General features: G+C 70.2%; 99 protein-coding genes and 1 pseudogene (2 of these 100 running past the window's edge). 60 read left to right on the top strand and 40 right to left on the bottom strand.

Annotated features, from left to right (window positions below; genetic code table 11):
• From ABZX61_RS49720 to ABZX61_RS49705, 4 genes are all read right to left on the bottom strand, one after another.
• Positions 1 to 247: the 5' end (the start) of an alpha-amylase family glycosyl hydrolase gene (locus tag ABZX61_RS49720; RefSeq protein ID WP_355206020.1), read on the bottom strand. Its footprint begins 1,361 nt before the window's first position; 247 of the gene's 1,608 nt are visible here — the first part of the coding sequence; the start codon lies at positions 245 to 247; the stop codon falls past the left edge of the window.
• Positions 244 to 1,122: a carbohydrate ABC transporter permease gene (locus tag ABZX61_RS49715; protein WP_355206017.1), complete on the bottom strand. Its 879-nt coding sequence runs from the start codon at positions 1,120 to 1,122 to the stop codon at positions 244 to 246. Before ABZX61_RS49715 ends, ABZX61_RS49720 begins: the two co-directional genes overlap by 4 nt.
• Positions 1,119 to 1,955 (bottom strand): sugar ABC transporter permease, encoded by an 837-nt coding sequence (locus ABZX61_RS49710; protein WP_355206014.1) that lies wholly within the window; start codon positions 1,953 to 1,955, stop codon positions 1,119 to 1,121. Before ABZX61_RS49710 ends, ABZX61_RS49715 begins: the two co-directional genes overlap by 4 nt.
• Positions 1,956 to 2,047: 92 nt before the next feature.
• Complete coding sequence (locus ABZX61_RS49705) at positions 2,048 to 3,337, bottom strand: ABC transporter substrate-binding protein (RefSeq protein WP_355206012.1); 1,290 nt, start codon at positions 3,335 to 3,337, stop codon at positions 2,048 to 2,050.
• A 136-nt stretch (positions 3,338 to 3,473) separates the two neighbouring features.
• On the opposite strand from ABZX61_RS49705, the gene ABZX61_RS49700 reads away from it, so the two are divergent.
• The 5 genes and pseudogenes from ABZX61_RS49700 to ABZX61_RS49680 all read left to right on the top strand — a co-directional run.
• Positions 3,474 to 4,190, top strand: a complete 717-nt coding sequence (locus ABZX61_RS49700) for a FadR/GntR family transcriptional regulator (RefSeq protein ID WP_355206008.1) — start codon at positions 3,474 to 3,476, stop codon at positions 4,188 to 4,190.
• A gap of 7 nt (positions 4,191 to 4,197) precedes the next feature.
• Positions 4,198 to 5,292, top strand: a complete 1,095-nt coding sequence (locus tag ABZX61_RS49695) for a D-2-hydroxyacid dehydrogenase (protein ID WP_355206005.1) — start codon at positions 4,198 to 4,200, stop codon at positions 5,290 to 5,292.
• 68 nt (positions 5,293 to 5,360) lie between these two features.
• Positions 5,361 to 5,858 (top strand): gluconokinase, encoded by a 498-nt coding sequence (locus tag ABZX61_RS49690; RefSeq protein WP_355206002.1) that lies wholly within the window; start codon positions 5,361 to 5,363, stop codon positions 5,856 to 5,858.
• Positions 5,859 to 5,946: 88 nt separating this feature from the next.
• Positions 5,947 to 6,300, top strand: a complete 354-nt coding sequence (locus ABZX61_RS49685) for a hypothetical protein (RefSeq protein WP_355205999.1) — start codon at positions 5,947 to 5,949, stop codon at positions 6,298 to 6,300.
• Positions 6,297 to 6,674: pseudogene (locus ABZX61_RS49680) on the top strand (MerR family transcriptional regulator); the annotation flags it as partial. The gene ABZX61_RS49685 and the pseudogene ABZX61_RS49680, both read left to right, overlap by 4 nt.
• Positions 6,675 to 6,806: 132 nt before the next feature.
• Here the strand turns inward: ABZX61_RS49680 and ABZX61_RS49675 are convergent.
• Complete coding sequence (locus ABZX61_RS49675; RefSeq protein WP_355205995.1) at positions 6,807 to 7,937, bottom strand: acyltransferase; 1,131 nt, start codon at positions 7,935 to 7,937, stop codon at positions 6,807 to 6,809.
• Between the two features lie 170 nt (positions 7,938 to 8,107).
• Here ABZX61_RS49675 and ABZX61_RS49670 point away from each other — a divergent pair, with 170 nt between their 5' ends.
• Positions 8,108 to 9,229: an MFS transporter gene (locus ABZX61_RS49670; RefSeq protein WP_355206064.1), complete on the top strand. Its 1,122-nt coding sequence runs from the start codon at positions 8,108 to 8,110 to the stop codon at positions 9,227 to 9,229.
• Here the strand turns inward: ABZX61_RS49670 and ABZX61_RS49665 are convergent.
• On the bottom strand, positions 9,220 to 9,774 hold the full coding sequence (locus tag ABZX61_RS49665; RefSeq protein WP_355205992.1) for a TetR/AcrR family transcriptional regulator: 555 nt from the start codon (positions 9,772 to 9,774) through the stop codon (positions 9,220 to 9,222). The genes ABZX61_RS49670 and ABZX61_RS49665 overlap by 10 nt on opposite strands.
• Before the next feature lie 115 nt (positions 9,775 to 9,889).
• Between ABZX61_RS49665 and ABZX61_RS49660 the strand changes: the two genes are divergently transcribed.
• The 7 genes from ABZX61_RS49660 (at position 9,890) to ABZX61_RS49630 (ending at position 15,099) form a co-directional block, all read left to right on the top strand.
• Positions 9,890 to 10,537, top strand: coding sequence for a class I SAM-dependent methyltransferase (locus tag ABZX61_RS49660; protein WP_350737055.1), 648 nt, complete (start codon positions 9,890 to 9,892; stop codon positions 10,535 to 10,537).
• A gap of 96 nt (positions 10,538 to 10,633) precedes the next feature.
• The gene (locus ABZX61_RS49655) at positions 10,634 to 11,755 is read left to right on the top strand and encodes a histidine kinase (RefSeq protein WP_355205989.1); all 1,122 of its coding nucleotides are present in this window, start codon (positions 10,634 to 10,636) and stop codon (positions 11,753 to 11,755) included.
• Complete coding sequence (locus tag ABZX61_RS49650) at positions 11,748 to 12,401, top strand: response regulator transcription factor (protein WP_355205986.1); 654 nt, start codon at positions 11,748 to 11,750, stop codon at positions 12,399 to 12,401. Before ABZX61_RS49655 ends, ABZX61_RS49650 begins: the two co-directional genes overlap by 8 nt.
• A 54-nt stretch (positions 12,402 to 12,455) precedes the next feature.
• Positions 12,456 to 13,184: an ATP-binding cassette domain-containing protein gene (locus tag ABZX61_RS49645; RefSeq protein ID WP_355205983.1), complete on the top strand. Its 729-nt coding sequence runs from the start codon at positions 12,456 to 12,458 to the stop codon at positions 13,182 to 13,184.
• Positions 13,181 to 13,963, top strand: a complete 783-nt coding sequence (locus ABZX61_RS49640; protein WP_355205980.1) for an ABC transporter permease — start codon at positions 13,181 to 13,183, stop codon at positions 13,961 to 13,963. The genes ABZX61_RS49645 and ABZX61_RS49640 overlap by 4 nt, the downstream gene beginning before the upstream one ends.
• 3 nt (positions 13,964 to 13,966) lie before the next feature.
• On the top strand, positions 13,967 to 14,647 hold the full coding sequence (locus tag ABZX61_RS49635; RefSeq protein ID WP_355205977.1) for an ABC transporter permease: 681 nt from the start codon (positions 13,967 to 13,969) through the stop codon (positions 14,645 to 14,647).
• A gap of 155 nt (positions 14,648 to 14,802) precedes the next feature.
• Entirely contained in the window at positions 14,803 to 15,099 is a 297-nt protein-coding gene (locus ABZX61_RS49630; protein ID WP_355205974.1) for a hypothetical protein, read from the top strand.
• Between the two features lie 95 nt (positions 15,100 to 15,194).
• On the opposite strand, the gene ABZX61_RS49625 is transcribed toward ABZX61_RS49630, so the two are convergent.
• Positions 15,195 to 15,725: a GNAT family N-acetyltransferase gene (locus ABZX61_RS49625; protein WP_355205972.1), complete on the bottom strand. Its 531-nt coding sequence runs from the start codon at positions 15,723 to 15,725 to the stop codon at positions 15,195 to 15,197.
• An 83-nt stretch (positions 15,726 to 15,808) separates the two neighbouring features.
• On the bottom strand, positions 15,809 to 16,510 hold the full coding sequence (locus ABZX61_RS49620; protein ID WP_355205969.1) for a GntR family transcriptional regulator: 702 nt from the start codon (positions 16,508 to 16,510) through the stop codon (positions 15,809 to 15,811).
• A 133-nt stretch (positions 16,511 to 16,643) separates the two neighbouring features.
• Here ABZX61_RS49620 and ABZX61_RS49615 point away from each other — a divergent pair, with 133 nt between their 5' ends.
• The 7 genes from ABZX61_RS49615 to ABZX61_RS49585 all read left to right on the top strand — a co-directional run bounded on the left by ABZX61_RS49615 (position 16,644) and on the right by ABZX61_RS49585 (position 24,727).
• Positions 16,644 to 17,933, top strand: coding sequence for an alpha-L-fucosidase (locus ABZX61_RS49615; protein WP_355205966.1), 1,290 nt, complete (start codon positions 16,644 to 16,646; stop codon positions 17,931 to 17,933).
• Positions 17,920 to 20,196: an extracellular solute-binding protein gene (locus ABZX61_RS49610; protein ID WP_355205963.1), complete on the top strand. Its 2,277-nt coding sequence runs from the start codon at positions 17,920 to 17,922 to the stop codon at positions 20,194 to 20,196. The genes ABZX61_RS49615 and ABZX61_RS49610 overlap by 14 nt, the downstream gene beginning before the upstream one ends.
• Positions 20,193 to 21,083, top strand: coding sequence for a carbohydrate ABC transporter permease (locus tag ABZX61_RS49605; protein ID WP_350737077.1), 891 nt, complete (start codon positions 20,193 to 20,195; stop codon positions 21,081 to 21,083). Before ABZX61_RS49610 ends, ABZX61_RS49605 begins: the two co-directional genes overlap by 4 nt.
• 14 nt (positions 21,084 to 21,097) lie before the next feature.
• Positions 21,098 to 22,186: a mandelate racemase/muconate lactonizing enzyme family protein gene (locus tag ABZX61_RS49600; protein WP_355205961.1), complete on the top strand. Its 1,089-nt coding sequence runs from the start codon at positions 21,098 to 21,100 to the stop codon at positions 22,184 to 22,186.
• 171 nt (positions 22,187 to 22,357) lie between these two features.
• Positions 22,358 to 22,930, top strand: coding sequence for a DUF6506 family protein (locus ABZX61_RS49595; protein ID WP_355205959.1), 573 nt, complete (start codon positions 22,358 to 22,360; stop codon positions 22,928 to 22,930).
• A 325-nt stretch (positions 22,931 to 23,255) separates the two neighbouring features.
• On the top strand, positions 23,256 to 24,449 hold the full coding sequence (locus ABZX61_RS49590; protein ID WP_355205957.1) for an Nramp family divalent metal transporter: 1,194 nt from the start codon (positions 23,256 to 23,258) through the stop codon (positions 24,447 to 24,449).
• Between the two features lie 20 nt (positions 24,450 to 24,469).
• Positions 24,470 to 24,727, top strand: a complete 258-nt coding sequence (locus ABZX61_RS49585; RefSeq protein ID WP_355205954.1) for a hypothetical protein — start codon at positions 24,470 to 24,472, stop codon at positions 24,725 to 24,727.
• A gap of 13 nt (positions 24,728 to 24,740) precedes the next feature.
• On the opposite strand, the gene ABZX61_RS49580 is transcribed toward ABZX61_RS49585, so the two are convergent.
• The 7 genes from ABZX61_RS49580 to ABZX61_RS49550 all read right to left on the bottom strand — a co-directional run bounded on the left by ABZX61_RS49580 (position 24,741) and on the right by ABZX61_RS49550 (position 31,777).
• Positions 24,741 to 25,784 (bottom strand): cupin domain-containing protein, encoded by a 1,044-nt coding sequence (locus ABZX61_RS49580; protein WP_350737091.1) that lies wholly within the window; start codon positions 25,782 to 25,784, stop codon positions 24,741 to 24,743.
• Positions 25,785 to 26,013: 229 nt separating this feature from the next.
• Entirely contained in the window at positions 26,014 to 27,369 is a 1,356-nt protein-coding gene (gene chrA, locus ABZX61_RS49575) for a chromate efflux transporter (RefSeq protein ID WP_355205951.1), read from the bottom strand.
• Between the two features lie 7 nt (positions 27,370 to 27,376).
• Positions 27,377 to 28,561: an MFS transporter gene (locus ABZX61_RS49570; protein ID WP_355205948.1), complete on the bottom strand. Its 1,185-nt coding sequence runs from the start codon at positions 28,559 to 28,561 to the stop codon at positions 27,377 to 27,379.
• Positions 28,558 to 28,989, bottom strand: coding sequence for a chromate resistance protein ChrB domain-containing protein (locus ABZX61_RS49565; protein ID WP_350737099.1), 432 nt, complete (start codon positions 28,987 to 28,989; stop codon positions 28,558 to 28,560). The genes ABZX61_RS49570 and ABZX61_RS49565 overlap by 4 nt, the downstream gene beginning before the upstream one ends.
• A complete protein-coding gene (locus tag ABZX61_RS49560; RefSeq protein ID WP_350737102.1) occupies positions 28,986 to 29,462 on the bottom strand; it encodes a Chromate resistance protein ChrB in 477 nt (158 codons plus the stop codon). Before ABZX61_RS49560 ends, ABZX61_RS49565 begins: the two co-directional genes overlap by 4 nt.
• 68 nt (positions 29,463 to 29,530) lie before the next feature.
• Positions 29,531 to 30,079 (bottom strand): hypothetical protein, encoded by a 549-nt coding sequence (locus ABZX61_RS49555; RefSeq protein ID WP_355205945.1) that lies wholly within the window; start codon positions 30,077 to 30,079, stop codon positions 29,531 to 29,533.
• A 408-nt stretch (positions 30,080 to 30,487) separates the two neighbouring features.
• Positions 30,488 to 31,777, bottom strand: coding sequence for a dicarboxylate/amino acid:cation symporter (locus ABZX61_RS49550; protein WP_355205942.1), 1,290 nt, complete (start codon positions 31,775 to 31,777; stop codon positions 30,488 to 30,490).
• A 341-nt stretch (positions 31,778 to 32,118) separates the two neighbouring features.
• On the opposite strand from ABZX61_RS49550, the gene ABZX61_RS49545 reads away from it, so the two are divergent.
• Genes ABZX61_RS49545 through ABZX61_RS49530 form a run of 4 tightly spaced genes read left to right on the top strand, consistent with a single transcriptional unit; the run spans position 32,119 to position 35,884 of the window.
• The gene (locus tag ABZX61_RS49545; protein WP_355205940.1) at positions 32,119 to 32,898 is read left to right on the top strand and encodes an ABC transporter permease; all 780 of its coding nucleotides are present in this window, start codon (positions 32,119 to 32,121) and stop codon (positions 32,896 to 32,898) included.
• 16 nt (positions 32,899 to 32,914) lie between these two features.
• Positions 32,915 to 33,949 carry an ABC transporter substrate-binding protein gene (locus ABZX61_RS49540; RefSeq protein ID WP_355205938.1) on the top strand — a complete coding sequence of 345 codons (1,035 nt, stop codon included), beginning with the start codon at positions 32,915 to 32,917 and terminating at the stop codon, positions 33,947 to 33,949.
• Positions 33,933 to 34,760: an ABC transporter ATP-binding protein gene (locus ABZX61_RS49535; protein WP_355205936.1), complete on the top strand. Its 828-nt coding sequence runs from the start codon at positions 33,933 to 33,935 to the stop codon at positions 34,758 to 34,760. The genes ABZX61_RS49540 and ABZX61_RS49535 overlap by 17 nt, the downstream gene beginning before the upstream one ends.
• Complete coding sequence (locus ABZX61_RS49530; protein ID WP_355205934.1) at positions 34,760 to 35,884, top strand: LLM class flavin-dependent oxidoreductase; 1,125 nt, start codon at positions 34,760 to 34,762, stop codon at positions 35,882 to 35,884. The genes ABZX61_RS49535 and ABZX61_RS49530 overlap by 1 nt, the downstream gene beginning before the upstream one ends.
• Here ABZX61_RS49530 and ABZX61_RS49525 read toward each other — a convergent pair.
• Both ABZX61_RS49525 and ABZX61_RS49520 read right to left on the bottom strand, forming a co-directional pair.
• Positions 35,874 to 36,719: a hypothetical protein gene (locus tag ABZX61_RS49525; RefSeq protein WP_355205932.1), complete on the bottom strand. Its 846-nt coding sequence runs from the start codon at positions 36,717 to 36,719 to the stop codon at positions 35,874 to 35,876. The genes ABZX61_RS49530 and ABZX61_RS49525 overlap by 11 nt on opposite strands.
• Positions 36,720 to 37,195: 476 nt before the next feature.
• Complete coding sequence (locus tag ABZX61_RS49520) at positions 37,196 to 37,465, bottom strand: hypothetical protein (protein ID WP_355205930.1); 270 nt, start codon at positions 37,463 to 37,465, stop codon at positions 37,196 to 37,198.
• Positions 37,466 to 37,496: 31 nt separating this feature from the next.
• Here ABZX61_RS49520 and ABZX61_RS49515 point away from each other — a divergent pair, with 31 nt between their 5' ends.
• Positions 37,497 to 37,832, top strand: coding sequence for a hypothetical protein (locus ABZX61_RS49515; protein WP_355205927.1), 336 nt, complete (start codon positions 37,497 to 37,499; stop codon positions 37,830 to 37,832).
• Positions 37,833 to 38,337: 505 nt separating this feature from the next.
• Complete coding sequence (locus ABZX61_RS49510) at positions 38,338 to 38,802, top strand: hypothetical protein (RefSeq protein WP_355205925.1); 465 nt, start codon at positions 38,338 to 38,340, stop codon at positions 38,800 to 38,802.
• A gap of 114 nt (positions 38,803 to 38,916) precedes the next feature.
• Here the strand turns inward: ABZX61_RS49510 and ABZX61_RS49505 are convergent, their stop codons facing one another.
• Positions 38,917 to 39,318 carry a metalloregulator ArsR/SmtB family transcription factor gene (locus ABZX61_RS49505; RefSeq protein WP_355205922.1) on the bottom strand — a complete coding sequence of 134 codons (402 nt, stop codon included), beginning with the start codon at positions 39,316 to 39,318 and terminating at the stop codon, positions 38,917 to 38,919.
• Positions 39,319 to 39,443: 125 nt separating this feature from the next.
• On the opposite strand from ABZX61_RS49505, the gene ABZX61_RS49500 reads away from it, so the two are divergent.
• Positions 39,444 to 41,417 (top strand): heavy metal translocating P-type ATPase, encoded by a 1,974-nt coding sequence (locus ABZX61_RS49500; protein WP_355206061.1) that lies wholly within the window; start codon positions 39,444 to 39,446, stop codon positions 41,415 to 41,417.
• A gap of 102 nt (positions 41,418 to 41,519) precedes the next feature.
• Here the strand turns inward: ABZX61_RS49500 and ABZX61_RS49495 are convergent, their stop codons facing one another.
• The 3 genes from ABZX61_RS49495 to ABZX61_RS49485 all read right to left on the bottom strand — a co-directional run bounded on the left by ABZX61_RS49495 (position 41,520) and on the right by ABZX61_RS49485 (position 43,935).
• Positions 41,520 to 42,863 carry a HAMP domain-containing sensor histidine kinase gene (locus tag ABZX61_RS49495; protein ID WP_355205919.1) on the bottom strand — a complete coding sequence of 448 codons (1,344 nt, stop codon included), beginning with the start codon at positions 42,861 to 42,863 and terminating at the stop codon, positions 41,520 to 41,522.
• A gap of 207 nt (positions 42,864 to 43,070) precedes the next feature.
• Positions 43,071 to 43,718, bottom strand: a complete 648-nt coding sequence (locus ABZX61_RS49490) for a nitroreductase family protein (RefSeq protein WP_355205917.1) — start codon at positions 43,716 to 43,718, stop codon at positions 43,071 to 43,073.
• Between the two features lie 13 nt (positions 43,719 to 43,731).
• Positions 43,732 to 43,935, bottom strand: a complete 204-nt coding sequence (locus ABZX61_RS49485) for a hypothetical protein (protein WP_355205914.1) — start codon at positions 43,933 to 43,935, stop codon at positions 43,732 to 43,734.
• A gap of 135 nt (positions 43,936 to 44,070) precedes the next feature.
• Between ABZX61_RS49485 and ABZX61_RS49480 the strand changes: the two genes are divergently transcribed.
• Positions 44,071 to 44,256: a hypothetical protein gene (locus tag ABZX61_RS49480; protein WP_355205911.1), complete on the top strand. Its 186-nt coding sequence runs from the start codon at positions 44,071 to 44,073 to the stop codon at positions 44,254 to 44,256.
• Positions 44,257 to 44,325: 69 nt separating this feature from the next.
• Here ABZX61_RS49480 and ABZX61_RS49475 read toward each other — a convergent pair whose 3' ends face one another.
• A complete protein-coding gene (locus tag ABZX61_RS49475) occupies positions 44,326 to 45,054 on the bottom strand; it encodes a helix-turn-helix domain-containing protein (RefSeq protein ID WP_355205908.1) in 729 nt (242 codons plus the stop codon).
• Positions 45,055 to 45,328: 274 nt separating this feature from the next.
• On the opposite strand from ABZX61_RS49475, the gene ABZX61_RS49470 reads away from it, so the two are divergent.
• Complete coding sequence (locus ABZX61_RS49470) at positions 45,329 to 45,712, top strand: DUF1048 domain-containing protein (RefSeq protein WP_355205905.1); 384 nt, start codon at positions 45,329 to 45,331, stop codon at positions 45,710 to 45,712.
• A gap of 172 nt (positions 45,713 to 45,884) precedes the next feature.
• The gene (locus ABZX61_RS49465; protein ID WP_355205902.1) at positions 45,885 to 47,126 is read left to right on the top strand and encodes a serine hydrolase domain-containing protein; all 1,242 of its coding nucleotides are present in this window, start codon (positions 45,885 to 45,887) and stop codon (positions 47,124 to 47,126) included.
• A gap of 56 nt (positions 47,127 to 47,182) precedes the next feature.
• Here the strand turns inward: ABZX61_RS49465 and ABZX61_RS49460 are convergent, their stop codons facing one another.
• Positions 47,183 to 47,734, bottom strand: a complete 552-nt coding sequence (locus ABZX61_RS49460) for a helix-turn-helix domain-containing protein (protein WP_355205899.1) — start codon at positions 47,732 to 47,734, stop codon at positions 47,183 to 47,185.
• A gap of 62 nt (positions 47,735 to 47,796) precedes the next feature.
• Between ABZX61_RS49460 and ABZX61_RS49455 the strand changes: the two genes are divergently transcribed.
• On the top strand, positions 47,797 to 49,125 hold the full coding sequence (locus ABZX61_RS49455) for an erythromycin esterase family protein (RefSeq protein WP_355205896.1): 1,329 nt from the start codon (positions 47,797 to 47,799) through the stop codon (positions 49,123 to 49,125).
• Positions 49,126 to 49,182: 57 nt separating this feature from the next.
• Here ABZX61_RS49455 and ABZX61_RS49450 read toward each other — a convergent pair whose 3' ends face one another.
• Positions 49,183 to 51,129, bottom strand: a complete 1,947-nt coding sequence (locus tag ABZX61_RS49450) for a potassium transporter Kup (protein ID WP_355205893.1) — start codon at positions 51,127 to 51,129, stop codon at positions 49,183 to 49,185.
• A gap of 359 nt (positions 51,130 to 51,488) precedes the next feature.
• Here ABZX61_RS49450 and ABZX61_RS49445 point away from each other — a divergent pair, with 359 nt between their 5' ends.
• From ABZX61_RS49445 to ABZX61_RS49420, 6 genes are all read left to right on the top strand, one after another.
• Entirely contained in the window at positions 51,489 to 51,818 is a 330-nt protein-coding gene (locus ABZX61_RS49445; RefSeq protein WP_350737154.1) for a PadR family transcriptional regulator, read from the top strand.
• 2 nt (positions 51,819 to 51,820) lie between these two features.
• Positions 51,821 to 52,228 (top strand): DUF1048 domain-containing protein, encoded by a 408-nt coding sequence (locus ABZX61_RS49440; protein ID WP_355205891.1) that lies wholly within the window; start codon positions 51,821 to 51,823, stop codon positions 52,226 to 52,228.
• Entirely contained in the window at positions 52,228 to 52,995 is a 768-nt protein-coding gene (locus ABZX61_RS49435; RefSeq protein ID WP_355205888.1) for an ATP-binding cassette domain-containing protein, read from the top strand. Before ABZX61_RS49440 ends, ABZX61_RS49435 begins: the two co-directional genes overlap by 1 nt.
• 10 nt (positions 52,996 to 53,005) lie before the next feature.
• On the top strand, positions 53,006 to 53,767 hold the full coding sequence (locus ABZX61_RS49430) for an ABC transporter permease (RefSeq protein WP_350737161.1): 762 nt from the start codon (positions 53,006 to 53,008) through the stop codon (positions 53,765 to 53,767).
• A gap of 32 nt (positions 53,768 to 53,799) precedes the next feature.
• Entirely contained in the window at positions 53,800 to 55,017 is a 1,218-nt protein-coding gene (locus ABZX61_RS49425; protein WP_355205885.1) for a cytochrome P450, read from the top strand.
• 465 nt (positions 55,018 to 55,482) lie between these two features.
• Positions 55,483 to 56,760: a CocE/NonD family hydrolase gene (locus ABZX61_RS49420; RefSeq protein WP_355205882.1), complete on the top strand. Its 1,278-nt coding sequence runs from the start codon at positions 55,483 to 55,485 to the stop codon at positions 56,758 to 56,760.
• A gap of 316 nt (positions 56,761 to 57,076) precedes the next feature.
• On the opposite strand, the gene lysA is transcribed toward ABZX61_RS49420, so the two are convergent.
• The gene (gene lysA / locus ABZX61_RS49415; RefSeq protein ID WP_355205879.1) at positions 57,077 to 58,420 is read right to left on the bottom strand and encodes a diaminopimelate decarboxylase; all 1,344 of its coding nucleotides are present in this window, start codon (positions 58,418 to 58,420) and stop codon (positions 57,077 to 57,079) included.
• A 347-nt stretch (positions 58,421 to 58,767) separates the two neighbouring features.
• Positions 58,768 to 59,028 carry an SAV_915 family protein gene (locus tag ABZX61_RS49410; RefSeq protein ID WP_355205876.1) on the bottom strand — a complete coding sequence of 87 codons (261 nt, stop codon included), beginning with the start codon at positions 59,026 to 59,028 and terminating at the stop codon, positions 58,768 to 58,770.
• A 276-nt stretch (positions 59,029 to 59,304) separates the two neighbouring features.
• Here ABZX61_RS49410 and ABZX61_RS49405 point away from each other — a divergent pair, with 276 nt between their 5' ends.
• Positions 59,305 to 59,541 (top strand): hypothetical protein, encoded by a 237-nt coding sequence (locus ABZX61_RS49405; RefSeq protein ID WP_355205873.1) that lies wholly within the window; start codon positions 59,305 to 59,307, stop codon positions 59,539 to 59,541.
• Positions 59,542 to 59,561: 20 nt separating this feature from the next.
• Here the strand turns inward: ABZX61_RS49405 and ABZX61_RS49400 are convergent, their stop codons facing one another.
• Complete coding sequence (locus ABZX61_RS49400) at positions 59,562 to 60,035, bottom strand: hypothetical protein (protein ID WP_355205870.1); 474 nt, start codon at positions 60,033 to 60,035, stop codon at positions 59,562 to 59,564.
• The gene (locus tag ABZX61_RS49395) at positions 60,032 to 61,822 is read right to left on the bottom strand and encodes an APC family permease (RefSeq protein WP_355205867.1); all 1,791 of its coding nucleotides are present in this window, start codon (positions 61,820 to 61,822) and stop codon (positions 60,032 to 60,034) included. The genes ABZX61_RS49400 and ABZX61_RS49395 overlap by 4 nt, the downstream gene beginning before the upstream one ends.
• 432 nt (positions 61,823 to 62,254) lie before the next feature.
• On the opposite strand from ABZX61_RS49395, the gene kdpF reads away from it, so the two are divergent.
• The 10 genes from kdpF to ABZX61_RS49345 all read left to right on the top strand — a co-directional run bounded on the left by kdpF (position 62,255) and on the right by ABZX61_RS49345 (position 77,034).
• Complete coding sequence (gene kdpF, locus ABZX61_RS49390; protein WP_350737184.1) at positions 62,255 to 62,344, top strand: K(+)-transporting ATPase subunit F; 90 nt, start codon at positions 62,255 to 62,257, stop codon at positions 62,342 to 62,344.
• Positions 62,344 to 64,005 carry a potassium-transporting ATPase subunit KdpA gene (gene kdpA, locus ABZX61_RS49385; RefSeq protein ID WP_355205864.1) on the top strand — a complete coding sequence of 554 codons (1,662 nt, stop codon included), beginning with the start codon at positions 62,344 to 62,346 and terminating at the stop codon, positions 64,003 to 64,005. The genes kdpF and kdpA overlap by 1 nt, the downstream gene beginning before the upstream one ends.
• 1 nt (position 64,006) lies before the next feature.
• On the top strand, positions 64,007 to 66,103 hold the full coding sequence (gene kdpB / locus ABZX61_RS49380) for a potassium-transporting ATPase subunit KdpB (RefSeq protein ID WP_355205861.1): 2,097 nt from the start codon (positions 64,007 to 64,009) through the stop codon (positions 66,101 to 66,103).
• A complete protein-coding gene (locus ABZX61_RS49375) occupies positions 66,103 to 66,939 on the top strand; it encodes a potassium-transporting ATPase subunit C (protein WP_355205858.1) in 837 nt (278 codons plus the stop codon). The genes kdpB and ABZX61_RS49375 overlap by 1 nt, the downstream gene beginning before the upstream one ends.
• Positions 66,936 to 69,476 carry a DUF4118 domain-containing protein gene (locus tag ABZX61_RS49370; RefSeq protein ID WP_355205856.1) on the top strand — a complete coding sequence of 847 codons (2,541 nt, stop codon included), beginning with the start codon at positions 66,936 to 66,938 and terminating at the stop codon, positions 69,474 to 69,476. The genes ABZX61_RS49375 and ABZX61_RS49370 overlap by 4 nt, the downstream gene beginning before the upstream one ends.
• Positions 69,473 to 70,141, top strand: coding sequence for a response regulator (locus ABZX61_RS49365; RefSeq protein WP_350737198.1), 669 nt, complete (start codon positions 69,473 to 69,475; stop codon positions 70,139 to 70,141). The genes ABZX61_RS49370 and ABZX61_RS49365 overlap by 4 nt, the downstream gene beginning before the upstream one ends.
• A 73-nt stretch (positions 70,142 to 70,214) precedes the next feature.
• Positions 70,215 to 70,661 carry a GntR family transcriptional regulator gene (locus tag ABZX61_RS49360; protein WP_355205851.1) on the top strand — a complete coding sequence of 149 codons (447 nt, stop codon included), beginning with the start codon at positions 70,215 to 70,217 and terminating at the stop codon, positions 70,659 to 70,661.
• Between the two features lie 7 nt (positions 70,662 to 70,668).
• Positions 70,669 to 71,370 (top strand): ATP-binding cassette domain-containing protein, encoded by a 702-nt coding sequence (locus ABZX61_RS49355; RefSeq protein WP_355205848.1) that lies wholly within the window; start codon positions 70,669 to 70,671, stop codon positions 71,368 to 71,370.
• A gap of 79 nt (positions 71,371 to 71,449) precedes the next feature.
• A complete protein-coding gene (locus ABZX61_RS49350) occupies positions 71,450 to 74,710 on the top strand; it encodes a condensation domain-containing protein (protein ID WP_355205845.1) in 3,261 nt (1,086 codons plus the stop codon).
• 5 nt (positions 74,711 to 74,715) lie between these two features.
• Positions 74,716 to 77,034 (top strand): lantibiotic dehydratase, encoded by a 2,319-nt coding sequence (locus ABZX61_RS49345; protein WP_355205842.1) that lies wholly within the window; start codon positions 74,716 to 74,718, stop codon positions 77,032 to 77,034.
• On the opposite strand, the gene ABZX61_RS49340 is transcribed toward ABZX61_RS49345, so the two are convergent.
• The 3 genes from ABZX61_RS49340 to vioC are packed head-to-tail and all read right to left on the bottom strand — an operon-like array spanning position 77,031 to position 86,068.
• A complete protein-coding gene (locus tag ABZX61_RS49340) occupies positions 77,031 to 78,482 on the bottom strand; it encodes an amino acid adenylation domain-containing protein (RefSeq protein WP_355205839.1) in 1,452 nt (483 codons plus the stop codon). The two genes, ABZX61_RS49345 and ABZX61_RS49340, sit on opposite strands and share 4 nt — an antisense overlap.
• Entirely contained in the window at positions 78,479 to 85,012 is a 6,534-nt protein-coding gene (locus ABZX61_RS49335) for an amino acid adenylation domain-containing protein (protein ID WP_355205836.1), read from the bottom strand. The genes ABZX61_RS49340 and ABZX61_RS49335 overlap by 4 nt, the downstream gene beginning before the upstream one ends.
• A 27-nt stretch (positions 85,013 to 85,039) precedes the next feature.
• Positions 85,040 to 86,068, bottom strand: coding sequence for an arginine beta-hydroxylase, Fe(II)/alpha-ketoglutarate-dependent (gene vioC / locus ABZX61_RS49330; protein ID WP_355205833.1), 1,029 nt, complete (start codon positions 86,066 to 86,068; stop codon positions 85,040 to 85,042).
• Positions 86,069 to 86,204: 136 nt separating this feature from the next.
• Between vioC and ABZX61_RS49325 the strand changes: the two genes are divergently transcribed.
• Genes ABZX61_RS49325 through ABZX61_RS49305 form a run of 5 tightly spaced genes read left to right on the top strand, consistent with a single transcriptional unit; the run spans position 86,205 to position 91,026 of the window.
• Positions 86,205 to 86,426: an MbtH family protein gene (locus ABZX61_RS49325; protein WP_355205830.1), complete on the top strand. Its 222-nt coding sequence runs from the start codon at positions 86,205 to 86,207 to the stop codon at positions 86,424 to 86,426.
• Positions 86,427 to 86,434: 8 nt separating this feature from the next.
• Entirely contained in the window at positions 86,435 to 88,264 is a 1,830-nt protein-coding gene (locus ABZX61_RS49320) for a non-ribosomal peptide synthetase (RefSeq protein ID WP_355205827.1), read from the top strand.
• On the top strand, positions 88,248 to 89,504 hold the full coding sequence (locus ABZX61_RS49315; protein WP_350737228.1) for a cytochrome P450: 1,257 nt from the start codon (positions 88,248 to 88,250) through the stop codon (positions 89,502 to 89,504). The genes ABZX61_RS49320 and ABZX61_RS49315 overlap by 17 nt, the downstream gene beginning before the upstream one ends.
• A 17-nt stretch (positions 89,505 to 89,521) precedes the next feature.
• Positions 89,522 to 90,262 (top strand): thioesterase domain-containing protein, encoded by a 741-nt coding sequence (locus ABZX61_RS49310; RefSeq protein WP_355205823.1) that lies wholly within the window; start codon positions 89,522 to 89,524, stop codon positions 90,260 to 90,262.
• 23 nt (positions 90,263 to 90,285) lie between these two features.
• Entirely contained in the window at positions 90,286 to 91,026 is a 741-nt protein-coding gene (locus ABZX61_RS49305) for a thioesterase domain-containing protein (protein WP_355205820.1), read from the top strand.
• 34 nt (positions 91,027 to 91,060) lie between these two features.
• On the opposite strand, the gene ABZX61_RS49300 is transcribed toward ABZX61_RS49305, so the two are convergent.
• Positions 91,061 to 92,239 carry a cytochrome P450 gene (locus ABZX61_RS49300; protein ID WP_350737236.1) on the bottom strand — a complete coding sequence of 393 codons (1,179 nt, stop codon included), beginning with the start codon at positions 92,237 to 92,239 and terminating at the stop codon, positions 91,061 to 91,063.
• Positions 92,240 to 92,360: 121 nt separating this feature from the next.
• On the opposite strand from ABZX61_RS49300, the gene ABZX61_RS49295 reads away from it, so the two are divergent.
• Positions 92,361 to 92,900 (top strand): DinB family protein, encoded by a 540-nt coding sequence (locus ABZX61_RS49295; protein WP_355205817.1) that lies wholly within the window; start codon positions 92,361 to 92,363, stop codon positions 92,898 to 92,900.
• 7 nt (positions 92,901 to 92,907) lie between these two features.
• Here the strand turns inward: ABZX61_RS49295 and ABZX61_RS49290 are convergent, their stop codons facing one another.
• On the bottom strand, positions 92,908 to 94,041 hold the full coding sequence (locus ABZX61_RS49290; RefSeq protein ID WP_355205814.1) for an aminotransferase class I/II-fold pyridoxal phosphate-dependent enzyme: 1,134 nt from the start codon (positions 94,039 to 94,041) through the stop codon (positions 92,908 to 92,910).
• A 149-nt stretch (positions 94,042 to 94,190) separates the two neighbouring features.
• On the opposite strand from ABZX61_RS49290, the gene ABZX61_RS49285 reads away from it, so the two are divergent.
• The 5 genes from ABZX61_RS49285 to ABZX61_RS49265 all read left to right on the top strand — a co-directional run bounded on the left by ABZX61_RS49285 (position 94,191) and on the right by ABZX61_RS49265 (position 99,876).
• The gene (locus tag ABZX61_RS49285) at positions 94,191 to 95,327 is read left to right on the top strand and encodes a winged helix DNA-binding domain-containing protein (RefSeq protein WP_355205808.1); all 1,137 of its coding nucleotides are present in this window, start codon (positions 94,191 to 94,193) and stop codon (positions 95,325 to 95,327) included.
• A 52-nt stretch (positions 95,328 to 95,379) separates the two neighbouring features.
• Positions 95,380 to 96,594 carry a cytochrome P450 gene (locus ABZX61_RS49280; protein ID WP_355205805.1) on the top strand — a complete coding sequence of 405 codons (1,215 nt, stop codon included), beginning with the start codon at positions 95,380 to 95,382 and terminating at the stop codon, positions 96,592 to 96,594.
• 10 nt (positions 96,595 to 96,604) lie between these two features.
• Positions 96,605 to 97,705, top strand: coding sequence for a branched-chain amino acid aminotransferase (locus ABZX61_RS49275; protein ID WP_350737250.1), 1,101 nt, complete (start codon positions 96,605 to 96,607; stop codon positions 97,703 to 97,705).
• 12 nt (positions 97,706 to 97,717) lie between these two features.
• Positions 97,718 to 98,974 carry an aminotransferase gene (locus ABZX61_RS49270; protein ID WP_350737252.1) on the top strand — a complete coding sequence of 419 codons (1,257 nt, stop codon included), beginning with the start codon at positions 97,718 to 97,720 and terminating at the stop codon, positions 98,972 to 98,974.
• A gap of 446 nt (positions 98,975 to 99,420) precedes the next feature.
• Positions 99,421 to 99,876: a response regulator transcription factor gene (locus ABZX61_RS49265; RefSeq protein ID WP_355205801.1), complete on the top strand. Its 456-nt coding sequence runs from the start codon at positions 99,421 to 99,423 to the stop codon at positions 99,874 to 99,876.
• A 95-nt stretch (positions 99,877 to 99,971) separates the two neighbouring features.
• On the opposite strand, the gene ABZX61_RS49260 is transcribed toward ABZX61_RS49265, so the two are convergent.
• From ABZX61_RS49260 to ABZX61_RS49230, 7 genes are read right to left on the bottom strand one after another with little or no spacing between them, the layout of a single operon-like run.
• Positions 99,972 to 100,631 (bottom strand): 4'-phosphopantetheinyl transferase superfamily protein, encoded by a 660-nt coding sequence (locus ABZX61_RS49260; RefSeq protein WP_350737257.1) that lies wholly within the window; start codon positions 100,629 to 100,631, stop codon positions 99,972 to 99,974.
• The gene (locus tag ABZX61_RS49255; RefSeq protein WP_355205799.1) at positions 100,628 to 101,476 is read right to left on the bottom strand and encodes a metallophosphoesterase; all 849 of its coding nucleotides are present in this window, start codon (positions 101,474 to 101,476) and stop codon (positions 100,628 to 100,630) included. The genes ABZX61_RS49260 and ABZX61_RS49255 overlap by 4 nt, the downstream gene beginning before the upstream one ends.
• Positions 101,473 to 102,609 carry a capreomycidine synthase gene (gene vioD, locus ABZX61_RS49250; RefSeq protein WP_355205796.1) on the bottom strand — a complete coding sequence of 379 codons (1,137 nt, stop codon included), beginning with the start codon at positions 102,607 to 102,609 and terminating at the stop codon, positions 101,473 to 101,475. Before vioD ends, ABZX61_RS49255 begins: the two co-directional genes overlap by 4 nt.
• Positions 102,610 to 102,615: 6 nt before the next feature.
• On the bottom strand, positions 102,616 to 105,276 hold the full coding sequence (locus tag ABZX61_RS49245; protein WP_355205794.1) for a penicillin acylase family protein: 2,661 nt from the start codon (positions 105,274 to 105,276) through the stop codon (positions 102,616 to 102,618).
• Positions 105,277 to 105,298: 22 nt separating this feature from the next.
• The gene (locus ABZX61_RS49240) at positions 105,299 to 105,847 is read right to left on the bottom strand and encodes a phosphopantetheine-binding protein (protein WP_355205791.1); all 549 of its coding nucleotides are present in this window, start codon (positions 105,845 to 105,847) and stop codon (positions 105,299 to 105,301) included.
• A 19-nt stretch (positions 105,848 to 105,866) separates the two neighbouring features.
• A complete protein-coding gene (locus ABZX61_RS49235; RefSeq protein ID WP_355205788.1) occupies positions 105,867 to 111,407 on the bottom strand; it encodes an amino acid adenylation domain-containing protein in 5,541 nt (1,846 codons plus the stop codon).
• Complete coding sequence (locus tag ABZX61_RS49230) at positions 111,404 to 112,762, bottom strand: MFS transporter (protein WP_355205785.1); 1,359 nt, start codon at positions 112,760 to 112,762, stop codon at positions 111,404 to 111,406. Before ABZX61_RS49230 ends, ABZX61_RS49235 begins: the two co-directional genes overlap by 4 nt.
• Before the next feature lie 152 nt (positions 112,763 to 112,914).
• Here ABZX61_RS49230 and ABZX61_RS49225 point away from each other — a divergent pair, with 152 nt between their 5' ends.
• Positions 112,915 to 114,104: the 5' portion of a cytochrome P450 gene (locus ABZX61_RS49225; RefSeq protein ID WP_355205782.1), read on the top strand. The gene runs 19 nt beyond the window's last position; 1,190 of the gene's 1,209 nt are visible here — the first part of the coding sequence; it begins with the start codon at positions 112,915 to 112,917; its stop codon lies off the right edge, out of view.

Genomic DNA, 114,104 nt, shown 5'->3' with positions numbered 1-114,104 from the left:
TGGCCAGATCGCCGAACACCGTCCCGACCTCCGTGTGACCGGACACGTCGTAGCCGAAGTCCAGCAGCGGCGACGCATAGATCGGGCTCAGCCACACCGCGGTCACGCCGAGTGCCGCGATGTGGTCGAGGCGCCGCTCCACACCCCGCAGATCGCCGAATCCGTCCGCGTCGCCGTCCTGGAACGACGGCACGTACACCTGGTAGAAGGCGCCCTCGCGCCACCACCGTCCGTTCTGGGCGTTCATCCTTTGACTGCTCCCGCGGTGAGGCCGGACACGATCTTTCTCTGGAAGACCAGAACCAGGAGAACGAGCGGGATCGAGATGATCACGGACGCGGCGCTGATCGTGCCGAGCGGTTGCTCGTACTCGCTCGCGCCCGTGAAGAACGCGATGGCGACGGGGACGGTGCGGGCCTCGGGGCTGTACGTCAGCGTGGCCGCGAGCAGGAACTCGTTCCAGGCGAAGATGAACGCGAGGATCCCCACGGTGGCTATACCGGGCGCGGCAAGCGGGAGGATGACCTTGTAGTACGCCTGGAACGGGGACGTGCCGTCGATGTACGCCGCCTCCTCGAGCTCCACGGGGATCTCTTTGAAGAAGGACACGAGGGTGTAGATCGACAACGGCAGGGTGAACGTCAGATAGGGGATGATCAGCCCGACCAGCGTGTTGTAGAGCCCGAGATCGTTCCACAGGGAGAACATCGGCGCGGCGATCGCGATGCCCGGGAAGGTCGTCACGGACAGCACGATGCTCAGGATGAGGAACTTGCCACGCATCCTGAGCCGCGCGAGAGGATACGCGGCGAACGACGCGACGGCGAGCGCGAGCAGGGTGGTCGTCGTCGCCACGATGACGGAGTTGACCAGCGCGCCCACGAACTGGCTGTCGCCGAGCACCGCCAGGTAATTCTCGAAAGTGGGGCGCGGAGGGGTGAGGCTCGCCGTCGAGAGGTCGGGCCCGGCCTTCAACGACGTGTTGACCAGCCAGTAGACCGGCACGATCGAGAAGACCATGACGACGGCCATGGCACACCAGACCAGCGGGTTGTGCTCCGGGCCGCGCCGCCGGGCCCTTCGCCGTGGCGACGGCTGCCGGCCGGTGGCGGTGCTGCTCATCGCGAACCTCCCTTGACGACCGATCGGATGTTGCCGCCGGCGAAGCGGATGTAGAGGAAGGACACGAACATGACGATGGCGAACGTGAGGATCGACACCGCGGATCCTTCGCCGATCAGCTGATTGCCGCGCAAGGTCTGGTAGGCCAGGACGGACATCGTCTCCGTGCCGTAGGCGCCACGCGTCAGCACGAACGGCAGGTCGAAAACGCGCAGAGCGTCGAGCGTACGGAAGATCATCGCCAGCGCGATCGCGGGCCACAGCAGGGGCAGCGTGATGCTCCAGAAGTGCCGCAAAGCGCCGGCGCCGTCGATCTGCGAGGCCTCCCGCAGGTCGGCGGGGATGACCTGGAGCCCGGCGAGCACCAGGAGCGCGACGAAGGGCGCCGTCTTCCAGACGTCCGCCAGGATCACCACCGTCATCGCGTATCCGCTCTGCCCCAGCCAGACCACGCCGGCGTCGGTGAGGCCGAGGGAGCTGAGCATCGTGGAGACGAGACCCAGATCCGGGTCGAAGATGGTCCGCCACGTGATGGCGGACACGACCGTCAGGATCGCGTACGGGAGCAGCACGATGCTGCGCAGCAGCGTCCTGAACCGGAAGGCGATGTTCAGCAGGAGCGCCAGGCCGATCCCGATGACCAGCTCGAGCGGGACCGAGATCGCGGTGAACAGGAAGGTGTTGCGCACGGCTTCCCACCACGCGCGCGAGGTGAGCTGCTCGGCGTAATTGCCCAGGCCGACGAATCGCGAGAGCCCAGGGGTGATGACGCTGTACTGGTGCAGCGAGAGCCAGATCGCGTAGAGCACGGGATAGCCGGCGACGCCGGCCATGAGGATGAGGGCGGGCGCCACCATACGCGCCGCGAGGCGCCTCTCGGTGGAGTCCGAGAGGTGCCTCGAGGATCGGAAGAACCGCATCGCTATCAGAACGTCTTCAGGGCGGTGCCGACCTTGTCCGCCATCTGCGAGGCCCCTGCCTGCGGAGTCAGCTCTCCGGAGAGCACCTTCCCCACGGTCTGGTAGATCGCCTGCGAGATCTGCGGATAGACGGGCGACACCGGCCGCGCCTTCGCGCTCGTCAGCGCCTTCAGCAGCTCCTGCGAGAACGGCAGCGCCTTCTTGACCGGCTCGGACGCGTAGGCCGCCGCGACGGCGGGGGCGAGCGCGTTCTTGACCGCGATCTGCTCCTGCCAGCTGTCGCTGGTCATGAAGTCGATCAGCGCGAGGGCGCCCGCCTGGTTCTTGGAGAACGTGCTGACGGCGACGTTGCTGCCGCCGAGCACGCCGACGCCGTTGCCCGGCGTCTTCCACCCGGGAAGCGGCGTCACGGCGAACTTGCCGGCGATGGCCGACTTCTGGCCGGCCGCGTAGGCGTAGGGGTAATTGCGCATGGTCGCGCCGGCGCCGGACTCGAACGCGAGGCGGGTGGCGTCCTCGTCGTACGTCAGCACCGCCTTCGGCGCGGCGCCCTTGTTGATGCCGTTCTGCATGAACGTGAGGACTTCGGCCGTCTGCGGCGAATTGACGGCCACCTCGCCCTTGTCGTTCAGCACCTCGCCGCCCGCGCTGTACAACAACTCGAGAAAGCTCACAGTGAGCGACTCACTTTGTGAGGCCTGGTAGAGGAATCCCTTCTTGGAGTCCGCCTCGCCATATGAGTAGAGCTGCTGCCAGGTCTGCGGGGCCTGCGTCTTGTCGGTGCGGTAGTAGAGCAGACCGGTGTTCGAATAGAACGGGACACCCCAGTATTTGTCCTTGTAGAGCAGGGTGCCGGCCGTGGACGGAATGAGTTTGTCCAGCTTGGACGAGATGACTTTGCTCATGTCCGCGAGCCAGCCCTGGGCGGCCAGCTGCGCCGTCCAGACCACATCGAGGCGGACGACGTCACACTGCGTCGACTTCGTCTGCATTCGCTGCGTAATCTGCTGCAGCTGGTCGTCGGCCGACGCTCCCAGCTCTACATAATTGGCCACCGTCCCCGGGTTCGCCTTGTTGAAGGCCTCCATCGTGGCCTTCCAGACGCCCGACGAGTCCGTGGGCCCGCAGACCGTGACATTTCCCTTCGCGGACTTGGCCAGCGCCGGATCCAGAGCCGTACTGGTGGAGGCCGACTGCTGGGAGTCGGAACACGCGGTGAGCGCTACGGCCAGTGCTGAGCCCGCTCCGATTACCGTGACGGCACGGAGCAGACGTCGTTCACGTGTCAACATCATTGCCGCTTTCTCTGATTACTTCTGGGCTATGTCGTCGTAGCGCCACGAATCGAGCAGGCCCGGGGAGTTTGCTGTTGAAGGGGATTCTCGCTAGAATCCGAATAATCCTATTTGTAGGATGAATGGAGTAGATCACATGATCGAACCTCGTGTCAAGGTGACCAGGAGGAACCTGTCGGCCTCGATCGCCGACGACCTGCTGTTCAAGATCAAGAGTGGCCAGTTTCCACCGGGCTCGAAGGTGCCGGGCGAGAAGGAGCTGATGGAGGCTTACGGGGTAGGCCGCAACACCGTCCGGGAGGCGGTCCAATCGCTTGTGACCATGGGTTACCTCGACGTGCGCCCACGCGTCGGAGCGCGGGTGACCTCCGTCCCGATCGAAGAGGCGGTCGAGGCGGCGGCGATCTCCGCATTACTGGAAGGGCAGGCCGTTGGGGACATCTACGAGCTGCGGCGCGTGCTGGAGACCGCGATCGCCGAGCGGGCCGCGACCGAGGCGAGTCCCGCCGACCTCGAAGCGATCGGCGTCGCCCTCGACGACTACGAACGCGCACACCGGGACGGGCAGGGCGCCTACCGCGCCGACGTCGCCTTCCACGCGGCGCTGGCGGTCGCGAGCCACAACGTGGCGTTCCGCAACGTGCTCGAGGGTGTGGGGGATCTTCTTCTGAACGCGCGCCAGCTGACCGATCGTCTGCCTGGCGCGATCTCACTTGCGCTGAAGGAGCACACGGAGATCTTGCGAGCGGTCGAGCAGCGTGACCCCGACAAGGCGCGTCACGCGATGAAGGTGCACATGGACACTTCCGTAGAGGCGTGGAAACGCGCCCAGCGACTCTTCGTCGAGAGCTGATCGGCGAGTGAGCGATCACAAGAAGCCGGACGGGGACCGACTCCCGCCCGGCCGGAAAAACCTTCGAGTAGCCGTCGCCAACCCCCTTCACGAGGAGTCCTACCAGCTCATCCTGGAACGCGAACCGCGCGTGACCCTGCTGTTCGATCCCTCATTGCTGCCGCCCGCCCGGCACCAGGCGGACTTCTCCGGCGATCCCGGGTTTCGGCGGACTCCGGAGCAGCAGCGAAGATTCGAAGCCCTCCTCGATTCCGCCGACGCGCTGCTGGGGATCCCCGACGTCGATCCTGCGGCGCTGGCCCGTACGGTGCAGTCGAATCCGCGCCTGAAGTGGGTGCACACGACCTCCGCCGGCGGCGGCCAGCAGGTCGGGAAGGCCGGGCTGAGCCCGTCGCACTTCCAGAGGGTCACGTTCACCACTTCGGCGGGCGTGCATGGATCGCCGCTGTCCGAGTTCGTGGTGCTGGGCGTCCTCTGCGGTGCCAAGGATCTTCCCCGCCTGCTGCGGCAGAAGGGCCGGCGCCAGTGGGGCGAGCGGTGGATGTCGCGGCAGATCTCCCGGCAGAAGGTGCTGATCCTCGGCTTCGGGGGGATCGGCAGGGCCGTCGCCCGCTCTCTCTCCGCGCTCGGCATGAGCGTCACGGCGACCTCACGCCACGCCGACGCCAAACACCTGGACGTCGACAGGTTCGTGAGCATCGACGAACTCGACGACTTCGTCGGCGAGATGGACGTGATCGTGTCCGCGCTGCCGGGCACCGACCTGACGCGACGGATCGTGGGCGAACGGCTGCTCGCGCGGGTCAAACGCGGTGTCACGTTCGTGAACGTGGGCCGCGGCAACGTGGTCGACGAACCGGCTCTGATCGCGGCGCTGGAGGACGGGCGGATCGGTTTCGCGGCCCTCGACGTGTTCGAGGTCGAGCCGTTGCCCGCCGCGAGCCCGCTCTGGGGAATGCCCAACGTCCTGATCAGTCCGCACACCGCGGCCCTCGCGGTCGACGAGGAGGCGGCCGTCGTGGAGCTGTTCGCCGACAACGCCACCCGGCTGCTGGACGGGCACGAGCTGGTGAACGTCGTCGACACGGTCGAGTTCTACTGATGCCGCGGGTCGATATCGGCCGATCAGACCGAGGAGGGGGATTTCCGCTGCGACCACTTGTTGTAGTGATGGGCGTGTCCGGGGCCGGAAAGACCACCGTCGGCCGCTTACTCGCCGAGCGGCTGCGAGTGCCTTTCCTCGACGGCGACGACCTCCATCCGCGGGCCAATGTGGCCAAGATGGCTTCGGGCGTCCCGCTCACGGACGACGACCGTTTCCCGTGGCTCGTCACGGTCGGAGGCGCTCTCGCCGGCTTACGAGCAGAAGGGGCGGTCGTCGCGTGCTCGGCGCTCAAACGAAAATATCGGGAGACCATTCTCGCCGAGGCGCCGAGTGCGGTGTTCGTCGAGCTCCACGCCCCGCCGGACCTCATCGCCCGTCGCGTCGAGGCACGCACCGGGCATTTCATGCCGGGGGCGCTGTTCGACTCGCAAATGAAAACCCTCGAGCCGTTGGAGGCGGACGAACCGGGGTTCCGCGTGGACTGCACTCATGAGCCGGACCGCGTGGTCGCGAACCTCGTGGAAGAGATTTTGCCGCGCGACTCCCGCGTCCCGCCCTGCTGAGCGCCAGGTAGCGGATGAGCGTTCGGCGTAGACGGTGCTCGTCGAAGTACTTGTATTCGGTACCCAGGTACGGGTTTACCGTCGAGGCATGACACGAGAGGCCATAACCCTGGACCAGCAGTGGGTTCCGTCGGCGTGCACGCTGCCCACCGCCGAGCAGCCGCTTCGCGTGGCCGAGTTCGACGCGTTGTTCGCTGAGGCTGTGCAGGCGGTCCGGCGGCCGGACCGTACCCGGCTGCTCCTTGATCTGGTCTTCGCTCCGGACAACGCCGGCCGAGCCTCGCAGCTGGCCGCTCGCGAAAGCGGCTGCTGCTCGTTCTTCTCCTTCACCCTCACCATCGCGGAGGGCGTCATGGGTCTGGAGGTACGGGTGCCCGAGCAGCACCTGAAGGTCCTGGACGCCCTGCAGGCGCGGGCCGCAGCGGCGGCCGGCCTGACATGACATCCGGTTCGAACCCCTATGGCAACCGCTCCAAGATCACCGCGACGCAGCCGGCCGAATCCATCCATCTGCGCACCGGGCAAGTAGCCGAGCTCGCCGGGGTCAACATCCAGACGCTGCGCTACTACGAGCGCCGGGGCTTGATCGCCAAGCCGGACCGGAGCCCCGGCGGGCATCGCGCCTACCCGCCCGAGACGGTCACCTTGCTGGGTGTCATCAAAGCCGCCCAGCGGCTCGGCTTCACCCTGGAGGAGGTGGCTGAGCTGCTCGAGACGGGACGGCGCAGCCATACCAGCCCTGACCTGCAAGAGCGGGCGAAGGCCAAGATGACCGAGATAGATCGCAAGATCGCCGACCTGACCACCATCCGGGACACGCTCGGGCAGGTGATCGCCGCCCGCTGCACCAGTCTGATGCACTGCACCTGCCCTGACTGCCCGCTGCCCTATGCCGAGCTCACTGAAAGGAATGCCGATGCCGCCGAGCCTCACCCGGCCCGGTGGTCCTCACGTGAGTACGGGCGCCGCGGAGGAGTGCCGGTCAGCCAGGCGGCGGCCGAATCGCTGCAGTGGGCGCTCGATGAACCGGTGGCTCAGCCAGCTGGCCGGGAGGAGCACACCGAGGAAGAGCACGCCGATGCCGATCTGCAGGGGCAGGGGTGACCAGCGCATCTCCCCCGCCAGTTGCATGACGACGAGCAGGATCGGCAGGTGCACCAGATAGAGGGAGTAGCTGATCGTCCCGAGCCAGGTGAGGAAGACGGGCACGCGGCGCGTGCGCCAGACCATGGCAGCGGCGAAGGTGGCGCCCGCCAGGACGATGGTCAAGCTCCACACATCAGGCTGAACCCACCACCATCCCGCGTTGATCGCCCACAGAGGCGTCGCCGTCACCAGGACGGCGGCGACGGCCACCGGCCACAGCCGGCCGTCGCCGCGCTCCCACCGATGAATCGCCGTACCGGCGAACATGACCGCGAGGATCGCGGCGGCGAACCACGGGACGCGGCTGCTCACCAGGACCAGAGCCAGCGCCATGACGCCCAGCGCACAGGATCCAACCGTGATCGCGCGTCCGGAGATCACACCCGCCAGACCGATGACGAACACGGCGAACGACAGCCAGGCCAGCCACCCGCCCGACAGCGACGCACCGGACAGAGTCAGCCCGGTGACGGCGCAGATCAGCCCGAACAGGACCGGGAGCAGAGCGTGGCGGTCACGCACGCCCGTCACGAACAGCGCGGCTACCAGCAGGTAGAAGACCATCTCGTACGACAACGTCCACATGGTGTTCAGCACGCCGGCCACGCCGATCGCGTCCATCAGCATCGTCGCGTGCGCGGCCACCGACGCGGCCTCCCTGGGCACCTCGTCGCGTACGGGAATCCACCACGACAGGGCCAGCACCACGGCGATGACCGCGAGGTAGAGCGGGTAGAGGCGGAAGAGGCGACCGATCCAGAAGGCGCGCACGCCGCCCTGCCGCTCCAGCGATGCCGGGATGATGTACCCGCTGACCAGGAAAAAGACCAAGACGCCGTACACGCCCAGATTGAACGAGGTGGGGCGCAGCCAGGGCATGGCCCAGGTCGTCAGGTGCTCTCCCACGACCGCGAGCGCCCCGACGCCACGCAACGCGTCCAGCCACGCCAGTCGGGTAGGCGCAGTATGCGCGGCTTGAGGAGTTTTCGGAGGGGCCGTCACCATATGCCAAACGTATCGGAGCGATGATCCAACGCCACATCGCGCCGTCAAGGCCGGCGTCAGGAACTGTCGGAGCGGCCGGGTAGCCTGCGTCGGTGTTCATGGGCAAGAAGCAGCGAGAGCCGTTCCCGGCAGCAGCGAAGACGCTGCTCAGGATACGGGTGCTCAACCAGCTTGGCTCCTATGCCCTGGCCTTTCTCGCGGTGCTCACCGGCCCTGAGCTCGCACCCGCCGCGCTGGCGAGCTTCGGGATCGCCGCCTTGATCTCACGCTGGATGGGGGCCTTCCTCCTGGACCGCATGCCGCCCCGGACGGTCCTCGGCCTGGGCCTCGGCCTGACCGGCCTGTCCTTGCTGGCCCTCGCCGCCGCCCGGACCCCGCCGCACATGCTGGGAGCGGTCGTCCTCGTGGGTCTGGCGTTCGAGCTGTACGAGCCCGCCACCCAGGAGCTCATCGCCCGCGTCGCCACCGGAGCACGGCGGCAGCAGGTGTACGCCCTGCTCGGAGTCTGCCTGTCGGCGGCAGGGGCGATGGCCGGCCTGCTCGCCGCCGTCCTGCTGCCTCTGGGCGTGCGGTGGCTGGTGATCACGGATGCGGTCACGTGCCTGGTTGCCGCCGGAGTCGCCCTGCGCTTCCTCCCGCGCGGCGAGGAACGGGCCGTCGCGCCGAAACGGCGCTGGCGGCCTCCTGCCCCCTTGCTCCGGCTGACCCTCGCCAGCACCGCCTTCGCGGTGGGCTGTCTGGCCGTGATGATGTTCATCCCGTTGGCCCTGCTCGAACGCGGCGCCCCTGCCTGGGCACCCGGGCTCACCCTCGCCGGCGCGGCGGTGCTCAGCCCGCTCGCGCTGTGGGCAGGCGGGCGGCGACTGGCACGCCTGGGTCACGGGATCGTGCTCGGTGGCGGCGCCGTGCTGCTCGGCCTGCTCGCCCTGACCATGGCACTCACCGAACAGCCGGGGCTGACCGCGGCGGCCTACCTCGCGTCCACGGCCGCCAACGGACTGCTGCTCGGACGCTGGCAGACCCTCGTCGCCGACTCCGCATCCGAGCCCGAACGGCCGCGCTGGTTCGCCTTCCAGGGATCGTCCTGGGGTGTCGCCCAACCCGTCGTCCCAGGCCTGGCGGCGATGTTCGGCTCATTAGCGGACGCCCCGGGTGCGGGCGCGTTCTGGACCGCGGCTCTGGCCTTCCTGGTGGTGCCCCTCACCCTCAGCTACTCCTGACCCAGCGCCGCCCGCACGCCCGGCTCGATCGCCGCGCGGAAGGCCGCGTCCAGTTCGGCGGGCGTAGCGGTGCTCTCGCCGTCCACCCACGCCCGCATCAGCCCCATGAACGCGCCGACCGCGCACACCACCATCAGGTCCAGCGAGGCCGACGCCCGCGCGCCCGCGGCCACGAGCTCGTTCCTGACCGCGGCCGAGAGCAGTTGCTCGCCGCGCGCGTACACCTGGCCGCCGCCCCGCCGCCCCAGGAGCGCACGCACGAGCCGCCGCTGCTCCCGCACGTGCTCGAACATCGGCAGGCTGAACGCGAAAAGCTCCCCCGATCGGGCAGCCGGTACGGGATGCAGGAACGCGAGCTCGTCGAGGTTGCTGAACAGCACGTCCTGCTTGTCCGTGAAGTGCGAGTAGAACGTGGACCGGCCCACGTCCGCGCGCTCGATGATGTCGGTGACGGTCACCGCGTCATACCCCTTCTCCAGGATCAGCGCCACCAGCGCCTCCTGGACGATCCGCCGGGTACGCCGCACCCGTCTGTCTCCGGACACTTCCCCACCCTCTGTTCGGTACCGCACAACACGGCCGATCTGCTCGTTGCCCCCTCACCATTATGAACGCATCATTCATAACTGAACATCTTGTTCATCATTGGGAGGCAATGCCATGGGTCTGGGAAAGCTCCTGCACACCCACGAAGAGCACGCCGACGCCGGCGGCACCATCGACCACCCGCGCGCCTACGAGACCCTCGTCTCGATCGGATTCCTGGGCGGCCGCCGCGCCGCCTTCACCCGCGTGGCGGCAGCCGCCAGGCCACGAGCAGGCGATCGCGTCCTGGACGTCGGCTGCGGCACCGGCTATCTCAGCCGGATCCTCGCCCCGGTCGTCACGCCCAGCGGCCACGTCACCGGCGTGGACCCCTCCCCCGCGATGATCGGCTACGCCACCCGGCACGCTTCGGCCAACTGCACCTATGTGGAAGGCGAGGGCCAGGACCTGCCGTTCCCCGACGGCTCGTTCGACCTGGTGGTCTCCAGCTTCGCCGTCCACCACATCCCCGCCGGTGCCCGGCCCGAGGCGCTGCGCCAGATGTTCCGCGTGCTGCGGCCCGGCGGCCGCCTGCTCATCGCCGAATTCCGCCCACCTGCCAACCCCCTGGCCAGACACCTCATCGGCGCCCTCAGCGGCCCCGCCATGCGGCACGACCCTCGTGACCTTCTCGGCACCATGATCCCCGACGCCGGTTTCCAGGTGGAATCAGAAGGCCGCCTGCCGTACCTCCTCTACTACGTCCGCGCCACACGGCCATAGAACGGGCTCAGCGGCGTGCTGACCACGGGGAGGGCGACCGAGAGGCACCCGGAAAGACCGGGCGTGCGGAGCGGCGGGCTCGTTAGGGTCTGCGGTATGGCTCAGCACTGGTTCGATCCCGACCGGTCCGGCTCCACCGGCTGGGACCTGGCGGCTGTCGCGCTGTGCGTCCTGGTGTTCTGGCTGCCGATCGACAGTGGTGGCCGCGCCGCCTGGGTCCACGCCGGGCTGATCGCGCTGCTGGTCGTCGGCATGCTGCTGCGCGGGCGGCGGCCGTTCGTCGCGCTGGGCGTCGTCGGCGCCGTCACCCTGGCGGGTGCCGCGTTCGGGATGACGCTGGACCCGTTCGTCGCCTCGGCGTGGGTGCTCTACCGAGTCGCCCTCAGGTACGGCACTGCCAGGTCCCTCAACACCGTGGTGGCGGCGACGGGGGTGACCATCGCGGCGGTGGCGTTCCTGGGGACCGCCGACGCGGGGAGCGCCGTGCGTTACACGATGCTGAGCCTGTTCGCGCTGGCCTCGGCCTGGGTGCTGGGCGCCACGACGCGCCGCGCGGCGCTGGAGGCCGAGCACGCGATGCTGGCCGAGCGGCGTGGGGCCGTGACGGCGGAGCGGCTGCGCGTGGTGCGGGAGGTTCACGACGTCGTCTCCCACTCGCTCGGCACGATCGCCGTCACCGCCGGGGTCGCGGCCCGCGCGGACGACCTGGGGCGCATGCGCGCCAGGCTCGGCCAGATCGAGCAGGTGAGCAGGCAGGCGATGGACGAACTGCGGACGACCCTCGGCGCCGTCCGTGAGAGCGACGAGCCCGCCGAACGCCGTCCGCCGCCGGGGATCGGCGATCTGGCCGAGCTGGCGGACCGGATGCGGGAGGGCGGCGTTCCGGTGACGTTGACGGTGACGGATGCCGAGGGGGTTCCGGCGGGAGCCGGGCTGGCGGCGTACCGGATCGTCCAGGAGGGGCTGACGAACGTCGCCCGCCACGCCCCGGGCGCGCGCTGCACGGTCACCGTGAGCGGCGTGGACGGCGAGTTACGCGTCGCGGTCGTCGACGACGGCGGCGGCACGTTCGCCGGGCGGGGTGAGCCCGGGTTCGGGCTGGTCGGGCTGCGGGAACGGGTCGAGCTGCTCGGCGGCGCCTTCACCTCGGGGCAGCGGCAGGGGGCCGGGTTCGAGCTGCGCGCCGTGATCCCGATGCCGGAGGTGGCGCGTGACTGAGCCGATCAGGGTGCTGGTCGCCGAGGACCAGGATCTGCTGCGGGCTTCGCTCGTGGAGCTCGTCGACTCCGACCCCGCGCTGACGGCGGCGGGCGAGGCGCGTGACGGCCGGGAGGCGGTCGCGGCCGCCGCACGGCTGCGCCCCCATGTGGTGCTGATGGACATCCGGATGCCGGTCATGGACGGCCTGGAGGCGACGCGAGCCATCTGCGCGGCCCGCCCGGAGGTCAAGGTCGTCATCCTGACGACGTTCGACCTGGACGAGTACGTCTTCGAGGCCCTGCGCGCCGGCGCCGGCGGCTTCCTGCTGAAGAACGCCGGCACCGACGAGATCCTCAGGGCGGTCCACACCGTTCACCACGGCAACGCGATGCTCGCCCCCGAGGTGACCAGGCGGCTGATCGCCGACTACGCCCGCCCTCGCCCGGGCGCGGCCCGCCTGGCCGGGCTGACCGAGCGCGAGCGCGACGTCGCGGCCGCCGTCGTCCAGGGGATGTCCAACGAGGAGATCGCCGCCGCCCTGTTCCTCAGCCGGGCCACCGTCAAGACGTACCTGAGCAGGCTCTTCCTCAAGCTCGGCGTGCGCGACCGCACCCAGCTCGTCATCCTGGCCTACGAGTCCGGCTTCGTGGACGGCCTACGGTAGCTGTCAACCTTTGGCCGATGCGGCCGTCCGGCCCCGGCTGGAACGCTGCAGTCCATGATCGAAGTTGTCGGCCTCACCAAACGTCATGGCGCCCAAGTCGCCATCAGCGACGTCTCCTTCGCCGTCGCGCCCGGGCGGGTGACCGGGTTCCTCGGCCCGAACGGCGCGGGGAAGTCCTCCACGCTGCGCATCCTGCTCGGCCTCGACCGCGCCGACGCGGGCACCGCAATGATCGGCGGCCTGCCGTACCGCAAGCTGCGCGACCCGCTGCGCACGGTCGGCTCGCTGCTGGAGGGCAGCGGCGCGCACCGCTCCCGTACCGCGCGCGCCCACCTGTCCTGGGTGGCGCGCAGCAACGGCATCCCCAAGCACCGGGTGGCGCGGGCGCTGGCGGAGGTCGGGCTCGAGCACGTCGCGGGCAAGCGGGTCGGCACGTTCTCGCTGGGCATGGGGCAGCGGCTCGGGCTGGCGGCGGCGCTGCTCGGCGAACCCACGGCGCTGGTGCTCGACGAGCCGGTCAACGGCCTCGACCCCGACGGGATCCGCTGGATGCGGCGGCTGCTGAAGGAGTACGCCAAGGGCGGCGGCACGGTGCTGATCTCCAGCCACCTGATGAGCGAGATGGCCGAGGTCGCCGACGACCTCATCGTGATCAGCGCGGGGCGGATCGTCGCCTCCGGGCCGCTCGCCGAGGTCATCGCCGGGCACGCCTCGCTGGAGGAGGCGTTCTTCGCCCTGACGGATCCCGCGCACCGCTCCGGCGACGCCGAGAGCAGGTCGTGACCGTGCTGAACGCCATCGCCGCCGAGCTCAGGAAGCTCGTCCTGCTGCCTGCCGCACTGGTCGCGAGCGTGGCCGGCACCGGGCTGACGCTCATGTTCACCGCCATGTCCATGGCGAGCAGGCGCGGCAGGCTGGACGGCGGGATGCCGGAGGACGGCCGTACGCTCGACCTCGTCCTGGAGATGGCGGCCTTCGGCGTCATCAGCGTGATCGTGCTCGGGGTCGTCATCATCAGCAGCGAGTACACCTCCACCACCAAGGACGCGGGCGGCGGCAGGCAGATCGCGGTCACCCTCACCGCCACCCCTGACCGCGGTGTCCTGCTGGCGGCGAAGGCGATCGTGCTCGCCCTCGTCAGCGCCGCCCTCGCGATCGTCACGATCGGCGCCGGCATCCTGATCTCGCTGGCCCTGCTCGGCGGGCATGCCGGCTCGCCCGGCGCGGTGCTGGCGGCACTCGGCTGGCGGCCGCTCGGGGCCGTCGTCTACTGGGTTCTCACCGCGCTGATCGCCTTCGCCGTCACGGTCATGACCCGCGCCGGCGTCGTGCCGATGGTCGTGTTCATCGTCAACACCTCGGTCGTGTCGGTCTCCTTCCTGCTGAGCAAGGTCACCTCGCTGGCGAAGTACCTTCCGGACGTGGCCGGCGCGCAGATGTTCGTCAGGAACTACCCGGCCGAGGTCAGATTCGAGCCGGCGACCGGCGGCCTGGTCATGGCGGCGTGGGCGGCCGTGCTGCTCGCCGTGGCCGCGGGCGTGTTCGTCCGCAGGGACGCGTGACCCATGGGCCTGCGCAACACCGTCGCCGCCGAAGTGATCAAGCTCGTCACCCTCCCGGCCGCGCTCGCCGCGGTCTGCGCGACCGTCCTCGTCCCGGCCGGGCTCGCCGCCGTCATCGCCGCCGGGCCGCCGTCCGCGATGGCGTCGGCGTTCAGGAGCGTCGATTACGCCCAGGCCGGCCTGCTCGTGCTCGGCGTCCTGTCGGTCGCGTCCGAGTACGCCGGGAGCCAGATCCGTACGACCCTCACCGCCGTCCCGGGGCGGATGCCGCTCATGGCGGGCAAGCTCATCGCGTACCTGGTGGTCGCGTCCTGCACCGCCCTGCTCACGGTCACCGGCGCCGCGCTCGCCGCCCGCCTCACCGACGGCGCTGAGGTGGACGTCGCCGGCCTGCTGCGCGCCGCCGCCTATCTGGTGCTGATCGGCCTGCTCGGGGCGGTGGCGGCGACCTTGACCAGGGAGGTCGTCGCCGCGCTCGGCGCCGCGCTCGTGCTGGTCCTGATCCTGCCGCCGGTCCTGGGCCGCGTCACCACCCTGGCCGGCTACCTGCCGAGTGTGGCGGGGGCGCGGATCTACCTGCAAGGGCCGGGGCTGACGCCGGTGGAAGGCGGGCTGGTGCTGGGGGCGTGGCTGGTGGTCGGGCTGGCCGGCGCCGCGCTCGCCTTCGCCCAGCGGGACGCCTGAGGCGAGGAATCGGGCACCGGACAAGATCACGAGTTCGAGGCTGGTCCACCCCTCCGACAGGGGCCATGTGCTTCCGTGCGGGATCCATGCGGCGTCCATGCGCGCGGCTGCCACTGTGTTGCCAAATCCCATCTCAGAGATTGGCTGATGCGCCGATGAGGCCACGACTCAAAGGCATCTCCTGGGAGCGGGTCGGGGATGAGCTGCGGCTGGTCTATGACCCACGCGACCAGCTTGACCGCCTGCTCCGGCCAGTCGGCGGCCGGACCACCCGCGTCGAGCAACTCGGCGGCGGCCCGGTCGAAACCGCCATCGGCGAGCCGGTCCATGTCGCGAACGCAGTCCGGGCAGTCGTCTACGCCGCCCTCATGAACGTTTGGAATCCACGGTGCTTGCGCAGCGGCGTCCTCGGCCCGGCCTCGGCCCGGAGCCGGGCCATCACCGATCTGTGAAGCTCGGGCGTCCGCACCTCACCCATGCCCGCCGGCACGTCGGCGTCGCGGTCCAGATCGCTCATCAGCCCGTCCCGGCGGCCCCGAACCACTGCCTACAGAGTGATCCAGTAGCGGCGCTTGACGCCCACCGCCGTGGTGCGGACATCCTCCAGGACGCCACCGTTGCGCTCGATGCTGCGCGCCGATCCGACATTGTCGTCGTCGCAGGTGACCAGGACCTGATCCATACCGAACGCACGCGCCTCGGGCAGAACCGCCCCGAGGGCCCACGTGGCCAGGCCGCGCCTTCGGGCAGAGGGCCGGATGCTGTAGCCGATGTGCCCGCCGATATCGAGGAGGACGGCGTTCAGGTAGTGCCGCAGATCGATGGCTCCCAGATAGTCGTCGCCCTCGACGATCCACCAGTAGGTGGCGTGGACGCTCCCGTCTCCCAGGGCGATCGACCTGTCCGACTGCTGCCGCAGTTCCTTGACCCACGCCGAGAAGACCTCGGGGCTGTCCAGCTCGGCTTCAGGTGCGAGGCGCAAGCCGGTCCCGTCCTGATGGGCACCTGGAGGCCACTCGTCACGCGCCGCGAGCCATGAGGACCGGAGTCGACGTGTGGGTGTGATCAGTTCGGGCATGCGGGCGAGGATAGCAGCCTCTGATCAGGCATTTTTGCGCTGCCCCTGGCCCGCGACGCCGCACTCTCCGCGGACCTGGCAGGTCAAGCTTCGTAGGCGCTCGTCAGGCGTGACCGCGACGCCTCGAGGTGCGCGGTCATGGCGCTCGCCGCCGCCTCGGGATCCTTGCGGCAGATGGCGTCGAGCACCGCGCGGTGCTCATCGGCGGCGTGGGTGGCGATCCCGTGGCGGAAGTAGAGGCGGTAACCATGGGTGTGCGCGCGGAACCTGCGCAGCGTGTCGGCGATGAGCGGGCTGCGACTGGCCTCGGCGATCGCGTTGTGAAACAGGGCGTCCAGTTCCGCGAAGCCACGGTAGGCCTCGTAGGTGTCGCCGAGCAGCGGCGACATCATCTGCTCCAGCGCCTCCCGCATGGCGGTCACCTCAGCATCCGTGGCGTGCCGTGCGGCACGCGCGGCAGCGGACGGTTCGAGGAGCAGGCGAACGTCGTACAGGTCGTCGAGGGCGGCCCGGTCGAGCAGCGGAGCCACCAGATAGCCGGCGTTCGGCCGGCGGACGACGAGCCCCTCCGACTCGCAGCGCGCGAGCGCTTCGCGGACCGGTGTCTGCGACACGTCGAGTTCGCGGGAGAGCCCGTCGATCGACAGCTTCGTCCCGGGCTCCAGATCGTGATCCATGAGCCGGGCCTTGAGCGCCTGGAAGACCGATTCGCGGACACTGACCTTGGCCCGCTCGTCGGAACCCGAGCCGCTGGACGCGCCTGCCACCGGCGCGGAGTCACCCATCGTCCCTCCCTCTGAGGCCACCGCGGACATCTTCGCTCTCGTGGTTGACACATGCCCGAAACGCCCTGCATCCTCATCCCAATCGTATCGTATCCGATCAGGGCAAGCTCGCCCAACGCAGAAGGATGAGCTCGTGACCATTCCCGGCTGGTTCGGTGACGCGGGTTTCGGCCTGTTCGTGCACTGGGACCATGCGAGTCAGCAAGGCGTGGAGATCGGCTGGCCCCTGGTCGGCCATTCGATCCTTCCGGGCCGGACAGAACCCGAAGCCGACATCACGATCACGCAGTACCAGTCGAGCGCGGCCACGTTCGACCCGCGGCGCTGGGACCCGCGAGACGTGGCGCGGCTCGCCCGCGACGCGGGTGCCCGCTACGTGGTCTTCACCGTCCGTCATCACGCCGGGTACTCGATGTACCACACGAGGCAGTCGGAGTTCTCCGTCGCGGCGTCGCCGTATGGACGTGACATCACCCGGGAGTTCTTCGACGCGCTGCGCGCCGAGGGCCTGCGCGTCGGCGTCTACTACTCGCTGCTCGACTGGAACCATCCCGACTACCCGGCGTTCACCGACGCCGATCGTCCCTACCCACACGAACGCTACCGGCGGCCCGCGCCTGAGCAGTGGGCCCGCTATCTCGACTACGTCAAGGGGCAGCTCACCGAACTGCTCACCGAGTACGGGACCATCGACCTGCTGTGGTTCGACGGGGAGTGGGAACGCACCGCGGAGGAGTGGCACGCCGCCGAGCTACGCGAGCTGATCAAATCCCTGCAGCCGGACGTGATCATCAATGACCGGCTGCCGGGCCAGGGCGACTACGCGACCCCCGAACAGGGCATGCCGCGCCGGCCACCGGGCGGACCGTGGGAGCTGTGTCTCACCATGAGCGAGAGCTGGGCGTACCGGCCCGACGACCTCGACTACAAGAGCCCGCGCCTGCTCGCCTCCTACCTGAGCGAGGTCGTCTCCCGGGGCGGAAACCTCCTGCTCAACATCGGGCCGCGGGGTGACGGGTCGCTGGTGCCGACCGAGGTCGCCACGCTCAAGCAGCTCGGCAGCTGGCTCGCAAGCCACGGCGAGAGCATCGTCGGGGCCGCGCCCGCGCCGGAACGCCTCGACTTCCACGGCCCGGCCACGCAGCGCGGCAACAACATCTACCTCCACCTGCTGCTGCAGCCACAGGAGGTGCTCATCGTCCGGAACGTTCCCATCGGCTCGGTCGTCGGCGTCCGCCTGCTCGGCACCGAGCAACAGCTGCCGTACAGCGTCAACGAGGAAGTGCACAAGGCGAACGGCGCGGACGACGAGCCGCTCGGCGAACTGTTCATCACCGTGCCACCACCGACCGGCGCGCTCATCGATGTCATCGCCATTGAGCTGTCAGCCCCCTGGAAGGACGGGTCCCGTGCCACTCTCTAGAACTCTCAGGGCGGTCAGGCCGGTCCTCGCGGGCGTCCTGCTCGCGGCAGTCGGCGTCGCGTGCGGCACCGGCACCGGACCGGGCGGCGGCGACGGCCAGTCGCTCCGGATCCAGATCCCCACCGGACCGCTGGCCAGCGCCATGCAGCAGGTCGGCAAGGACTTCGAGAAGGCCAACCCGGGCACGGTGGTCACCTTCGAGGGCGTCGACTCCGGCAGCTCCCGCGGCCCCAACGTGGCCCTGCTCAGCTCGACCGGCACCCCGGACATCGGCTACCTGCAGCGCAGCACGGGCGTCTGGTCCGCGCTGCTGAAGAACAAGCAGCTGACCCCGCTGGACGACGTCTGGAAGGCCGCGGGCCTGGCGGACAAGTACTCCAAGAGCCAGGTCGACTACTACACGACCGACGGGCGCCACTACGGCGTCCTCTACGAACAACTGCTGATCAACCCCGTCTACTACAACAAGGCGGCCTTCGCGAAGGCCGGCATCCCCGAGCCGGCCGACCACCAGATCGCCTCCGTCGCGGACTTCGAGTCCATGGTGGGCAAGGTCAAGGCGGCCGGTTACGAGGGATTCGGCGTGGGCGGTTCGAGCCCGTACGACCTGGGGCACACGCTGGACGCGCTGCTGCCCACCGCGGTGTCGGCCGACGACTACGCCGCCATGCTCACCAACTTCAAGCCCGGATCCCCCACAAACGTCAAGTACACCGACCCCGGCTTCGTGAAGGTGCTCCAGACGATCCAGGACTGGCAGAAGAAGGGCATCTACCAGAACGGGATGCTCGGCATGGACACCGACCAGGCCCAGGGGCTGTTCACCAGCGGGAAACTCGCGATGCTGCAGGGCGGCAACTACACCTACGCGAGCCTGAAGGAGGCCAAGCCGTCGTTCGAGATGGGCTGGTTCCTGCTGCCCCCGCTCACCCCGGGCCGGAAGACGCCGTTCAACGCCTTCAACGGGGACACCCTGGTGGTCCCGGCCAAGGCGGCGAACCCGGAGCTGGCCAAGAAGTTCCTCCAGTTCTTCATGACCGACAAGTACCAGGTCAGCGTCATCGCCGCCACCGGGTCGCTCCCGGTGTTCACCTCGATCCCCGCATCGAGCCTGTCCAACCTCGGTGACCTGGTGCAGCAGCAGTTCGAGCTGTCGCAGTCCGTCGGATTGGTCAACATCTGGGACTCCACCGTGCCCTCCACCCTCGGGCAGGCGTTCTCGGTGCCGGGTGCTGCAGAAGCTCGTGGCGGACAAGCTGACCCCGCAGCAGGCGGCGCAGCAGTACCAGTCGGCGCTGGAGGACCTGCAGTCCGGCAAGGTGTCGGGGGCGTCCGACTGATGACCGCCGACAAAGTCGTTCTGGCGACGGCCGCCACGGCGCGGCCGCCTCGCCGGAGGGCACGGATCTTCCCGATCGCGGTGATGGCCCCGGCCCTGGTGCTGCTGCTCGCGCTCGTCGCCTACCCGATCGCCGGATCCGTGCGCATCAGCCTCGGTTCCTGGGACGGCGTCGGCGCGGTCGTCTACCACGGCCTGGACAACTACCGGCGGCTGCTGCACGATTCGCTCGCCTGGCAGTCCATCGGGACCAGCCTGCAGTTCTTCATCGGGACCGTGGTGTTCACGGTGACCTTGGGCTGTCTGCTGGCCAACGCGATCAGCCGGAAGGTCCCCGGCGCCCGGATCTTCAAGGTCGTCTGGTTCCTGCCGGTGATCATCCCGGTCAGCATCGCGGGCATCTTCTGGTCGAACGCGTTCCAGCCCACGACCGGTGTGGTGAACTCCCTGCTCGGCCTGATCGGGCTCGGAGACGGGCACGCCTGGCTGGCGTCGTCCTCGACGGCGCTGTACGCGGCGATCTTCGTCGCGGTGTGGACGCAGACCGGGTACGCGATGCTGATCCTGCTGGGCGCGATGGAGGCCATCCCCCAGGAGGTGCACGAGGCGGCCACGATCGACGGCGTCGGAGCGGCCGGACGGCTGTTCCGGATCACCTTGCCGAACATCGTGCCGATGCTGGGCACGATCACGACGTTGACCTCGGTGTTCTCGTTCAACGCGTTCGGCGTCATCTACGCGATGACCCGGGGCGGCCCGGGCAACTCCACGAGCATCCTCCCGGTGCTGGTCTACAAGCAGTCCTTCGTCGACCAGGACTACGGCTACGGCTCGGCCACCGCGGTCATCACGACGCTGATCGTCGCCGTCATCGGGATCCTGGTCATGCGGATCTTCCGCCAGCAGACCCTGGACGCGCGATGACGGCGCCGCGGACCCCGAGCGGGGCGCGACCGGCCGTACGGCGACGATCTGCCTGGCGGCACGGCCCGCTCTGGTACGTCGGCTACACGCTCCTGCTGGTCTGGACGGCGATCACGGTCGTGCCGTTCGTGTCGATGCTGCTGCTGTCGCTGCACCCGACCAGCGACATCTACGCCCACCCGCTGGGGCTGGGCGGCGAGTGGGTGCTGTCGAACTACGCCGACGCCTGGCGGGGCGTGGTCGGTGGCGCGCCGCTGTCGACGTACATCATCAACAGCGTGCTGGTGGCACTCTGCAGCCTGGCCATCGGCGTGACCTGCGGCAGCCTGGCCGGCTACGGCCTGGCCCGCGCGACCAGGGGCCTGTCGAACGCGGTCAGCCGCGTCATGGTCCTCGCCCTGAGCGTCCCGCTGGTCGTCGCGCTGATCCCGACGTTCGAGCTGCTGGGCAGGTATCAGATGCTCAACAGCGTGCCGGGCATCTCGCTGGTCTACGCGGCGTTCATGACGCCCACCATCGCCCTCATCATGCGGTCGGTGTTCGCCGCCGTACCGCGGGAACTGCTCGAAGCGGCCAAGATCGACGGCTACGGGGAGCTGGCCGCGCTGCTCCGCGTGGTCCTGCCGATCAGCAAGGGCGGTTTCGTCTCGGTCACGCTGCTCGGGCTCATCTTCGTGTGGAGCGAGGTCCAGTTCGGCGTCGTCCTGCTGACCCGCCCGCAGAACCGCACGTTGTCGGTCGGCCTGCTCTCGTTCCAGGGCCAGTTCGTCAGCGACCAGGGGGCCTTCTTCGCCGGCCTCGTCATCGCGACGTTCCCGATCGTCATCCTCTTCCTGATCTTCCAGCGCTACGTCACGAGCGGCATCACCCTGGGTGCGCTCAAGTGAAGAAGGCATATGACATGACCCGAATCGAACGAATCGACGTCCAGTTGGTCGACCTGCAACCGGCGGCCGTCCGCGTCGACGCGATGCAGTCCTTCGTCAAGCAGGAGACGGTGCTGGTCACCGTGCACACCTCCGACGGGCTGTCCGGTACCGGGTACTCGTACACGATCGGGACCGGCGGGCGGGCCGTCATGTCGCTCATCACCGACCACCTGGTCCCGGCGCTTCTGGGCCGGGACGCCCGGCCGGTGGAGGCGCTGTGGCGGCACATGCTCGACCAGACCCGCGCGACCACCGTCGGGGCCATCACCTCGCTGGCGTTCGCCGCCGTCGACACCGCGCTCTGGGACCTGCGCGGCCGGCGTACCGGTGAGTCGCTGTGGCAGATGGCAGGCGGCGCGCACGAGCGGCTGCCCGTCTACGACACCGAGGGCGGCTGGCTGCACCTGCCCGTCGAGGAACTGGTGGACGGCGCGAAGCGAGCGGCCACGGCCGGGCTGTGCGGGGTGAAGATCAAGGTGGGCAGGCCGTCGCTCGCCGAGGACGCCGAGCGGCTCGCGGCCGTCCGCGAGGCGGTGGGACCGGGCTTCGAGGTCATGGTCGACGCCAATCAGGCGTTCACCTCCGCGGAGGCGATCCGACGCGCCCGGACCTACGAGCCGCTCGGCATCGCCTGGTTCGAGGAGCCGCTGCCGGCCGACGACCTGCACGGACACCGAAGACTGGCCGCCTCCACCTCGGTGCCGGTGGCGGTCGGCGAATCCCTCTACTCCGTCCAGCGGTTCGGCGACTACCTGGCCGCGGGCGCGGTCGGCATCGTGCAGGTCGACGTGGCCCGCATCGGCGGGATCACCCCCTGGCTGAAGGTCGCCCACGCCGCCGAGGCGTTCAACGTCGCGGTGAGCCCGCACTTCCTCATGGAACTGCACGTCAGCCTGGCCGCCGCCGTGCCGAACGGGATGTACGTCGAGCACATCCCGCAGTTGCAGGCGATCACCCGCAGCTCTCTGGTGATCGAGGAGGGCCATGTGACACCGCCCGACATGCCCGGCATCGGGATCGACTGGAATCCCGATGCCCTCGACAACCACCGCGTCGCCTGAGGGCGACGGACCGGGACAGCGGGACCGCTCACCCGTTGCCCCGGTTGCCCCGCCTGCCGCACGGCGCCGCCCGCACCCGGCGCCGAGGCCGTCGCCGCCCCGCGTCCGAACGGTTCAGGGTGGGTCCGTCGAGTTGACCTCAAGTTTGGTTGAGGTAGCAGACTCGTAGACATGAGCGAAGACAGAGTGATCATTTATGAGGAGACCGGCGCCGACCCGTGGACCGACGTCATGACGATCCAGAACGAGGGCGGGCGCACGCGGGTGCGGGCCGTCGGCGAGCCAGGGCAGATGACCGAGCTCGTGTCCCGGCTGGTCGGCGAAGGGGCGACCCAGGTCGAGCTCTGCGGCGGGTTCGGCGCGGTCTGGCACGCCGCGGCCGGGCGGGCGGCCGGTGGGAAGGTCCCCGTGGGGGCCATCTACTACGGGTTCGAGTCGCTGACCGGCGTGGCCTCGTACAAGACCCGTTTCGAGGCCGGGGAGACGCTGTCCGAGGCGTTCATCATCGTGCACGAAGGAGCCGATCCGGCGGTCGACGTGGTGGTGCACGAGAAGGCCGACGGCGGCAGGACGACCTTTGTGGCGGTGCCCGACGAGACCGCCGCCGGCGAGGTGGCCGGGAAGGTGGCCGGCGAGCTGCAGCTGATCGAGCTGTACGGCGGGTCCGGGCCCGAGGGTGCCGAGCCGGTCATCCGCGCCGTGGACGGCCGGGTGCCGGTCGGCGTCAGCGCGTACCGGCGTTAGTCGAGCTGCGCGCCCCGGCCGAGGAGCCGTGCCACACACCCAGATCGCCTCGATTTGCAGGGAAACCTGAAGATAGAGCTCTTCGAATGGATTGATGGCAATTTAGCAATCCCACGATATCGATCCGATCCCTTTCGTGAAATGATCGTGTTTCACGACCCTCTTTGTGCGGGTATCCCTGACTCGGCATGCCAATTCTGGCGACACGGAAAAATGCCGAATACATCATCATTAGGGAAGCTCGGTGATTGCTCGCCTCAAGCCGACGAATTCGCGTAGGTGGTCCGGCAGACTCCGCACCGCCACCACCGCTACGAGGCTGGAAATGCTGGGGCCGGCCTTCGTCGCGGCGATCGCGTACGTCGACCCCGGGAATGTGGCCACCAACCTCACCGCGGGCGCGACGCTGGGCTACACCCTGGTATGGGTCGTCGTGGCGGCCAGCCTCGTCGCGATCCTCGTGCAGTTCCAGGCGGCGAAACTCGGCATGGCGACCGGGAAGAACCTGCCGCAGTTGTGCCGGCAGCGGTTCACCCGGACGGGCAGCCTCATGCTGTGGTTGCAGGTCGAGGTCGTCGTGCTCGCGACCGACCTCGCGGAGTTCGTCGGCGCGGCGATCGGGATGCAGCTCCTGTTCGGCATGCCGGTGGGGGTGTCGGCGGTGGCGACGGCGGCGGTGTCGCTCGCGCTGCTCGAACTGCGTCGCAAGGACCGCACCCGCCCGTTCGAACTCATGAGCGCCGCGGCTCTCCTGTTCGTCGGCGCAGGCATCGGGTACGACATCATCGTCACGGGAAACCAGTCCGCGAGCGGGCTCGCCACCGGGCTGATCCCGAGCCTCGGAGGTGAGGGAGCGCTGCTCCTGGCCATGGGCATCGTCGGCGCCACGGTCATGCCCCACGCGGTCTACCTGCACTCGGCGCTGGTGCAGGGACGCGGCATGACGACCGCTGCCGCCCGCTCGCAGCCGGACCTCGTCCGCCGGATCCTGCGCCTGGACTGCTCACTGGCCCTGGGCGTCGCCACGGTCATCAACGTGTCGATGATCGCCCTCGGCGCCGGGCTCGGCGCCGAGACCGGCGGTGCGTGGGCCGGCGACCTGCCGGCCGCCCATGCGGAGCTGAGCGCCCGGATAGGCGGAGCCGCCGCCCTCGCCTTCGCCATCGCGCTCCTGTCGTCCGGGATCTCCTCCTCCGGGATCGGAACGCTCGCAGGCGACATCGTGATGCAGGGTTTCCTGGGCCGGCGGGTGCCCGTGCACGTGCGCCGGATCGTGACCATGACGCCGGCCGTCCTCGCGCTGTTCTCCGGCGCGCCGCTGACCGACCTGCTGGTTCTCAGCCAGGTGGTCATCTCCCTCGGCGTGCCCGTGGTGCTGTTCCTGCTCGTCCGTTTCTGCCGCGATCGGTCGCTGATGGGTCCGCTCGTCAACGCCCCGCACACGACCTGGATCGCGGGCACCGCCGCGGCGGTCGTCGCTCTTCTCGGCTGTTCGCTGCCGGTTCTCCTGCTGTTCTGACCTGTGAACGGGGTCTTTCGATGCACGACCACACCGGGCCCGACGAGGACCGCACCCCGCCCGAGACGCTGATTCCGATTTCCCTGGCCAGAATTCGGGTCAAGTTCTTCGTCTTCGCCGGACTGGCCGTCGGCTGTGCGATTTTCGGCGCGACCGTTTGGCTCACCCTCACGCTGCTGCTCACGTGTGCCGCGATTCTGCTCGCCGTGGCGATCATAGGAGGGAAGGAGCTGGTCCGTTCCCTCCTCTTCATGTCGCCGAAACGAGACTGGCGATAGGAGCCGCCGGCCGTCATTGCCGAACAGGATCGCTGGGGTTGGCCCGGGCGACGATGAGCGGGTCTATCGGAGTGAAGGGGAATTGCGGAAGCTCACGCTCGGGAATGCCGAAACTCGCGGCGAGGACTTCGCGGGAGAACGCCGACGCGGTGGCCCGATAGCCGATGTCGCCGGGCATGGGCTGATCGAAGAAGATGAGGAAGTGGATGTCCTCGTCGCCGATGACCTCGATATGGTGCGGGAAGGCTCGCGGCACGAAGTACAGGTCGCCGGGGCCGAGCAGATACTCGTCGAGGGTGTTGTCGGGGTCCAGGACGCGCATGCGCGCGTGACCTTTCTCGACGTATCCCATCTCGGCGGTGACCGGATGCCAGTGCGGTTCGCGCATCCCGCTCTCCCTGATGCGCAGGGAGTACATGGAGATGTCCTCCAGGGCGGCCCAATACTGCTTACGGGCCAGGCGGGCGTCACCGTAGGCGTAGGACAGCGGCGCGTGCTGGCCCTCGGCGTCGAATAGGTGAGCATTGGGCAGCCCGGCCGTGGACGGGACGTCGGCGGCACCGGTACGGCGGACGATCTGCTGAGCCGGAGACCGCTCGAAGGCGTTGAACGCCGATGAGGGCAGGTCATAGGTGTTGCCGAGCACCGCATCGGTCATGGCGTTGAAGCTGTCGTGCAGCGAGAAATGCTGCGGGCGCTCGTTGCGCAGTGCGAGGAGGAACTCGGCGCGCTCGGCACCGATGTTCTCGATGTGGTAAACGGCGCCGGACTCGACGTGATACATCTGACCGGCGCTGACGATGAACGAGGAGAAGGCGTCGGCGTTGCCGAGGATCGACACCAGGACCGTGCCGGAAAGGCAGTAGCCGAGCTGGTTGGCGTTGACATTCCACTGCGGCTCGCGGATCGCGCCGGGTTCGAGGACGACCCGCTTGAGCGAGAGCCGGTTGAGGATCGGCAGCACGGTGGCGTCGACCATGGTGACCGAGCCGAGCTCGTTCTCGAATGCGGGTGACACGGTCGCCAAGGAGGTGATGTGCGGCGATGCGTTCGTCATGGCTTTCCCTTCGTTGCCGCAACCCGCACGCTCAAGGTCGAATGCGTGCCACCGCGAAAATGTCGCCCCGGGTCGCGTGGCGCGTTCACGCCGGTGGTCTATGAGTTGGCCTTCGCCCGCTCCCGTTTTCCAAGGTTAAGCATGAAGTGTCCGCTGCAGCGGATTGTGGTGCAGCGTGTCGCCCGTTCGACCACGTTGTGTAACTGGCCGAAAGGCATGGCTCTGCGATTCACGCCAGCAGCGCCGTGCCCAGGCCCAGCACCGCGCAGATCGCCAGGATGCGCAGCATCGGCCACTTGAGAGCGAACGTCATGACCAGCGCGGCCGCTGCGATCGCCACGGCGATCGGGCTCACCGTCGCCAGCTCGGGCAGTTGGACGTTGAACGGCCCCCAGACCCAGGTGAAGGTCCTGGCGAACAGGGTGTGCTGGGCGAAGTAGAGGGCCAGGTTGGCGATGACGCCGACGACCGCCGCGGTGATGCCGGTGAGCGCGGCGCCGATGGCGGCGTTGTGGCGCAGCCGTTCCACGTACGGGGCGCCGAGGAAGATGAACAGGAAGCACGGCACGAACGTGACCCAGGTGGTCAGCAGCGCCCCCAGCAGCGCGCCGCCCCACGGCGACAGCGCGCCGGGATCCCGGTACGCGCCGAGGAACGCCACGAACTGCACCACCATGATCAGCGGTCCCGGCGTGGTCTCGGCCATGGCCAGGCCGCGGACCATCTCGCCCGGGGCCAGCCAGGCGTAGGTCTCCACGGCCCGCTGCGCCACGAAGGCCAGCACCGCGTACGCACCGCCGAAGGTGATCAGCGCGGTGCCGGAGAAGAACAGACCCTGGGTGGTGAAGACGCTGTCGGTGCCGGTGAGCAGCGCGACCGCCGCCACGGGCAGCCACCAGGCCACCAGCCCGACGGCGAGGATCTTGCCCGCGGAGCGCCGGCTTGGTTGCGCGTGATGCAGGGCGTCGTCGGAGATCAGCGGAGCCGGTCCCCCGTCGCCGCCATGTCCCCCACGGCTCTGGAAGATCTGAGGGGCCGGCTTGTGAGCGGTCCAGCCGATGAGCGCGGCGACCGCGATGACGACGGGGAAGGGCACGCCGAACAGCGCCAGCGCGGCGAAGGCGGCCACCGCGACGGCGACGAACGCCGGATGGGTGAGCGAGCGCCTGGCGACGCGGATGACGGCCTGGGCGACGACGGCCAGCACCGCCGGGGCGATTCCGGCGAACAGCGCGGTCACCACCGTGGTGTCCTGCCACAGGATGTAGACGGCCGACAGGACCAGCAGCGCCAGCATGCCGGGCAGCACGAAGAGGGTGCCCGCCACCAGCCCACCTCGGGTGCCGTTGAGCAGCCAGCCGACGTAAATGGCCAGCTGCTGGGCCTCCGGTCCGGGCAGCAGCATGCAGTAGTTCAAGGCGTGGTTGAAGCGCTGCTGGCCGATCCAGCGCTTCTCCTCGACGAGTGTGCGCTGCATGACGGCGATCTGCCCGGCCGGGCCGCCGAACGTCTGCAACGAGATCAGGAACCAGGCACGTACGGCCTGCCGAAACGGGATCAGGTCGTGTGTCGCTTCGGTGGTCATGGCGACCTCATCGGGGAGAAGGCTGATCGGCGGGCAGACGGACGGACCGGAAGATCCGCCATAAGGTCAGGTCGTAGCCGGTCTTGGCGACTCCGGCGATCAGGAAGGGCAACGCCAACCCGAGCGGGAACAGCAGGCCGGCAAGTGCCGGACCGACGGGCCGGGTGAGGTAGCGGGCGGTGTTGGTGACACCCGCCGCCGCGGTCCGCTCCTCCGCCGGGACGAGCGCCATCACGTACGCCTGCCGAGTGGGCACGTCCATCTGCGACAGGCAGGCACGGGCCAGCAGCAGTGCGATAGCGACCGGCAGGACAGGCGCGAACGGGACCGCCGCCAGCAGCAGGTTGGCCGGCAGGTGTGTGAAGACCATCGTGCGCAGCAATCCGATGCGCCCCGCCACCACCGGCGCGGCCAGCAGGGACGCGGTCTGCAACACGCCGAGCGCGGCGAAGGTGATCCCGATCGTCTGCGTGGTGGCGCCGTAGCTGACGCTGAGCCAGTACCCGAGGTACGCCTGCACTACGAACCCACCGGCCAGGCTGTCCACCGCGAACAGCGCGGCCAGCCGGGCCACCGGCCCACGGGAACGAGCGAGCAACCGCGGACGCGGCAGACCGGGCAGCGTCACCGGCGCCTCGACGCTCGCGGGCAGCCGCGCCGCCAGCACCGCGCCGACGGCCCCTGCCACGATCAGCACACCGCCGAGCAGCCGCCGGTCCGCCGGAAGCGCGCCGAGGAGCGCACCCAGCGTCCCGGCGACCGCCGCGATCGCGTTGTAGAGCCCGAACCCGCGGACGACCTCGCGTTGCGGGCGCCCCGTGCTGGCCAGCATGACCTGCTCCAGCGTGGTGAACGGCCCGGACTCGATCACCTCGACCGACAGTGCGCCCGTCATGGCCACCACGGCCAGCAGCCATATGGGCGCCCCGACCGCGATGACGATCCCGCAACAGGCCAGCGCGCCGTACAGAGCCGCGTACGCCCGGCGGCGGCCGACACGATCACCCCAGCGCGCCAGGACGAGGCTGGAGGCGAACGTGCCGACCAGGATGGCCGCCAGCATCAGCCCGACCTCGGCCGGCGACAGCCCGTCGGCTCGCAGGATCACACCGAGCTGGACCGCCGCGACGCCGTACCCCAGGCCGCGTAGCGCCTGTGCGGCAAGCAGGATGCCGACGACATTCCGGATCATGCCGGCTCGCGTCCCAGCAGCATCGAGCGCCGGTAGAACTCGTACAGCCCGTCGAAGAGCGGGCCCGTGAGCTCGAGAACCCGCCGATCGTCGCAGGTCATCGACAGCCCGCGGAGGATCACGTCCAGACCGGCGGCCTCGGGCGCGTCATAGCGCTCATCGTCGATATCGGCCTCATGCACGATCTCGGCCAGCTTCCACAGCACCGGATCGTCGAGATCGTAGCGGCGCAGGATCGTCTCGAAGCTGCAGTCGCCGCCGTGGTGCGACAACTCCACGCCGCGCATGTCGAACGGCGTGGCATCGGCGGGGACCTCGGCCGGATCATCGACGAACACGAACTCCGCCTCGGCATCGAGCCGGCGGCGGATCAGCCAGGCACACGCCGCCCGGTCGATGTGCACCCCGGCACGCGTGGCCCACCTCATCCGGCGCTCTCCATCTCTCGGGCCAGAGCGCGCACGGCCCGCTGCGCGGTCTCGCGCTCGGCGGGCGGAAAGTAGTCGCGGCGGCCGATCCTGCGCAGCTCGGCCTGCAACCGCTTGACCGCCCGGCTGCGCTCTCCGGGCCGCGCGTGCGCGGCGGCCTCGGCGTGCGCGATCACCTCGCGATATTCGGCCGTCCGCGCCCGGCGCATGTCCACGGCGATGGCCTTCTCCTGCGCCGCGTTGCCCGGGGCGGCCAGCCAGATGGTCGAGCTGCCGCCCAGCTCGCCGATCTCCTCGGCGAGCCACTCCAGGTGCTCGCGCGTACGGGCGTCGGCGGGCAGCGCCACCAGCCCGTCGCCCAGCCGCGCCACGCCGAGCCGGTCCAGCTTGCGCCAGATCGTGATCCGCAACGTCGAGGGCTGGCGCGGGATGCGGTACGCCAGCAGCACCCACTGCCCCACCGTCTCCGCCATCCGGCCTCCCTTGCCGCAACCACAGTTACTGTAACCACGGTTGCGCTCATGAGTCCAGGCAGAAGGCGTCAGAGATCGAGTCGGCGGCCCTTGAACTGCGGGTGTCTGGTTTCCCAATATCGCCAGCCTTCGACCCTGGCGGGCACGTTGGCGATTCCGGAATCGATCTGGACGTGGCGGCACGTGCCGAGGACGGACCAGGCGGACCATCCGATGCGGTAACCGGCGACGCGGTACCAGATGTTGCCGTACATGCCCTTGCTGACCTCCCGTTTGTATTCGTGTCCGGCGAAGACCTTGTACTCCTCCCGGAGATGGGGAAGCCCCATCCGCTGCAATCCGCGGACCAGGTCGCCAACGCTGATCGCGGCGGGCCTGATGTCGAAGGTCTCAATGGACGCGCGCACTTGGTGCTCCCTCGTGACCGAGACCCTCATCTTGCCGCCGGGGCCATCGATGTAGCGGGTGCGGGGAACGGTGAAGTTCCTCGGTGAAAGCCAATCGGCCTTGAAGATGGTGCGCGGAGAGCACCGACTGTGGCCGACGCTGTCCGCGCGCGCGGAGAGGGGCAAGGCAGCGACCATGACCATCGAAAGGCAGCCGCTCATGGTCGACATGGTCGTTCTCTGGGTCGCGTGACGTACCCCTGGCCTGGCGAGAGCGGCTACGGCTGCTGTTCGGGGAATTGGCGTGAACATATACCGTTCCTTCAGAAATACGAACCCTGACCGCTACTGTCCGGCAGCCGAAAGCAGCGCCCATCGCCCGCTGAGCGAACCGGGGAGACTCGTACGATGCTTACAGCCGCCGCGAGCCGGTCCATGACGCCACGCCGCGCTCGAATCCCCTACAGGAAAATGGATGCGCCGGATGAGGGCCCTCTCAGGCCCGGAGGCCGTCGAGCATGACCGTGGTGAGCGGGTCGTCGAAGCGGGCGGCGGGGCGGCAGACCATGCCTGCTGGACCACGGCCGGGCGGGGCGGCCCTTGCGCGGGCCGCCCTGCCTGGTCATTCGAGCGAGGAGGTCATGCGATCGCCGGTTCGCCGGAGGGGCGCGGCGCGCTTACCGGAGACTCGTCGAGCGGCTGCGGCGGAGCGTTGAGCACCGCCTCGTCGATCCGGCCCTCGCCGCGGGCGACGAGGACCGGCACCACGATCTGTCCCGCGACGTTGGTCGCGGTGCGGATCATGTCCAGGATCGGGTCGATGGCGAGCAGCAGGCCGACGCCCTCCAGCGGCAGGCCCAGCGTGCTCAGGGTCAGCGTGAGCATGACGATCGCGCCGGTCAGACCGGCCGTCGCGGCCGAGCCGACCACGGAGACGAACGCGATGAGCAGGTACTCGCCGACCCCCAGCGGGATGTCGAACACCTGCGCCACGAAGATCGCCGCCAGCGCCGGGTAGATCGAGGCGCAGCCGTCCATCTTGGTGGTCGCACCGAACGGCACCGCGAAGGAGGCGTAGTCGCGGTCGACTCCCAGACGCTCGATCGTGACCTTCTGCGTCAGCGGCAGCGTGCCGACCGAGGAGCGGGAGACGAAGGCCAGCTCGATCGCGGGCCACGCGTTGCGGAAGAACGTGATCGGGTTGACCTTGCCGACCAGCGAGAGCAGCGCCGGGTAGACGGCCAGCAGGACGATGAAGCAGCCGACGTAGACGCCCAGGCTGAACTTGGCCAGCGGCGCGAGCAGATCCCACCCGTACGTGGCGACCGACTTGCCGATCAGGCCGGCGGTCCCGATGGGGGCCAGGCGGATGACCCACCACAGCGCCTTCTGGACCAGTTCGAGGATCGAGCGGCTGAAGTTGAGGAACGGCTCGGCCTTCTCGCCGATCGCGATGGCCGCCGCGCCGAGGACGATCCCCAGGAAGACGATCTGGAGGACGTTGAGCTCGGTGAACGCCGTGACGATGTTCGTCGGGATGATGCCGGTGAGGAAGTCGACCCAGGTTCCGACGTGCTCGGGCGCCTTGGCGCCCGCCGTGCTCAGGGTGACGCCCTGGCCGGGATTGATGATCAGGCCGAGGCCGATGCCGACGATGACGGCGATCAGCGCGGTGGTCAGGAACCAGAACAGCGTCTTGCCCGCCAGTCTGGCCGCGCCGTTGACGTTGCGGAGGTTGGCGACGCTGACCACGACGGCGGTGAACACCAGCGGCGGCACTGCCAGCTTGAGCAGCTGGACGAAGATCGCTCCGACTTCGGTGAGGGTCGTGGCCAGCCAGGCGAGGTCCCAGATGCGGGCGGCGAAGCCGAGAGCGGCTCCCAGGACCAGGCCCAGCAGCAACTGCAGGGAGAAAGAGAATCTCTTCACGATGAGGAAGGCTCCGAAGGAAGGCGTGCGAGAAGGGGGTGGGATCGAGCGCTACGTCAGAGCGCGATCAGTGACGGAGGGAGCCGGTCAGACAAGCCACGCAGACAGGTCGATAGACCTCACTAGGCGAGTAAGTCGTACGAATAGGTCAGTATTTCGACTGTAAGAGTGATCTACTTCGCAAATCAAGACTTTCCCGGTAGGGAGTTAAGGAGCGGACGCCGGGTGAGCGGTGGCGAGCTCGCCGCGCACCCGCCGACAGCAGGTTGCGCGGCTCAGGTGGAATCATCTACCGTAATTCCCACTAAACCAGTCGCTTTTAGGGAGTAGGGGAAGAGCCGGTGATCCGTGGTGTCGGGCTCCGGGTGGCGGGTGTGGTCCTGCTGGCCGCGATCTGGTGGGCGGTCTCAGCGGCCCACCTGTGGCCCGAGGTGTTCGTCCCCTCCCCCGGCTCCGTGTGGGAGCAGCTGTCCCTGACCTCCTCCGTGCACGACGGGCAGCGCGGCTACAGCGGCTACCTGCTCTCGGAGCACCTGCTGGCCAGCCTGCGCCGCATCGCCCTGGGCAGCCTTTACGGCATCGCCGGCGGGATCGCGCTCGGCCTGGTCGTCGGGCTCGTGCCGACCGTGCGGGCCCTGTTGAACCCTCTGATCACGTTCGTGCGGACGCTGCCGCCGCTGGCCTATTTCAGCCTCCTGATCATCTGGCTGGGCATCGACGAGCCGCCCAAGGTCTCGCTGCTGTTCGTGGCCGCGCTGCCACCCGTGGCGGTGGCCACCGCGGACGCGGTACGCGGCGTGCACGAGGACTATCTGCACGCGGCCCGGTCGCTGGGGGCGAGGCACTGGCAGCTCCCGTACCGGATCGTGCTCCCCTCGGCCCTGCCCGAAGTGATCACCGGCATCCGGGTGGCCGTCGGGGTCGCCTACACCACGGTCGTGGCCGCCGAGACGGTCAACGGGGTGCCGGGCATCGGCGGGATGATCCGCGACGCGCAGCGCTACAACCAGACCGACGTGGTCGTGCTCGGGCTGCTCGTCATCGGCGCCTCCGGCCTGCTCATCGACGCTCTCCTGCAACTCACCGAGCGCCTGCTCGTGCCCTGGCGCGGCAAGGCATGACAAGAAGGCATCAGCCATGAAACACCGCCTCGTCCCCGCGCTCGCGCTCGCCCTGTGCCTGGCCGCGTGCTCCAGCGGCACCGGCGCCACGACGAGCGCCGCGCCCAACGCCGACGGCAGCCCCAAGGAACTGCGCATCGGCTACCAGCTCATTCCGAACGGCGACCTGATCGTCAAGGATCAGCGATGGCTGGAGACCTCGCTGCCGAACACGAAGATCAGCTGGATCAGGTTCGACTCCGGCGGCGACGTGAACACCGCGATGGTCGCCGGCAGCATCGACATCGGCCTGGCCGGCAGCAGCCCGGTCACCCGCGGCCTGTCCGCGCCGCTGAACATCCCGTACCAGGTGCCGTGGATCTTCGACGTCATCGGCGAGAACGAGGCGCTCGTGGCCCGCCAGGTCGCCTCGGTCGCCGAGCTCAAGGGCAAGAAGATCGCCACCCCGTTCTCCTCGACCTCCCACTACAGCCTGCTGGCCGCCCTGCAGGAGGCCGGGCTTGCCGAGTCCGACGTCACCGTCGTCGACCTGGAGCCGCCGGACATCCAGGCCGCCTGGACGCGCGGCGACATCGACGCCGCCTACGTCTGGACGCCGGTGCTCGGCGAGCTGCGCAAGACCGGCAAGGTGCTGGTCACCAGCAAGGAGCTGGCCGCCAAGGGCAAGCTCACTGCCGACCTGGCCGTGGTCCGCACGCAGTTCGCGACGACGTACCCGGCGGCCCTGCGGACCTGGCTGCGGCAGCAGGACCGGGCGGTCAAGCTGGTACGCGCGGACAAGGCATCAGCCGCCGCGGCCGTCGGCCGCCAGCTCAACCTCGACCCGGCCGCGGCTGCCGAACAGATCGACGAACTCATCCTGCTCGACGGCAAGGAGCAGGCCGGCCCCGACTACCTGGGCACGCCCGAGAAGCCCGGCGCACTCGCCGAGAACCTGCGCAGCGCCGCCGAGTTCCTCAAGTCGCAGAACAAGCTCCCCGCCGTGCCCGAACTGACCGTTTTCCAGAAGGGGCTGGCCACCGAGGAGCTCCGCGATGCGTTCGCAGGATGAGACGCTCACCGCGGCGCGCACCGCGGCCGCGGTGCGGCTGAGCGAGGTCTCGCTGACATACGGCCCACGCTCCCGCTGGTCCAGGGCCGAGCCTGTCGAGGCGCTGCGCGGCATCGGCGCCGACATCGGCGCGGGCGAGTTCGTGACCATCGTCGGGCCGTCGGGCTGCGGCAAGAGCACGCTGCTGCGGCTGGTCGCCGGGTTCGCGTTCCCGACCGGCGGGCAGATCGCCGTGGCAGGCGAACCGGTGACGGCACCAGGGCCGGACCGGGGTGTGGTGTTCCAGCAGCCGCGCCTGTTCCCGTGGCTGAACGTGCGCCGCAACGTGGAGTTCGGGCTGCGGATGGCCGGGGTCTCCGCGCCGGTCAGGCGGTCCCGGGCCGCCGAACTGCTCGACCTCGTGGGGCTGGGCGACGTGGCCGGGCGGCGGCCGTACGAGCTGTCGGGTGGCATGCAGCAGCGCGCCGCCATCGCCCGCGCGCTCGCCCCCGACCCCGCGATCCTGCTCATGGACGAGCCGTTCGCCGCGCTGGACGCGCTCACCCGGGAGCGCCTGCAGGAGGAGATCCGGCGCATCTGGCAGGCCACGGGCAAGACCGTGCTGTTCGTCACGCACAGCGTCGACGAGGCCGTCTACCTCGGCACCCGCCTGCTGGTGATGAGCCGCCGGCCCGGCCGCATCGTGCTCGATCAGCCCTCCGACCTCCCGCACGCGCTCGACCCGCACACCCACCCGGAGTTCCCCGCCGTACGCGAGACCGTGGCGGCAGCCGTACGGCGGGCCGCCTCCTCCGATCCCGAGGTGACCTGATGCGCTTCCACTGGTTCCTGCCGACGACCGGCGACGGCCACGACGTCCGCTCGGCCATCACCACGACCGACACGTTCCGTCCCGCGGCCCGCCCCGCCACCGTCGCCTACCTGACCCAGGTCGCCAGGGCCGCCGAGCAGGCCGGGTTCGAGGCCGCGCTCACCCCGGTCGGCGCGGGCTGCCCCGACCCGTGGATCGTGTGCGCGGCGCTGGCCCAGCACACCGAGCGGCTGAAGATGCTGGTCGCCTTCCGCACCGGCTACGCGCTGCCCACCCTGCTCGCCCAGCAGGCCCAGGCCTTCCAGGAGGTCTCCGGCGGGCGGTTGCTGCTCAACGTCGTGACCGGCGGCGACCCGGTGGAGCAGCGCGCGTACGGGGACTTCCTCGACCACGACGCCCGCTACGCCAGGACCGCCGAGTTCCTGCAGGTGCTGCGCCGTTCCTGGGAGGGCCTGCCCTTCGACCACCACGGCGAGCACTACCGCGTCGAGGGCGGCGGGCTGGCCGAGCCCCTCGACCCGGCGCCCGAGCTGTACTTCGGCGGCGCGTCCCCGGCGGCTGAGCAGGTCGCGGCCCGGCATGCCGACGTGGTGCTGATGTGGGGCGAGCCACCACACGCGATCGCCGAGCGCATCGCCCGCCTGCGCTCGCTGTCCTCTTCAGTCGAGCGGGAGCTCCGGTACGGCCTGCGCGTGCACGTCATCGCCCGCGACACCGGCGCCGAGGCCTGGACCGAGGCCGACCGGCTGCTGACGGGCATGGATCCGGCCCGCATCGCCGCCACCCAGCACCGCTTCGCCCGCTACGACTCCGTCGGCCAGCGCCGCATGGTGGATCTGCACGCCGGCGACACCCGCGACCTGGAGATCCACCCGGGGCTGTGGGCCGGGATCGGACTGGTGCGCGAAGGGGCGGGAACCGCGCTGGTCGGCTCATACGACGAGGTCGCCGCCCTGCTCCGGGAATACGCCGCCGCCGGGGTGGACGAGTTCGTGCTGTCGGGCTGGCCGCATCTGGAGGAGGCGTACCGGGTCGGCGAGCACGTACTCCCCCGCCTGGCGCGCGTAGCGACGCTTGGCTTCTCCACGGACATGCGCCGACTCCCTGGGCGACTTACCCGGTGAGCTGGCTCTTGTAGAAGACGGTCGCCTGGAACTGGTCAGGACTGCCACTGATCTTGCTGGAGAAGCCGAACGCGAGGCGCGGGCCGTCCGACGAGCGCCAGATCGCCATTCCCTGAGGTTCGCGACCGGGCAGCGACTCGCCCGCTCTCGTCCGGTACACCTCCTCGACCGAACCCCCGGTCTTGTTCATGTCGAGACGGACCAGGTAGGACGGCTTGGCCGGGTCCGAGGGCTGCGCGGGCGGACCGCCGTAGGAGAGGTACGCGTACTGGCCGTACGAGGTCACGCCCTGGAAGAGGTCGGAGCCGGAGAGACCGAGTTGGGCGTTGGTCGGGAGAGCGCGCATGGCAAGGACGGGAGTGGTGTCGCCGATGCCCTTGTCGAGGATGGCGGCGAGGTCGAACAGCGCGAGGCGCCACGGGCTCGTCGTCCCCATGTACCGGACGAGCAGCCGGTTGGTGTAGGGATCGATCGACGGTCTCGGACAGTCCAGGAAATCGGAGAGGCGAACCGGGAAGTTTCGGACCTCCGCGCCGTTGGCGTAGTCGAGCACGCCCCCGTCGCTGTACTTGATGCGGCAGATCGTGTGACTGTTCGGTGCCGTATCGGGGGACAAACTCCTCCAGTCGCCCGCGAGCCACACATACGGGGACCCGGACGTGTCCGGCTGGATCGCCATCGACGAACCGTGGTCGAACCCGTGGAGCGCCATGGCGCCCAGCACCTTGCCGCTCAGGTCGGTCCTGGTCATCCAGAGGTCGCCGTTCGTGCTCCCGACCTTGCTCTGCGCGAAGTAGATGTGCCCGTGGACGTGGTCGAAGGCGAAGGACTGCATCGGCCAGTAAGGCTGGTGAAGCGCGGCCCGCACAACAGGATCGCCGCCGGCCCCCTCGAACACGAAACGCTGCGATGTCGGGACGGTCGCGGACGCCGCTTCGGCCGCGAACAAGGAAAGGCCGCCGCTGGCGGCTGCTGCAGCTATCCCTGTACCGGTTCGGAGGAGCGTGCGACGACTTATGGCAAATGCTTCGCCGATGTGGGCATTTTCGCGCAAGTGCATCACCCTGCCGGTCGTTCGGCTGATTTGGTTGATCACGACGAACCTAGCAATCGGCCCGATGGGTGTCGACAACACGAACTGCGGCCGAAATATGGGCACTTCACGCGCCAGCAGCCGGCCAGCACCCGCCGGGATCGGGCTTGGCATCGGACGATCAGGTGCGACGTCCCGAGCTCGCGCACCCAGGCGAGGCACGATCCCGACTCGGTGAACTGCGGCAGCGACTCCTGCCCAACACAGTCTGGCCAGGCTCAGTTGCTCAGCAGTGAAAGGCCCTGCCACCAGGCGTACAGCGGCTGTGGAGTCCAAGCCTCGGCGGTCATGGCCACGGACCGGCCTGTGTACGTCCAGGACATGGCGTAGTACGGCCCGTTGAGGGTGCAGAGCAGCTTGCCCCTGACCCAGGTGCCTTTGTACTCGGCCCCGGTGGCGCAGTTGCCTCCCCGGCCGTCGTGCAGGGCCCACCAGTACGACTCCGCCCACGTCTCGGCGTCGGCGTCGCTGCGGAACAGCACGATCATCGGATCGTGAACCGGACCCGACCGGACGGCCGTGCAGTCGAGAGCGGCCACCGCACCGGCCGGAGGACGAGCGGCAGGCCGGCAGTTCCTCAAGTCCGCCGAGCCGAGCATCTTCTCCAGCCGGCACTCGCCCGTCGTCATGACGCACGCCGACCCCGTCGGCTCGGTCGACGGGTCCTCTTCGGCCGTCGGCTTCGGCGTCCTGGAACGAGAGCGGGAAGACGGGGCCGCCGATTCGGTCACCGTCACCGTCGGCGTCGGTGACGCCGACGTGATCCCTGATCCAGGTGCTCCACCCGCCCGAAGCGCGGCAAGAGCGACGATCAACCCGCCAATGCCCGCCAGGGCGCTCACCATCTCCCAGTGAATGCGGTCGCGCCAGGATTTCCGGCCATTCTGGGCTGTTCGTGAAGGGCCCTTCGATCCGGGAGCCGAGGAGCCCATCGAAGTCACGTCCGACCTCCTGCTCATGAAAGACCCCCAGCGTGAACAGGAGAAACAGCCCCTGGTGGCCGACTTCTCCACACCGCGGCATCGGCCACTTCCGCCAACCTGCCGAAGCTCCTTCGCCGGGGACGGGGGGTTCCAGGTGTTCCTCAACGTTCTCCCGGACACGAGCGCGTCGCCCGGGGAAACGTGGAGAAGCCGCCACTGCAGTATCCGTTCTATGGCAGGAACGGTTATGCCGCAGCTGGAATGCCGCAAACATCTCGCCCGAGCGGCGCGAGGCGATCGGCACCGCCGGCCGCCGCCGTGGTCGGCGACACCACCGGTCAGGGCGGACACCACACCCCAGGGACGTCCGGGCTGTTCGACCAATTACGGCTCAAACCCAGGCAAGCCAGTCTCTGGGGTCGGCCAGAGAGCGGCCGTTGCCGTCGAGGGACGGCACGATCAGGGTGTCGCCTCCAGTCAGGAAAGCGGGGCAGGCCGCGAGCTCGGGTCGCTCGGGGGTATCGGTCCGCGAGGACGTGCTGTTCCTGCCTGACGGGCAGAGCGCCGAACGGGCGCGCACCGGGCTGCTCGGGTGGGATGGCTCATGCCTCTCCGACGAGGACGAGCAGTCCTACAGCATCGACCCCCGACTCGAACCCTTCACCAGTGGCCCGTGGACGGGCGAGATCAGGACCTTCGCCGTGCAGCGCCCCGACCCGTCGCGTCGGCCCAAGGGCACCTACCGCCGCTCGGTTGCTCATGTCGCCGTGGGCGTGCGCCAGGGCACCACCATGGTCTACCTCCGCTGGCAGGGACCGGTCGAAACCGACCCGGCCGCCGCCCTGCGCACCGGCCAAGCCGCCATCATGCACACACTCGACCGTCTGCCCGTCGGCGGTTGAACCTTCGATCCTGCCGCTTGCACCGCTCTGACCTGTTGTGATCTAAAGCGTCTCCGGACTCATGATCGATGCCGCTGGAGTGTCCAAAACGCCTGCCCGGGCCGGCTGGACGGGTCAGCGTGCGTGCGCTGCCGCTCGTTCGCCCGGCGGCGCGTCCAGCCGAGCCTCGGCCTGACCGGCCCCTTCAGCGTGGCCGGCCCGGTCGAGGTGGTCGGCGTGGAACAGTCCTTCGGCCAGCAGGCGCCGGACGTGCTCGTCGGCGGCGCTGTAGTACACGAACGTGCCCTCGCGGCGGCCCTTGACGAGTCCGGCCAGCCGGAGTTTGGCCAGGTGCTGGCTGACCGCGGTGGGAGCGGCGTCGGCGAGCTCGGCCAGGCAGGCGACGTTGGACTCACCCTGCAGCAGCGCCCAAAGGATCTTGATGCGGGTGGGATCGGACAACAGGCGAAATGACTCGGCGGCCAGATGCACCTGTTCCTCGTTCGGCATGTCGAAGTCGGGCAGCGAGGTGTGCATACGGCAAGCCTACCCCGAACCTCACTGCATGCGTATCTGCGTGACTGCGCATATATGATGCTTCGGTGACCACTGATCTGACCACGTTCGAAGCCGCCGCACGCCCGGCGCCCGTATCCAGACCACTGCGCTGGTGGCGCTCGGGGGCGGGCTCACTGCCGGAGGTGCGCTGGGCCCTGGCGGCCACCGCGCTGTTCGCCGCGGGCGGCCTGGCCCAGCTCGCCGGCGCGCCCGCCTGGCTGTGGTGGGCGCTGTATCTGACCTGCTACGCCGCCGGCGGCTGGGAGCCGGGCCTGGCCGGGCTGAAGGCCCTGCGCGAGAAGACCCTGGACGTCGATCTGCTCATGGTCGTCGCCGCGATCGGCGCCGCGGCGATCGGTCAGGTCTTCGACGGCGCGCTGCTGATCGTCATCTTCGCCACCTCCGGCGCGCTGGAGGCGGTGGCCACCAAACGCACCGAGGACTCGGTGCGCGGCCTGCTGGACCTGGCCCCCGACCAGGCCACCCGCGTCGACTCCGACGGTGACGAGGAGGTCGTGGCGGCCGCCGACCTGCGGGTGGGCGACGTCATCGTGGTACGGCCGGGCGAGCGCATCGGCGCCGACGGGCGCGTGGTGGCCGGGGTCAGCGACGTCGACCAGGCCTCCATCACCGGCGAGAGCCTCCCGGCCGACAAGCAGAGCGGCGATGAGGTGTTCGCCGGGACGATGAACGGCACCGGCGCGCTGCGCGTCCAGGTCACCCGGCCCGCCGGCGAGACGGTGATCGCCCGGATCGTGGCCATGGTCGAGCAGGCCGGCGCCACCAAGGCCCGCACCCAGCTGTTCATCGAGAAGGTCGAGCAGCGCTACTCGATCGTCATGGTCGCCGCCACCCTCGCTCTGTTCACGCTGCCCCTGCTGTGGGGCACCTCGGTGCAGGACAGCCTGTTGCGGGCGATGACGTTCATGATCGTGGCCTCGCCGTGCGCGGTGGTGCTGGCCACCATGCCGCCGCTGCTGGCCGCGATCGCCACCGCCGGCCGCAACGGCGTGCTGGTCAAGTCCGCTGTGGTGATGGAACACCTGGCCGACGTCGACCTGGTCGCCTTCGACAAGACCGGGACCCTGACCGAGGGCCGGCCGTACCTGACCTGCCTGCGTGTCCTGACCGGCACGGCGGCCACCGCGAGAAGTGGATCAGAGCGCGGGGCCGGGGCGCAGGCCGATCGGCTGCTCGCGCTGGCGGCGGCGGCCGAGCAGGGCTCGGAACATCCGCTCGGCCGCGCCATCGTCGCCGCCGCCCACCACCAGCGCCTGCCGCTGCCCGCGGCGGCTGACTTCGCCGCCCTGCCCGGGCGCGGCGTCCGCGCCCGCGTCGATGGACGCCTGGTCGAGATCGGCAGCCCCGCTCACCTGCTGGACCAGACCGCGGGCGGCGCCATGTCCGGCGATGCCGAGCGGGCCCGCCAGGTCGTCGCCGAGGTCGAGGAGGACGGGCACAGCGCCGTGCTGCTGCTCCTGGACGGCCGTCCCGTCGCGGTGCTCGGTCTGGCCGACCGCATGCGTGCCGGCGCGGCACAGGCGGTGGCGCAGCTGACCGGCCTGACCGGGACGGCCCCCGTCCTGCTGACCGGTGACAACCCCCGCGCTGCGGCCCGCGTGGCCGACCAGGCCGGCATCACCGACGTAAGGGCCGGGCTGCTGCCGCAGGACAAGGTCGAGGCCGTCCACGAACTGCGGCGGCAAGGCGCCCGGCCGGCCTTGGTCGGCGACGGCGTCAACGACGCCCCCGCTCTGGCCAGCGCGCACGCCGGCATCGCGATGGGCGGCTCCGGGGCCGCCCTCACCCTGCAGGCCGCCGACGCCGTCATCACCCGCGACGACCTGTCCACCGTCCCCGCGGTCCTCGCCCTGGCCCGCCGCGCCCGCCGCCTGGTGGTCGCCAACCTTGTCATCGCCGGCACGTTCATCGCCGTGCTGGTGGCCTGGGATCTGTTCGGTGAGCTGCCGCTGCCACTGGGGGTGGCCGGGCACGAGGGCTCCACCGTCATCGTCGGCCTCAACGGCCTGCGCCTGCTGCGCGATGCGGCGTGGAAGCGTGTGCCGCTCGAACATTGAGTCACGGGCCCCGAGCCCCGCAGCCAATGCCGCCCGGTCGGCCCAGCCCGGATTCGGCGCGGGCCATCCACGACTTCTGGACCATCCTCCACCCGGCCACGCCTAGCCGAGCGGAAGGCGGAGGATGAACCGTGTGCCGTGGGAGCTGTCCTCGATCCGAAGGGTGCCGGCGTGCGCCTCGGCGATCTGCCGGGCGATCGGCAGGCCCAGTCCGGTGCCTCCGGCGTACCTGTCACGGGCGGTGTCCAGGCGGGTGAAGCGCTGGAAGACCAGCTCGCGCTTCTCCGGATCGATGCCCGGACCGTTGTCGATCACTTCCAGCATCGCGATGCCGTTCGGGAAGCGCTGGGTGTCGCGCTTGGGGCAGAACGAGCGCCGTACGTGGAAGGCGATGGTGGTGGCGGCGTGCCGCTCGGCGTTGTCGATCAGGTTGGTGAGCAGGCGCGACAGCTGAGCCCGGTCGCCGGTCACCACCACACCGCGCTCGAGCGAGAACTCGAACCGCTTGTCCTGCTTCGGGCGCCTCTCGCACTCCGAGGTCACGAATTCGGCCAGGTCGATCGGCTCGCGGTCCACCTCCTTGCCCGCCTCCAGCCGCGCGATGGTCAGCAGGTCGCCCACGATCGCCTCGAGCCGGTCCACGCTCTTCAGAACGGTGTTGCCCAAGGTCGGCACGTTGGTCTCCTCGGGCGCGTGCAGGGCGTCCTCGACCTCGGCCCGTATCGCGGCGATGGGGGTACGCAGCTCGTGGGAGGCGTCCGAGGTGAAATGCCGCTGCAGTTTCATGGCGGCCTCCAGCCGCGCCAGAGTCCGGTTGACGCTGTCGGCCAGCTCGTGGATCTCGTCCCGGCTCCGCGGAAGAGGCACCCGCCGGTCGGGACGGGTCTCAGTGATCTTGTCGAGCTCCATCCGGATGGCGTTCACCGGTCTGAGCGACTCGGTGACGATCCGATGGCCGATCGTGGTGATGGCCACGGCCATCGCCAAGGTGGCGCCGATCACCGTCGCGGCCAGCCACGGATCGACGTACAGAGGGACCGTGGGAGAGGAACTGTAGACGACCCAGTCGTCTCCCGGCCGGAACGCCGACTGCGCGACCACGACATTGCACTCGCCGGAACGGAAGACCCCGCCGCAGACGACACCGCTGGAGATGTTCCTGTGGTCGGGGGTGATGCCGGCCATGACCGGCTTGCCCTGCAGTTGCGGCGTCGCCGCGACGACCTTCCCCGTGCCGTCGACGATCTGCAGGTTGCGGCCCTTGTACTCGACCAGCGGCGTGACCACCTCGTTGTGCTCCACCTCATGGGCCACACGACCACCGGCGGCGGCGAGCTCCCCCATGAGGTCTCCCATGGCGACCCGATGGATCGCGACCATGACCATCGTGGCCAGGAGCGCGCACAGCAGGGTCGCCACCGCCCCCGCGAACACCGTGATACGCACCGTAATCGACCAACGTCGCGGAGTCTTCATGCGCCATCCCTCCAACCAGTCGAACACGCGGGCCGTAGCAGGCTGTGCACGAGGTGTTCGGGTAATGGCATGCGGCGTTCCAAGACCTTGCCAAGTCTCGGATCACCGAGCGCCCGGGTGTGGTGGGTCAGCGGCCGAGCTCACCAGGCCGCACCTGGGTCAGGGGGGCCGGCGCGCTCACCACCGGTCCCAGTGCAGAACCTCCTCCCGCGGGATGCGGGGAGCGGGCTTGAAGTCGGTGCCGAGCGTGAAGGCCAGCGGGATGAAGGCCGCCAGCATGACCTCCTCGTACGGCACTCCGAGCACCTCGGCCAGCTCGCGTTCGAGCGGCGCCTGCGCGGTGGTCCACACCGTGCCCAGCCCGCGCGCCCGGGCGGCCAGCATGAAACTCCACACCGCGGGCAGGATCGACCCCCACGCCCCCGCCTGCACGGTCACCGGCTCATGGTCGGTGCGTCCCTCCACGCCGGGGATGACGAACGCGGGCACCCGGTGGATGTTGGCAGCCAGGTACCGCAGGCCATCGAAAACCCGCTCGGTGGAGCCGGAATGGTAGCTCATGCGCCACAGATCACGTTCGGTCAGCGGCTGCCCCGTGGCCAGCGTCAGGGCGCGCAGGAAGATGTCGGCCACGGCCCGGCGCTGCTCGGCCTCGGTCACGACCATGAAGTGCCAGCGCTGCCGGTTGCGCCCGGTGGGCGCCTGCACGGCGAGGTCGACGCACTGCTCGATCAGCTCGCGAGGCACCGGCCGGGTGAAGTCCAGGCGTTTGCGCACGGCCCGGGTGGTGCTCAGCAGTTCGTCGGGGGTGAGGTCCAGTGTCACGATGGGTCTCCTGTCAGGCTGTGGGGACGGGTACGGGGCGGCGCGAGCGCAGGCCGTAGGCGGCGATGAGGGCGCCGGCCAGGGAGAAGCCGCCCACGGTCACGAACGCGATCCGGTAACCGGCCAGTACGGACTCACCCAAGGTCGTGACCGTGACCAGCACCGCGGCGCACAGCAACACCAGGGCCACCTGTTGGCGGCCGTCGGTTCGGATCACGGTCACTCTCCATCTGCATGCAAACAATTGGCGGACAGACGGTTGTGACCGTATGCCTGCAAATCATCTGCTGTCAAACAATCTGCCTGGAGATGGATCTGCGGTAGGCTGCCGGGTGGACGCAAGAGGAGAGTGATGGCGGCAACGACCAGAACGGCGGAGTGCGGGACGGCCTACTTTTCGCGACTCGCCGCCGAGCGGCTCGACATCGCGCCGTGCCGGGCCTCGGCCGCCGTGGCCCGCGCCTCCGACGAGCGCGGCCGGCCGAGCGCGATCCTCGCCGAACTCCTGCGGCCGGTGCCGGCGGTGGCCGAGGCGTAGGCGCTGCGGGTGTTGGGGTTGGCCGTGCGCGGGGTGGCCGGAAAGGCCCTCAACGAAAGCCGCGAGAGATCATGACTGGCGCTCGGCGTTCCGGCCGGCCTGGCTCTGCTGCCACTGCTCCATGGCCTGCCGGAGGGGCGCGTTCACGAGGAGCAGGAACTCGGCAGAGAAGCCGAAGCGGGCGCCGGCCGGGGTCGTGGCCCCGAGGATCTCCGCCGCGCGCTGCGATGCGGCGATCAGGGTGTCGTTCATTTCCAGTGCCGCAAGGGTGGACCGGAGCCAGAACTCGTCGTCGACGACATAGCGTTCGCGGCGCCCGCCGGGAGTTCGTTCCCGCTTGAGCAGTCCCTGCTGTTCGAGGAAGGCGATGGTCTGCGAGATCGACGCTGGGCTGACGCGAAGCCGCTGGACCAGGTCGGCGGCGGTGAGGGTGCCGGAGTCGGTGACGTACAGGCAGGCCAGCACCCTGGCCGCCATCCGGGGCATCCCCTGCTGCTCGAGGAGCGTGGCGAAGGATTCCGTGAGGTTCTGGACCGCCTGGGGGTCACGCCCATGGCTGCTGTCGCCGGCCAGCGGCGCCGGAGGCTTGGCCTTCCGGTGGCGGCGCGCACGCTGATGGGTGGCCTCCTGCGCCTGCTGCGCCCCGTAATCGTCGAGTCCGCCGTTGCGGGCGACCTCTCGCATGATGGTCGAGGCGGGCCGCCCGAGACGCCGGCCGATCTCTGTGAATCCGAGCCCCTCGGCCAGCCCCTCAGCGATGTGCTGACGGTCCTCGTTGGTGAGTCTGTCTCCGGGCATCGGTACTCGTCTCCCATCTGCGGGCCTGCACAGGGCTCCGCACAGTATGCATTCACTCGAAGTCCATTGCAATACGAATCTTGATCACCTATTGCATTCAGTGTCATATTCATTGCAATCTCAGTCTCTTATTGCTGCTGAACAGGGCTTCAAGTCTTCCATTCATGTTGACTGAATGATGAATGCAATGTACCTTCGCAGAAGTTCAGCGATGCATGAACGTCCGTCGCGGTACGCGAGGGGCAGGCGTCGCGCAGAATTCTGGAGGAGGCAGATGACCATGTCCGACGCTGAAAAGGGCGGCTTGCTCACAAAGGTGATCGGCCCCAAACGGCGGTGGCGTCAGTACAAGGCGCGCGTGGGACAACTCCCGCCGAACTACCGCACGGCGGTCGACGCGATCGAGCGGCACCTGATGCTCTTCGTGCCGACCGACGGCGACAGCAACGCGTCGATGTTCGAAGAGCTCGCCGACCTGTTCGAACAGGCCGCAGCGGACGGTACGCCGATCCGCGAGATCGTCGGGGAGGATCCCGTGGAGTTTGTCGGGACGTTCGTACAGAACTACTCCGACGGTGGCTACGTCCCCAACCGTGAGCGAAAGCGGCTGACCGACGCCATCGAGCGCGCCGCCGGCGAAGAAGACAAGACGGTCTGATAACGGCACAGCGTCTGCACGACGCGGCCACGGGGCCGGCGCTGGTGCATGCGATTGCGCCCTCGGGGCTGCGAACCGGGCCCCGCCGAGCTCACCCCCGAATCTCGTGCATTGCCCATGAGCGCCACGCCGGGACGGGTCTCACAAGATCGAACATTGTGTAAGGAGATTCATGATGGGAAATGGCAACAGCGGCTTCTCCAAGGCCGGACTGAACAGAATGCGCGAGGTGCTGGCACGGCATGTCGAGTCCGGGAGGATCCCCGGGCTGGTCGCCCTGGTCAGCCGGGGCGAGGAGACCCACGTCGAGGCGATCGGGACGATGCGCCATGACGGTGGCGCGCCGATGCGCCGCGACACCATCTTCCGGATGGCCTCGACGACCAAGCCGGTCGCGGTCGCGGCGGCGATGGTCCTGCTGGATGAGTGCCGGCTGCGGCTGGACGACCCGGTGGATCGGTGGCTGCCCGAGCTCGCCGACCGGCGGGTGCTGAAGCGGCCCGACGGCCCGCTGGACGACACCGTGCCGGCGCGGCGGCCGATCATCGTGCGGGACCTGCTCACCGACACGTTGGGGCTCGGGCTGGACATGACGGCGCGGACCGCTCCGATGATGAGCGCGTTCTTCGAGCAGGGGGTGTACGGCCAGGAGGACGGATGGATGTTGCCGGCACCGGACCCGGACGAGTGGATGCGCCGCCTCGGCACGCTGCCGCTGATGCACCAGCCGGGAGAGCGGTGGCTGTACAACGTCGGCGACGACGTGCTCGGCGTGCTGGTGGCCAGGGTGACCGGGCAGTCGTTCGAGGAGTTCCTGCGGGAGCGCATCTTCGATCCGCTGGGCATGACCGACACCGCCTTCCACGTGCCCGCCGACAAGATCGACCGGCTGCCGCCCCTGTACTCCCCCGATTGGCAGACCGGAGAGTTCAACGTGGAGGACGAGGCCGAAGGCGGACACCACAGCAAGCCTCCGGCGTTCCAGTCAGGCGGCGGCGGACTCGACTCCACCGTCGACGACTATCACGCCTACTTCCGGATGCTGCTCAACCACGGGATGCACGGCAGCGAACGGATCCTGTCCCGGCCCGCCGTCGAGCTGATGACCACCAACCGCCTCACGCCCGAGCAGCAAGCCGCCCGAGAGGCCTGGGCCCGCGGCGTCGCCCATTTGGCGTACGGCACCGGGCAGCATGGCGGCTGGGGCTTCGGGATGGCGGTGCGCACGTACCGTGGCGACTACGCGCCCATCGGCCAGTTCGGCTGGGACGGCGGAGCCGGCACCACCACCTACGCCGACCCGAGCAACCGGCTCGTCGGCATCCTGCTCACCCAGACCGGCATGTCCACCCCGGACTCGGCGCGAGCCATCCACGACTTCTGGACCACCCTCTACCAGGCAATCGACGACTGACCTCGCCATGTTCTCGTCCACGCTCGCCGGGCCGGGCGTTGCCGTCCGGGACGAGTTCACGGGCTTCCTTCGTCCTGCCCCCGCTCCTCCGTCGGAAAGAAGATCGCGCTGATCACGTGCGGTCGCCGCTCCGGTCCGGGCCCGTTCCCCGTCCGCGACCTGAGCACCTCCCGCAGCTCAACCGCGATTTCCTCCATCTCCTCCGAGGTGAGCCACAACGTCCCCTGCCGATACCCGACCCGATCCGCGACCGGATCGGCGCCCGGCCGGTCAAGATAGGCGTTGAACTCGGCGAGCAGCGCCGCCATGGCCGCCGCGAACCCGTGGCGGTGGTCCTGAAGTGACATCGCCTTGGCCGTGTCGAGATCGATGTGGGCGGCATTCTGCCGCAGCCGGTAGTAGCGCTCGACCATCCCCCGTACCCGCTGCTCGTCGGCCACTTCCAGCAGCCCGGCGTCGGCGAGCAGGCCGACGTGCCGGTACAGGGTGGTCTTGGGCACGTCGGGCAGGCTCTCGCACAGGTCGGACGTGGTGCGGGTGCGCCCACCCGACAGTGCCCACATGATGCGCAGCCTGACGGGATGCAAGATCAACTCGAGCGTGTCCATTCTCCAATATTCCCACAACTGGTACTGTTCCCAAAGTTGGGACTATTCGAGAGGGGCAATCGATGACCGCGGCCACGACACCGGCACGGCTCAGCGACGAGGCGGTGATCCCCCTGCGCACGCTGGACCCGGGCGCCGCGCTGGACGACCTGGAATGGCTGGACGACGCGATCGGTGACGCGCGGGTGGTGGCGATCGGCGAGAGCGCGCACTACAACCGGGAGTTCTACGAGCTGCGCCACCGCCTGCTGCGTTACCTGACCGAGCGGCACGGGTTCGGCGCGTACGCGATGGAGACCGGATTCACGGAGGGCCGGCGTACCGACGCCTGGGTTCGAGGCGGCGAGGACCGGCTCGGCGAGATCATGGCGAGCGGCCTGACCTCACTGACGGGCCTTTGGCGGCAGATGGGAGCCCACCTGGAGTGGATGCGCGGGCACAACGCCACCGCCGAGCACCCCGTCGGCTTCTACGGCATAGATCTAGGCGGCCAGAACGCCTCCCTGCTCCCCGCCCTGGACGCCGTGCTCGCCTACCTCGCGCAGGCCGATCCCGGCTTCCACATCGAGCCGGCCATCCGGGAGACGGCCTCGGCCTTCGCGGCGACGTCCGCGTTCGCCGCCCCCGCGACCATGGCCGTCTACGACCGGCTCCCGCCCGAGACGAAGGACGCGCTGACGGCGGGCCTCACCGGCCTCGCCGCGCGCATGAAGGGCCGGCGCCTGGAGTACGTCCGGCGCACCACCGCCGAGGAGTACGAGCGCGCGCTGCGATCCATGCACCACGCGCTCACCCTGGAGTCCGTCATCCGCGGCATGACCGGCGGCGACCAGCAAAGCGTGATGTACAACCGCGACGCCGAGATCGCCGACACGGTCGAATGGATTCTGCGCCGACAGGACCGGATCGTCCTGGCCGCCCACAACGGCCACGTCCAGCGCGGGCCCGCCACGCTCCCCGGCATGAACCCGGTGACCCCGATGGGAATGCACCTGGCCGACCGGCTGGGCAAGGACTACCTGGTCATCGGCGCCACCTCGGGAACCGGTCACATGCTCAACTCCGACTTCGCCGCCTTCCAGGCCGGCGTCCTCTTCGCGCCGATGGAGGCTCCGGAGCCCGGCAGCCTCGACGCCCTCATGCACGCCGGCCACGACGGCCCCTTCGCCACCGATCTGCGGCGACTGTCGCCGGCCGACGCCGAGGCCGTCCGGGGTGCCACCGTGCAACGCGCCGGTGTCGGCGCGTACTACTCCCCTGTGAGCGCGCTGGACGCGTACGACATCGTCGTGCACCTGCCTCACGTCACGGGCGCCGACCCCGACCAGGCCGCGCTCGCCTGTTCGCCGCAGGAGGTGCGGGACGTGTTCTCCCACTACAAGCCCCAGTAGCCGGGCGATCCGCGCCCGAGGTCCGGGCGCATCCCCCGCGAGGTCACCCCCGTCGGGCTAGACCTCGATCTGCGAGCCCATGATGACCGTGCGGTCGCGGGGCAGGCCGAAGAACTCGGCGGCGTCGGCGGTGATGTACGAGGTGGCGATGAACAGCCGCTTGCGCCACGGCGCCATCGTCGGAGCCGTGCCACGCCGAAGCTCGACCTTCGACAGGAAGTAGGACGCCTGGTCGAGCCGCAGCCGCCCCTCGGTCATGGCCGGGTCGAGCAGCGCCAGCGCGCCGAGCACATCCGGGGTCTCCATGTAGCCGAAGCGGGCGGTGACGTGGAAGATCCCGTCGTCGGCGTAGCCGAGGTCGTCGACGGCGATGCGCCGATCGGCCGGAACGCGGGGCACGGGCTCCGTCTCGATGGACATGATCAGGACGTGGTCGTGCCGCACGTGGTTGTGCTCGACGTTGGCGCGCATGGCCAGCGGCGCGGTCTCCTTGCCCCGGTTGAGGAAGACGGCCGTGCCCGGGACCCGCCGCGTCGCCGCCTTCCCGGTGCACAGCCGCCCGACGAACTCGCGCAGCGAGCCTTCGCGCCGTTCGCGTTCCGCGGTGATGATCTCGCGGCCCCGTTGCCAGGTGGTCATGACGGTGAACGCGGTGAGGCCGATCAGCAGGGGCAGCCACGCGCCGTGGACGAGTTTGGTCAGGTTGGCCGCGACGAACAGCAGGTCCACCGCCAGCAGCACGGTCGCGCCGAGGCCGATGATCCAGACCGGTGTGCCCCACTTCGCGCGGGCCACGTAGAAGAACAGCAGGGTGGTGATGGTGATCGTCCCGGTCACCGCCATGCCGAACGCGAAGGCCAGCGCCGTGGAGCTGCGGAAGGCGAAGACCAGGGTGAGCACCGAGACCATCAGCAGCCAGTTGATCCAGGGGACGTAGACCTGGCCCATGGTGGACTCGGAGGTGTGCGCGATCCGCAGCCGCGGCAGGTAGCCGAGTCGTGCGGCCTGGGATGCGACCGAGTACGCGCCCGTGATCACCGCCTGGGACGCGATCACGGTCGCCGCCGTGGCCAGCAGGACCATCGGCAGCCGCCCCCAGCCGGGAACGAGCAGGAAGAACGGGCTGCTGATGTTGGCCGGATCGGCGAGGATCAGCGCGCCCTGGCCGAGATAGCTGAGAACGCACGCGGGGAACACGAGGATCAGCCAGGCGCGGTTGATCGACCGGCGGCCGAAGTGGCCCATGTCGGCGTACAACGCCTCGGCGCCGGTGACCGCGAGCACGACCGCCGCCAGGGAGAAGAAGGCGACGCCGAAATGACCGGCCAGGAAGCCGATCGCGTACGTCGGCGACAGCGCCTTGAGGATGTCCGGGTGCTCGGCGATGCCGGCCACGCCGCACGCGCCGATGGTCACGAACCAGACGATCATCACGGGCCCGAACACCCGCCCCACCGCCGCGGTCCCCCGGCGCTGCACCAGGAACAGCAGCACGATGATCAACGCGGTGATCGGCACGACGAGCTCTCCCAGCGAAGGCTCGACGACCTTGAGCCCTTCGACCGCGGACAGCACCGAGATCGCCGGGGTGATCATGCTGTCCCCGAAGAACAGTGAAGCGCCGAAGACGCCCAGCGCCGCCAGCACGGCGACGGCCCGCCGGCCCCGTTGCGCGCTCCACCGCCGCACCAGCGTGATCAGCGCCATGATGCCGCCCTCACCGTCGTTGTCGGCGCGCATCGCCAGCAACACATACGTGACCGTGACGATGATCATCACTGACCAGAAGACCAGCGACACCACCCCGAACACGTTCTCCGTGCTCACCGGAACGGGATGCGGGTCGCTCGGGTTGAACACCGTCTGCAGGGTGTAGATGGGGCTGGTCCCGATGTCGCCGAACACCACACCGAGAGCACCGACCACCGACGCGAGCCGCACCGCGCCATGCGCGCCCGGACCACGAGCCGCCTCCGGCGCGGGCACGTGCCGGCGATCGCTCACAACGCTCCCCCATCGCGCGACCGGACGATACCGATGCCTCAACATAACCGCCGGTAGCCCAGATCACCCGCACCGGTCACATAGACACCATGCATCCGCCGACATCGACGCCTCCGGCGGCTGCTTCCTCGGCCCCCGGATCTGAGCAGCCGCATCCACCTGCTCCAGCCCGCCATCGAACTCACCCCCAGGTGCCATGTCAGCACGGCGACGGCCTCATATCAGCGCGGCAGGCGATGGTGGATGCCATGAACATCCGCGACGGCGAAGCCGGGGATCGACATCCCGGCTTGTCTTTCAGCTATTCAGCGTTACTATGTACCAGTAGCTAGCATTACCGAGTAGCTGAAGGATGTTCCATGGGCAAGCAGATGACGGAGATGCTCAAGGGCGTGCTGGAGGGCATCGTCCTGGCGATCCTGTCCGGTCGGCCCGCGTACGGCTACGAGATCACGGCGTGGCTGCGGGATCAGGGCTTCTCCGACATCGCCGAGGGCACCATCTACGCCCTGCTGGTCAGGATCGAGCAGCGCGGCTTCGTAGACGTGGAGAAGGTCCCGTCCGAGAAGGGACCGCCGCGCAAGGTGTACTCCCTCAACGCTCAGGGACAGGCGTACCTCGAGGAGTTCTGGAGGACCTGGAGCTTCCTCGCAGAACGGCTCGAACAGCTCCACGAAGGAGGTAAGTAGGCATGGCCACAGAGCCGAACGAGCAGAAGAGCCGCTACCTGCAGTACCTGGAGGTGGTCACAGGGTCGCTCGAGGAGAAGCGGCGCTACCGGCAGTACAAGGCGCGCATCAAGCAGCTTCCCGAGAACTACCGCACGGCAGTCGAAGCGCTGGATCGGTACCTGATCCACACCGGGCCGGTGGAGGGCTCGATCGCGATGTACGAGGACCTCGCCGACCTGTTCGAACGGAGCGCGGCGGACGGAACCCCGATCCGCGACATCTTCGGGGAGGACCCCGTGGAGTTCGTCGAGGCGTTCGCACAGAACTACCCCATCGGGCAGTGGAGAGCCCGGGAGCGAAACCGCCTCACCAGCGCCATCGCGCGCGCCGCCGGCGAAGACATCGGAAAAGAAGACAGGACCAGCTGATGACGAAACAGCAAGCCCAGGCGATCCAGGTGCGAGGCCTGGAGAAGTCGTACAAGGAACTACATGTGCTGCGCGGCGTGGACTTCGAGGTGGCGCCCGGCAGCATCTTCGCCCTGCTCGGCTCGAACGGGGCAGGCAAGACCACCGCCGTGAAAATCCTGTCCACGCTGCTCAAGGCCGACGCGGGCACGGCGAGCGTGAACGGCTTCGATGTCGCCACGCAGGCCGGCGACGTGCGGGAGTCCATCAGCCTCACCGGACAGTTCGCCGCCGTCGACGAGATCCTCAGCGGGCGGGAGAACCTCGTACTGGTCGCCCGGCTACGGCACCTCAAGAACCCGGGCAAGGTCGCCGATGACCTGCTCGCCCGTTTCTCGCTGACCGACGCCGGCGCGCGGAAGGTGGCGACGTATTCGGGGGGCATGCGCCGCCGCCTCGACATCGCGATGAGCCTCATCGGGAACCCGCCGGTCATCTTCCTCGACGAGCCGACCACCGGGCTCGACCCCCAGGCGCGCATCGAGGTGTGGCAGGCCGTCAAGGAACTCGCCCACCGGGGTACGACGGTGCTGCTGACGACGCAGTACCTGGACGAGGCCGAACAACTCGCCGACCGGATCGCGATCCTGCACGAGGGCCGGATCATCGTCAACGGCACCCTGGCCGAGCTCAAGCAGCTGCTCCCGCCCGCCAAGGTCGAATACATCGAAAAGCAGCCGACCCTCGAGGACGTCTTCCTCTCCCTCGTCGCCGCCAACAACACCTAAGGGAACCACGATGACCAAGCACTTCTTCGGCGACACCACCGTCCTGCTGGGACGATCGCTGCGCCACATCACGCGCAGCCCGGACACCATCATCACGACCGCGGTCATGCCGATCGCCATGATGCTGATGTTCGTGTACGTGTTCGGCGGTGCGATCAACACCGGGTCGGACTCGTACGTGAACTACCAACTGCCCGGCATCCTGCTCATCACGGTCGCCTCGGGCGTCGCCTACACCGCGTTCCGGCTGTTCATGGACATGAAGAGCGGCATCTTCGAGCGATTCCAGTCCATGCCGACCGCGCGCTCGTCCGTGCTGTGGGCGCACGTGCTGACCTCGCTGGTCGCCAATCTGATCTCGCTCGCGGTCGTCGTGCTCGTCGCCCTGCTCATGGGCTTCCGCTCGGCGGCAGGAGTGCAGGCATGGCTCGCGGTCGCCGGCATCCTGATCCTGTTCACCCTGGCGCTGACGTGGATCGCCATCATCCCCGGCCTGACCGCGAAGACCATGGAAGGCGCGAGCGCGTTCTCCTACCCGCTCATCTTCCTGCCGTTCCTCAGCTCGGCCTTCGTACCCACCGCCACCATGCCCGGCCCGGTGCGCTTCTTCGCCGAGCACCAGCCGGTGACCTCCATCGTCAACGCCATCCGCGCCCTGTTCAGCCAGCAGCCGGTCGGCACCGACGTCTGGGTCGCCCTGGCCTGGTGTGTCGGCATCCTCGCCGTCGCGTACGTCTTCGCCATGAACGCCTACCGCCGCAAGATCTCCTGACTTCCCCCATTCATTGCAACGAAGGAACGGTAATGACTGAATCCCTCCACACCCTCCCCACGATGCCGACAGAGCGTCAGCCCGGCTGCCCCTTCGACCCGCCCAAGGAGCTGATCCAGGCGCGCGAGCACGGCCCGATCAGCCGCTTCCCGTTCCCCGACGGGCACGAGGGCTGGCTGGTCACCGGCTACGACCTGGCGCGGTCGGTCCTGGCCGACCCGCGGTTCAGCTCGCGCAAGGAGCTCATGCGCCACCACCCGCTGATCGACTACAGCGAGTACGGCGACATCGAGGTCCCCCCGGCGCCGCCCGGCGAGTTCCTCCTCATGGACGACCCGCAGCACAGCCGCTACCGCAAACCGCTGGTGGGCAAGTTCACCGTCCGGCGGATGCGCCTGCTCACCGAGCGCGTCGAGCAGATCACCGCCGAACATCTGGACGCCATGGAGAAGGCCGGCCCGTCGGCCGACCTGGTGACCGCCTTCGCCAAGCCCATCCCCGCCATCATCATCTGCGAACTGCTGGGCGTGCCGTACGAGGACCGGGGCTCCTTCCAGGACAACATCGACAAGTTCCTCGGCGGAGAGGTCAGCGACGAGGAACTGATCGCCGCCTACACCGCCACCCAGCAGTACCTCGCGCAGCTCGTGGCCGCCAAGCGCGCCAACCCCACCGACGACGTGCTCAGCGACCTCATGGACGGCGACCTGACCGATGAGGAACTGCAGGGTATGGCCCTGATCCTGCTGTCGGCCGGCTTCGACACCACTGCCAACATGCTGGCGCTGGGCACCTTCGCGCTGCTGCAGAACCCGGACCAGCTGGCGGCGCTGCGCACCGACCCCGCGCTCGCCGAACCGGCCGTGGAGGAGCTGCTGCGGTATCTGAGTGTCGCCAAGCAGTTCGCCAGGGTCGCGCTGGAGGACGTCGAGCTGGGCGGGCAGACCGTCAAGAGCGGCTCGACGGTCATCCTGTCGTACGCCACCGCCAACCGCGACCCCGAGCGCTTCACCGACCCCCACGTGCTGGACATCCGCAGGCAGGACGGCGGGCACCTGGCCTTCAGCCACGGCATCCACCAGTGCCTGGGCCAGCAGCTGGCCCGCGTCGAGCTGCGCGTCGCGCTCCCCGCGCTGCTCAACCGCTTCCCCACGCTGCGCCTGGCCGTACCGGCCGACGAGGTCGCCCTGCGCCCGGAGACCGCCGACATCTACGGCGTCAAGAGCCTCCCGGTCGCCTGGGACGCGTGACCGCCGGCCGATGGCGAGAACGCCACCGCGTTCCGCAACACTGTCATCGTCGAAGCAGCCACCCGGACCTACCGGGGCCGACATGATCCGCAAGATCACCGCAGCCCTCGACGCCGCTTGACGGGGATGTCGACCTGCGCAGCTCCCCTGGCCGACGCCCGCCGCCGGGCATCGCGCCTTGAGTAAACCCGCACCGCTGTGCCGGACCCGTACCCGGCAGGTCCGACCCCTCGACGCATTCGCCATCTACACCGCGCCCTGCCCGACTGGGCACCAGATCCCCTTGTCGGCGCCGTCAGGCTGAAACCCGTGGCGCAAGGCGTTCCGCCCGATGCGCTCGCGCCGCACAAAGCCGGTCGCACTCTCATCACGGCAAGCTCGCTGCCGCCCGTCAGCGCACCACGCCGCCGCCTCCGCGCGCTTCGTCGGCCGCCGCCGATCCCACCGACAACAGTAGGAAGGCACATGTCAAACTCCCGACGGCGAGGGTTCCTCGCCGCAGTCGCACTCGCGATCCCGCTCGTGGTCGCCGGTGCTCCCGCCGCATCCGCGACGGCGGAGCCGAAGATCAAAGTCTCCGGTGGGCTCACCCAGCCGGTCTTCTCCTACAAGGACGCCATCCGTGAGCACGTCCGGGTGCAGTCGCAGGTCGACAGTGACGGCGACGGCAAGAAGGACCTGGTCCGGGTGGACATCATCCGGCCGAAGGAGTCCGGTTCCGGACTCAGGGTTCCGGTGATCATGCAGGAAAGCCCGTATTACGATGACCCTGGCGTCGGCTTCGAGATCGAGAAGAAGAAATACGACGCGGACGGGAACGTGACGAAGTTCCCGATGTATTACGACAACTACTTCGTGCCGCGCGGGTACGCGTTCGTGTCCGTCGACATGATCGGCACCAGGTTGTCCGACGGCTGCCCCACCTCCTACGGCGCCTCCGACGTGCTCGGCGGCAAGGCGGTCGTCGACTGGCTGAACGGCCGGGCGACCGCCTACGACGACCAGGGCGATCCGGTCAAAGCCACCTGGACCACCGGCCGCACCGGGATGATCGGCCACTCGTACGAGGGAGCGCTCGGTGTCGGCGTCGCCGGCACCGGCGTGCCGGGGCTGGCGACGATCGTGAACATCTCGGGCTACACCAGCGGCTACGAGAACTCGCACGCCAACGGCACCCTCACCTGGTTCAAGGGCGGGGCGAGGTGGCAGTCCGAGCGGGTCGACAAGGATCCGGCGGAGAAGTGCGAGGCGGTGCGCCAGCGGATGGACGCCGAATCCGACGATGAGACCGGCAACTACAACGCCTACTGGGACGAACGCAACTACCGGACCGGCCCGATCTCCAAGGTGCGCAACGTCCGCGCCAGTGTCTTCTCGGTGATGGGCATGCAGGACCGCAACGTGGTGGGCAGCCAGTTCTCCGAGTGGTGGACCAAGCTGCCCCGCACGGTGCAGCGCAAGGCGTGGGTGACGCAGTACGGGCACCTCGACCCGTTCTGGGCCCGCCGCGAGGTGTGGCTCACCACCCTCAACCAGTGGTTCGACCACGAACTGATGGGCGTCTCCAACGACATCCTGCGCCGTCCGCGCGTCGACGTGCAGCTCGGCCCGGACCGCTGGATCACCCAGGCCGACTGGCCCGCACCCACGGCGCGGACGACGACCCTGCGGCCGCAGCGGGACGGCTCCCTGGGCCGCAGGACTACGAGTTCAAGGCCGGGCACCGGCTGGGCCTGGTCCTGACCGGAGCCAACGACGACTTCAACCTCGACGAGAGCGGCACCGGAACCGGCACCGACGTCGAACCCGGAACCGGGGCCAAGGTCACCGTCGACCTGGCCGGCACCTCGATCTCGCTGCCGGTGGTCAACGGCACACCCATCGAGTAGGAGCAAGATCGACATGAGCGGACGGTCGCGACCGTCTGCACGGCGGCCCCGACCTGCCGACCGGAAATGTGGGCGGCGGCGTCAGGCCCCTGCCCAGATCAGTGTGAGGAGCGCGACGAGCGCGATGTGGTCGCCACCCTTCCGGACTCCCTGCCGGGGCCGGATGCGCGTCACAGTCCCACGTCCCGGCGCAGCAGGTCGTCGATCTCCTCCCGGCGCACGACCACCCGCGCCGCGCCGCCGGCGACCGCGATGACGGGTGGGCGGCCGGTGAGGTTGTAGGTGGAGGCCATCGAGTGGTGGTAGGCGCCCGTGGCCGGGACCGCGATGACGTCGCCGGGCCTGATGTCCGAGGGCAGCGGCACGCTTTCGGCTATGACGTCGCCCGCCTCACAGTGGTGGCCGACCAGGGTGACCTCGCGGGCGGCCATGGCCGAGCGGCGGCCGATCAGACGGGCCGTGTAGCGCGCGCCGTACAGGGACGGGCGGGGGTTGTCACTCATCCCGCCGTCGACGGCCACGAAGGTGCGGGTGAGGGTGCGCTTGACGGCGATGACGCGGTAGAGGGTGAGCCCGGCCGGGCCGCTGATCGCCCGGCCCGGCTCGACGGTCAGCCGGGGTACGGGCAGGTTCAGCGCCGCGCTGCGCTCCACCACGGCCTTGGTGACCGTCGTGGCGTACTCGTCGGGGGTCAGGCCGTGCTCGGACTCCAGGTAGGCGATGCCCATGCCGCCGCCCAGGTCCAGCTCGGGCAGCACGATCCCGTACGTGTCGCGGATCGCGGCCAGTTGCTCGACCATGACCCTGGCGGCCTGCTCGTACGGCTCGGTCGTGTGGATCTGGGAGCCAAGGTGGCAGTGCAGGCCCGCCAGCCGCAGCTCCGGCTGGCGCAGCACTCTGGCGACGGCTGCGGCGGCGTCCCCGGAGGCTATGGACAGGCCGAACTTCTGGCCCTCGCCACCGGTGCGGATCGCCGCGCAGGCGCCCGCCTCGATGTCCGGAATGACCCGCAGCAACACCTTCTGCCGATGCCCGTGCGGGACCAGCATCGCGAGCCGGGCGACCTCGGCGAGGTTGTCGACGACGATGCGACCGACCCCGTAGTGGACCGCCTCGGCCAGCTCGTGCGGGGTCTTGGCGTTGCCGTGGAAGACGATCCGCTCGGCGGGGAAGCCGACGGATCGGGCGGTGGCCAGCTCGCCGCCGGAGCAGACGTCCAGGCCGAGCCCCTCCTCCCGGATCCAGGTGGCCATCGCCCGGCACAGGAACGCCTTGGCCGCGTACCGGATGTCGGCGTCCGGCAGGGCGGCGCGGAAGGCCCGGCAGCGCCGGCGCACGTCGGCCTCGTCCACCACGTACGCGGGGGTGCCGAAGCGCTCGACGATGTCCATGAGCGGCACGCCTCCGGTGGCGGCGACCGGCCGGAAACCGGTGGTGGCCGACCAGGGCTCCGCGGCTTCGTCGAAGCGTGCGGGCTCACGCGGGCCGGGGACGAGCAATCGGGGCTCTGACATCTGGTTCCTCCTGCGAGAAATGCTTCAATTTGGACGCTAAAGGCATCGCAGGATAAGTCAGCATATTTCTACGCAATCTGGACGCATATCACGAAAACTCTGACGCGGCCTTGACGGCGCGGCCTGCGGGCCCGGCTGGTCGCGGTCACGCCGGCGGACCAGGCAGGCGCCGCGATCGACACCGCCGGCACCGGCCACTCCTGACGGCCGGTCCCCGACGCTTCAGCAAAGGGGACAGTCTCCCCCCGCCGCCTGAGGCGAAGCACCCGGCGTCCCCTCGGCGTCCGCGACCTGCTGGAATCCGGAGCCGGACTCCTGCCCCGCCTGATCCTGCTGCAGGAGGCACATCAGGCCACCCGCTTCGCGGGCCTGGTCATCGTGCCCGCAGGATCGATGACGATGCCGATGACGTCCAGTTCGGCGATCATGCCACGCAGCGCCGGGGCGGTGAGCAGCACCCACCGCTGGTCGGGCCCGAGCACCTTGGCCAGGTTCAGCGGCGAGGAGAACGCGACCGCCGTCCGCTTGCCCGAGGCCGTGCGGAACAACCGAAGGGTCAAGGCGCACGTTCCCACCGTGACCGGGACGCACAATCGGGGCTCTGACATCTGCTTCCTTCCAGCGAACTGTCGTACGCAGAAGACGCTAGAGCCGGCGTCGGCCGCAATCCGCGATCGCTACGCAATTCTGACGCTGACGGCGTAAATACTGGCGCAGCTTTGACGGCCTTTACTGGCTCGGGGACGCGCACGCCCGGGGGCGGAGACCTGGCCGGCGGTGCATGACGACGTGGTGGCCGCGCGGCTCGGCGTCGATGCTCTCGTCGCAGCGTCGAGTACAGCAGCGCGTCAGGCGTCACGGACCTGCGGCTCGACCCACGCGCCATGCGCATGGAGTCGGCGCGGCTGGCCGAGACCATCCTCGGCCTGATCCACCAGGCCAGGGAGCATGCCGAGGCCGAACAGCGCAAGAGAACCGAGGAGTTCCTGGGCGACGACGGGCTCGTCACCGATCAGCAGGTCATCGCCGACCAGCTCCGGCACGCCACCGGCGCGCTCCAGAAGAACCTGGAGCGCGCCGCCGCGACCATCGACCGGGTACGGGCCCTGCTCCAACCATGACAAGCCCAACCGAACCGGCGCTACGGCCCTGACGAGCCGTACTCGCGCCACTCCCGATCCACCCGCAGGACGGCCCGACGAGCGGCCCACCACGGGAGCAGCGCCCCCACGACCAGCCACCCCAACGCCCCGGCGGGGACGGCGGCGATGAAGGCGCCGAAGACGACCTCCACCGCACCGAGAGGTCGCGGCGCCAGGCGGCCACGGGCGTCCAGCCAGATCCGGGCGGTCGTGTCCGAGACCCGGTCCAGCGGCCCGCGGGCCCAGCCGCTGTGCCGCCCGCCGTCCCAGACCACGTGCGACACGATGGCCCGCTCCTCGACGATCCGCGCGACGACCTGCCGGTGCGTGGCCCGGTAGGCGTCGATCTCGCGTACGAGCGACCCGGCCGCCGGCAGCCCGGCGAGACAGCCGGCCAGGAGCGTGACCAGCGCCGTCACACCGTGCACCCGATGGCCCCGTCCCGCCCACGCCCACTCCCCCGTGGGCCTCATGAGACGCGGAACCTCATCCGGCACACCACCGCGTCGGTACGCCGCCGCAGCGCCCTGGCCAGCACCGCGCCGCGCTGGTTCTGCAGCATCCGCTGCCAGGCGTGCTCCGGCTCGACCTCGGCGATGAGCACGAACACGTGCGGCTCGGGCACCTCGGCCAGGTAGGTGAGCAGCGGTTCGTCGAGCCGCCGGTGGGCGTCGAAGAGCTGCACCAGCTCCACGCCCGGGTCCCAGCGGTCCCAGTCGTCGACGAACGTCCGCGCCTGCCGCTCGTCCTCGGGGTGGGTGACGTTGACGGCCACCACCCGGTCCCCCAGCGACAGCGCCGCCGACAGGGCGTCGCGGGTCAGCCGGGTGACCGCGTGTACCGGCACCACCACCAGCGAACGGCGTGGCCGCGGCGGCGACGGCGTCCTGCCCAGCTCCAGCCGCCCGCCGATCCGCGCGTACGAGCGGTTGACCCACTCCATGCCGGCCACCATCAGCGGCAGCGCCACCACGATCAACCAGCCGCCCTCACCGAACTTCGAGCCCGTCACCACGATCGCGGCCACGAAGGTCAGCAGCGCGCCGAACCCGTTCAGCCCGGCCCGCCACCGCCACCCGGCGGGCCGCTCGCCCACCCAGTGCCGGACCATGCCGGCCTGCGACAGCGTGAACCCGACGAACACCCCGATCGCGAACAGCGGCACCAGCAGATTCATCTCGCCGCCCGCCACGATCAGCAGCAGGGCGCTGGTGACGGTCAGGAACGCGATGCCGTAGCGGTGCACCTGGCGGTCGGCGCGCAGGGCGAAGAAGTGCGGCAGGTTGTTGTCGCGGGCCAGCAGCTCGGCCAGCACCGGCAGGCCGCCGAAGGAGGTGTTCGCGGCCAGCGCCAGCAGCACCACGGTGGCGAACTGCACCACGTAGAACAGCGGCCCGTCCCCGAGCGAGGCCCGCGTGACCTGGGCGAGCACGGTCACCCCGTCCGCCGGGGCGATGGCGAACTTCTCGATCAGCGCGGCGATGCCCAGCAACATGACCGCCAGCAGGGCGCCCAAGGCGACCTCGGCCCGCTGCGCCCGCCGTACGCGGGGCTTCCTGAAGGACGGCACGGCGTTGGCGATGGCCTCCACGCCGGTCAGCGACGCGCAGCCGTTCGCGAACGCCTTCAGCAACAGCAGCACCCCGACCGTCTGCAGGCCGCTCACCTGGTGGGAGACGTCCACGGCGGGTTCGCGGCGGATGAGCCCGGCCACGACGACGAGCAGGATCGCGCCCACGTAGATCACGGTCGGGGCGATGAACGCGCGGGCGCTGTGCGCGATCCCGCGCAGGTTGACCGCCGTCACGAGAGCGAGCACGGCCAGGCACAACCACACCGTGTACGGCAGCAGCTCGGGGAAGGCCGAGGTGAGCGCGGCCACCCCGGCGGCGACCGAGACGGCGACGTTGAGCACGTAGTCGATGACCAGGGAGGCCCCCGCCACCAGGGAGGCCCGGCGGCCGAGGTACGTCCTGGCCACCCCGTACGCGCCGCCGCCGTCGGGGAAGGCGGCGATGACCTGCCGGTAGGAGAGGGTGAGCACGGCCAGCAGGCCCGCGATGGTCAGCGTGACCGGGATGGTGAAGCCGAGCCCGGCGCCGCCCGCGAGGGCGAGCACCAGCACGATCGCCTCGGGCCCGTACGCCACCGACGCCATCGCGTCCAGGGACAGCGCGGCCAGACCGCCGACGACGGACAGGCGATGCCGTTCGCCGGTATCGGCAGGCTCCTTGGCGGGGGGAGTTTTCACGATGGACATGGAGAACATGCTGATCCGACGGACTCCCAGGGGCGTCCATATATACGCATTTAAGACGCGAAACGCCCCAATACCTATGTGAAACCGACGGGGACGCTCGGCCTGGCGCAGCACCTCCCGGGTCAGCGGCGGGACGTCACCGCCGCCGAAGACCAGGTACCGCAGCATGGCCGCGACCGGGGAACTCCGAGGCGCGCTCGAAGCGGCGCGTAGAGATGCCGTCAAAAATCAGGCTCCGGCCGTATGGAAGCCGTCAAGAAAGGAAAAACGCCCCAAATCTCGGGGTTTGCTGGCCTTGGCGCCGCCCGAGATGGGCGCGGCCCAACCAACATGTCCAGATTGAGGAGTGGGGATGGCTGACGTCATCTTCGTCGCCCTGACGATCGCGATCTTCGTGATCTTCGGGCTCGTGGTGAAGGCGGTGGAGCGGCTGTGAGTGCCGTCAACGCCGCCGGCCTGATCGTGGTCGCCGGTCTGGTGATCTTCATGGTCGTGGCCCTGCTGTTCCCGGAGCGTTTCTGATGAGCACGACCGTCGCAGGGATGATCTTCATCGTCTCCCTGATCGCCGCTCTGGCCCTGGTGCACAAGCCGTTCGGCGACTACATGCACCGGGTCTACACGAGCGCCAAGCACAACGCCGTCGAGCGCGTGATCTACCGGCTGCTCGGGGTGCGCGCGGACGCCGAGCAGAGCTGGGGCGTCTACGCCCGCAGCCTGCTGGCGTTCTCGCTGGTCTCGATCCTGTTCGTGTACGCGATCCAGCGGCTGCAGGACAAGCTGCCGCTCAGCGTCGGGATGAAGCCGGTCACCGACCACATCGCCTGGAACACGGCGATCAGCTTCGTCACCAACACCAACTGGCAGGCCTACTCCGGCGAGTCCACGATGGGCCACCTGACCCAGATGGCCGCGCTGGCGGTGCAGAACTTCGTGTCGGCGTCGGTGGGCATGGCCGTGGCCATCGCCCTGGTGCGCGGGTTCGCCCGGCGCACCTCCGACACCATCGGCAACTTCTGGGTGGACCTGGTCCGCGGTTCGCTGCGGATCCTGCTGCCGATCGCCTTCGTCGGCGCTCTGGTGCTGGTGGCCGGCGGGCTGATCCAGAACTTCTCCGGCCCACACGAGATCACCACGCTGACCGGCGGCACCCAGCCGATCACCGGCAGCCCGGTGGCCTCGCAGGAGGTCATCAAGGAGCTGGGCACCAACGGCGGCGGCTTCTACAACGCCAACTCGGCCCACCCGTTCGAGAACGCCACCACCTGGACGAACTGGCTGGAGATCTTCCTGATCCTGGTGATCCCGTTCACGCTGACGCGCACCTTCGGCAAGATGGTCGGGCAGGTCAGGCAGGGGTACGCGATCCTCGCCGTGATGGGCGTGATCGCGCTGGCCAGCGTGCTGCTCACCAACGTCTTCGAGCTGGGCGGGCACGCTACCGTGCCGCAGGCCGTCGGGGCGGCGATGGAGGGCAAGGAGGTCCGCTTCGGCGTCTCCGACTCCGCCACCTTCGCCGCCGCCACCACGCTGACCAGCACCGGCGCGGTCAACTCCGTCCACGACTCCTATACGCCGTTCGGCGGCATGATGACGCTGTTCAACATGATGCTGGGCGAGGTCGCGCCCGGCGGGGTCGGCTCCGGCCTGTACGGCATGCTGATCCTGGCCGTGGTCACGGTGTTCGTGGCGGGTCTGATGGTCGGCCGCACCCCCGAATACCTGGGCAAGAAGATCAGCTCGCGCGAGATCAAGCTGGCCTCCCTGTACTTCCTGGTCACGCCGGTGCTGGTGCTGGTCGGCACGGCATTCGCGATGGGCTCGGCGCAGCAGCGGGCGAGCATGCTGAACTCGGGCCCGCACGGCCTGTCCGAAGTGCTGTACGCGTTCACCAGCGCCTCCAACAACAACGGCTCCGCCTTCGCCGGGATCACCGTCAACACACCCTGGTACGACGTGGCGCTCGGCCTGTGCATGGCGTTCGGCCGGTTCCTGCCGATCATCCTGGTGCTGGCGCTGGCCGGATCGCTGGCCGCGCAGTCGCCGGTCCCCGAGAGCGCCGGCACGCTGCCGACGCACCGGCCGCAGTTCGTCGGCATGGTCGTCGGCGTGACGATCATCCTGGTCGCCCTCACCTTCCTCCCGGCGCTCGCGCTCGGCCCCATCGCAGAAGGACTGTCCTGACATGTCATCCCCCGCGCTCAAGACAGCGGAGCGGAACGGCCGCGTGGGCGGCGGTCTGCTCGATCCGAAGCAGCTGCTGAGGTCGCTGCCGGACGCGCTGAAGAAGCTCAACCCGGCCACGCTGTGGCGCAACCCGGTGATGCTCATCGTCGAGGTCGGCGCCGCGTTCACCACCGTGCTGGCGATCCTCGACCCGTCGTTCTTCGCCTGGGCCATCGTGGTCTGGCTCTGGCTGACCGCCGTCTTCGCCAACCTGGCCGAAGCCGTCGCCGAGGGGCGCGGCAAGGCGCAGGCGGCCACGTTGCGCAAGGCCAAGACCGACACCCGGGCCCGCCGCCTCAAGAGCCGCACCTCCACGGACTGGGACGTGGTCGGCGCGCCCGAGCTGCGGCAGGGCGACTTCGTGATCGTCGAGGCCGGGGAGACCATCCCCGGCGACGGCGACGTGGTCGAGGGCATCGCGTCGGTGGACGAGTCGGCCATCACCGGCGAGTCCGCCCCGGTGATCCGCGAGTCCGGCGGCGACCGCTCGGCGGTCACCGGCGGCACCAAGGTGCTGTCCGACCGGATCGTCGTCCAGATCACCCAGAAGCCCGGCGAGAGCTTCATCGACCGCATGATCGCCCTGGTCGAGGGGGCGAACCGGCAGAAGACGCCGAACGAGATCGCCCTCAACATCCTGCTGGCCGCGCTGACGATCATCTTCCTGGTGGCCACCGTCACCATGCAGCCGCTGGCCATCTACTCCAAGCTCATCAACCCCGGCGTGCCGGACTCGCTCGCGCTGAACGCCGACGGCGTCACCGGCGTGGTGCTGGTCTCGCTGCTGGTGTGCCTGATCCCGACCACGATCGGCGCGCTGCTGTCGGCGATCGGCATCGCGGGCATGGACCGCCTGGTCCAGCGCAACGTCCTGGCCATGTCCGGCCGCGCGGTCGAGGCCGCCGGGGACGTGTCCACGCTGCTGCTGGACAAGACCGGCACGATCACCCTGGGCAACCGCCAGGCGTCGGAGTTCGTCCCCGTGAACGGCGTCACCGAGGCCGAGCTCGCGGAGGCGGCGCAACTGTCCAGCCTGGCCGACGAGACCCCCGAGGGCCGCTCGATCGTCGTCTTCGCCAAGCAGCGCTACGGCCTGCGCGAGCGGGAGATCCACGGCGCCGAGTGGGTGCAGTTCACCGCCCAGACCCGCATGTCCGGGGTCAACCTGGGCGAGCGGCAGGTCCGCAAGGGCGCGGCGACCGCGGTGATGAAGTGGGTCCGCGACCGGGGCGGCCACCCCACCGACGAGGTCGGGCACATCGTGGACGGCATCTCCGGCTCCGGCGGGACTCCGCTGGTCGTCGCGGAGAAGGGCCGCGTGCTCGGGGTGATCCACCTCAAGGACGTGGTCAAGCAGGGCATGCGCGAACGCTTCAACGAGATGCGCCGCATGGGCATCCGCACCGTCATGATCACCGGCGACAACCCGCTGACCGCCAAGGCCATCGCGGACGAGGCCGGCGTGGACGACTTCCTGGCCGAGGCCACCCCCGAGGACAAGCTCGCCCTGATCAGGAAGGAGCAGCAGGGCGGCCGCCTGGTCGCGATGACCGGCGACGGCACCAACGACGCCCCCGCCCTGGCCCAGTCGGACGTCGGCGTGGCGATGAACACCGGCACCTCGGCCGCCAAGGAGGCCGGGAACATGGTCGACCTCGACTCCAACCCGACCAAGCTGATCGAGATCGTCGAGATCGGCAAGCAGTTGCTCATCACCCGCGGCGCGCTGACCACGTTCTCCATCGCCAACGACATCGCGAAGTACTTCGCGATCATCCCGGCCATGTTCGCGGCGGTCTACCCGGGCCTGGACGCCCTGAACGTCATGCGCCTGGCCAGCCCGCAGTCGGCGATCCTGTCCGCGGTCGTGTTCAACGCCCTGGTCATCATCGCGCTGATCCCGCTGGCGCTGCGCGGCGTCCGGTACCGGCCCTCCAGCGCCTCCAAGCTGCTCTCCCGCAACCTGTATGTCTACGGCCTGGGCGGCATCGTCGCGCCGTTCGTCGGCATCAAGATCATCGACCTGTTCATCCAGTTTCTTCCGGGGATGTCGTAATGGACCGTCTACCCAGCTGGCTGCGCCGGCATCTGGCCGCGATCAGGGCCGTGGCCGTCCTGACCGTGCTGCTCGGCCTGATCTATCCGCTGGCCACGACCGGGATCGCGCAGGCGCTGTTCAACGGCAAGGCCAACGGCTCGATCGTGCGGGCCGGAGGCAAGGACGTGGGCAGCGCGATCATCGGCCAGTCCTTCACCGACACCGACGGCAAGGCGGTCAAGAAGTACTTCCAGTCCCGCCCGTCGGCCGCCGGCGACGGCTACGACCCGACCTCGACCGGGGCCAGCAACCTCGGTCCCGAGGACGTCGTCGATGTGCTGCCGGTGCCGGGCGCCGAGGGCAGGCAGTCGCTGCTGACCCGGGTGTGCGCCCGGTCCAAGGCGGTCGGCGAGCTGGAGGGCGTCAGCGGCGCCCGCCCGTACTGCACCGCCGACGGGGTCGGCGCGGTGCTGAAGGTCTTCCCCGACCGGGCGGTCAGCGTCAACCAGGCCTGCCCGGCCACCCCCTTCGTCGCCACCTACCAGGGGTTGAAGGTGGAGTGCGCCAAGCCGGGCGAGGACTACGCCGCCGGCCGGACCGTGCCCGTGCGCGGCGAGGTGAGCCGGGTGCCGGTGCCCGCGGACGCGGTGACCGCGAGCGGATCGGGCCTGGACCCGCACATCTCCGTCGCCTACGCCGAGCTCCAAGCTCCCCGGGTGGCCAAGGAACGCGGCCTGGCCCTGGACAGGGTCAAGGCGCTCATCGACGAGAACACGACCGGCCGGGTGCTCGGCTTCATGGGCGAACCCGCCGTCAATGTCCTCGAACTCAACCTGGCGCTGGATCGGTCATGAGCCGGGGCCGCCTGCGGGTCTACCTCGGGGCGGCGCCCGGGGTCGGCAAGACGTACGCGATGCTCAGCGAGGGCCGTCGCGGCACGGAGCGCGGCCGGGACGTGGTCGTGGGCTTCGTCGAGACCCACGGCCGCGCCCGCACGGCGGCCCTCCTGGAGGGCATGGAGGTGATCCCGCGCAGGACGCTGGTCTATCGCGGGGCCACCTTCACCGAGCTGGACGTGGACGCCGTCATCGAGCGCAAGCCGAAGATCGCGCTGATCGACGAGCTGGCCCACACCAACGTGCCCGGCTCCAGGAACGTCAAGCGCTGGCAGGACATCGACGACATCCTGGACGCCGGGATCGACGTCATCTCGACGGTGAACATCCAGCACCTGGAGTCCGTCAACGACGTCGTCCAGGAGATCACCGGAATCCCGCAGCGCGAGACCGTCCCCGACGAGGTGGTGCGCCGCGCCGACCAGGTCGAGCTGGTCGACATGTCGCCGGAGGCGCTGCGCCGCCGCATGGCCCACGGCAACGTGTACATGCCCGAGAAGGTCGACGCCGCCCTGTCGAACTACTTCCGCGTCGGCAACCTCACGGCCCTCCGTGAGCTCGCCCTTCTCTGGGTCGCGGGAAAGGTCGACGACCAGCTCGACCGCTACCGCGCCGAGCACGGCATCGCCACCACCTGGGACACCCGGGAACGCGTCGTGGTCGCACTCACCGGCGGCCCGGAAGGCGACACGCTGGTACGCCGGGCGGCCCGCGTCGCCGCCCGCACCAAGGGCGCCGACCTGCTGGCCGTCCACGTCACCAGCGCCGACGGACTGGCCGGCGGCGACCCGGCCAACCTGGCCCGCCAGCGCACGCTGGTCGAGAGCATGGGCGGCACCTACCACCAGGTCGTCGGCGACGACATCCCCCAGGCGCTGCTCGACTTCGCCCGCGGCGTCAACGCCACCCAGCTCGTCCTCGGAGCGTCGCGGAGAGGCCGCTTCGCGCAGATCTTCTCCCGGGGCGTCGGCGTGGAGACCACGGCCCTGTCCGGCTCCATCGACGTCCACATGATCACCCACGAGGAGGTCAAGCAGGGGCGCAGGCGTCCCGAACGCTCGCGGGCCGCGTTGACCAGGAAGCGCCGCCTGACCGGCTGGGCGCTGGCGGTGGCCGGGATGCCGCTGCTCACGGCCCTGCTCGCGCCGTTCAGGGACGTGCTGTCGCTGCCCAGCGAGATCCTGTTCTTCCTCTGCCTGACCGTCGGGGTCGCGCTGGCCGGTGGCATGTGGCCGGCCGTCACCGCGGCCGTCGGCGGGTCGCTGCTGCTCAACTGGTACTTCACGCCGCCGCTCGGCGAGTTCACCATCAACGATCCGGAGAACCTGTTCGCGCTGGTCGTGTTCGTGCTGGTCGCGGCAGCGGTCAGCTCGATCGTGGACCTCGCCGCCCGCCGTACCAGACAGGCCGCCCGCGCGAGCGCGGACGCCGAGGCGCTGTCCACGCTGGCCGGGCACGTGCTGCGTGGCGAGGCGGCGCTGCCGTCGCTGCTCGGCCGCCTGCGCGAGACGTTCGGGCTGGACTCGGTCACTCTGCTCGAACGCCTCGCCGAGCCCACCCCGGACGACCAGTCCGAGCCCGCCGCCTGGCGCATCATCGCCACCACCGGCCAGACCCCGTGCACCAACCCCGGCGCGGCCGACACGGACGTGCAGATCAACGACCGGCTCGTGCTCGCCGCCCGCGGCCGGCTGCTGGACGCCAGCGACCGGCGGGTGCTGGAGGCGTTCGCCGCCGAAGCCGCCGTCGCGCTGCGGCAGGAACGCCTGGAGGAGGAGGCCGGGCAGGCCAAGCCGCTGGCCGAGGCCGACAAGATGCGCACCGCCCTGCTGGCCGCCGTCAGCCACGACCTGCGCACCCCGCTGGCCGCCGCCAAGGCCTCCGTCGACAGCCTGCGCAGCGCCGACGTCGACTGGTCTCCCCAGGACCGCGACGAACTGCTCGACACCGCCCATGAATCACTGGGCCGGCTCGACCGGCTGGTGGAGAACCTGCTCGACATGAGCCGCCTGCAGGCCGGAGTGCTCGGCCTGTCACTCCAGCCGGTCGCCCTGGAAGAGGTCGTGCCGCGGGCGATCGACGACCTCGGATCGCTGCGCGACCGCGTCGAGGGCGACATCTCCATCGAACTCCCCGAGATCGTCGCCGACCCCGCCCTGCTGGAGCGCGTCCTGGTCAACCTGATGACCAACGCCGTCCGCTACAGCCCCGCCGGCCGGAAGGTGCTCATCACCGCCAGCTGGCACGACGAGCAGGTGGAGATCCGCGTCATCGACCGCGGCCCCGGCATCCCGCCCGAGGCCCGCGACCGGGTCTTCCAGCCGTTCCAGCGGCTCGGCGACCGCGACAACGGCACGGGCGTCGGCCTCGGGCTCGCGCTCTCCCGCGGCCTGACCGAGGCCATGGGCGGCACGCTCATACCGGAGGAGACACCAGGGGGAGGTCTCACCATGACCGTCCAGATGCCCATCTCATCCCAGGCGGTGACAGTATGACCAAGATCCTCGTCGTCGACGACGAACCGCAGATCCTGCGGGCCCTGCGCATCAACCTGGCCGCCCGCCAGTACGAGGTCGCCGTCGCCGAGAACGGCTCCTCCGCGCTGCGCGAAGCCGCCGAATGGCATCCCGACCTCGTCGTGCTCGACCTCGGCCTGCCCGACATCGACGGCGTCGACGTCATCCACGGCCTGCGCGGCTGGACCCGCATCCCGATCGTGGTGCTGTCCGGCCGGGCCGGGAACCAGGACAAGATCGACGCTCTGGACGCCGGCGCCGACGACTACGTGACGAAACCGTTCAGCATCGAGGAGTTCCTGGCCCGCATCCGGGCCGTCTCCCGCCGCGCCGCCCTCCACGAGGCCGAGCTGGCCAGCATCCAGATCGGCGACCACACGGTCGACCTCGTCGGCAAGACCATCTCGGGTGGCCAGCGGCTCACCCCCACCGAATGGCACATCCTGGAGATCCTGCTGCGCAACCCCGGCAAGCTCATCCCCCAGCGCTACCTGCTGACGGAGGTGTGGGGCAGCAAGCACGTCAAGGAGACCCACTACCTGCGCCAGTACATGGCCCAGTTGCGCAAGAAGTTCGAACGCGACCCGGCCCACCCGGTCCACCTGATCACCGAGCCGGGCATGGGCTACCGCTTCACCCCATGACGCGGCTCGGAGTTGACAACAGGCGATCTCCTGCAACACTCTTTCACTATTCGAATAGAGAAAGGGTGTTGCGGTGATCGAGTTCCACCTCGACCGCGGCTCGGGAGTGTCGACCTACCTCCAGCTCGTCCACCAGGTCAAGCAGGCTCTCAGGCTCGGCACGCTGCGGCCGGGCGACCAGCTGCCCACCGCCCGCGAGGTGGTCGAGAGCCTGGCCATCAACCCCAACACCGTGCTCAAGGCCTACCGCGAGCTGGAGCGGGACGGTCTGGTCGAAGGGCGGCCGGGCATGGGGACATTCGTGCTGCAGAGCGTCACGGGCGCGACGCTCGTCGCGCACACCCGATTGCGGCGCGACCTGGAGAGGTGGGTACGCGAGGCGCGCGAGGCCGGGCTCGACCAGGAGGACCTGAGGGCGCTGGTCACCGTTGTCCTCGCCGACTCCCAGAAGGCCGACTCCCAGAAGGCCGACTCCCAGAAGGCCGGCCCCGGGAAGGGCGCGAAGGAAGGGGCGGCGTGAGGCCGGCATGCTCAAGCCCACGTGCGGCAGCGTCGTGGTGCACGGCGAGGTGGCGTTCGTGGCCCAGGACAGGCCGCTGACCGAGAGGTTCACCGCCGCCGAGATGCTCGCCTTCGGCCGCCGGGTGAACTCCCGCTTCGACGACGGCGCCGCCCGTGACCGGCTCGGCCGGCTGGGTGTGCCGCTGGATCGGAAGGTGGGCGTCCTGTCCGGCGGGCAGCGGGCGCAGGTGGCGATCACGCTGGCGATGGCCCGGCGGCCCGACCTTCTCGTGCTGGACGAGCCGCTGGCCAACCTCGACCCCCTAGCCAGGCACGATGTGATGCGCTCGATCATGGCGGAGGTGGCCGAGCGGGAGCTGACCGTGCTGCTGTCCTCGCACGTGGTCGCCGACATCGAGGAGACCTGTGACTGGCTGGTCATGCTGAACGACGGTCAGGTGCAGGTGAGCGGCGACATCGAGGAGTTACTGGCCGGCCATTACGTCCTCACCGGGTCCACCGAGCCGGCCGGGCCGATGGCGGCCGGGGCCGCGGTCGTGAGCGCGAACCGTGCCGGGAGGCAGGCCGAGCTCCTCGTCAGGGGCGAGCCCGCCCCCCACCCGCGCGGGCAGGCGCGGCGGGCCGGGTTGGCCGATCTCGTCATGGGATATCTGCGCAGCCCCGAGTCGGCGGCGCTGCCCGGCCCGGAGCACGTGATCCGGAGGTAGCGCACGGACGGGCCAGGCTGCTGCGATCCCCCTTTTGTGTGACATCCGGACGCCCGGGGGCGACACGTACGGTTCGGCTATGGCACACCCTTCCTGGGCTCCGAGCCGGCGCATGGCCCCGCGTACCCCCTATGAGGAGGTTGTCGCGGACATCTGGCGCGACATCCTCGGCTCTCCGCACCTGAGCGTGTTCGACGACTTCTTCGAGCTGGGCGGGCACTCGCTGCTGGCGCCCAAGGTGGTGGCGCGGATCAGGAAGATCCTGGGTGTGCGGGTCTCGGTGAAGGAGTTCTTCGCCGCCCCCACCGTGGCCGGGCTGGCGGCGGTGGTGGCCGCGCGCTCGTCGTCGGAGGGTTCCGCCGTCGAGCCGCGTACGGCTGAGGCCGAGCCGGTGTTGTCGTTCGACCAGGAGCGGTTGTGGCTGGAGAACCAGCTCCGGCCGGGTACCGCCTACAACGTGCACGGGCGGCGGCGGCTGGTGGGGCCACTCGACGTGGCGGCGATGGAGGCGAGCATCCGCGCGATCCTGGCCCGGCACGAGACGCTGCGTACCCGCTTTCCGACCGTGGATGGGCGGCCGGTCCAGGTGGTGGACGATCTCGGTGCCGACTGGAGGCTGGAGGTCGTCGAGGGCGCCGATCTCGACGAGGCGCGCCGGCTGGCGGACGAGCAGGCGACCACTCCGTTCGATCTGGCGCGGGGGCCGTTGTTCCGGTGCCTGCTGGTCAAGCTGAGCGACACCGAGCACGTGCTGGCCGTCACGATGCACCACATCGTCTCCGACGCCTGGTCGGTCGGGCTGTTCGTGCGTGAGTTGTCGGCGTTGTACGAGGCCGGCGGCGACGTGGAGCGGGCGGAGCTGGCCGAGCTGCCGATCCAGTACCGGGATTACGCGGTGTGGCAGCGGGCGGCGCTTGCGGGCGAGGCGCTCCAGCGGGAGGTGGGCTACTGGCGCGAGCATCTGGCCGACGCGCCACCGCCGCTGGCGTTGCCGCGGGCGCGCCGGTTCTCGCCGGCCAGGGGAGCGCGGGGTGAGCGGCTGCGGTTCGATCTGTCGCCGCAGGAGACCGGCGAGTTGCACGAGTTGTGCCGCAAGCACGGTGTGACGCCGTTCATGGTGCTGCTGGCGAGCCTGGCCACCACGCTGGGCCGCTGGTCCGGGCAGCGGGACGTGGTGATCGGCGTGCCGGTCGCCGGGCGTACGGACGAGGGCACCGATCGGTTGATCGGGTTCTTCGTCAACACGCTGCCGTTCCGGGTGGACCTGTCGGGCGAGCCGACGTTCGCCGACCTGCTGACCCGGGTGCGCCAGGTCGCGCTGGACGGGTACGCGCACTCCGACGCGCCGTTCGACGTGCTGGTGAAGGAGCTGCGGGTGCCACGGGACCCGGGCCGGACGCCGCTGTTCCAGGTGCTGCTCAACGTGATCGGGAGTCCGGTGGCGGAGGAGATCACCGGCGTCGCGGTCGAGCCGATGGAGATGCCCGCGCTGGACAGCAAGTTCGATCTCATGATCAGCGCGCAGGAGGTCGGGGAGGCGCTGCAGATCCACCTCGAGTTCAACGCCGAGCGGTACCGGTCGGCGATGATGCGGGTGTTGATGGAGCAGCTGCGGGTGTTCCTGCACGCCGTGGTGGAGGATCCCGGCCGGGGGCTGCTGGACTACCCGCCGGACGCGGCCGGGAAGACGGCCGCCGGTGACTGGCCTGCCGTGGCGCCGCATCTGGCGGTGGACTGGTTCGCGCAGGGGCGGGATCGGGTCGCGGTGATCGACCGGGACGGCGAGCGGAGCTACCGGTGGATCAGCCGCGCGGCCGATCGGGTGGCTCGCGTGGTGTCGGAGCGTGCGGCGTCGCAGATGGAGCACTTCGGGGTGGTACGGCGAGCCTCGGCGGCCTTCGTGGCGGCGGTCCTCGGATGCGGGAAGGCAGGCGTGACCTTCTCCGTGATCGAGGAGGCGGGGCCGGTCGCGGCACGGTATCTCGGGGTTTCCACGGTGGTGGACGTGCTCCCGGGCAGCGACGTGGATGTCGATCTGAGCCCGATCTTCGCCGAAATATCCGGCGACGACGGCGAAAGTGTGACCGGAGACGCGGACGGGCCGGATCCGGGGCGGCCGGAGGACGGGAAGCCGGGTCAGGAAAGGCCGGACGCACGGCCGGAGGTTGACTGGGCGGTGCGGAGGTTCGGGCTGGAGGAGGATGACCGGTTCGCGGTGTTGTCGGCCCTGCCCGGTCACCTGGTGTCGGCGATGTCCAGCGCGTTCGGCGCCGGAGCGGCGCTGCTGCTGCCGGAGCGCGGCGACCTGTCCCTGCTGAGGGAACACGCGGTCACGGTCGCCTACCTGACCCCGGCGATCCTGCGCGGTCTGGACGCTGCCAGCGAGACGCTCCCGGCGCTCCGCCACGCGTTCGTGGAGAACTCCGGCGACCTGATCTCCCACGACCTGGTGGCGCTGCGCCGCCTGTCGCCCGGATGCCGGGGTGTCGGCGTCTACCGGGTGGGCCGCGACGGGCGGCCGGTCGCCGTCTATCCGGTCCCGGCCGGCTGGCAGCCGCAGAACGCAGGCGTGCGGGTGCCGCTGAGCGGCGGTCCGGCCGACGACCGGGCCGAGCTGCGCCACGCCGGCGATCAGCTCGCCGCCGTGGGCGAGGTGGCCGAGCTCTGCTCCGGCTCCCAGCACTTCGGCGACCTGGCCCGCCGCTGGATCGACGGCACGCTGGAGTTCGTCGGCCGGGCGGACGCCGATCCCGTCGAGACGCTGGCCGCGCTGCGCGACGGCCCGGACATCCAGGACGCGCTGGTGACCGAGCATGTCGCGGCGGACGGCAGGATCGTGCTGGTCTGCTACCTCACCGGCCCCGACCCGGCGCTCGGCACCGTCAAGATCCGGCAGTACCTCCTCACGGTGCTGTCCGACGCCTTGATGCCCGAGCACCTGTTCATCCTGGATGAGCTGCCCCGCACCCGCGACGGCGACTACGACCTCGACGCACTCCCCGTCCCCGACGAGGACGGCGACCCGGTCGACGACTATGCGCCGCCGAGCACGCCGATCGAACACCGTCTCGTCGCGATCTTCGAGGAGCTGCTCAGCGTGGAGCGGGTCGGCGTCCACGACACGTTCTTCGAGCTGAGCGGCTTCTCGTTGCTGGCCACCCAGCTCGCCTCGCGCATCCGTGACACGTTCGGCATCGAGCTGTCGCTGCGGGACGTCTTCGGCTCGCCGACGGTGGAGAGCCTGGCCCAGCTGATCGTCCGCGCTCAGGGAGAGCTGTACGGCGCCGACGACCTCGAAGCGCTGCTGAACGAGATCGAGTCGGCAGGACCGGGAGCTTGAGGACGATGACCCAGGAAACCGAGCACCACACGCCGCTGGGCGCGACGGGCTGGATGCTGTGGCGCGAATGCGCGCTGCGCAGCACGGGGTTCCCGGCCGCGTGGTTCGCCGAGCTGTGCGACGCCGAGCTGGCCGCCGCGGCGGACCACCTGGATGAGCGCGCTCCGGCCACCCAGCAGCAGTGGGAGAAGGTCTGGGCCGCCGCCACCGACCGGCTGACCGCCGTCATGCGCCGGGCGTCCACCGATCCCCTGTTCCGCGAGGCGGTGGCCTGGCAGAACCCGCAGGTCGTCCGGGTCTGCCTGGACAAGGTGGCCGCCGGGGAGCCGCGCTCGCACCGCGAGGGCCGCCGCCACGAGCTCACCATCACGACGTACCTGCAGCGCTACTCCCTCAAGAACGACACCGTCGGCTTCTTCGGCCCGCTCGGCTGGGCCCGGATCGGCGCGGATGACACCGGCCTGGAAATGACTCCGGGGCCCGGGTTGCTGTCCCGGCGCACCGCCTACTTCGAGGGCTGGGCTATCGACGCCGTGGCGGAGACGCTCGCGGCACGTCCCGAGGTGTGGCCCTGGCTGCGTCCCACGACGGACGCGGCGGCGACGCTCACCGGAGGGGTGCTGCGGCTGCCGTTCCGCAAGCCGGTCCCGCTGCGGGCCGCCGAGCTGCGGGTCCTCGGACGCTGCGACGGCCGCCGCACCGTGCGCGACCTCGCGGGCGACCCGCCGGATCCGGCGATCGTCGCCGTCCTGCTACGGCTGTGCGAGCTCGGCGCGGTGCACGTCGACCTGAACGGCAAGCTGGTCTCCTGGCCCGAGCGGGAGCTGGCCGAGCGCATCGACCTGATCGCCGACGCCGCGGTACGCGCCCGCGCCCGGTCCTCGCTGGACGAGCTGGTCGGCGCGCGTGACGCCGTGTCGGCCGCGGCGGGCGACGCGGAGCGGCTCATGGCGGCGCAGGGTGAGCTGGCCGAGACGTTCGAGCGGATCACCGGCCGGCAGGCCACCCGCCGCTCCGGTGGCGTGTACGCCGGCCGTACCCTCGTCTATGAGGACACCGTCCGCGACCTCGACGTGCGGCTGGGACGGAGGGTGACCGACGCGCTGGCCGCGCCGCTCGGACTCATGCTGGACAGCGCGAGGTGGCTGACCGATGCCGTCGCCGAGCGCTACGAGGCCCGGGCGCGCGAGTCGTTCGACCGCGAGACGGCCCGCACGGGCTCTGCCACGATGCCGCTGCTGCAACTGCTGACCTCGGTCATGCCGGAGCTGGGCAGGCTCACGCTGACGCCGGGGTCGGAGATCGTGGACGAGGTCGTGGAGGAGTTCCGGCGGCGCTGGCGGCGGGTGATCGAGGTGCCACCGGAGGAGTTCGGCTCGACGCGGGAGCTCCGGTTCACCGCCGGGGAGCTCGCCGGCCGGGTGGCCGCGGAGTTCGCCACGGGCGTGCCGCGCTGGAGCGCCGCGCACTGGTTCTCGCCGGACCTCATGCTCCTCACCGCCGACGAGGACGCACTGGCCCGCGGCGACGTGGACTTCGTGCTCGGCGAGCTGCACTGCTCGGCCAACACGCTGGAGAACAAGGTATTCGTCAACCAGCACCCGGACCCGCGCCGCCTGCACGAGGCCGCCGTCGCCAGCGGCCTGGACGAGCGCGTGGTGGTCGTCCCGCGCGCCGACTCGCCGCTGGCCACCACGCGGATGTCGCGCGCCGACGAGATGATGCTGTCCGGCTACACCTACCTGTGCATCGGCGCCGAGTCGTTCGAGCCGCCACCGGAGTCTCCGCTGGTCTCCGTGCTGGACCTGGTGGTGGAGCGGCGCGGGGACGACCTCGTCGTGCGGCATCGCTCCGGGCCCGGCCGCGAGCACACGTTCACGGAGGCCGCGGGCGACCTGTTCAGCTCGCTGGTCGTCGACGCGTTCAAGCCGTTCGGCGGCGCGGCGCACAGCCCGCGCATCACCGTCGACCGGCTGGTCGTCAATCGCGAGGCGTGGACGTTCCCGGCCGCCGACGTGGCCTGGGCCTTCGTCAAGGACGAGCGGCGGCGTTACGTGCAGGGACGACGCTGGCGCGCTCAGCATGGCCTGCCGGAACGCGGCTTCGTCCGGGTGCCGACCGAACGCAAGCCGATGGCCGTGGACTTCAGGAGCCTGTCGCTGGTGAACCTGCTCGGCAAGTCCATCCGCCGCAGCGCCGAAACCGGGTCCGGTACGGTCACGATCTCGGAGATGCTGCCGGACATCGACCGCCTGTGGCTGCGCGACGCCCGCGGCGCCCGTTACACCGCCGAGCTGCGCATCGTCGCGATGAAGCGCCCTTAGGGGTACGGCAGGGCAGCCCGGTCGACCTTGCCGGTGGTGGACAGCGGAATCGCCGGCAGGGTCTCGTACCGGGCGGGCACCATGTAGGCGGGCAACACCGTCCCGCACTCGTCCCGCACCAGCTTGGGGTCATAGCCGTCGCCCGCCACCACATAGGCGATCAGGAGATCCCCGAGCGTGCGATCGGCGACCAACCGCACCACCGCGTCCCGGACCCCCGTGCACCCGCGCAACACCGTCTCGATCTCCCCGAGCTCGACGCGCAGCCCGCGCAGCTTCACCTGCCGGTCGGCCCGCCCGAGGTACTGCAACTCGCCGTCACCCGTACGGCGGGCCAGATCCCCCGACCGGTACCAGCGAACGCCGTCCGCGACGACGAACCGCTCGGCCGTCAGGTCGTCACGGCCCAGGTACCCCACGCCGACCCCGCCGCCGGACACCCACATCTCGCCGGCCTCGCCGTCCGGCACCGCCGCGCCGTACGCGTCGCGGAGCACGACGTCCAGGTGCGGGAGCGGACGGCCGATCGGCGAGCGGTCGGGGCCCCGCAACGCCGTCTGGTCGAGCTCCTTGAAGGTGACGTGCACGGTGGTCTCGGTGATCCCGTACATGTTGACCACGACCGGCCTGCCGTCCTCGGGCAGCGCGTCCAGGAAGGCGGCGGTGACGTCCAGGTCCACGGCGTCCCCGCCGAAGATCACATAGCGCAGCGGCAGCGGCGGCCGTCCCGCGTCGGCGTGCGTCTCCACCAGCACGCGGAACACCGGCGGCACCTGGTTGAGCACGCTCACCCCCTCCCGGATCAGCAGCTCCAGGAACTCCACCGGGTCCACGGAGGTCTCGGCGTCCACGATCACCAGGGTCGCGCCGGTGGCCAGCGCCCCCCACAGCTCCCACACCGAGAAGTCGAAGTTGATCGAGTGGAACAGGGTCCACCGGTCGTCGGCCCCGACGTCGAACAGCGGCAGCGCGGCGTCGAGCAGGCTCAGCACGTTCGCGTGGGTGAGCACGCAGCCCTTCGGCCGCCCGGTGGAGCCGGAGGTGTAGATCACGTAGGCGAGGTCGCCGGGGGTCAGCGCGGGCAGCCCGTCCGCCGGTGCCGGCTCGTGGCCCCAGACCGGCACGTCGCCGCCCACCGTGTGCCGAATCCCGGATTCGCCCACCATGAGCCGCAGCCGCTCGGCCGGATACCGCGGATCGAGCGGCACATACGCCGCGCCCGCCAGCAGGATCCCGAGCACCGCCACCGGAACGTCGGCCGACCGGCTCACCCGCAGCCCCACCAGCTCCCCGCGCCGCACACCCCGGCGTACGAGCTCGGCGGCGAGCCCCCGGGCCGCGGCGTCCAGCTCCGCGTAGGTCAGGCGCTCCGCGCCGCAGACGACCGCGATCCGGTACGGCTGCCGCGCGCACACCTCCGCGAACAACGCGGGAAGCGAGTCGTTCACAGGAGCACCCCGTCACCCGTCACCAGCTCCGCCACCGACATCCCCGGCCGCGCGACGACCGCCCGCAGCAGCGTGAGGTAGCGATCCAGCATCCCGCGCACGGTCGCCGCGTCGAACAGATCCGTGCTGTACTCCAGCAACACCGTGATCGTCTCCTCACGCGGCCCGGAGCCCGCGTCCTGGAAGCGGTCCTCGGCATGCGGGATGATCACCGCGTTCAGGTCGAACTTGGCCGAGCGGTTGTGCGCGTTCAGCACCTCCAAGCGCACGTCGGGCAGCTGCAGTCTCGGCATCGGCGTGTCGAGGAAGCTGAACATCACCTGGAACAACGGCGTGTGGCTCAGGCTCCGCGCCGGTCGCAGGTGCTGGACGAGCTTCTCGAACGGCATGTCCTGGTGCGCGTACGCCTCCAGGCAGGTGTCACGGACCCGCTCCAGCAGTTCCGGGAAGGCCGGGTCCCCGGACAGGTCCACCCGCAGCAGAACGGTGTTGATCATCATGCCGAGCAGGTTCTCCAGCTCGGCCCGCTGCCGGTTGGCGATACCGCTGCCGATGACGATGTCCTGCTGTCGGCTGTCGCCGTACAACAGCATCGCGAACACCGCGAACATGGTCATGAACAGGGTGGCGTCGTGGTCCCGCCCGAGCTCACGCAGTCGCCGCGCGAGGCCGTCCTCGATGACCAGGACCTCCTCACCGCCGCGCAACGTCGGCTCGGCGGGCCTGGGCCGGTCGGTGGTGAGTCGCAGCAGGGGCGGCGCGCCGTCGAGCCGGCCGCGCCAGAAGTCCAGCAGGGTCGTCAGCCGCTCCCCCGCGATCGCGCGGCGCTGCCAGTGCGCGAAGTCGGCGTACTGGACGGGCAGCTCGGGCAGGCGTGGCTCGCGGCCGGTGGCGTGCGCCTCGTACAGCTCCAGGAAGTCGCGCAGGAACACTCCTTGTGCCCAGCCGTCGTGGATCATGTGGTGCTCCACGACGACCAGCACGTACTCCTCGGCCGCCAGCCGGACCAGGGACACGCGGAGCAGCGGGCCCTCCGCCAGGTCGAACGGCTCCTGTCCCGCGGCCAGGATGTAGTCGCGGATCCAGGCGTCGCGCTCGTGCTCGGGCAGCCCGGTCCGGTCGAGCGTGGTCACCGGGATGCCGCGTGGCTCGTGCACGTGCTGCACCGGCTCGCCGTCGAAGTCGGGGAAGGTCGTGCGGAGGATCTCGTGCCTGACCTCCAGGTCGGCCAGCGCCCGGGTGACCGTCTCCAGGTTCACCTTGCCGTACAGGCGCATGGCCCGGGGGACGTTGTAATTGGTGCTGTCCGGCTCGACCTGCTGCAGGAACCAGATGCGTTCCTGGACGAACGACAGTGGCAGCGGCTGGTCCCGCAGGGCGGGCGGCACCGGCCCGGACCGGGTGGGCGCGGCGCCGGGAAGGCGGGCCGCGAGGGCCCCGAGCGTGGGCGACTCGAAGACCGCGCGCAACGGCAGGTCCAGCCCGAGGGTGTCGGCCACGCGGGCCAGCACCTTGGTGGCCTGCAGCGAGTGGCCGCCGAGCGCGAAGAAGTCGTCGTGCCGGCCCACCTCCGGCACTCCCAGCACCTCGCGCCAGATCTCCGCCAGCGCGCGCTCCTCCGGCGTCCGCGGCGGCTCGGCCGGGCCCTCCCGCACGGGGGCGGGATCGGCCATGGGCAGCCCGGCGTAGTCGATCTTGCCGTTGACGGTCCGGGGAAGCGTGGCCAAGGGGACATAGTGGGCCGGGACCATGTACCCGGGGAGGACGGCGCGCAGAGACGCGCGCAGTTCCTCGGCGGGCAGGGCAGGCGTCACGTAGGCGATCAGGTGCTCTCGCAGGGTCACCGCCGCGTCGGCGACGCCGGGCAGGCGGCGCAGCGCCGACTCGATCTCGCCGAGCTCGACGCGGTAGCCGTTCAGCTTGATCTGGCGGTCGGCACGGGCCACGAACGCCAGCGAGCCGTCCGGCAGGTGCCTGACCAGGTCGCCCGTCCGGTACAGCCGCCCGCCCGCGGGGCCGAACGGGTCGGCCACGAACCTCTCCGCCGTCAGCGCCGGCCGATGGAGATAGCCGTGGGCCAGCCCGATGCCACCCAGATACAGCTCACCCACCACACCGGCCCGCACCGGCCGGCACGCCTCGTCGAGCACGTAGGCGCGGGTGTTCGCGATCGGACGGCCGATGGGGGCCGCGGCGCCCGTCAGCTCGCCGGACGTGGCCACGATCGTGGCCTCCGTGGGCCCGTAGGTGTTGACCAGCCGCACCCGGTCGCCGGCCCGTCCCCGCCAGGCCGCGACCCGGTCCGGCAGCGCGCGCTCGCCACCGATGACGACGAGCCTCAGGGTTTCCGGCAGCACGGCTTCGCCGTCCTCCAGCGCTCCCACCAGGTCGTGCCAGAACGCGGTCGGCAGATCGAGCACGGTCACCGCCTCCGCCGCGCAGGCCCGCAGGAACCCGGCCGGGTCGGCCAGCATGCGGTCCGTGCGCAGGACCAGGCAGGCGCCCTGAGCCAGGGCGGGGTAGATCTCCTCGGCGCTGGCGTCGAACCCGATCGAGGCGAACTGGAGGATCCGGTCGGCCGGGCTGATCCCGTACATCCCGGCGGCGTGCAGCGTGTGATTGGTCAGGGCCGCGTGCGGGACCGCCACTCCCTTCGGCGTCCCCGTCGAGCCTGAGGTGTAGATCACGTATGCCGTGTCGGAGGGCTTCATCCGTGGCGGCGTCGTCGGCTGCCGCCGGATCTCCGGCCGGTCCGCGTCGAGCAGGATCACCGGAGCTTCCGGCAGCTTGTCTCTCAGGGCACGCTCGCTCAGCACGCCCGTCACGGAGGCGTCGGCGAAGGCGGTGGCGACCCGCTCCGGGGGGTTGAGGGGATCGAGCGGGACATAGGTCGCACCCGCCTTGACGACCGCGAGCAGCGCCTCGATCATGGCCGGGCCCTTGTCCAGATATATCCCCACCCGTGTTCCCGGGCTGACCCCCCTCTCGCCGAGCAGGTGCGCGAGCTGGTTGGCGCGCTCGTCCAGCTCCCGATAGGAGACCCGCTCGCCGCCCGCCACGACCGCCAGCGCGTCCGGCGTCCGGGCGGCCTGCCGTTCGAACAGCTCCGCCACGGTCGTGCTCGTGTCCACGGCGCGATCCGTGGCGTTCCACTCCCGCAGGACCCGCACGCGCTCGGCCCCCGTCGCGGGCAGCAGCGTGCCGAGCCGGGTCTCCGGATCGCCGGCGGCGGCCTCCAGCAGCGTCAGGAAGGTCTCCGCGAACCGCTCCGCGCCCGGGCCGTCGAACACGCTGGTCCGGTATCGGAGCAGGCCGCGGACCTCGCCGTCGATCTCGGACAGCGACACCTCCACGTCGAACGCGCTCTCCCGGGGTTCGATCGGCAGCGACTCGGCCACCAGACCGCCGCCGAAGGCTCTGCGCACCCCCGCGTGGCCGAGCAGCACCGCGGGGAAGCGCGCCAGGTCGGCGGCGTTCGGCTGGTTGAACACGAACATCGTCTGGAACAACCCGCGGCGCGCGTGCCGCTCGGCCAGGAGCGCGCTGGGCAGGCTCTGGTGCTCGATCGCGCCGATGACCTGGCTTCTGGTCTCCTTCAGCAGGTGCCGGAAGGTGAGCCTTCCGTCGGCGCGGCTTCTGATCGGCACCGGGTTCATGAGGTAGCCGACGATCTCCGCGAAACCCGGTCCGGTGCGGGCGGCCACCGGCGTGCCGACCACGATGTCGTCCTGGCCCGTCAGCCGGTGCAGCAGTGCCTGGAAACCGGCGAGCAGCAGCACGTTCAGCGTGACGCCTTCTTCCGCCGCGCATCGCTTCAGCCTGCCGATCAGCGCGCTGTCGATCCTGAAATGCCGGGCCTGACCGCGATCCGATGCGTTGTCCGCGTGCCACGACGCGAGCTCCAGCGGAGGAGCGCCTTCGCCGATCCGCCGGCTCCAGTAGCGATCCAGCTCACGTCCGGCCGGGCCGGCGAGCAGCGCGTCCTGCCACGCGAGCACGTCCGTGACGTCCGCGCCGGGCGGTGCGAGCTCGGCGGGCGGGCCGCCCGCCCGTTCCGTGTACAGCGCCGCGAGCTCACGGCCGAGGATCATCGTCGACCAGAAGTCCGTCACGATATGGTGCGCCGTCACCAGGACCACGTGCTCGTCGCTCGCGCGCCGGTACAGGCGCAGTCGCACGAGCGGGCCGGAGGCGAGGTCGAACGGCCGGTGGGCGTCCTCGGCCAGCCGCGCCCGCAGCGCCTCGTCGTCGAGCCCGTCGACCTCGACGTGCTCGAAGGCTCCCGGCAGGTGCGGCAGGGCCACCCGTACGGGCTCGCCGTCCTTGCCGGTGAAGGCCGCCCGCAGCGCGTCGTGCCGGGACACGAGCGCGTCGAAGGCCGCCCGCAGCGGGAGCGGGTCGAGCGGGCCGCTCAGCCGGAACGCCGCCACCGTGGTGTGCGCGGTGCTCTCCGGCGCCAGCTGCTGCAGGAACCACAGGGTGCGCTGGCCGGGGGTGAGCCGCGTCGTCGTCCCAGGCACCGCCGGTGCCGTGGTGTGCGGGTCCGGTACGGCCTCGCCGTCCGCGGACGCGGCGATCCGGGTGGCGACCTCGGACAGCGCGGCGCCGCTGAGGATGTCGGCGAGAGGCAGGCGCAACCCCAGCTCGGTCTCCACGTCCTGCTGGAGCTGCTGCGCGCCCAGCGAGTCCAGCCCGGCGGCCAGCAGCGGCAGGTCCGGCGTCAGGTCGTCGGCGGGCACGGCGCAGAGGGCGGCGAGCCGGGCGCGCAGGTAGTCCTGGACGGCCCCGGCACGCCGGTCGCCGGGCATGGCGAGCAGCGCCTCCCGGGTGAGACCGGCGGCGGACACGTCCATCGCGTCGGGGTCGCTTTCGCTTCTGCCGATCTCGGGCAGGTCTCCTGCCAGCAGTCGCTGACGGCAGGCGTCACGCCGTACCTTGCCGCTGGTGGTCTTGGGCAGAGCGCCCGCGGGGAGGACCACGACCAGGCCGGCGCTCACCCCGTGCTCCTCCGCGACCCGGTGGCGGATCGAGCGGGAGACGGCGGCGATGTCCACGTCACCGGCGTCCCTGGCGAGCTCGTACACCAGGGCCGGCCGGTCCTCGACGAGGAAGGCGGCGACCCCGCCGGGACGCACGGCGGCGTGGGCCCGCTCGGCGGTGGCCTCGAGGTCCTGAGGGTAGTGGTTGCGGCCCCGGATGATGATCAGGTCCTTGATCCGGCCGGTGACCACGAGCTCGCCGTCGCGCAGGAAGCCGAGGTCGCCGCTCCGGAGGTAGCCCGAACCAGAGGCGAGCTTCGCCTGGAAGACCTCGCGGCTCAGGTCGGGACGGGCCCAGTAGCCTCCTGCCACGCTGGGGCCGCGTACCCAGATCTCGCCGACCTGACCGGGCGGGCAGGGGCGGCAGGTGCCGGGGTCGACGATCTCGACGCTCTGGTCGGATGCGCTTCGGCCGCTGCTGACCCGGTCGTCCACGGAGTCGTCCACGGAGTCGTCCACGGGGGAGGCGAAGCCGCCGGTGACGATGAGCGTGGCCTCGGCGAGGCCGTAACAGGGGAAGAAGGACTCCTTGGAGAAACCGGCGGGTGCGAAGGCGTCGGCGAAGCGTTCGAGGGTGGCGCGGCGGATGGGTTCGGCGCCGTTGAAGGCGACCCGCCATGAGCTGAGGTCCAGGCGGTCCCGCTCGCTCGCCGTGGTCTTGCGCACGCACAGGTCGTAGGCGAAGTTGGGGCCGCCGCTGACCGTCACGCCCACCCGCGACAGCGTCTCCAGCCAGCTCAGCGGCCGCCGCAGGAAGTCGAGGGGAGACATGAGCCAGACGGGGAAGCCCGCGTAGAGCGGCTGGAGGAGACCGCCGATCAGGCCCATGTCGTGGTAGGGAGGCAGCCAGCTCATGCCGCGGCTGTCCTCGGTGGTGCCGAAGAACTCGTGGATGAGCCGGGAGTTGTGCAGCAGGTTGCCGTGAGAGAGGATCACGCCTTTGGGCTCGGCGGTGGAGCCGGAGGTGTACTGCAGCACGGCGGTGGAGGAAGCGGTCGCCTCGGGTGGCCGCCATTCGGCGGCGTCCGAGACATCTGCGTCGGTGGCGATCCAGGCCGGCTGCCCGGGCAGGCTGCCGGCCAGGGGCAGCAGTGGAGTGACGGTGAGCGCCGCGCGAGGGTCGGCGTCCGTGACGGTGGCGAGCAGGCGCGGCAGCGTGCGGTCCAGCCGGAGCGGGTCAGGAGGGAACGTGGGGACGGCGACCACACCGGCGTACAGGCAGCCGAAGAACGCCGCGAGGAAGTCCGCGCCGGGCGGGTAGAGCAGCAGCGCCCGGTCACCCTCGGCCAGGCCCGCCCGCCGCAGCCGGACCGCGATCGCGCGGGCCCGGAGGTCCAGCTCGCCGTAGGTGAGGGGGGTTTCGGCGCCGTCCTCGGCGAGGAAGACGTGACCGACCTGCTCGGGCCGGCGGGTGGCCCGCCACCGGAGCAGCCACGCCAGCGTCTCCACCTCGGCGACCGTGCGAACGTTGGGGAAGTCTCCTCTGGTCACTGGCCCTCTTACCTCCGCGGCGCGGGTTCAGTAGATGATGCGGTTGTCGGCAGCCGGCCGCCATGCGCGAGAGCCGCGAAGGTTGCGGGTGATGTTGAGGCGTTTGAGCCAGCGGTCGGACCCGTCATAGCGAGGACGGAAGGACTTGCGGCCGTGCACGGCCCGGAAGTTGTCGATGAACACACAGTCGCCGGGACGCAGGCTGACGTCCTTCATGTTGGCTTCGATCTGGTCGCACAACCCCTGGAAGGCGCGCAGCGACGCCTCGGACCAGCCCTCGGTCTTCATGTGGTACGGGTCGAGCGCCATGTACGGCTGCGCGCGGTCGCCGAACAGGACGGGCCGCCTGACCGGATCGTCGTTCCAGGACTGGATGAGCGCGAAGCTCCTGGCCCGGAGCCGGTCGATGGTCGGGTCGCCGGTGGACTCGGTGGCGTTCTGCGGCAGGTGCGAGTTGTCGGGCATCTGCGTGAACTCGGCGGCGAACAACGTCTCGACGTCGATGGCCGGCCAGTCGAGGTCGGCGGCGTCGCAGACCATGGTCTCGACGGCGTCGGGGTTCTTCAGGCACATGAGCGCCACGTAGTCGCCCCGGCAGGGGTGGAAGGCGTCCTCGGTGTGCCAGGACAGGTGCTGCAGGCTGTTGGAGCCGATCTCGTAGTGCTCGTGGCCCTTGATGGGGAGCACGTCGTGCATGATCCGGCCGTCCTGCTGGGTGGCCCAGCCGAACACGTCGCCGAGCACGGAGCCGCACAGGAGGAAGAACACCTCCTGGGGGAAGGCCGGGGAGTCGTACTGGCTGTCGCGCCAGTGCTCGGGGGTGTGCCCGAGCTGCGCCTCGTCGACGTCGAGCCCGGAGATCACGCACAGGGCCGAGGGTTCCCCGATCCGGTACTCCTCCAGGAACTCCAGCACGTGGACCGGCAAGGACCGGGCGAGCACCGGCGCCCGGCGGATCAGCTCGGGGTTCTCGACCGTGTCATAAGCCTTGGCGATCTCGGCGATCATCGGGGACAGCTCCGCGTTGTCCTCCGGTGTCAGCGTCAAACGGCGCACCGCGGTTCCCTTCCATGTCGGTGACATTCCGGAGTGTAGGAGCCATCCGCGTCCCGCATGGGTCCCCGTTAGAGGGGACATCCGGCCGAGCGGCGTCCTCGTTAGCTTTGCTGGTGGAGCGTAAGGAGAGGACTTCATGAACCCGTTCGATGACCCCGATGGCAGCTTCACGGTGCTCGTCAACGACGAGGACCAGCACTCGCTGTGGCCGGCGGCGCTGGACGTCCCCGCCGGGTGGCGGGTCGTGCACGGCGAGGACACGCGGCAGGCGTGCCTGGACTACATCGAGGCCAACTGGACGGACCTGCGCCCGCGCAGCGCCCGTCGCGAGCACCTCGCGAGTACCGCTCACGAGTAGGAGTGGCGATGACCGACGCAGGAGCACCGCGATGCATCCACGAGATGGTGGCCGAGCAGGTCGCACGCACGCCTGACCGGATCGCGGTCAGTTTCCGCGGCAGCACCCTGACCTTCCGCCGGCTCGACGAGGCCGCGGAGGCTCTGGCGTCGCGCCTGCGAGCGGCCGGGGTCGGCAGCGGGTCGGTGGTCGCGGTGGTCCTGGGCCGCACGCCTGAGCTCATCGTCACCTTGTACGCGATCCTCAAGGCGGGCGGCGCCTACCTCTATCTCGACCCGGCGGAGCCGTCCGGCCAGCGGGAGCAGATCGTGTGCGACGCGCGGGCCCGGTTCGCCGTCGTCGGCTCGCGCTTCGGTGAGCAGGCGCCGGACGTGGAGCACATCCTCTATGTCGAGCCCGAGATGACCGAGGCGAGCGCACCTGAGCCGGCCGGAGCGGCGCAACCGCTTCACCCCGACACCCCCGTCTATGTCTGCTACACCTCGGGCTCCACCGGCGAGCCCAAGGGCGTCGTCGTCCCCCACCGCGCGGTCTGGCGGCTGATCAACGCTCCCGGCTGGATCGACGTCCGCGACGACGACGTCTTCCTGCAACTGACCCGGGTCGGCTTCGACGTCTCCACCTTCGAGATCTGGATGCCGCTGGTGAAGGGGTGCAGGCTGGCGCTCGCACCGACCGGGCACGCCGACCTCGAGGAGATCGTGGCGACGCTCCACGACGAAGGCGTCAGCGTGTTGTGGCTGACGACCGGCCTGTTCCACAAGATCGTCACCCATCACCTCGACGGGCTGTCCGGCATCCGCCACCTGCTGGCCGGAGGCGACGTGCTGTCTCCCGCGCACGTCCAGCGGGTGATGGCCGCCTACCCGGATCTGGTCTTCACCAACGGCTACGGCCCGACGGAGAACACCACGTTCAGCACGTGCTGGACCACCCGCGACAGCGGCGACGCGACGCGCGTGCCGATCGGCGTGCCCATCGACGGCAGCACCGGCAGGGTCCTGGACGAACGGCTGCAGGAGGTCCCCCACGGGGACGTCGGCGAGTTGTGGGTCGGCGGCGACGGCGTCGCCACCGGCTACCTCAACCGGCCCGGCGCGACGGCCGAGCGCTTCGTCGCCGACCCCGACCCGTCCAGGCCGCCGGGCAGCCGCATGTACCGCACCGGCGACCTGTCGCGCTGGACCGAGGACGACGTGCTGGACTTCCTCGGCCGCTCCGACCGGCAGGTCAAGATCCGCGGCTACCGGGTCGAGCTGAGCACGGTGGAGATGGAGCTGCTCAGGCAGCCGGGCGTCGAGCAGGCCGCCGTCCTCACCCGTACGAACGGGGCCGGTGACACCCGCCTGATCGCCTATGTGGCCGTGGGTGACATGGATCCGGCCGAGTGGACCTCTTTCGGTACGGCGCTGCGGGAGAAACTCATCGCGACCGTCGCCGCCCACCTGGTGCCGTGGGCGGTGATCGTGGTGAGGGACATCCCGCTCAACCCGAACGGCAAGGTGAACCGCTCGGCGCTGCCCACCGAGAAGATCCCCCGCAACGTCTGGAACGACTACGTCGAGCCGGAGCGCCCGGTCGAGCGCCGCCTGGCCGAGATCTGGAGCGACGCGCTGGACGTCGAGCCGATCGGGGTGGACGACAACTTCTTCGACCTGGGCGGGCACTCGCTGCTCGCCGCCGAGCTGCTGTCCGCGCTCCAGGCCGAGTTCGACGTCAACCTGCCGGCCCGCATCCTCTACCTGCGGCCGACGATCGCCGCCCTCGCCGAGGAACTGCTCCTGAGGCAGGAGCCCGGCACGACCAGGAAGGACAGCGCGGATGCAGGGACCCAGTAGCACCGGCGAGCAGGCCGCGCCCGGCTGCCCGGTCAGCACCGCCGCGCGAGGGCTGGCCGACCCGATGCTCTACGCCGATCTCGACTTCCGCTTCCGCGAGAAGTGGGCGGACCTGCGAAACCATGACCACCTGGACTGGGAGCAGATCGACGAGCGGAACGGGTTCTGGTCGGTGGTGAAATACCACGACGTCGACCGGGTGCTGCGCGACGCCCAGACGTTCACCTCCGAACGCGGCACACTGCTCAACATCCTCGGCGTCGAGGACCCGGCGGGCGGCAGGCAGATCGCCGCGACCGACCCGCCCCGGCACACGATCATGCGGGCCCGCCTGCAGAAGGCACTGGCCATCAAGTCCATCGAGGCGCAGCAGGACCTGATCCGCGACCTGGTCCTGGAGGTGATCTCCCCGCTCGCCGACGGTGGTCCGTTCGACTTCGCCCAGGCCATGCTGGCCCTGCCGGTCGCGGTGGGCGGCGAGTCCATGGGCCTCCCCCGGGCCGACTGGCCCAGACTCGGCCAGCTGCTCAACGCCTCGATCGCCGCCGAGGATCCGGAGTACCGGGTGCCCGGCGGCGCGCAGGCCACCCTGGACCAGGCACACCGCGAGTTGTTCGCCTATTTCCAGGACATCTACAAGGAGCGCCGCCGCAACCTCGGCGACGACCTCATCAGCATCCTGATCACCACCGAGGTCGACGGGCGCACCATGTCGCCCGGCGAGGTCATGTCCAACTGCTACAGCGTGCTGCTGGGCGCCGTGGTCACCACCCCGCACTCGCCGAACTACATGATGACCGAGCACATAGGCGACGGCCTGCTGGACCGGTGGGCGGCCGATCTGAGCGTCACCCCCACCGCGGTTGAGGAGGGCCTGCGCCTGGGCTCCCCGGTCAGCCACTTCATGAGGTACGCCGTCCAGGACACCGAGGTGCGCGGCACCAGGATCAAGGCCGGTCAGGCGGTGGTCTCGTGGCTCGGCGCGGCCAACCGCGACCCCGAGGTCTTCCCGGACGCCGAGACGTTCGACCTGCGCCGCAAGCCCAACAAGCACCTCGCCTTCGGGATCGGCCCGCATTACTGCGTCGGCCACACCGTCGCCCGGGTCACCCTGCGCATCCTGTTCAACCAGCTGCTGTCGCGCTTCACCGCCTTCGAGCCGGCCGGCGAGCCTGTCCGCCTGCACTCCAACTTCATCTCCGGCTTCAAGCACCTGCCGATCACCGCCAAGACGCTCTGACTCCCGGAGGGCCGCTCATGGCAAACCGCCCGAAGCGCCGCAACCCATGGCTGCCGCACGAGCCGTCGGCCACGGCGACCGGCCGGGTCTTCCTGATCCCGTACTCGGGCTGTGGCGCCAGCATGTACCGCCAGTGGCCGCGGCGGCGCGGCGGTGTCGAGTTCCTGCCCGTCGAACTGCCCGGCCACGAGACCCGCTTCGCCGAGCCGAACTTCGAGACCTACCAGGAGCTCGCCAAGAGCATGGTGATCGGGCTCGAGGACCATCTCGACGTGCCGTTCGGCTTCTTCGGCCACTGCGGGTCCGCTCTGGCGGCCTACGAGGTGTCGGCCGAGCTGATCAGGAGCGGCATGCCCGCGCCCGCCCGGGTCTACGTCTCCTCGGAGGTGGCCCCGCAGGACGGGCCCGCCGGGCGGTTCCTGTCCATGGACGACGCCGGGCTCGGCGCCGAGCTGGAGAAGTTGATCACCCAGCTCGGGGGGAAGCCCAGCGCGGAGCTCATCGAGCTCTACCTGGAGGTGTTACGGGCCGACGTCGAGACCAACAAACGGTACGTGATGCCGGAGCCGTACCGGCTGTCGTGCCCGATCACGGCGATCGGCTGGACCGAGGACGACGAGATCCCGTTCTCCACCATGGGCGGATGGGGGGAGTGCGGCGAGACGACCTCCATGCTCCTCGACGGCCGCCACCACCGCTTCATCGAGGCGCCCGAGGATCTGCTGGACGTGATGTGCTCAGGGCTGAGCGCAGCGTAAGGACGGGTAGGAAGGACGGGCAGGTGCGGCACGGCGACCCCCGCTGGCTCAAGCGTTTCGGGCGTGGCACGCCCGCCGAGGTCCAGTTGCTCTGTTTCCACCACGCCGGTGGCAGCGCGGCGATGTACCGGCACTGGCCGCAGCTCGTGCCGAGCTACGTCGAGCCGATCGCGGTGCAGCTTCCCGGCCGGGCCGACCGGTTCGCCGAGCCGCCGTTCGATCGGATGGCGCCGCTCGTGGACGAGCTGATCGCGGTGATCAAGCCCTTGCTCGACCGTCCGTTCGCCTGCTACGGCGTCAGCATGGGCGCGCGGGTGGCCTGGGCGCTCGCGCACGAGCTGCGGGAACGCGCGCTGCCGCTGCCGCGCGTGTTGTTCGTGGCGGCCAGCATCGCCCCCTGCCTGGACGACGGCACGTGGGCGTGGGAAGACCGCGAGGACGGCCTGGAGGGCTACGTGCGCGAGATGGGCGGCACGCCGGCGGAGGTGCTGGCCGAGCCCGAGCTGCTCGCGGGCCTGCTGCCCACGCTGGGGGCCGACCTCACCGTGCTCAGCACGCACGGCTTCCACCCGGACAAGCCGCTGGAGGTGCCGATCCGCGCCTTCGCCGGCACCGAGGACATCGAGTCGCCGCCGCCGCGGATGGACGGCTGGCGCGTGGAGACCGCGGCGCGTTTCGACCTCGACCCGGTGCCCGGCGGGCACTTCTTCGACTCCGCCGGCGAGCAGCAGGTGATCAGGACCATCAGCCACGACCTCGCCTGAGTGGTACGGCCCGGCCCGGGCCGTACCGCTCGGCTCAGGTGCGAGGGGTGACCACGCAGGGCAGCGAGGTGAACCCGCACTGGTGCGGCGAGTGTGACCGCCGGGCGTTGGCCAGGTCGATCTCGTACGACGAGATCAACGCCCCGATCTCCTCCAGCGCGATCCGCATCTCCAGCCTGGCCAGCGCGGCCCCGAGGCAGTGGTGCGGCCCGTGCCCGAAGCTGATCATCCGTTTGGTCTCGCGGTCCAGGTCGAAGGTGTCCGGGTCGGGGAACACCCGCCGGTCCCGGTTGGCCGAGGCGGGCAGCAGCGCGATCCGGGCGCCCTTGGGCATCCGGACGCCGTGCATGACGGTGTCCTCGGTCAGCACGCGCGCCACCATCTGGCTGGAGGAGTCGTAGCGCAGCGTCTCGGCGGCCCAGTCGTCGGCCCGCCCGTTGAGCCCCGCCCGCTGCACGTCGGGCCGGAGCCAGCCGTGGTACCACGCGTTGCCGAGCGTCTTGCCGGTGGACTCGTTGCCCGCGCCGATCATCACGAACAGGAAGGCGACGATCTGCGCGTCGGTGAGCCTGGCGCCGCCGACCTCCGCCGCGATCATGGCCGAGGTCAGGTCGTCGCCGGGCCGGCGGCGCAGCGAGGTCACCAGAACAACGAAGCGGCTCGCCAGGCGCAGGGCGGCCATGGCCGAGTCCGGGCTGCGCCCGTCCGAGCCGTCCACGTGGTGGTTGAGCAGGTCGGTGTCGGTGCGGACCGCGTCCCACTCGTCGGCGGGGAAGCCGAGCATCTCGCAGAGGACGTCGTTCGGCAGCGCCGCGGCGTAGTCGGCGCAGAAGTCGAACGTCGGCTCGTCCCACAGCCGCTCCAGCCGGGCGCGGGCCAGCTCGCGGATGCGGGGTTCGAGCGCTGCCATGCGGCGGGGGGTGAACGCCGAGGCCACCAGCCCTCGATAGAGGCCGTGCTCGGGAGGGTCCATGGACAGGAACAGGCTCGTCTTCTTCGCCTGCGGCCCCCACAACTCCGGCTCCAGCGAGATGCCGTGGCTGTTGGAGAAGAGGTGCGGCTCGCGCAGCGCGGCGTGGACGTCGGCGTGGCGTGACAGCGCCCAGAAGTCGCGCTCCTCGTTGCGATAGACCGGCGCGTGCTCACGCATCCACGCGTAGACGGGATGCGGATCCTCCTGCACCTTGAAGTCGAACGGATCGTAATGCGGCATCAACACTCCACTGCTGCTCACGGCGACTGTACGGCGGGGCCACGCGCTCGTCGCGTCCCCGGAACCTGGGGCCTGGCGAGTCGTGACCGGTGGAGGGCCCCAGTGGCTACACTCGCTGCCCATGACAGACATGGACGAGCACGATCGGCCCTGGCCGCCCATCGCAGGCGACGAGACCGCGACCCTCCTGGGTTTCCTCGACTACCAGCGCGCGACGCTGGCCTGGAAGTGCCGGGGCCTGGACACCGCGGGCCTGACGGCGACGGTCGGCGCCTCGTCGATGACGCTGGGCGGGCTGCTCAAGCACCTGGCCTACGTGGAGGACGACTGGTTCTCCCGAGCGCTGCACGGCCGGGACCGCTCCGCTCCGTGGAACACCGTGGACTGGCGCGCCGACCAGGACTGGGAGTGGCACTCCGCCGCCGGCGACACCCCGGACGAGCTGTTCGCGCTGTGGCAGAAGGCCGTGGACCGCTCCCGCGAGGCGGTCGCCGAGGCGCTGGAGGACGGCGGGCTGGACCGCCCGGCCCAGCGCGCCTGGCCCAACGGCCAGGCGCCGAGCCTGCGCTGGATCGTGGTCCACATGATCGAGGAGTACGCACGCCACAACGGTCACGCCGACCTCCTCCGGGAGTCGGTGGACGGGGAGACGGGAGAGTAACCGGGGTTCACGGCTTTCGCGCGGACATCTCCGTGTACGACTGAACCAGTGTCCGCGCCGCCGACTCCACCGTGTCGTACGGGCGCGCCAGGGACACCCGGATGAACCGGAGACCGCTGTCGGAGTCGGCCCAGTGGAACGGCGCGCACGGCAGCACGTGCACCCCGCGCCCGACCATGTCCTTGTACAACAGCGACGAGTCCGGCCCGTGGGAAGGCAGCTCGATCCGCGCGACGCTGATCTGCGAGGCGGGGTCGGCCAGCCGCAGATCGACCTCGCCGATCGTCTCCCTGAGCACCGTCCGGTTGCGCGTCACCAGGTCGCGGGCGCGCTCGTAGCCGCCGTTCACCCAGTCGCCGGCGAGGTTCGCGATGAGCAGCAGGACCACCGGCGAGGCGGACAGCAGCGACTCGGAGAACGCCCGGTCGATGGGCAGCTTCGTCCGCGCGCTGTAGGCCAGCAGCCCGATCTTGAGTTCGTGCGTCGGCCACAACTTGCCGGTGTCCTCGATCACGATCCAGTCGGCGCCCGCCTCGTCGAGGACGGCGTAGGTGTCGTACTGCGCGTCGCGCACCTGCCCGCGGAAGCTGGCGTCCACGATGATGATCTGGCCGTGCCGTACGGCGTGCTCGGCGAGCGAGCGCAGATGGCCTTCGGGGGTGACCAGCCCGGTCGGGTTGTTCGGGTGCGTCACCACGATGGCGCTGACCGGCGGCCCCGGCCAGCTCATGTCGAGCAGTTCCTCCTCCGCCAGGGGCACCAGCTTCAGCCCGCGGGTGACGAGCAGGTCGGCGATGTTGTCGAAGGTGGGGTGCAGCACGGCGACGGTCGACCCGGCGGGCAGCGCCCGCGCCACGATGTCGGTGGCGAGCGTCGAGGAGTAGCAGCTCAGGATGCGACCGGTGCCGACCGGGGCGCTGTGCTGCCCGATCGCCTTCAGGAACGTGGCGTGCGCCTCGCGTTCGATGTCGGGGAATGGACGGCGGGACGCTTCGGCGAACATCTCCGGGATCCGGGCGACGATGGCCGCCTGCTGCTCGGAGAGGACCAGCCTCGCGTGACCGTCGGTTAGGTTGAGGCCGCCATCGACGTCGGTCAGCGCGTCGACTTCCATCGTGGTGAGGTTGCCAACCTCGATCATCTGTGGCCCTCCCAGCGGCATGACATGGGGCTTCGCGGCATATGCCGCCGCAGCGGCAGCCTAGGTCGAGCCACGGTCGCGCACCTGTCCCCTCTACTGGGGACCTCCGGGGGATCTGCCCGGGAGGCGGGGGCTGAGAGAATCCGGGCATGAAGCTCACCGCGCGGGCACTCAACCGGGCCACCCTCGATCGGCAGCTCCTGCTGCGGAGGGAGCCGCTGGAGGTGGCCGAGGCGGTGCGCCGCGTGATGGCGTTGCAGGCGCAGCAGGCGGCCTCGCCGTATGTCGCGCTGTGGAACCGCGTCGCCGACCTGGACCTCGCCGACCTCGACGCCGCCTTCTCGAGCTACACGGTCGTGCGGGGGACGATGATGCGGATGACGCTGCACGCCGTGCACGTCGACGACTATCCGGCCTTCCGCGACGCCATCGAGCCGACCATGTACGCCACCCATCTGAACGGCCGCTTCACGCCGCGCGGCCTCACCGTCGAGGCGGGGCGGATCCTGGTCAGGGACCTGCTGGAGTTCGCCGCCGAGCCGCGGACCGTGGAGGAGATGAAGGACTGGCTGGAGCCACGCCTCGGCGAGCTGTCGGCGGCGGGGGTGTGGGCGATCCTGCGCTCGTACACGCCGCTGCTGCGGGTGCCGACCGGCGGGTCGTGGTCGTTCACCACGCGGGTGTCGTGCGTGGCCTCCTCACCTCGGCCCACGCTCGACCTGGACGCCTCGGCCGAGGCCCTGCGGGTGCTGACGCGGCGTTACCTGGAGGCGTTCGGACCGGCGTCGGTGGCGGACGTCGCGCAGTTCGCGCTCGTCCAGCAGGCCCGGGTCAAGGTCGCGCTGCGTGCCATGGACGGTGAGGTCGAGCAGTTCGAAGGCCCCGGCGGCAAGGTGATGTGGGACCTGCGGGGCGCCTCCCACCCACCCGAGGACGTCCCGGCGCCGCCCCGGCTGATGGCCATGTGGGACAACACGCTGCTCGCGCACGTGGAGCGCGACCGCCTGCTCCCGCCGCCCTACCGCAAGCTCGTCATCCGCGCCAACGGCGACGTGCTGCCCACGCTGCTCGTCGACGGCTACGTCGCCGGGGTGTGGCGGCCGGCCGAAGGAGGGATCGAGGCGGCGGCGTTCCATCCGCTGCCGGACGAGGCGTGGGACGGGCTCGCGGCCGAGGCGAAGGCCCTGGTGGCGCTGCTGGCCGGGCGCGAGCCGCATCCGTATCGCCGCTACGACCGCTGGTGGGAGAAGCTTCCCGACCTGGAGACCACGCTGCTTCCGGGGTAGCCCCTGGTTCGCGTGACAGGCGACACGGGCGACATATCCGTACGTTCCGAATATGCGCAACCTGGCACCGGGTGAGCTCGTCTACGACCCGTTCTCGTACCGGATCCACGAGGACCCGTATCCGGTGTTCGCCTGGATGCGCGAGCACGCGCCGCTCTACCACAACGCCGAGCGGGACTTCTGGGCGCTGTCCCGCTACGAGGACGTCCTGCCCGCGCTGCGGAACCCGGGGCTGTTCTCCAGCCGTAACGGCATCTCCCTGGAGCCGGATCTGTGGGGGCAGGCCGCGGTCAAGACCAGCTTCTTCCTCGCCATGGACCCTCCCGACCACGGTGCGATGCGCCGCCTGCTGGGCAACGCGTTCAAGCCCCGGTGGGTGGCGGCGCTGGAGCCCCGGATACGGGAGCTGACGCGGGCCAGGCTGGCGCCCGCACGGGACGGCGGGGTCTTCGACTTCGCGGACTTCGCGGCAGCCGTACCGAACGATGTCATGTGCGAGGTCGTCGGCATACCGGCGGCGGACCGGGACCGGATCCGCGCCGACAACGACCTGCTCAACCACTGCGAGGACGGCACCGACGAGAGGTCGGGCGAGACCATCGGCGCGGGGCTGCGCCTCGCCGTCTACTACGTGAACCTGATCGCGCAGCGGCGCAGGCGGCCGGGTGACGACCTCACCTCGATGATGATCGAGGCGCGGGTCGACGGGAGGCCTCTGACCGACTCGCAGCTCGTGGCCTTCCTCTTCCTGCTCGTCAGCGCGGGCAACGACTCGACCGGCAAGCTGATCGGCAACGCCTGGTATCACGGGTGGCGCCTTCCCGACGTCGGCCGCGCGGGCCTGAACGGGCGGGCCACGGACTGGGGGGCGGAGACGCTCCGCTACGACTCGCCCAGCCAGATGACGGGCCGGACGCTCACCGAGGACAGCGTCATCCACGGCGTCCGGCTGGCCGAAGGCGCCAGGATCGCGTTGCTGCCCGCTTCCGCCAACCGCGACGGGCGGGTCTTCCCCGACCCGGACACCTTCGACCTGGACCGCGACACGAGCAGGCACATCGCCTTCGGCCACGGCCCGCACTTCTGCCTCGGCGCGGCGCTGGCCCAGCTCGAGATCGCGGTCGTGCTGCAGGAGGTCGGCGCGGTGGTGGCGGACTACGACCTCGACCTGTCCGCCGCCCGGCGCGTCCACTCGCCGCACCAGCGCGGGTTCGCCTCGCTGCCCTCCGAGCTCACCCTCCGCCCCGAACCGTCGCCCGCCGTCTGAGGAGCACCCCATGTCGATCTCTTTCGAGATCCGTCCCAGCGACCACCCCGTGCCGGCCGCGGAACGGCAGGCCGTGCTGGCCGCGCCGGGGTTCGGCGAGCATTTCACCGACCACATGGCCACGCTGCGTTGGACGACCGAGCAGGGCTGGCATGACGCCCGCGTGGAGCCGTACGCGCCGCTGAGCCTCGATCCGGCGACCGTGGTCTTCCACTACGCGCAGGAGTTCTTCGAGGGGATGAAGGCGTACAGGCAGGACGGCGGGGCGATCGTGATGTTCCGGCCGAGGCGGAACGCCGCCCGGTTCAACCGGACGGCGCGCCGGCTGGCGGCGCCCGAGCTGCCCGAGGACGTCTTCATCAGGATGCTGGAGCTGCTGGTCACCCAGGAGCGGGACTGGGTGCCGTCGGGCGACGGCAACAGCCTCTACCTGCGCCCGTTCGTGATCGCGACCCAGCGCGGTCTCGGCTTCACGCTGCCCTCGCGCAGCTACCTGCTGTGCGCCATCGCCTCCCCGGCGAGCTATCTCGGCGGAGGCACGCCGAGACCGCTCACGGTGTGGTTGTCGGAGGACTACACGCGCGCCGCTCCCGGTGGCACCGGCGACGTCAAGGCGGCCTGCAATTACGCTCCCGCGCTCGCCGCCCAGCAGGCGGCCGTGGCGCGGGGCTGCGACCAGGTGGTCTGGCTGGACGCCGCCGAGCACGTCTGGGTCGAGGAGATGGGCGGGATGAACCTGTTCTTCGTCTACGCCACCGAGGACGGCCGGCGCCGGATCATGACGCCCGCGCTGACCGGGACGCTGCTGCCGGGGGTGACCCGCGACTCGCTGCTCCACCTCGCGCCCACGCTCGGCATCGACGTCGAGGAGGGCCGGATCTCGGTCGATCAGTGGCGCGCGCAGTGCGCGTCCGGCGAGCTCGTCGAGGTGTTCGCCTGCGGCACGGCGGCCACGGTGATCCCGGTCGGCGCGGTCAGGAGCACCTCGGGTGACTGGCTCGTCGGCGACGGCGGAGTGGGGCCGGTCACGCTCATGTTGCGCCAGAGCCTCATGGACATCCAGTACGGCCGCACCCCCGACCCTTTCGCCTGGATTCACAAGGTTTGTTGATATACGGGATCAATGTCCCCTGAAGGAGGGAATGGTGTTGTCACGCGGTGCTCGGGATGCTCAGTGCCATACGAAGGGAGCATTCACTTGCGACTGAGTCCGAGGACGGTGCGCCAGATCGACTCGCCGTTCGGCGAGGCGCGCGAGTTGGAAAATCAGCGCCGCAGGGAACGCGACCTGCTCGACCTCTCTCAGGCGGCGCCGTGTTATCCGGCCGCTCCGGCCGTGGTCGAGCACATCGCCGCCATCGCGCGAGATCCCCACGGCGGGGACTACACCGACATCGCCGGGTTGCCGCACCTGCGCGAGGCATTCGCCGCCGACCTCTCCCGAAGTTATCTGAGCCACGTGCGCGCGGAGCAGATCGTCATCACGGCGGGCTGCAACCAGGCCTTCTGCCTCGTGGTGTCCGCGCTGGCGGAGGCGGGCGACGAAGTGGTGCTGGCGGTGCCGTACTACCCGAACCACGACATGTGGCTGCGCCTGAACGGCATCCGGCCGGTCTACCTGGAGCCCGGCCCGGATCTCCTGCCGAGCCCGGAGACGGCCGAGGCGCTGATCACCCCGCGGACCCGGGCGATCGTCCTGGTGACTCCGGGCAACCCCAGCGGGGTGACGGCCGGCCCCGAGGCGATCGAGCGCCTGGCGGAGGTGGCCAGGCGGCATGACCTGGCGCTGATCCTCGACGAGACCTACCGCTCCTTCCGCGACACCGCCGAACCGGCGCACCGGCTCCTGTCCGACCCCCAATGGGAGCAGACGGTGGTGAGCCTGCACAGTTTCTCGAAGGACTACGCCATTCCCGGCTACCGGGTGGGCGCGCTGGTCGCCTCGCCGCTGCTCAACCGCGAGGTGATGAAGCTGCTCGACTGCGTGGCGATCTGCGCGCCGCGCATCGGGCAGGAGGCCGCCTGGGCGGGCCTGACGCTGGCCCAGGAGTGGAAGCTCGCGCGGGCGCGCGAGATGGAGGAGAAGCGGCGGCGCTTCGCCGCCGTGATGGCGGAGCGGCCGGGCGGCTTCGAGCTGGTCTCTGCCGGGGGCTTTTACGGGTGGATACGCCATCCGTTCGCCGGGCGCCCCACCGAGGAGGTCGTCCGGGACCTGGCGATCACGTATGACACGCTCGTCATTCCCGGTACGGCATTTCTCCCTGAAGATGGTCGGATGCTGCGGGCAAGTTTTAGCAATGTGGATCAGGAATCGTTCACTGATTTCGCCGGTCGCTTGACTGCCGCGGGAATGTCATACATGACCATACCTGCGAATTGATCACATTTACCTAGATCCCGAATTCATCCAGAAGTGCAGGCCGCGGCGGACCTTATCATCTCCGCCGCGGCGCTGCCTATAGGCCTTATCGGGCCAGCTCTAGGTCGACTCCGAGAATTACCGAACGGCGCGGAATCATCACTGGATGTGAAATTCGATAGGCACGCCGAGAGGTTGACATCGACGAGAAAACAGCTTAGAAAAGGCTGGTAAGGTGAAAAGCGAGTCAAGAAGTATATTTCCTCGCTTGTAATGGAAATCCATGATGATGCCCGGCCGGCGGGATGTACGGGGGCCCCGTGATCAGAATCGACGTCCTTATCAGTTCGCCAATCTTCCTCGCTGGGCTCGTCCAGGCTCTGACAAGTGCCGGTATTCAGGTGGTCGCGGAGAGATCCTCTCCCGACGAAGAACCCTCCTGGATAGCGGACGCCGCGTTAATCGACGTGGACGCGCTGCCGCTGTCCGACAATCTCGCCTACATCAGGGAAGTCGCCAAGCGCACCGAAGTACTGGTTCTGAACGACGGGGACGACACCGACAGCTACCTGCACGCGGGAGCGTCGGGTGTCATCGGCAAGCGGGCGACGGCCGAGCGCGTGGTCTCGGCGGTGCGGGCCGTGGCGTCCGGCTCCCGCTTCGTTCCCGTCGAGTGCGAAGTACGGCCCATGCTCGAACGCCACGAGGCGCCCGGCTATCACCTCTCCGAGCGGGAGGAACAGGTGCTCCGCCAGATCTCCAGGGGCCTGACGCACGGGCAGATCGCCACGCGGCTCGGCATCAGCCCGCACACGGTCGACACCTACGTCAAACGGATCAGGACCAAGCTCGGCGTGGGCAACAAGGCCGAGCTCACCCGCGCGGCCCTGCTGGGCCGTCTGGTCGGTAGCGAGAACGGATGAGCCGAGAACGACCACGTGAAGAACCTCGCGGCGGTCCACGACAGCTCGGCGCTCCGGAAGTGAGCACCCCACGCGGCCTGACGGGGAACTCCCCGTCAGGCCGCGTCAATGGTGACCGTGGTGACCACCAGCCCACCCTGCACGGCGAAGCGCCCCGTGAGCTCCCGCAGCCGCTCACCGGCCACGAAAGGCCCCGGCACCAGCAGGCGAGCCGCGAAGGACGCCGTGGCCTCCTCGAACAACACCTCCACGGCGTCGAAGTCGAGGAACGACCCGGCCAGCGGATACCACGCCTTGTACACCGACTCCTTCGCGCTGAACAGCACCCGGTCCCAGGCGATCCGCGGGTTGCCGCCGGCCAGCCTTTCGAGCCTGGCGCCCTCCGCCGGCGTGGCCACGAGCTTCAGCACCTCGGAAGGCAGCGGACCATGCGGCTCGGCGTCGATGCCGAGCGCGAGCAGGTCGTCCGTTCGCGCCACCGCGGCGGCCCGGTAGCCGGCGCAGTGCGTGATGCTGCCCACCACCCCCTCCGGCCAGCGTGGCGCGCCACGCTCACCCTTGGGGATGCCGACCGGCGGCAACCCGAGCCGGACGAGGCCGGACCGGGCCAGCCGGCGCCCGGTCGCGAACTCCTGGCGGCGGCCGCGCAGTGCCCGCGTCACGCAGACCGCCTCCTCCGGGTGCAGCGGCACCCCCGGCGCGTCGCCGTACGCCTCGGCCGCCGCCACGGCGGGCGGGAGCAGCCGCTCGATCACGACGGCTCGACGGGAAGGGGCAGCACCTGGCGCGGCCCGGTGCCGTTGACCCCGCCGCGCCTGGACCACTCCCGCGGATAGCCCACGGAGACCTCGATGTGCGGCACGCCGTCGTGCCAGGTGGTCCTGCGGATGTGCAGGTGGCCGTAGACGACCGCCGCGGCGTTGAAGCGCAGGTGCCAGTCCGCGGTGCGCCGCGTGCCGCACCACTGCGCGAACAGCTGGTGACGCAGGACCCGCGTGGGCTCGCGCACCAGCGGGAAGTGGTTCACCAGCACCGTGCGGACCCCGGGTCCGAGCTCGGCCAGGCGCTCCTCCATCTCCTTGACGCGCGCCTCGCACCAGGCTTCGCGGCTCACGTACGGGTCGGGGTGAAGCAGCAGCTCGTCCGTGCAGACGACACCGGACTCGTACGCCCGCGCGAGCGCCTCCTCCTTGGTCGCCGTCCCCTCGGGCAGGAAGCTGTAGTCGTACAGCAGGAACATGGGCACCACCGTCACCGGCCCGCCGGGCCCCGTCCAGACCGGGTAGGGATCCTCGGGGGTGACGACGCCCAGCCGGCGGCACATTTCGACCAGGCTCCGGTAACGGTCCTCGCCACGCGGGCCGTACACGTCGCCGGGCAGCGTCCACAGCTCGTGGTTGCCCGGCGTCCAGATCACCTTGGCGAACCTCTCGGTGAGCAGCCGAAGCGCCCACTCGATCTCGCCGGGCCGCTCCGCGACGTCCCCGGCCACGATCAGCCAGTCGCCCGGAGACCCGGGCTCCAGGTCGAGGAGCAGCCTGCGGTTGTCCCTGTGGCCGACGTGGAGATCGCTGACCGCCAGGAGCCTGGGGCCGCTCACCGCGCCTCCGAGACCGGCACGCCTTCGAGCAGCGCCCGCCGTACGCTCGACAGCCCGGCCGTCAGCTCCGCGGTGGTGCCGCCGAAGCCCAGCCGCGCGTAGCCGGTGAAGGCGTCGCCGAAACACTCGCCGGGCACCAGCAGCACCCTGTCCCGCTCGGCCAGCCGGCGGCACACGGCGGTGGCGTCGGGGTGGCCGGGGAACTCCACGAACGCGGTCACGCCGCCGTCGGGCGGGTTCACCCGCACCAGGTCCGGGAGCTCCGCCGCCCAGTCGCGCAGCAACCGCAGGTTGCCGTGCGCGTGCTCGCGCTGCATCGCGACGATCCGGTCGGCGTTCCTGACCGCCTTCTCGGCGAAGAACTCCAGGACCGGCGAAACGTACAACGCGATGTAGTCGCGCAGCACCGCCATCCGGGACAGCAGCTCGGGCGGTGCGAGGCACCAGCCGACCCGGAGCCCGGCCAGCCCGTAGCTCTTGGAGAACGTGCCGAACGTGATGCACTTGTCGTACCGGCCGAAGGGCAGCGGGAGCGGGTCGGCCGTGTACGTCAGCTCGCCGAAGGCGTGGTCCCACACCAGCCAGGCGCCGGCCTCGGCGGCGATGTCGATCAGCTCCTGCTGTTGCTCACGCGTGATGGAGACGCCGGTCGGGTTGTGCGGGAAGTTGACCACGATCATCTTCGGCCCGGTGGAAGCCAGCTTCCGCAGCAGCGGCAGGTCGGCGGAGAAGCCCTCCTGCGCGCGCAGCGGCCACGGGGTGATCCGGCAGCCCATCCCGGCGGCGATGTCGTACAACTGCTGATAGGCGGGATCGACCACGATCACCTCGTCCCCCGGGTCCAGCAGCGTGTGCATGACGATGTAGATCGCCTCGCTGGAGCCGTGGGTGACCATCACGCCGTCCACGTCGCCGCCCGTCCACCGGTCGGCCAGCGCCGCCCGCAACGCGCCGCCGCCGAAGCACTCGCTGTCGTGAAAGATCATCGAGCCGAGCTCGGACAGGTCGAACCCGCAGATCGTCCTCAGCTCGTCGATGGTCAGGTCACGCACGCCGCTGCTGCCGATGTCGTGGTCGACGTTGTGGTAGTAGAGGCGCATCCACTCTTCGAGTTTCGCGATCGCGAGCTTCATGAACGGTCATCCTTTACCGGTCGGTGCGAAGGTGAGGACGTGCTCTGCCGCCGCCTCGATGCTCTTCCTCCTCCAGCGCATGGGGGTGTCCTGTCCCGTACGCCAGAGCTCCAGCTGGTCGTCGAAGTGGGGATGGAAGGCGTGCCCGGAGGTGCCGGCCAGCAGGACCCATCGCGACCCCTCCGGATCGGACAGGTCGACGATCATTCGCATCGTGGGCACGAAGACGACGTCGTCGTACCCACCCGCGGCCGACCAGCTCGTGGAGTTGACCGCGTCGCCGCCGCCCGCGATCGGCACCGGGCCGCGGTTGAACAGCCACTCCACCGGCGCGATGCCGGACTGGCCCGGCCCGTAGCCCCGCAACGTCAGCGTGTGCAGGTCGCCCCAGCGCCAGGCGGCCGGGTCGGGGCCGAGCCGCGCGGTGAGCTCGGCGGTGGCCTCGTCCATGGCGGCGGCGAGGATGTCGGCCATCGACTCCCTCCTGCCGGTGCGCCGGTCGTCCCACCACGGTGACTCGGGCGACCTCAGCAGCGCGGCCACGACCTCCCACCAGCGGTCGCCGTTACCGGCCTTGCGGTCCTGCGGCAGTTCGTCGAAGGTCCGCGCGAGCAGGCTCCGCCAGGTCGCGTTGTAGAAGGCCGCCGCGGCCGAGTCGGTGCTCTGCTGGAAGTCCCAGCCCTTCAGCAGGTTCCGCGCCTTGGCGACGGCGCCGTCGTTCAGGGGAACGGCCAGCAGCGCGGGCACCACGGCGGCGGCGCCGCCGTTGAGGTTGTCGGACTGCATCCGCCGCATGTCCGCCACGCCGATCTTCCCGCGCGCCGTGCGTTCGGCGATCAGGTCGAGGATGCGGCGGCCGCGGTAGCCGTACGTCCAGTCGGTGGTGATGACGTGCCGGTAGGACGGCCCGGCCACCGCCTGGTTGGCGGTCACGATGACGCCGCCGGGCGGGTCGGACAGCGTCGGCAACTCGGCGAACGGGATGAAGCCCGTCCAGTCGTAAGCGGGGTCCCAGCCCGGGACCGGCCAGGATCCGTCACCCTTGCCGCGGATCGGGATGCGTCCCGGCGCCTGGTAGCCGATGTGGCCGTCCACGTCGGCGTAGACCAGGTTCTGCGCGGGCTCGTCGAAGAGCGCCGCCGCCGCCCGGAACTCCGTCCAGTTCGCCGCCTTGTTGATGCCGAAGAGCGCGTCCATCGTCCGGCCGGGCTCGGACGCCGTCCAGCGCAGCGCCACCGCGTACGGCTCCGCCGCCGCCGGCGCGGGCACTCCGGGCTCGCCGGTGTCCAGGCTGGGCAGCGGCCCCGGCGTCAGGCTCGGCAGCGGTCCGCCCGACGGGTCCAGGGGAGGCCGGGCCGCCACCCCGAGCATGTCCGCCCGCCGGTCCGACAGCAGGGGACCGTGCCGCGTGGCGCGCACGGTGATCGTCACCGGCTCGCCGCCCGCCACCTTGATGACCTCCTGCCGCGAGTCGAGCGCGCGCCACGCCTTGCCGTCGAAGTACCGCTCACCTTCGACCTTCTCCAGGTACAGGTCGGACACGTCGGCGGGCAGGTTGGTCAGCCCCCAGGCGATCCGCTCGTTGCGTCCCGTGACCACGCCGGGCAGGCCGGGCATCGTGAAACCCTGCACGTTGTACGCGCAGGAGCACCGGAGCCCGACCTGGTACCACGTCCCCGGCAACGACGCCGCCAGATGCGGGTCGTTGGCCAGCAGCGGCTTGCCCGACGCCGTCAGCGCGCCGCTCACCACCCACGAGTTCGAGCCGATGCCCGCAGTGTCCCCACCCGTATCCCCGCCCGCGCGGAGCGGGAGTGAGCGCAGCGCGTCGAGCGCGGGGGCCGCCTCCCGCCACACGCGGGCGGGAACCGGCCGGGACGGGGTGCCCGGCGTGTCCACGATGGGGCGGTTCCTCGCGTACGGGTAGGGCGGGTAGAGCTGCTCGATCTGGCGCCTGCTCAGGCCCTGGGCCAGCAGCAGCGAGCGGTCGATCTCGGCGTCCATGTTGCCCAGCAGTTCCCACGCCAGCGCCTTCAGCCAGGCCAGGGAGTCCACCGGGTCCCACGGCTCCACCGTGTAGCCGGGGTTCTGCAGGCCGAGGACGGTGTACTCCAGGCTTTTCGCTCCGGAGGCCGCGGCGGCGCCGTTCGCGGCGATCCAGGCGTTGACGCCGTCGGCGTAGGCGCGCAGGTAGCTTCTCGCCTCGGGTGAGATCCGCTGCCATTCCCGCTCCGCGGTCCGCCGCCAGCCGAGCGTGCGCAGGAAGGCGTCGGTGCGCACGAGCGGGGGGCCCAGCAACTCCGCCAGGCGGCCCGAGGTCAGGTGCCGCCGGTAGTCCATCTCCCAGAAGCGGTCCTGGGCGGTGACGTAGCCCTGGGCCTGGAGCAGGTCCGTGGCCGAGTCCGCATAGATCTGGGCGACGCCGTACGAGTCCCGGAAGACCTTCACCGGCGCGGTCAGGCCGGGCAAGGACAACGTCCCGTCGTACTGGGGGAAGCCGCGCCGCACCGACCACACCGCCAGCCCGGACGCCACCAGCGCGAGCACCACGACCACGGCGCCCGTCCACCGCACCACCCTCCACCACCGGCGGCGACGGCGCGGGACGGGGCCGCCGGGCTCCGGCAGATCGGGACGGGCAGCCGGCCGGGTCTCATCGGGGATCATACGCACCTGCCCGGAGAGCTCGTCATGCCTCGTCCACGAGCCGCGCCAGCTCGTCGACGGTCGAGGCCGCGAGCACGTCCACCAGCGACACCTCCACCGCGAACACCTCGCGGACCTGGGCGGCCAGCCGGGTCGCCACGATGGAGGAGCCGCCGAGCGCGAAGAAGTCGTCGTGGACGCCGACGTCGCCGACGCCGAGGAGCTCCTGGAAGATCTCCGCCAGGCGCCGCTCCACCGGCGTGCGCGGCGCCACGTGCGCGTCGGCCGGGCCGAGGTCCGCCTCCGGCGTCGGCAGCGCGCTCAGGTCGTAGTCGCCCTCCGGCGTCAGCGGCAGCGCGTCCAGCACGAACAGGTGGTCCGGGATCAAATAGCCGGGCAGCCTGCTGCTGAGGTGCTGCCGGATCCGGATCGTGCCGACCGCCGGGTCCGGGCCGGTGACGTAGCCGAGCAGCATCGTCCGGCCGTCCACGCCGACGTATCCGGTCACCACCGCGCCGCGCACGTCAGGAACGCGGCGCAGGGCGGCCAGGGTCTCGACGGTGTCCACCTGCGGGTCGGTGTGGTTCACCACGATGTTTCCGGTCCCTTCCTCAGCGGAGCTTGCCGACGAACTCCAGCGTCCCGTCCGCCCAGCGGCGGCCCAGGTCGCTGGTGTGGTAGTCGCCGAAGCAGATCTCGGCGACCTCGCCGGTCGCGGCCGGCTGTCCCGACGGGTGCAGCAACCGCGCGGGCAGGTCGTCGAGCGGCGCGCCGAGCGGCACCCGCAGCGGCGCCGCGTCGAGCTGCCAGTCGTACGGCACCGCGTACGCGGCCAGCGGCCGCCCGTCGAGGCCCATCCGGTAGACCGCCACGTACTGACAGTCCGGCGACAGCCCCCGCAGCGCGTCCAGGTCGTGGGAGATGAGCTCGCCCGAGTTGTCCACGAACACGCACCGCAACCCCGGCAGCTCCGTCAGGTTCCCGCCCGCGGCGATGGTGCGCAGGAGCGGCGCGTCGACGTAGGCGACGCTGATCGAGTTCTCCTTCAGCCATGCCACGAGGCCGTCGAGGTCCCCGGTGAACGAGCGGTCCGGCACGACCAGCGTCGCTCCGGCGTGGAACGCGCTCGTCATCGCCGACACCAGATGGGCGGGGTTGCTCGACACCGCCGCGAACCGGTCGTCACCGCGGAGCCCGAACCGCTCGACCGCCCAGTCCCGCCGGTCCGCCGCCGCGAGGTCGTCAAGACCCTCGGCAGCGCCGCCGAGATCGCCGAGGTCGAGCGGGCCTTCACCCACGTCGAGCACCGCCGGGCCCGGCGCGCCGGCCGCGTCCACGCCGAACGCCGCTCCCGCCCGCACGCAGGCGAGGACCGCCGCCACGAACGCCGCCGTGGGCCGCCTGACGATGCTGATCCTCTCCGCGTCGGGAAGCGCCCGCGCGATGTGCTCGGCCGCCGCGGCGAGCCATCCGTAGCTCCACTCACCGTCCCGGTCCGCCACCGCGGCCCGCTCAGAGGTACGGCCCTGCCGCACCACCGCCAGGTGCGGCGCGGGAATCACCCGCTCGCCGGGCGTGACCTCGGCCGCCTCCTCCAGCGGATAGTCGAGGATCCCCTTGCCCGAATCGCGGACCACCGCGTTGAGCATCGTGCGCAGGTGCTCCAGCAGCGCGTCCATCATCGGCGCCTGGTACCGTTCGGCGTCGTACTCCAGCCGGAGCTGGAAGGCCCCGAACGCCTCCAGCGCGGTGAAGACGAGGTCGAAGCTGCTCAACAGCTCCGGCAGCGGCATCACCTCGAGGCCGATGTCGCCGATGCGCCGGATCGGCGGCAGGTCGAACACGTTCAGGACCACCTGGAAGATCGGCGTCCTGCGCGGGTCGCGGGGCACCTGCAGTTCCTTCACCAGCACGTCGAACGGCGTGTCCGAGTGCGTGTAGCCGTCCACCGACACCTGGCGGGCCCGCCGCAGCAGCTCGGTGAAGTCCGGGTCGCCCGACAGGTCGAGGTGGAGCGGCATGGTGTTGATGAAGCAGCCGATCAGGTTCTCCAGCGCGACGTCGGTCCGACCGCTCACGGAGGTCCCGATCACGATGTCGGACTGGCCGGACCAGCGCCGCAGCACCGTCGCCAGGCAGGCCAGCACCAGCATGAACGGAGTGACGCCGAGGCGGCGGCACAGCTCATGCAGCGCGACCGTCTGCTCGTCGGTCATCTTCAGCATGCTGCGCCCGCCCCCGGCTCCGAGGTTCAGCGGCGCGTTCGGCATGGTGATCGCGGGCGGCGCTCCGGCCACGTGGCCGCGCCAGTACTCGACCTTTTCCGCGAGCGCGTCCCCGGTCAGGCGTTCGCGCTGCCAGACGGCGAAGTCGCGGTACTGGACGGGGAGCTCGGGCAGGCCCGCCCGCGCCAGGTCCCCGCCCGACTCGTACAGCGCCAGCAGCTCCCGCCCGAACAGGCCGATCGACCAGTTGTCCGAGACGACGTGGTGCGAGGTGATGTTGAGCAGGTGCTCGGTGTCGCTCAGCCGGACCAGCGTGCACTTGAACAGCGGGCCCTCGGCCAGGTCGAAGGCGGCGCTGAACTGCTCGTCCAGCATGCGCTTGCCGATCTCGAAGCCGTCCTCGGCGGCGGAGAGGTCCACCACGTCGAGCCGCCAGTCGCCCACCTCGCCGACCACGGGCACCGGCCGGCCGTTCACGACGGGGAACGTGGTGCGCAGCACCTCGTGACGCGCCACGATCGCGCGGATGCTGGCCTCCAGCACGTCCACCTGGAGCGGGCCGGCGAGGCGGTAGCGGCCGCCGACGTGGTAGGCGGTCTTGGGCCGAAGCTGGTGTTCCAGCCACAGGCGTTCCTGGTCGAAGGAGAGCACCGGCTCGGCGTCCGGCGGCCGTGGCCGGACGATCCGGTCCGGGCTGGCGTCCGTGGCCGCCTGCGCCAGCAGCGCGATCGTCGGCTGCTCGAAGAAGTCGAGTGGCGACAGCCCGATCCCGTCCTCCTGGGCTCTGGCCACGACCTGGATGGCCTGGATGGAGTCGCCGCCGAGCTCGAAGAAGTTGTCGTAGATGCCGACCTTGTCCACGCCGACGACCGTGGCCACGATGTCGGCCAGCCTCCGCTGCAGCGGCGTGCTCGGCGCGACGTAGTCCTCGATCAGTTCGGGCCTGCCGCCGTCCGGCGCGGGCAGGCGCTTGCGGTCGAGCTTGCCGTTGGCGCTGAGGGGAAGCGCGTCGAGCTCCACGAGCGTCGAGGGCACCATGTACGCGGGCAGTCCGCGTTCGAGGTAGCGGCGCAGCTCGGTGAGGGTCGGCGCGTCCTCCGCGCGTGCCGGGACGAAGTAGGCGATCAGGCGGCGGTCGCCGGGCACGGGCTCGTAGAGGGCCACGACGGACTCGCCGACCTGCGGATGCCCGCTGAGCACCGACTCGATCTCCGCGGGCTCCACCCGGAAGCCGCGGATCTTGATCTGCGTGTCGACGCGGGAGACGAACTCGAGGTTCCCGTCGGGGCGCCGGCGGACCAGGTCGCCGGTGCGGTAGAGGCGCTCGCCGGGGTGCGCGGGGTCGGCGACGAAACGCTGCGCGGTCAGGCCGGGGCGGCCGAGGTAACCGCGGGCCAGGCTGACCCCGCCGATGTACAGCTCGCCGACGCCGCCCGTCGGCACCGGCGCGAGTCTGCTGTTGAGGATGCGCAGGTCGGCCGACGGGATCGGGGTGCCGATCGGCAGGTTCGGCCAGGCGAAGCTCTCGCCCGGGTCGAGGCGGAAGAAGGTCGAGCTGACCGTGGTCTCCGTCAGCCCGTAGACGTGCATCAGCGGCACGCCGAGCCGCGGCCACATGGCCAGCCGTTCGGGCAGGACCCGCTCCCCGCCGATGATCACCAGGCGCAGGCAGCTCGGGAGCATCCGGCCCAGCCGGTCGAGTTCGCGTACCCACTCGTGCCAGTACGCGGTCGGCAGCTCCATCACGGTGAGCCGCTCGCGTTCGACGAGATCCACCAGGTCGGCCTCGCCGCTGATCAGGTGCTGGGTCGGGATGACCACCGCGCCACCGGCCAGCCAGATCGGGAACAGTTCCTCCACCAGCACGTCGAAGCCCGGCGAGGCGAACTGCAGGAACCTGTCGCCGGCGCCGAGCCCGAGGCGCTCCATGATGTCGCGGGCGAACGTCACCAGCGAGCCGTGGTCGATCATGGCGCCCTTGGGCCGCCCGGTCGAGCCCGAGGTGTAGACGACGTAGGCCAGCGAGGCGAGGTCCGGCGGGTCGTCCAGGTCGTGGTCGGCGTGTTCGCCGGTCGCGGGGCCGTCGAGGAGGACGGTTGCGGCGGGCGGGTCGGTCACGAGCGGCGCGAGCCGTGCCTGTGTGATCAGGACCTTCGCACCCGCGTCGGCGAGCATGAAGGAGATGCGCTCGGGCGGATACGACGGGTCGACGGGGACATAGACGCCGCCGGCCTTGAGCACACCGAGGATCGCCACGGCCAGCTCGGGGGAACGCTCCACCAGGATGCCGACGGGAGTCTCCCGGCCCACACCCCTGGCCCGCAGCTCCCGCGCCAGCCGGTTGGCGGCCCGGTTGAGGTCGCCGTAGCTGGTCGCGGCCCCGTCGCAGACGACGGCGGGCGCGTTCGGCGCGAGCGTGACCCGGCGCTGGAACAACTCGACGAAACCGGCGTCCGAGGTCTGCGGCCGGACGGGTGCCACCGGGGCGGCGATCAGCGTCAGCTGCCGCACCGCCGCGTCGGGCACGGTGACGAGCTGCCGCAGGATCTCCTCGAACTGCCCGGCCAGCAGGACGATGGTCTCCCTGTCGAACAGCTCGGTCATGTAGTGCCACTGGAGCTGCAGCGACTCGGGACTCGGGATGGCCGACAGGGTGAGGTCGACCGACACCAGCCCGAGGTCGATCGGCTCCGGCTTGATCCGCAGGTCGGGAACCTCCAGGGTCTCGCCGGGCACGGTGAGGACGTTGATCCACAACCGGCTCAGCGAGGTCTGCGACGCCTCCCGGCCCAGGTCCAGCAGCTCGATCACGCGTTCGAAAGGCACGTCCTGGTGATCCATGGCGACGGCCATGGCCTCCCGTGCCCTCCGGACGACCTCGCGCAGCGTGAGCTCGCCGGTCAGCCGCACGCGCAGCGGGAGCGGGTTGGCGAAGCAGCCGATGACCTGCTCGGTCTCCAGCCGGTTGCGGCCGGACACCAGTGAGCCGACGACCAGGTCGTCCTGTTCGAGGTAGTGGTGGAGGAGGATGGAGCACCCTGCCAGCAGGATGGAGACCAGCGGGGCGTTCTCGCGTTCGCTGAAGGCGCCGAGCGCGGCGGTGAGCTCCGCCGGCAGGTTCACGATGTGGACGTCGCCGGCGAACGACGGCCGCGCCGGATACGGCCGGTCGGCGGGCAGCTCGGGCGGCGTATCGATGCCGTCGAGCGTCCGCCGCCAGTGCTCCAGCTCGGCGGCCACCCTCTGGTCGTCGAACTGCCGGCGTTGCCAGGCGGCGAAGTCGCCGAACTGGATGCCGGGGGCGGGCAGCGTGCCGCCGCCGTTCCTTTTCAAGCCGTACAGGGTGACGAGCTCGCGCACGATGATCGACAACGACCACGCGTCCGAGGCGGCGTGGTCGGTGGTGAACAGGACGACGTGCAGGTCCTCGGCCAGGCGCAGCAGCGTGACCCGCAACCGGTGCGGGTCGCGGGGGTCGAAGGGACGCATGATCTCGGCCTTGCAGTGCCGCCGCACCGCCGCGCGCTGGTCCTGGGGCGCGACGTGCGTCAGGTCCACCACGGGAGTGGGCACGGGACCGGTGGGATGAACGACCTGCACAGGCGTGCCGTCATCCTGGAGCTCCACCGTGGAGCGCAGCACCTCGTGACGCTCGACGACCTCCGTCAGCACGCTGCCGAGCAGGCCGAGGTCGAGCCTGCCCTCGATGCGGAAGGCGCTGTTGATGTTGTTGGCCGACCGGAGCCGCTCGATGGCCCATTCCCGCTGCTGCGCGATGCCCAGCGGGGTGGGGAGGGAACGATCGCGTGGCCGGATCCGCTCCTCGCGGGCGGGCTCGCGGGTCGCCAGCAGGTCCGCGACCCGAGACTCCAACTTCGCCCTCTGCTCCGGTGAGAGAGCTGCGATCCGGCTTTGCAGGTCGGTCATGAGGTCTCCCCATCCGCGCGTTCCCGCGCAAGAGCCATTGCCGGTGGATCGGGCTCGTCTTTCGCCGCCGCCTTCTTCGCGCCGCCGGTGGGCCGGTCGGGCAGGGCACGCAGGTCAGGCTGCCGGTAGGCGACCAGCGCCGTCACGATCACGGCCAGGCCGCAGAACAGGATGAGCAGGGCGGTCCCCCGGCCCGGGCCCACCCCGAAGAACGTCCCCACCGAGCCGGTGAGCGGCCCGCCGTCCCGCAGAAGCGGCTCGAAGACCTGGTCGGCCAGCGGACCGGCGAGCGCGAAGGCCACACACTGGACCGTGTTGGCGACCATGTTGAACAGGGCGAACACCCGGCCCTGGAGGTCCGGCTCGACCTCGACCTGGAGGATGCCCCTGGCCGTGCCGTCGACGATCGTGGAGAACAACGAGTAGCCGAAGGCCGCGATCATGATCAGGACGACGCTGGGCCTTACCACTCCCAGGCACATGAACCCACCGATCGGCAGCGTGAGGCCGGCCAGCGCGTGGATGCGGCGGCGCGGCCCGCCCCAGGCGGCCAGCACCAGGCTGCCCACCACGGCGCCGACTCCCGCGGCCGCCAGCACCACGCCGAGTGCTTCGGCAGAGGAGTAGGAGAGGACCACCGGCGTGATCAGCACGTCGGCGGGGGCGACCGCGACGCCGACCGTGCCGTACAGGACGACGAGCGCCAGCAGGCCGCGGCGGGCCGACAGGTAGCGCCAGCCCTGCCGGATCTCGGCGCCGAGGCCGTCCCCGCCCGTCGAACCCCCTTCGGACCTGCGCCGGTGCGGGATGGAGACGAGCAGCACGGCCAGCATGTTGACGACGAAGGAGGCGCAGTCGATCAGGAGGACGCCGCCGAGCCCGACGCCCATCAGCAGCACGCCGCCCGCGGCGAAGCCCAGGGTGCCGCCGAGGGCCTGGGCCAGGAGCACCATCCCGTTCGCGCGGCCGACCTGCTCCTTCGGCACGAGCAGGATGACGATGGAGTTCATGGTCGGCGCCGTCAGCGCGCGCAGGAGCGACTGGATGCCGACGACGATGAAGATGTGCCACGGCTGGAGCGTCCCGCTCAGGAACAACGCCGCCAGCGCGAAGATCGTGACCGCGGACAGCGCGTTGCTCACTCCCAGGATGCCGCGCCGGCTCCAGCGGTCCACGAGCGCCCCGGCGACCGGCGTCGCCAGGATGCCCGGCAGGAAGCTCATGACGATGATCAGCCCGTACTGGGTGGCCGAGCCCGTCCGCTGGAACACCCACACACCGAGCGCGAGGCTGGTGAGCGAGGAGCCGAGCACCGAGACCAGATAACCCACCCAGAGTGTGGTGAACCTACGCATGAGCGATCGCTCCGTCCGCCGTCGATGGCCGTCGCACGCGCCCATGCTCGTGGATCCGGCAGCCGCCATCACCTCCCCACTTCAGGGGACACACCCGTCGCTTTCCGGCGCGCGTAACCGGTGGCCAACCGCCGCCGCCTACCCTCGCCGCCATGGCGACAGCGCTCATCGACCTCGACGATCTCGACCTGTTCGTGTCCGGCGATCCGTACGCCGCCTGGGCGTGGCTGCGCGAGCACGCGCCGGTCTACTGGAACGCCACCGCCGACGGCGGCTACTGGGCCCTGACCACGTACGCGGACGTGAGCGCGGTCTACCGGGACCCGGTGGCGTTCTCCTCCAAGGACGGCACCGTGCTCGGCGGCTCGTTCCGCAGCGCGACCGACACCGCGACCGGGCAGATGCTCATCTGCTCCGACCCGCCCGAGCACCGGCTGCTGCGCCACCACGTGCACAAGGCGTTCGACAAGCGGATGATGCACGCGGCCGCCGAGCACGTGCGCGCGTACCTCACCGACGCGCTCGACCGCCTCACCGCCGACGGCGGCGGCGACTTCGCCACCGACGTCGCCCCCACGCTGCCCGCCGGTCTCCTCGCCGCGATGTTCGGGATCGGCCGCGCCGACGCGCTCCACCTTCTCCACCTCACCCGCACGATGATCGGCTTCCGCGACGAGGAGTACGTCAGGGACAGCGGCGAGGCCCTGACCCTGGTCGGCGCCCAGGTGGAGATCTTCGACCTCCTCACCGAGCTGCTCGACCGGCGCCGTGCCGAGCCCGGCGAGGACCTGGTCAGCATCCTGCTCGCCGCCGAGACGAACGGGCGCGGCCTGACCGAGAGCCAGATCCTCTACAACGCGCTCAACGTGGCCGTCGGCGGCAACGAGACCACCCCGTTCACCGCCTCGGCGATCGTCGAGACGCTGATCGGCCACCCGGAGGAGGAACGCCGCCTGCACGACGACCCGAGCCTGGTCCGCACGGCGGTGGACGAGTTCTTCCGGTGGACCTCGACCAACGCCTACGTGCGCAGGACCACCACGAAGGACGTGACCCTGCGCGGGATCCGGATACCCGCCGGGCAGACGCTGACGTTGTGGAACTCCTCCGCCAATCGCGACGAGAGCGCCTTCCCCCACGCCGACCGGCTCGACCTCGGCCGCGCCCCCAACCACCACCTGGCCTTCGGCGTCGCCAACCACCGCTGCGTGGGCATGTCCGCGGCCTGGATGGAGATCACGCTGCTGGTGGAGGAACTGGTACGGCGCCGCCTGCGCTTCACGCCGAGCGGGAAGATCGAACGGCTGGCCTCGAACTTCATGCTCGGCATCAAACATCTGCC

The organism is Nonomuraea sp. NPDC003709, assembly GCF_040610775.1.
GTDB lineage: Bacteria > Actinomycetota > Actinomycetes > Streptosporangiales > Streptosporangiaceae > Nonomuraea > Nonomuraea angiospora_A.
The sequence above is the reverse complement of the archived record's forward strand: the minus strand, read 5'-3'. Positions and strand labels throughout refer to the sequence as shown.

What these genes read in the sequence shown, in the direction of transcription:
- lysA (WP_355205879.1), bottom strand. Translation starts at nt 58,420, where the DNA reads ATGTCAGAGCCCCGATTGCTCGTCCCCGGCCCGCGTGAGCCCGCACGC.
- ABZX61_RS49440 (WP_355205891.1), top strand. Translation starts at nt 51,821, where the DNA reads ATGGCCACAGAGCCGAACGAGCAGAAGAGCCGCTACCTGCAGTACCTG.
- ABZX61_RS49475 (WP_355205908.1), bottom strand. Translation starts at nt 45,054, where the DNA reads ATGCCCGGAGACAGACTCACCAACGAGGACCGTCAGCACATCGCTGAG.
- ABZX61_RS49270 (WP_350737252.1), top strand. Translation starts at nt 97,718, where the DNA reads ATGTCCCCTGAAGGAGGGAATGGTGTTGTCACGCGGTGCTCGGGATGC.
- ABZX61_RS49425 (WP_355205885.1), top strand. Translation starts at nt 53,800, where the DNA reads ATGACTGAATCCCTCCACACCCTCCCCACGATGCCGACAGAGCGTCAG.
- ABZX61_RS49625 (WP_355205972.1), bottom strand. Translation starts at nt 15,725, where the DNA reads ATGCCCGAACTGATCACACCCACACGTCGACTCCGGTCCTCATGGCTC.
- ABZX61_RS49275 (WP_350737250.1), top strand. Translation starts at nt 96,605, where the DNA reads ATGTCGATCTCTTTCGAGATCCGTCCCAGCGACCACCCCGTGCCGGCC.
- ABZX61_RS49405 (WP_355205873.1), top strand. Translation starts at nt 59,305, where the DNA reads ATGCGCATGGAGTCGGCGCGGCTGGCCGAGACCATCCTCGGCCTGATC.
- ABZX61_RS49320 (WP_355205827.1), top strand. Translation starts at nt 86,435, where the DNA reads ATGACCGACGCAGGAGCACCGCGATGCATCCACGAGATGGTGGCCGAG.
- ABZX61_RS49230 (WP_355205785.1), bottom strand. Translation starts at nt 112,762, where the DNA reads ATGCGTAGGTTCACCACACTCTGGGTGGGTTATCTGGTCTCGGTGCTC.
- ABZX61_RS49700 (WP_355206008.1), top strand. Translation starts at nt 3,474, where the DNA reads ATGATCGAACCTCGTGTCAAGGTGACCAGGAGGAACCTGTCGGCCTCG.
- ABZX61_RS49420 (WP_355205882.1), top strand. Translation starts at nt 55,483, where the DNA reads ATGTCAAACTCCCGACGGCGAGGGTTCCTCGCCGCAGTCGCACTCGCG.
- ABZX61_RS49470 (WP_355205905.1), top strand. Translation starts at nt 45,329, where the DNA reads ATGACCATGTCCGACGCTGAAAAGGGCGGCTTGCTCACAAAGGTGATC.
- ABZX61_RS49560 (WP_350737102.1), bottom strand. Translation starts at nt 29,462, where the DNA reads ATGGCGGAGACGGTGGGGCAGTGGGTGCTGCTGGCGTACCGCATCCCG.
- ABZX61_RS49585 (WP_355205954.1), top strand. Translation starts at nt 24,470, where the DNA reads ATGCACGACCACACCGGGCCCGACGAGGACCGCACCCCGCCCGAGACG.
- ABZX61_RS49605 (WP_350737077.1), top strand. Translation starts at nt 20,193, where the DNA reads ATGACGGCGCCGCGGACCCCGAGCGGGGCGCGACCGGCCGTACGGCGA.
- ABZX61_RS49685 (WP_355205999.1), top strand. Translation starts at nt 5,947, where the DNA reads ATGACACGAGAGGCCATAACCCTGGACCAGCAGTGGGTTCCGTCGGCG.
- ABZX61_RS49505 (WP_355205922.1), bottom strand. Translation starts at nt 39,318, where the DNA reads ATGCACACCTCGCTGCCCGACTTCGACATGCCGAACGAGGAACAGGTG.
- ABZX61_RS49600 (WP_355205961.1), top strand. Translation starts at nt 21,098, where the DNA reads ATGACCCGAATCGAACGAATCGACGTCCAGTTGGTCGACCTGCAACCG.
- ABZX61_RS49660 (WP_350737055.1), top strand. Translation starts at nt 9,890, where the DNA reads ATGGGTCTGGGAAAGCTCCTGCACACCCACGAAGAGCACGCCGACGCC.
- ABZX61_RS49315 (WP_350737228.1), top strand. Translation starts at nt 88,248, where the DNA reads ATGCAGGGACCCAGTAGCACCGGCGAGCAGGCCGCGCCCGGCTGCCCG.
- ABZX61_RS49480 (WP_355205911.1), top strand. Translation starts at nt 44,071, where the DNA reads ATGGCGGCAACGACCAGAACGGCGGAGTGCGGGACGGCCTACTTTTCG.
- ABZX61_RS49540 (WP_355205938.1), top strand. Translation starts at nt 32,915, where the DNA reads ATGAAACACCGCCTCGTCCCCGCGCTCGCGCTCGCCCTGTGCCTGGCC.
- ABZX61_RS49285 (WP_355205808.1), top strand. Translation starts at nt 94,191, where the DNA reads ATGAAGCTCACCGCGCGGGCACTCAACCGGGCCACCCTCGATCGGCAG.
- ABZX61_RS49595 (WP_355205959.1), top strand. Translation starts at nt 22,358, where the DNA reads ATGAGCGAAGACAGAGTGATCATTTATGAGGAGACCGGCGCCGACCCG.
- ABZX61_RS49365 (WP_350737198.1), top strand. Translation starts at nt 69,473, where the DNA reads ATGACCAAGATCCTCGTCGTCGACGACGAACCGCAGATCCTGCGGGCC.
- ABZX61_RS49400 (WP_355205870.1), bottom strand. Translation starts at nt 60,035, where the DNA reads ATGAGGCCCACGGGGGAGTGGGCGTGGGCGGGACGGGGCCATCGGGTG.
- ABZX61_RS49325 (WP_355205830.1), top strand. Translation starts at nt 86,205, where the DNA reads ATGAACCCGTTCGATGACCCCGATGGCAGCTTCACGGTGCTCGTCAAC.
- ABZX61_RS49370 (WP_355205856.1), top strand. Translation starts at nt 66,936, where the DNA reads ATGAGCCGGGGCCGCCTGCGGGTCTACCTCGGGGCGGCGCCCGGGGTC.
- ABZX61_RS49435 (WP_355205888.1), top strand. Translation starts at nt 52,228, where the DNA reads ATGACGAAACAGCAAGCCCAGGCGATCCAGGTGCGAGGCCTGGAGAAG.
- kdpA (WP_355205864.1), top strand. Translation starts at nt 62,344, where the DNA reads ATGAGCACGACCGTCGCAGGGATGATCTTCATCGTCTCCCTGATCGCC.
- ABZX61_RS49395 (WP_355205867.1), bottom strand. Translation starts at nt 61,822, where the DNA reads ATGTCCATCGTGAAAACTCCCCCCGCCAAGGAGCCTGCCGATACCGGC.
- chrA (WP_355205951.1), bottom strand. Translation starts at nt 27,369, where the DNA reads ATGACCACCGAAGCGACACACGACCTGATCCCGTTTCGGCAGGCCGTA.
- ABZX61_RS49570 (WP_355205948.1), bottom strand. Translation starts at nt 28,561, where the DNA reads ATGATCCGGAATGTCGTCGGCATCCTGCTTGCCGCACAGGCGCTACGC.
- ABZX61_RS49690 (WP_355206002.1), top strand. Translation starts at nt 5,361, where the DNA reads ATGGGCGTGTCCGGGGCCGGAAAGACCACCGTCGGCCGCTTACTCGCC.
- ABZX61_RS49520 (WP_355205930.1), bottom strand. Translation starts at nt 37,465, where the DNA reads ATGATCGTGCTGTTCCGCAGCGACGCCGACGCCGAGACGTGGGCGGAG.
- ABZX61_RS49635 (WP_355205977.1), top strand. Translation starts at nt 13,967, where the DNA reads ATGGGCCTGCGCAACACCGTCGCCGCCGAAGTGATCAAGCTCGTCACC.
- ABZX61_RS49460 (WP_355205899.1), bottom strand. Translation starts at nt 47,734, where the DNA reads ATGGACACGCTCGAGTTGATCTTGCATCCCGTCAGGCTGCGCATCATG.
- ABZX61_RS49280 (WP_355205805.1), top strand. Translation starts at nt 95,380, where the DNA reads ATGCGCAACCTGGCACCGGGTGAGCTCGTCTACGACCCGTTCTCGTAC.
- ABZX61_RS49530 (WP_355205934.1), top strand. Translation starts at nt 34,760, where the DNA reads ATGCGCTTCCACTGGTTCCTGCCGACGACCGGCGACGGCCACGACGTC.
- ABZX61_RS49300 (WP_350737236.1), bottom strand. Translation starts at nt 92,239, where the DNA reads ATGCCGCATTACGATCCGTTCGACTTCAAGGTGCAGGAGGATCCGCAT.
- ABZX61_RS49580 (WP_350737091.1), bottom strand. Translation starts at nt 25,784, where the DNA reads ATGACGAACGCATCGCCGCACATCACCTCCTTGGCGACCGTGTCACCC.
- ABZX61_RS49710 (WP_355206014.1), bottom strand. Translation starts at nt 1,955, where the DNA reads ATGGCCGGCGTCGCCGGCTATCCCGTGCTCTACGCGATCTGGCTCTCG.
- ABZX61_RS49355 (WP_355205848.1), top strand. Translation starts at nt 70,669, where the DNA reads ATGCTCAAGCCCACGTGCGGCAGCGTCGTGGTGCACGGCGAGGTGGCG.
- ABZX61_RS49705 (WP_355206012.1), bottom strand. Translation starts at nt 3,337, where the DNA reads ATGATGTTGACACGTGAACGACGTCTGCTCCGTGCCGTCACGGTAATC.
- kdpB (WP_355205861.1), top strand. Translation starts at nt 64,007, where the DNA reads ATGTCATCCCCCGCGCTCAAGACAGCGGAGCGGAACGGCCGCGTGGGC.
- ABZX61_RS49430 (WP_350737161.1), top strand. Translation starts at nt 53,006, where the DNA reads ATGACCAAGCACTTCTTCGGCGACACCACCGTCCTGCTGGGACGATCG.
- ABZX61_RS49535 (WP_355205936.1), top strand. Translation starts at nt 33,933, where the DNA reads ATGCGTTCGCAGGATGAGACGCTCACCGCGGCGCGCACCGCGGCCGCG.
- ABZX61_RS49590 (WP_355205957.1), top strand. Translation starts at nt 23,256, where the DNA reads ATGCTGGGGCCGGCCTTCGTCGCGGCGATCGCGTACGTCGACCCCGGG.
- ABZX61_RS49465 (WP_355205902.1), top strand. Translation starts at nt 45,885, where the DNA reads ATGATGGGAAATGGCAACAGCGGCTTCTCCAAGGCCGGACTGAACAGA.
- ABZX61_RS49555 (WP_355205945.1), bottom strand. Translation starts at nt 30,079, where the DNA reads ATGTCGACCATGAGCGGCTGCCTTTCGATGGTCATGGTCGCTGCCTTG.
- ABZX61_RS49410 (WP_355205876.1), bottom strand. Translation starts at nt 59,028, where the DNA reads ATGTCAGAGCCCCGATTGTGCGTCCCGGTCACGGTGGGAACGTGCGCC.
- ABZX61_RS49620 (WP_355205969.1), bottom strand. Translation starts at nt 16,510, where the DNA reads ATGGGTGACTCCGCGCCGGTGGCAGGCGCGTCCAGCGGCTCGGGTTCC.
- ABZX61_RS49350 (WP_355205845.1), top strand. Translation starts at nt 71,450, where the DNA reads ATGGCACACCCTTCCTGGGCTCCGAGCCGGCGCATGGCCCCGCGTACC.
- ABZX61_RS49565 (WP_350737099.1), bottom strand. Translation starts at nt 28,989, where the DNA reads ATGAGGTGGGCCACGCGTGCCGGGGTGCACATCGACCGGGCGGCGTGT.
- vioD (WP_355205796.1), bottom strand. Translation starts at nt 102,609, where the DNA reads ATGAAGCTCGCGATCGCGAAACTCGAAGAGTGGATGCGCCTCTACTAC.
- ABZX61_RS49655 (WP_355205989.1), top strand. Translation starts at nt 10,634, where the DNA reads ATGGCTCAGCACTGGTTCGATCCCGACCGGTCCGGCTCCACCGGCTGG.
- ABZX61_RS49630 (WP_355205974.1), top strand. Translation starts at nt 14,803, where the DNA reads ATGAGGCCACGACTCAAAGGCATCTCCTGGGAGCGGGTCGGGGATGAG.
- ABZX61_RS49375 (WP_355205858.1), top strand. Translation starts at nt 66,103, where the DNA reads ATGGACCGTCTACCCAGCTGGCTGCGCCGGCATCTGGCCGCGATCAGG.
- ABZX61_RS49235 (WP_355205788.1), bottom strand. Translation starts at nt 111,407, where the DNA reads ATGACCGACCTGCAAAGCCGGATCGCAGCTCTCTCACCGGAGCAGAGG.
- ABZX61_RS49525 (WP_355205932.1), bottom strand. Translation starts at nt 36,719, where the DNA reads ATGCAGTCCTTCGCCTTCGACCACGTCCACGGGCACATCTACTTCGCG.
- ABZX61_RS49345 (WP_355205842.1), top strand. Translation starts at nt 74,716, where the DNA reads ATGACCCAGGAAACCGAGCACCACACGCCGCTGGGCGCGACGGGCTGG.
- ABZX61_RS49290 (WP_355205814.1), bottom strand. Translation starts at nt 94,041, where the DNA reads ATGATCGAGGTTGGCAACCTCACCACGATGGAAGTCGACGCGCTGACC.
- ABZX61_RS49645 (WP_355205983.1), top strand. Translation starts at nt 12,456, where the DNA reads ATGATCGAAGTTGTCGGCCTCACCAAACGTCATGGCGCCCAAGTCGCC.
- ABZX61_RS49455 (WP_355205896.1), top strand. Translation starts at nt 47,797, where the DNA reads ATGACCGCGGCCACGACACCGGCACGGCTCAGCGACGAGGCGGTGATC.
- ABZX61_RS49715 (WP_355206017.1), bottom strand. Translation starts at nt 1,122, where the DNA reads ATGAGCAGCACCGCCACCGGCCGGCAGCCGTCGCCACGGCGAAGGGCC.
- ABZX61_RS49245 (WP_355205794.1), bottom strand. Translation starts at nt 105,276, where the DNA reads ATGATCCCCGATGAGACCCGGCCGGCTGCCCGTCCCGATCTGCCGGAG.
- ABZX61_RS49445 (WP_350737154.1), top strand. Translation starts at nt 51,489, where the DNA reads ATGGGCAAGCAGATGACGGAGATGCTCAAGGGCGTGCTGGAGGGCATC.
- ABZX61_RS49310 (WP_355205823.1), top strand. Translation starts at nt 89,522, where the DNA reads ATGGCAAACCGCCCGAAGCGCCGCAACCCATGGCTGCCGCACGAGCCG.
- ABZX61_RS49295 (WP_355205817.1), top strand. Translation starts at nt 92,361, where the DNA reads ATGACAGACATGGACGAGCACGATCGGCCCTGGCCGCCCATCGCAGGC.
- ABZX61_RS49670 (WP_355206064.1), top strand. Translation starts at nt 8,108, where the DNA reads ATGGGCAAGAAGCAGCGAGAGCCGTTCCCGGCAGCAGCGAAGACGCTG.